Source organism: Halobacillus ihumii (genome assembly GCF_902726645.1).
Classification (GTDB): Bacteria; Bacillota; Bacilli; order Bacillales; family Halobacillaceae; genus Halobacillus_A; species Halobacillus_A ihumii.
On record NZ_CACVAO010000001.1, the window covers coordinates 345,265 to 460,607 of the forward strand.

Sequence of the window (115,343 nt, forward strand, 5' to 3'; positions counted from 1 at the left end):
TAAGATGACCTGGCCAATTGGATTGTTGTTATCCATTTCTGTACTGCTCGGTGTAGGGGCCGAGTGGTTTTACCCTTCTGTTGAATGGATAGGCGAATATTTAATGAACCCGCAAATTTATATCGATTCTGTCCTAAAGGAGTAGAAAGCTTATGCCATTTCAAATCGTCATCAATTTGATCTTAGCTGTCATGTGGATGTTTTTAAGTGAAACTTACAATTTCAAAACATTCCTTGTCGGCTATCTATTAGGAATTGCCTTGCTCTTTCTATTACAACGATTTATTCCTGATGCTTTTTATTTGAGGAAAGTTGGAAAAGTATTTAATTTAATTTTATTATTTATTCGTGAGCTTGTACTCTCAAACATTGATATTGTCAAACATGTTTACCGACCTAAGCTTGATATTCAGCCTGGAATTTTCGCACTTCCCACCGAGTTAAAAAGCAATTGGGAGATTACCCTGCTTGCTAATTTGATCACTTTGACTCCCGGTACCTTATCCTTGGTCATTAGTGATGATTATTCTGTTATTTATGTCCATGCTATGGATATTGCTGATGTAGAAGAATCGATTACCGAAATTAAGGAAACTTTTGAGAAAGCCATCATGGAGGTGACCCGCTAATGGAGGATATCTTAACTTTTACCCAATCTTTAATTGATATCTCAGTCGTTATCTCAGTGGTTGGCGTGTCCATTTCCTTGCTTTTACTGTTGTACAGAACGGTGAAGGGCCCAACCAACCCGGACCGCGCTGTGGCTCTTGACACCATAGGAGTTAACATTATGGCACTGGCAGGGCTCATCGCCATCCACCTTGTAACAACAAAAGTGAATGATGTCATTTTGCTTATCGGAATCCTGCTGTTCATTGGAAATGTAGGATTGGCGAAATTTCTAGAAAAGGGTGTTATCATTGAGCGGGATATGGATTAATGCTGTACTTGACATTCTGATTTCTCTTTCATTGCTCCTGGGGACATTTTTTATAGTGTCCACGGCTTTAGGCGTATTAAGATTTCCTGATGTCTATACACGACTTCACGCAGCGACAAAGAGCTCCACTCTAGGAATCACAGGTATTCTTACCGGTGCTTTCCTGTTTATGTATGTTGAGCATGGCATTGTGAGTGGAAAACTTCTGTTAGGCATACTATTCATCCTGTTATCGGCCCCTGTAACAGGACACGTTCTTGGGAGGTCGGCCTACTATAGCCGAGTTCCTTTAAGCGATAAAAGTGTTGAAGATGAGTATAAGGCACATGCAGAAAAAGTTAAGGAGCATTAAATCACACGTTTTTCTAAGAAGCCGGAAATCCCGGCTTCTTTTTTTATCTTACTTTTTCATGCTGTACAAGCACAGGGACACGCTTCCACACATACACTTGTGATAGGCACATACTTACGGAGGTGTTGTGCATTGTGAGCAGTCTAATCGCTTCTATTCTTTATTTTTTCAAAGAATCGCTTCTATTTATGTCTTACGTCAAGAATCAGGCATTCCCCAATCCATTGTCAAAAGAGGAAGAAGCAAGGCAGCTAAAACTCATGGAGGAAGGCAGCCGCGAAGCAAGAGACACTCTAATCGAGCATAATTTAAGACTCGTGGCTCATATTGTCAAAAAGTTCGAAAATACAAAGGAGGATTTCGAGGATTTAATATCAATTGGAACAATAGGTTTGATTAAAGGCATAGAAAGCTACTCTACAGGGAAGGGAACCAAGTTGGCTACTTATGCTGCAAGATGTATTGAAAATGAAATATTGATGCATTTACGCTCCACTAAGAAGATGAATAAAGACATCTCTTTGCAAGATCCAATCGGCCATGACAAAGAAGGAAATGAGTTAAATTTGCTCGATATTTTGCAAGCAGATGTCGAGGATATTGTAGAAGAAATCCAGCTTCATATGGAACTGGAACAAATCAAGCAATTTATTACTGTATTAGATGAGCGGGAAAAAGAAGTAATTGTTTTCCGTTACGGTCTTGGGGACACTGATGAGCGAACCCAGAGGGAAATTGCGAAAGAGCTCGGCATCTCTAGAAGCTATGTTTCACGGATCGAGAAGAGAGCTTTAATGAAAATCTTCCATGAGTTTTATAAACAAAGCAAACAAGGCAAATCTTCTTAAATGCGGTATCGAGTAGGAAACATAAATAAAGCCACTGCACTTAGCAGTGGCTTCTATTCTTCAAGTAAACGTTGGCGCAGTTTCTTTAACTTTAGAACTAGCATAAATGCGGTTCCTAATAACCCTGCAATCATGACTAGCAAATAAAGATAGGCTGAAGAGTGATATTCATAGATACTGATCAGTACGCCAATATATAAATAGCTGCTTAATATGAGTAACGTTAACGTAAAACGTTTATAATCTGTAATTTTATTTTCTATCCATTCGGATGACTTCATGATGCCACCTCCTGCACGTACACTATAGTAACATATCTATAGCTAAACAAGGGTGGTAATTTCTTCTAGTCTATTGATGAGAGCATTGTCATGATCATCGTTGCTGCATTCGTTGCTGCTTTTGGAAGGAATTGGTCAAATGAAATGGAAGATTCTTTCCCGGCGATATCTGAAAGAGCCCGAATCACAACGAAGGGCGTAGTATATTTATAGCATACCTGGGCAATCGCTGCGGCTTCCATTTCTGCAGCAATCATCTCAGGGAATTTACCGCGTACAAAGTTGACACGAGCTTCTTCTTGCATAAAGGAATCACCTGTGGCAATAATCCCTTTTTTTGCCTTCGCATTCGTTGACTCCACAGCCTCCATAGCTTTTTCCATCAAAACAGAATCTGCCGGATACAAGGCAGGGAGTCCCGGTACTTGACCGTATTCATATTGAAAAGCTGTCACATCCACATCGTGGTGAGTAACAAGCGTGGAGATCACTACGTCTCCAACCTCCAGTTCCTTGGCAAATCCTCCGGCTGAACCTGTGTTAATGACGCGATCAATAGTAAAACGCTCATGCAAAATCGTCGTTGCAATCGCAGCATTTACTTTTCCGATTCCCGATTTTAGTAAGACAACTGTCTGGTTACATAGAACGCCTTTAATAAACACACTGCCTGCGGCCTCGATCGTTTTATCGATAGTCATTTCGCTTTTTAGTAATTCTATTTCTTCGTCCATTGCTCCAATTATTCCGATGGCCATACTATTGCTCTCCTTTGTTTATTTCCATAGTCTTATTGATAAGGGTTACTTGCTAATTCTTCTACTTTAATCGGTTTATATCCTTCACCTTCTACCCAATGAATATAAACACGATACGTCTGCTGCTGCGCTTTATCTGAGACTGTGGCCTCTACTTTCTGAGGTCCGCCCCCATTTTCTACTCGCCAGGCAATCATATTGCTCGTATTAATTGAAGTAGCCTTACTTGCAGCTTGTAAGATTTCCTGCCAATCTTGGGTGGATTTCTCGTAGGTTACGGTATGATTGCCATTGGTTTGCTGCTCTGTCGCAACCGGTTCCCAATCTTTAGTAATCACACGTTCTACATTTTCCTTATCACTTTCTTTAACGACTGCATCCTTTTCTTCTTTTTTATCTTCCTCTTTATTTTTTTGTTTGGAAGACTCACTATCCTGTTCTTCTTGTTCATCCGTTATCACGTTTAATTCTTGCTCATTAGAAGAATTGCCATTCCCTGATTGCTGATTACTTGCTGTCTGATCACTTTCTCCTCCAAAAATAAAGGAAGCTATAAATACAACGATCAGCAAAGCTCCTGCACCTGCGAGCCATGTGAGTAGTTTAGTACCTCTTCTTTTTTTCTCAAATCTATTTGCTCTAGAAAAAGAAGATTCTTTTTTACTCATAATTTCTCCTCCTTTACCCCACCTAGTATACATAAAAAACTCAAATCATTAACATGCACTGTAGTCACATACCTGTTTTAAAATTAGAGAAAAAGACAGGGATGCCCCTGCCTTTCTGAGTTACTTAGTTGTCACTGAAACAATCTTAACATCAAGTTCCCCGCCTGGAGTCACTACGGTTACTTTATCTCCAACTTCATGGCCGATTAAACTCTGAGCCATTGGTGAATCGTTACTTATCTTCCCTTCAAAAGGATCAGCTTCTGCGCTTCCTACGATCGTATAAGTCTCTTCATCGCCATCTGGAAGCTCTTGAAAGGTAACTGATTTACCCATGGATACCATGTCAGGATTATCATTGTCATTTTCAATGATAACCGCATGGCGGATCATATTTTCGACTGTCTGGATTCTCGCTTCTACAAAAGCTTGTTCATCCTTCGCAGCATCATACTCGGAGTTCTCTGATAAATCTCCGAATCCTCGTGCTTCTTTAATTCGTTCAACTACTTCTTTTCGGCGTTCATTTTTTAAGTGCTCAAGTTCTTCTTGAAGCTTTACTTTACCTTCTGCAGTCATATAAAAGCTTTTCTCTTGTGCCATTTCCACTACACTCCTCTTTCCGACAAAAATGACCGTTATCCCGGCATATAGCGAAATGAGCAGTACAACATGTACGCCCATTTGATAACTAATATAGTGTATCTGGGACATAGGTTTTCTAGAACTTCTATCATGAACTATGCCAGATATCTTATCTTTTTTCAACTATTTTCTTTACTAAGCTTTTGTCCTTTTTCATAAAGAACTGTCTGGATCTTCGTAGCCATTAAGTCAATGGCCACATGATTCTGACCGCCCTCTGGAATGATCAAGTCGGCATATCTCTTAGTAGGCTCCACAAACTGCAGATGCATAGGACGCACTACATTGATGTATTGGTCAATGACCGAGTCTAAAGTCCTTCCTCGTTCATTAATATCACGCATCATTCTTCGTATAATTCGAACGTCAGCATCTGTATCCACAAACACCTTAATATCCATTAAATCACGCAGCCGAGCGTCCTCTAATACTAATATGCCCTCAACTATAATGACTTCCTTAGGTTCAATCTGTATCGTTTCATCAGACCTTGTGTGCATCTTATAATCGTAAACGGGTTTTGAAACCGGCTTCTCCTGAATCAGATCTTTTAGATGATCAATGAGTAAATCATTATCAAAAGCTAAAGGGTGGTCATAGTTTGTTTTCAATCTTTCTTCAAGAGGAAGATGACCCTGATCCTTATAATAATAATCTTGTTCAACCATAAGTATTGTCTTATCAGCAAAACGCTGAATAATAGAACGGGTTACACTTGTCTTGCCAGAGCCTGTCCCTCCAGCTACACCAATCACAACAGGTTTATCACTCATGCTTATGGGTTCTCCTTTCATCCCAAAAAAGTCGGTTTAGTTTGTTTAATTATGGTTCTTAACTGTAATGGCTACCCCATCGCCAATAGGGACAATTGACGTATGGTAATGTTCTTGAGTTGTTAACCACTGGTTGAAGTTCCGAATCTTCTTAGCCAGCTTCTTCATTCGTTTAGTGGCCTCGCGGTCATCTGCGACATATCCTTTAAACAGGACGTTATCGGTAACAATCATCCCATTATCCGCTAATAGCGGGGCATATAAGTGGAAAAACTCCTCATATTTACCTTTGGCAGCATCTATAAAAATAAAATCAAAGGGAGCGGATTGACTCACTTTATCTTTTAAGTCGAGAGCATCGCCGTAAAGAATCTCAATCCGATCTTCCGCCTGAAATTTGTGAACATTATCAACAGCTTGTTGAAAACGTTCTTCGTCTCTTTCTATCGTCGTAATCGAGCTGGTTGGAGAAGCCTCGAGCATTCGAAGTGCAGAATAACCGATCGCTGTTCCAATCTCAAGCAGTTTATTAGGTTTATGCAAACGGATCAGCTGCATCAAGAATTGAATGCCGTGAGGTTCCATAATCGGTACCCCTTGCTTACGTGCCTCATGTTCTAATTGTCTTACTTCCTCAGATGATGCCGGCAGTAAAGATTGCAAGTACGCATGTTGTTCCATTACTATGCTGTCCCCTTTCATCTTGGACAAATCCATTTACAACCCTGTTATTCTAACATAAACAAAGAGAGAAATGCGAGTAATTCTCTGCATTCCTCTCTTTTACGCTTATGAAATATGTTCTTCTTTTAATTTGTTGTGTTCTTCAAGTGTCTTAGAGTAATAAATATTGCCTTCATCGTCTGCAAGGAAGTACAGATAATCTGACTCAATCGGGTTAGCTGCTGCTTCAATGGCATTTTTATGGAAGCTTGAAATGGGTCCTACTGGCAGCTTTTTCACATGATAAGTGTTGTAGGGTGATTCTACTTCGAGATCTTCATAAAGCACACGATCCTTATGTTCACCAAGTGCATAAAGAACCGTTGGATCTGTCTGCAGTTTCATGCCTTCTTCGATTCGATTATAGAAGACCCCTGCAATTTTCTTCCTATTTTCTGCTGTTCGAGCTTCATTTTCAAGTAACGAAGCCATCGTAATTCCTTCATGGAGTGTCATTTCTCGCTTAGCAAATGCATCGCGATAAGGCAGGACAACTTTCTCCGTCCGTTTGATCATTTTTTCAACAATTTGTTCGATACTTGGATCTTCCACATAAAAGGCATAGGTTGAAGCAAACAAATAACCTTCTAGCGGGTATCGGATTTCCGGTTTTAAAATGACTTCATCCAGCAGAGCCGGATGTTGCTCAATAAGTTGGTTCACATACCCTCGGTCATTCACTTTTGCCATAAACTCTTCTTTTGTGAATCCCAGCTCTTTAGCATAAGATTCAGCAATTTGCTCCAATGTATAACCTTCTGGAATGGTCACACTAAATACCGGGTCTTTCCTGACTTTCCCTGTTTTTAATGATTCAATAATTTGATCAATCGTCATCGCAGAGGTAAATTGATACGTTCCTGCTTGAAAGCCTGTCTCATTTTTAAACTTGGTGTAAAATCTGAAAATGAGAGCATTATTAATCACATTATTTTCTTCCAATATTTGAGCAATTTGTGAAGTTGAAGACCCCAATGGTATTTTAATATTCTTCTGGGTTTCATCATCTGGATCTACAGGCTGGAGTGCATTGTTGATATAAAAATATCCTGACACGCCACCAACTAGAAGGACGATAATTATAGTTGTTAATACAATCGCAACAATTTTACGAACTGTGCTTGCCTCTTCACTTCTTTTTTTTATGCGGTCTTTATATTTCTTTTTAAAATTTGAATCAGACAACAACGTTCCTCCTTCCGTCCGCTACATTATACTACAAATAACGCGCTATTTTCCATATCTTCACACAATATACATGATAACCTGAGAATTGTGCAAGTCATCAGAACGTATGCATTAAAAACAGCCTATAGCTCTATGGCTATAGGCTGTTCTATAGAATGAAAAATAACTTACGTTAAATCCTCATCTGTGAGTGTGTTAAGCATTTCCTCTACCATTTCCCACTCTTCGTCCGATTCGATTTGGTAAAGAGCTAAATCGTCCTCTTCATTTCCTTTCTCTTCATATCGGAAAGCAAAAACTTCGACTTCGTCTCCTTCTTTCTGCTCTGCCGGTACGACGGCTATATAAGATTGTTCTGTTTGTTCTACGTCAAACGTAAACAATACTTCAAATAAATGTTCTTCTCCATTTTCATCCGGGATGATAATTCGCTCTTCTTTTTCTAGTGCCATTAGTATGAGCCTCCTTTATTGTGGTGAATCTAAATAACTTTGCAGTATGATCACTGCAGCCATTTTATCAATGACTTTTTTCCTTTTTGCTCGGCTGACATCTGCTTCGAGTAAAACACGCTCTGCAGCCATGGTAGTCAACCGTTCATCCCATAGATGAACGGTTAGTTTATAATGTTTCTCCAGCCACTTCGCAAATTGCTGGCTGGCTTCGCCTCGGGGGCCGATCGTGCCATCCATATTTTTAGGAAGTCCTACAACAGCTTCTGTAATAGTATTCTCATCTATCAGCTTTTTCAGAGGCTCCTTAGCTGTCGTATAATCTCGTTCATCCCATTTTAATGTGGTAAGGCCTTGAGCTGTCCATCCAAGTGCATCTGAGATAGCAACCCCGATCGTTTTCTCCCCTACATCTAATCCAATCTTTTTCATTAAGCATCTCCATTATTCTTTTCCAGATAAAATTTGACCAATTCTTCAATTAGCTCGTCCCGCTCCATTTTGCGTATTAAATTCCTTGCATCCTGATGGCGTGGAATGTAAGCCGGATCGCCCGAAAGCAGATAGCCTACAATCTGATTGATGGGGTTATAGCCTTTCTCTTGCAAGGAATTGTGTACAGATAATAGTACGGACCGGACATCCTCTTCAAATGGCTCCTCTGAGAAATTAAAACGCATTGTCTTGTCCATTGAACTCATTTACAGTCACCTCGCACTTCATAGTATTTAACTCCATTATATACCTATTTATAGGAATGTAAAAACTAGTTGTTATGGCTTGCGTATTCTTTGGCATATTGCAATGCTTCAGGGATCTTAGCAGCATTCTTTCCTCCGGCCTGTGCCATGTCAGGGCGGCCGCCTCCCCCGCCGCCGCAAATGGTGGCAGCTTGTTTAATTAGATGACCTGCATGATATCCTTTTTCGACTAAATCCTTTGAAACTCCTGCAATTAGCTGAACTTTTTCTCCATTAGGTGTTGCCAGCAGAATTATTCCAGAACCAATGTTTTGTTTTAAATCATCGACCATTGCCCGGAGAGCATTCATATCCTTAACGTCTACTTGTTTGGCTAAAACATTCACCCCTTGCACTTCTTCGACTTCATCAAGAATAGAAGTAGCTTCGATATTAGAAATCTTAGTAGATAGTGATTCATTTTCTCGTTGAAGCTGCTTTATTTCCTGTTGTAAATTCTGAATGCGATCAGGAACCGTCTCTACCTTCGTTTTCAGTAGAGAACCTGCCTCTTTGAGAAGGGATTCTTTGCTATTCATATATTGATAGGCCCCTTTAGCTGTTACGGCCTCCATTCTTCTCGTTCCTGCACCAATACCTGATTCACTAACAATTTTAAATAATCCGATCTCAGCTGTGTTATTAACATGACAGCCGCCGCAAAGTTCAAGGCTGTATTCGCCGATCTCAACCACCCGAACTTCTGAGCCGTATTTTTCCCCAAATAAAGCCATTGCTCCTTTTTCCTTCGCTTCTTGTAAAGAAGTATAAGCAACAGAGACAGGAATTGATTGCCATATTCTTTCGTTAACAATGGCTTCAATTTGCTCTATCTCTTCATTCGTTACAGACCCAAAATGGGAGAAATCAAAACGAAGGCGATCTGTTGCAACAAGGGACCCTGCCTGGTTGACATGCTCACCTAATACATCTTTAAGTGCCTGATGAAGAAGGTGTGTAGCCGTATGATTCTTCACGATAAAGGTTCTTTGTTCTTGATCCACCTCTGCTGCAACGAGCTCCCCCTTGGTGAGCATTCCTTGTTTAACAATAGCCTCATGCATATTTTGTCCGTTTGGAGCTTTTTGAACAGACGTTACTTCGAGCACGGCTTCGTCTGTTTTTATCGTGCCTGCATCCGCAATTTGACCGCCGCTCTCAGCGTAAAAAGGTGTCTTCTCAAGGAAGAAATAGACTCTGTCACCCTCAGTTGCTTCTGAAGCAAAGTCTTCTTCTTTAATTAGCTCAACCACCTTTGTTTCAGCCGAAAGCCGGTCGTAGCCTATAAATTCACTCGCCACATGAACATCTCCAAGTACACCTGCCTGAACTTGCATACTATCAGACTTCTGACGTGCATTACGAGCCCGTTCTCTCTGCTTTGCCATTTCAGTTTGGTACCCTTCTTCGTCTATCGTGAAACCAGCTTCGGCAATGTATTCCTCGGTAAGCTCCTTCGGAAATCCATATGTGTCATAAAGACGAAAAACTTCTGAACCAGGGAAAATGTTACTTCCTTTCTCTGTTTCCTGTTTCATAATTGTAGAAAGAATGGCCAGGCCGTCATTCAATGTTTCATGGAAGCGCTCCTCTTCCGTACGAATGACATTCTGGATAAACTCTTGTTTTTGTTGCACCTCTGGATAAAAGTCATGCATGATGTTTGCTACTTCAGGAACAAGTCTGTACATGAATGGGTGATCAATTCCAATCTGCTTTGCAAATCGTACAGCTCTCCGTAATAGCCGGCGGAGCACATATCCTCGTCCTTCGTTAGAAGGCAAAGCTCCATCGCTAACAGCAAATGTAACCGTACGCATATGATCCGCAATTACTTTAAAAGCCGAATCATGGGCTACATCTTTTCCATATTTATATCCTGATATCTCTTCAGTCGCTTCTATGATTGGCATAAACAAATCGGTTTCAAAGTTGGTTGGCGTGTCCTGAATAACACTAACCATCCGCTCAAGACCCATTCCTGTATCAATATTCTTTTTCGGAAGCGGTGTGTACGTATCATCAGGATTGTGATTGAATTGAGAAAATACAAGGTTCCATATTTCCAAATAACGTTCGTTCTCTCCGCCTGGATACAATTCAGGGTCTTCTGGGTCATGACCGTATGCTTCACCACGGTCATAAAAGACTTCTGTGTTAGGACCGCTTGGACCTTCGCCGATATCCCAGAAGTTCTCTTCTAACCGGATAATCCTTTCCTCATCTACCCCAATCTTATCTTTCCATAATGAGTAGGCTTCATCATCTTCCGGGTGAACCGTGACCGATAGTTTTTCAGCATCAAATCCAATCCAGTCCGGGCTCGTAAGGAATTCCCATCCCCAGGCCATAGCTTCTTCTTTAAAATAATCTCCAATTGAGAAGTTACCGAGCATTTCAAAAAATGTATGGTGGCGGGCTGTGAAACCTACATTTTCAATGTCGTTTGTGCGGATCGATTTCTGCGCATTTACAATTCGCGGGTTCTCCGGAATCACACGGCCATCAAAATATTTCTTCAAGGTAGCTACACCACTGTTAATCCATAATAGAGATGGATCTTCATGTGGAACAAGTGATGCACTCGGTTCGACACTGTGGCCTTTTTCTTTAAAAAAGTCTAAAAACATCTGTCGTACTTCAGCCGAAGTCAATGATTTCATTTTTCAACCTCCAATATTAATATCTCCATACAAACGAAAAACTCCCGTTCCTGCACTATGGCAGGGACGGGAGTTTATTCCGCGGTACCACCCTGATTATAGACACTTCTATTCTGTCTATCACCTCAACACGCACATAACGGGGCGCTTGCCGGCGGGTATTAGCCGCACTCGGGAATAGCGTTCAACAGAGCTTCTTTTATACTTCTTTCAGCCTATGGAAGTATCTCTCTTCTAAAGGGGCTGCTGCCTACTGATTTCCTTCAATGTGTTCATCGTTCGTATAGTATTGATATGCGCTATTATAGATAACATCTGACTATCTGTCAACGCGCAGACGCGAATGGCCAATTTCCTCCACCACCACTTTTAAACAAGTAAGAACCGGGACTGCTGCGATCATGCCTGCCACACCAGCAAGCTCACCACCAGCCAGTAATGCTAATATAATTAATAGTGGGTGAATGTGAATACTTCTCCCCATAATGTATGGTGATAACAAGTTCCCTTCCATAATCTGAATCACAAAAATAGCAATAAGAGCTATAATAAGTGTTTTTACTGAAATCGTTACCGCAACGATTAAAGCTGGAACTGCCCCGAGCAGTGGCCCAAAATAAGGGATAATATTAGTAATCCCGGCCACCACTCCCAACAAGAGCGGATAAGGCAGTCCGGCCAGCCAAAAACCTACCGTCGCAAAAAAGCCGACAAATAAACTGATCAGTAATTGCCCTCTAATATAGCCTCCAAGTGAATGACTAAGTCTACCACTGACATGTTGGGCTTCCCCATGCCATTTTTCCGGAAGAAGACGTAACAAAGAATGAAAAATTAGCGAATGGTCTTTTAAGAAGTAAAACGTCATGACCGGAATTACAGCCAGCAATACAATCAAGTTAAATACCCCGCTTAATGCAGCAGCTGCTGACATCAGCCATTCACTCAGCCATGCCTCAAAGTCAGAAAAACGCTCATCAAGATGCTCATGAATGCCATCTGGAAAACGTTCTGTTTGGGCATAAAATTCGCTTGTCCAGTTTTGATAGGATTCCATTAGATGCGGAAGCTGCACACTCAATGTTTTCAACTGTTCCAATAGGTGCGGATAACCACGATAAATGGAAAATCCGGTGACCGAAAAAAAGGCAGCAAAGATAAGCAGGATCGATAAACTTCGTGATAAGCCAAGCTCCTCCAAAAAATGTACAACAGGATGAAGTAATAGAGATAACACGATCGCGAGTATAAAGGGTAAAAGAATTCGCAGGATCATAAGCACTACATGGTCATAATAAGGATACAGCCAAGCTAAAATAAGCATGAAGAGTAACACTACAAAGCATATTACACTGCGGAGTATCCATTTATTGGCTTTCTCGCTCATTTATGATCCCGACTGATAGAAAATATCATTTAAGGAACTTAAACTTCCATCCTCTTCTATTTGGTTAATATTCACCTTTCCATCCTCAATAGACAATTCGATAAAACATGTCCAGCAATAATATTGGTCATTGCCTATGCGTCCAAGGTTTCGCCCCTGGCAATTTGGACATTTCATAGAACATACTCCTTTTTTTACCAAATAGTATGTCCCTAGTTATCTCCCTTCATACATGTTGAAGAACGCTGTCTATCCAGCTAATCGATTCAGTTACAAACTGATCGGAAGGCCTGGAATGGGGGGTATGTTCGAATATGAAATATTTAGCCTGCCCCCGGGCCAGATAATTAATGATCGGCTTAATCCTGAAATACCCTTGAGATTCCTCATAATTAGGATGCGGCGGCACCCAAATATACTTTGTTCCTTCTATTAAAATATTATGTAAGTGGACTACTTTAATAAACGGCTCCAACTTCTTGAGATAAATGGGCCATTCTTCCCCAACCGCCAGCAAATAGTCGCCAATATCAATACAAAGAGACAAGCTGTAAGTTTCCCAAAGATACTGAGGGAAATCATGAACAACTTTAATATTATGAGGAGACATAGCAGGGCCAAGTTTAGGCTCACAAACAATGGAGATTTTGTAGTCTTCCTGTAATCTGTTAAGAAAACTCAATCCCTCCTCCACTTTCGCATTTATACCCTGAATGCTGCTTTCTTTTATGAATGGAAAATGAACGAGTACATAAGCAGCGCCTAACATCGATAATGTCCGTACTTCTTTTTCAAACTGCTGCCTTGCCTGTTCAGGTTCAAAAGAAATAAAGTCGAGGAGATCATATTTACTCTCTCCGCGTATAAGCGGAGAATGAACCCCATAACGATATCCATTCTTGTTGGCCAGGCGAAGAAAGTATTCAAAATCTGTATAGCTCGGAAACTCCCCTATTTCTACATGCTTAAACCTTGCATTAAATAGTTGCTGAAATTGATTTGGATCAGACATAATGGTACTGCCTGAGAAACCTAATTCATGGACCATACGGCCACCCGCCTTTACATAAAGTCATATGGAGAAAGCTCTTCTTCGTCCATCACTTCTTCATTCATCTCCTCGGTCGATTCCTGCTGCAGTTTATCCACTAAATGAGTATATCTTAAGTTCGTATCAGTCGTCTGCACACCTTCTAGAAAGGCATTCGTGTCCCCGCATATAATCAGTGAATGCTTCGATCTCGTTATGGCTGTGTACAGCAGGTTTTTTCTTAGCATCCTGCGATAGCTGCGGACAACAGGCAGGATCACAATGGAAAATTCGCTTCCCTGCGATTTATGAATGGATATGCAATAGGCATGCATAATGTTATTAAGGTTTTTTTTAGGATAGACAACTTCTTTACCATCATAATCGACGACAACCTGTTCCACTTGATCCACATTTTCTTCTGCACGGAAAATAGCCACTATCTCTCCTATATCACCATTATAAACACCATCTTCCGGCTGGTTGACAAGCTGAATCACCTTGTCGCCTTTACGGTAAATCATATCTTTAAACGTCAGATCTCGCTTTTGGTTGCTTTTTGGATTCACGACTCGCTGGATCTCTTCATTTAGTTTATGAATACCCACATCCGTTCGATACATCGGAGCGAGAACTTGCACTTCACGTGACTCTATTCCTTTATCTAACGCCTTTTTAACAATGTTCGTTACTAAATCTTTCAGCTGATGCTCCCGGGCATTGATAAAATTAAAATCATGCTCCTTTGTCAGCGACTGCCTGTTACATTGATCATTTTTAATCTCGTGGGCCAGCTGAATAATTTTTGACCCTTCTTTTTGCCTGTACACCTCTGATAATTGTACAGAAGGCAGCTGATTCGACGCTAATAAATCAGCTAACACCTGTCCAGGACCGACAGATGGCAGCTGGTCCTCATCTCCAACTATCAAGACTTGCATATCTGAGGGAATAGCACGGAACAATTGGTTAGCCAGCCACATATCAACCATTGAGAATTCATCAATAATTAATAGTTTCCCTTCAAGCTGGTTGTTTTGATTTTTGTCAAAACTGTCATGACCATCCCAAACGAGCAAACGATGAATCGTACTGGCCGGTAAACCGGTCGACTCGGTCATACGCTTAGCGGCACGGCCAGTCGGAGCGGCGAGTATAAAAGGGAAAGGCTCACCTTGATCGTAATCTATTTTATCAGTAGATAGGTCATAAAGCGTTGAATACGCTTTAATAATGCCTTTAATCACAGTAGTCTTACCTGTCCCCGGGCCTCCTGTCAGAATCATAACTTTTGACTGCAATGCTTTCTCGATCGCAGAAAACTGGTCTTCGCCATAACTAATTGACTCTTCTTCTTCCATATCTCCGACGATCTTCAACAGCTCTGCCTGTGTATGTTCTGTTTCGAGTTCTTGCTCCATGATCCTTTCAAGCTGGTGGCAGAATCCATTCTCTGCATGAAAGAGGGAAGGCAAGTAAACACGGTCCTCTTCGATAAAAACATAGCGGTCTTCAGCGAGGCGCATAACTTGTTCTGATAATTGGTCAAAGGTGATTGATTTTTCACCACTGCTGTTATTAAGGAGAGTTTCCACTTGCGATAAACAGGCTGCTGTCGGAAGATAAACATGTCCAGCCGACAGGCTCTGCTGTAAGATATATAAACAGGCTGCCCGCAGCCTTGTAGGATGATCAAACGGCAGTTTCTGTACTTTTGCCATTTCATCTGCACGGTGGAAGCCAAAACCTTCTACTTTGAACACCAGTTGATAAGGATCCTCTTCAATAATGGCAAGAGTTTGATCTTTAAACGCTTCATAAATCTTCTGTGAAAGCTTAAGACCGAAACCGTATTGATTCAGATGGATCATTACATGTTCAAATCCCTGATGTTCTTTTAGCGTATTATATAGGGTTTCACGTTTTTCTTTCGGAAGTTTCGGAACTTTTTTCAAAACGTCTGGATTTTCTAAAATAGTTGAAAGAGCCTGTTCACCTAGCTTATCTACCACTCGTTCGGCGGTTTTCTTGCCAATACCGTGAAATAGATCACTCGACAAATAGACAACCAACCCATCCTTAGTCTCAGGAAGTACCCGTTTATAAAATTCGACTTGGTATTGGCGTCCGAACTTTTTATGCTCCTGAAAAACACCATGAAAAACATACGTCTCTCCAATTTCGAGTGGAGGAAAATGGCCTTTAATCACTACGCTTTTTTCATCGAAGTCTTCGTTCGTTTCCTTTACGATTATAGAGGCTATCGAAAAATGCTCCGACTCCTTATGAAAAATCATCCGACCCAATTCCCCTTTTATATAAGGGCGTTCTTCACTTGTCTCAGAAAATAGCGTTTGTTCAGCCATGTTGGTTCTCCTTTTACGTAATCTTCACTTAAGAGCTTGCTCAACTTGTGCCTTAGCATGAGACGCCAGCGCATGCTCCTTATTAATGTCGAGTGCTTTATTGAAGTAGTTAAGAGCTGTTTCAGCATCCTCCTTATATAAGGCAACGACTCCTAAATTATAGTAAGCATCACTATGTTGATCTTCTAATTGTAGCACACGATTCATCGTCTGTTCAGCGTCCTCAATTTGTCCATTTTGAGCTAAACAGAGTCCATATTGAAACTGTATATCTACATCATCAGGATTCAACTCTGCCGCCCGCAATAAGTAGGGCAGTGCCAGTTTGACATACTCCTGATGAATGAACGTCATTCCCATCATGAAATGAACATCAGCTTCGTCTAATCCTTTTTCTATCGCTACTAAATATTGCTTCTGAGCTTTCGTATAGGATTTTTGTTCATAAAACACATTCCCTAAACCATAATAGGCTGTGCCTGCCTCACTATCAAGCTCAATGGCACGATTAAAAAAGCGTTCCGCCCGCTCAAATTCATTCAAATGAACAAGCAAGTTACCAAAATTAATATACCCGAGCGGATCTTTCGGGTTTTCATCAATGGCTTCTGTAAATAATTTAGCTGCTTCTTCTAACTTATGGTTCTGCATGAGTTCAATCGCCCTCGTCATTTTATCCATCTGTGATTCCCCTTTTTATAAAAAATAGCCATGTCCGTTTAACATTCGGACATGGCCGTATCATTAACCGACATAAGACAGTGTTTTGTTCTCTTTCATAATTTCATCAATCGTCGCACCACCGAGGCATACTTCACCATCGTATAAAACAACGGCCTGCCCCGGTGTGACTGCCCGTTCAGGGTCATGGAAATCAACTTTCCATTTTCCTTCCGCAAGCGGAGTAACCGTTACCTTACTGTCGCCCTGTCTATAACGGAATTTAGCAGTACATTCAAAGCTTTCTTCTGGTGCTTCACCACTTGTCCAATTGGCGTCTGCTGCAACCAAACCATCGGAATATAATGCTTCATGGTGATATCCTTGCCCGACATATAAAACGTTATCTTTCACGTTTTTACCGACTACAAACCAGGGCTCTCCCGGTCCGCCGATTCCGAGTCCTTGCCTTTGACCTAATGTGTAATACATGAGGCCATCATGTTGACCTTTCACTTCACCTTCAAGTGTTTGCATAGGCCCTGGCTGAGCAGGTAAATATTCGCTTAAAAAGTCTTTAAAATTACGCTCCCCGATAAAGCATATCCCTGTAGAGTCTTTTTTCTTGGCTGTCGCCAGATCATTTTCTTCAGCAATTTGCCGCACTTGTTTTTTCTCCATATGACCGAGCGGGAACATAACTTTGGCGAGCACGTCCTGAGAGAGCTGGTTCAAGAAATACGTTTGATCTTTATTGTTGTCTATACCCCTCAGCATTTCGTAAGATCCATTAACTTCTCGTACTTGGGCATAATGCCCTGTCGCTAAATAATCGGCCCCGAGAGCTAGGGCATGATCAAGAAATGCCTTGAATTTAATTTCTTTATTACACATCACATCAGGATTAGGAGTTCGTCCTGCTTTATATTCATCGAGAAAGTATGTGAACACTTTATCCCAATATTGTTTCTCAAAATTCACTGCATAGTATGGGATATCCAATTGGTTACAAACTCGAATCACATCGTCATAGTCCTCTGTTGCTGTGCATACTCCGTTCTCATCAGTGTCATCCCAATTTTTCATAAATATACCAACAACATCGTAACCCTGCTGCTTAAGCAGCAGGGCCGCTACAGAAGAATCGACTCCCCCGCTCATCCCAACGACTACGCGTGTATCTTTTGCTTCTTTCATCTTCATTCACCTTCCTATTTCAGCCTGTTAATGATTTGGCTGATCCGCTTCGCTGCTTCTTTAACATTTTCTCCATTATTAGCAATCCCAAAGCTAAACCGAACAGAGTTCACCGTTCTTGCATCACCTTTGCCGTACATCGCTGTTAATACATGAGAAGGCTCAACTGATCCCGCTGTACAAGCACTACCGCTCGAAGCTGCTATGCCTGACAAATCAAAATTGGTCAGCAATGCTTCAACATTCATGTTTGGAAAACTAATGTTAACGATCGTTTCAATGGTTTGATTTTCTATTCCATTTATCTGAAAGTCAACAGATTCCTTCGATAATTCCGCTAAAAATAGCTCCTTATAATGACTGTACCGCTCTTTTCTATCGAGACGTTCTGTTTCTGTCAGTTCCATTGCTTTTTGAAAGCCGACGATTCCCGGTACATTTTCTGTTCCTGCCCGCCGTTTTCGTTCCTGTTCTCCGCCATGAGCAAGTGACTGCACAGGTGTTCCTTCACGTATATAAAGAAAACCTACCCCTTTTGGACCGTTAATTTTATGACTTGAGACAGCTAATAAATCAATAGGCAGCTCAGTTACATTGATGTCCATTAACCCGTAGGCTTGGACGAAATCAGAATGGTAATAAGCCTGGTGCGAAGTGAGCAATTCCGCAATTGCCTTCATGGGCTGAATCGCTCCAGTCTCATTGTTTACCGTCATAATCGAGACTAGGACCGTGTCTTCTCTTAATGAAGATTCGAGATCTTCTATACGAATACGTCCATCTTCATATACAGGTAAATAAGTGATTTCAAAACCATTTTGTTCCAGGTATTGTACTGCATGGAGTGCAGCATGGTGCTCTACCTGTGTGGTTATCACATGTTTCCCTTTTCCTTGATTAGCCAGGGCCGTTCCGATAATAGCTAAATTATCAGCCTCCGTTCCACCACTCGTAAACACAATCTCCTTTTCTTTAGCACCAATGCTGCGAGCAGCCGTCCTTCGCGCCTGGTCCAGAACATTTCTCGCTTTACGTCCAAATTGATGCACACTTGAAGGATTGCCATAAATCTCTTGGTATACCGGGACCATTGCCTCGATGACCTCGTCATGAACAGGAGTTGTGGCAGCATGATCTAAATAAATAGACTTCAAAACCGAGCACCTCCCTATCTAAATGTAAAACATATAGGCATCTTGTGTCTGATCATCTACATGATCTTTAAGATCCTCTAATGTTGTTGTATCTAAAACGTCCTTCACCGCATCACGAACCCTTTTCCATAGGGCCTGTTTTGCTGGCTCTTCGTCCTCAATTCCTTCAACGGGCGTGATTGGTCCTTCCAATATCCTGATGACGTCCCCTGCTGTAATTTCATGAGGGGACTTTGTTAACATATAACCGCCGTATGCGCCTCTGACACTCTTTACAAGACCAGCGTTCCGAAGCGGTGCGATTAATTGTTCTAAATAATGTTCGGACAAATTATTATCCCTCGCTATTTGCTTTAAGGAGATTGGACCTTCACCAAACTTTCTGGCCAACTCGATCATAATCGTCAGTCCGTAACGTCCCTTCGTAGAGATCTTCATATTATTCACCCTTCTTCCTTCAATAAGCAAACCTCATCGCTTATTGCTCGACAAACTTTATTATATAAACACATTTAGGTTATAACAATTTAGTATATTTTCTTGCTCTTTAACCCTGGAAGTTGATAATCTTTCGTCCCTAACAGCGAGATTGATTCCCACTTCGGGCAGTCGCTTTCCGCGGCAAGCGTAGTTTATTTCTGAAGTCGTATGTTAAGCCTAACCTTACCTCAAAAACAAAAAATCTTTAGATATGATGAAACAATTTCAGTAACACGATTGATACCAAACGCTATTATAGCATGAATAGCAAGTTTCTTGCATTTTGTTAAGATTAGTCCTACGCTAAAAATTATCAATATAACAGGAAAATCCAAGCCGTTGCAGCCACTCGTGACCGAATGTCTGCTCCACCCTCCTTTTATCCCACTGCAATCGTAGATACGCGGAGAAATATAAAGAACGTTCATTAAATAGCTGCTTGGACTATTCCTTTAAAGGAGCATAAACTTATGAGCACGAAACCATTAGCTTTTCGCATGCGCCCTTCTGACATTAACCAGATTATCGGCCAGAAACACTTAGTCGAAAAAGGTAAAACCATTCATCGCATGATTACAGCAAACCGCCTGGCGTCTATGATTCTTTTTGGTCCTCCTGGGACAGGAAAAACGTCCATGGCACAAGCACTGGCAAAAAGTTTACATCTACCATATAAAACTCTTAATGCAGTCACAGATAAGAAAAAGGATATGGAAATTGCCGTTGAAGAGGGAAAAATGCATGGACAAATGGTATTAATTCTTGATGAGGTCCATCGTTTAGACAAAGCTAAACAAGATTTCCTTCTCCCTCACCTTGAAAGTAATATCCTGACAATGATCGGCTGCACAACGAGCAACCCTTATCATTCTATCAACCCCGCAATTCGAAGCCGATGTCATTTATTTGAATTATACCGGTTAGAACAAGAAGATATTGTAGAGGCGATCCATCGGGCCCTTGAAGATGATGAAAACGGTCTTGGCGATATGCATATTGAACTGACAGACGAAGCTCTTACCCATTTCGCCTCTGCCGCCAACGGTGATTTACGAGCGGCTCTAAATGGATTAGAACTTGCTGCCTTCTCCACTCCCGAAGATAAAACCGGGGTAGTTTACATTGATTTATCAACAGCCGAAGAGTGTATGCAAAAGAAAAGTTTTTCGCACGATAAAGACGGAGATGCCCATTATGACGTTCTTTCAGCATTTCAAAAGTCTATTCGCGGAAGCGATGTCAATGCCTCTCTCCATTATTTAGCCCGCTTGATTGAAGCGGGTGACTTAGACAGTATTGGCAGAAGGTTAGTGGTTATAGCTTATGAAGACATAGGCCTTGCCAGCCCTCAGGCTGGACCACGCACCTTAGCTGCCGTAGAAGCCGCTGAGCGGATAGGCTTCCCAGAAGCCCGCATACCACTTGCAGCCGTGGTGACCGAACTCGCCCTTTCGCCTAAGTCGAATAGTTCTTACCTGGCATTGGATGCTGCCCTGGCAGATATCCGTAAAGGAAAAAGCGGGGATGTTCCTATTCACCTGAAAGATTCTCATTATAAAGGAGCTGCTAATTTAGGACGAGGAGTGGAGTATCAATATCCGCACAGCTTTGACCACGCCTGGGTTGACCAGCAGTATCTCCCGGACGCCATTAAAGAACGAACATATTATAAACCGAAGACTACCGGAAAGTTCGAACAGGCACTAAAACAAGTGTACGATAAAATAAATAAACAAAAATCATAGAGAAGTATAATTCTTCCTCCTGTTGGAAACACTACAAATAAATCTGAGAAACTACTTTTCTAATAGAAAAACAGGAGTGATGAATATGCCTAAGGTTAGACAAGATGCCTGGTCTCATGAAGATGATCTATTATTAGCTGAAACCGTACTAAGACACATACGAGAAGGCAGCACCCAATTAAGAGCTTTCGATGAAGTTGGAGATTTGCTTAATCGTACATCAGCCGCTTGTGGCTTTCGCTGGAATGCAGAAGTAAGGCAAAAATATGAACAAGCAGTAGAACTAGCGAAGAAACAACGTAAGGAGAAGAAACGCAGTGAAGCGAGCATGCCAAACCCGATTGTGGTTAACACGATAGAAGAAGACGATCATGAAGAGGATGAAGTAAGGCAGGAGGTTCCTGTGTTGACAGATAAAGAAATATCTCCTCAACCTGAAAAGACTTTATCATTATCTCAAATTATTAAGCAGTTAAAGGCCTATCAAAAAGAGTCTTCCAACCAACAACATTTAAGTCAGAAATATCAGACGCTTGAAAGTGAGAATAAGAAACTTGCATCTATGAATCAACAATTAACCAATCAATTGAACTCCATGACGGAGGATTATCAAGCCTTGATTCAAATCATGGATCGTGCTAGAAAAATGGTCATGTTCGATGACCAGGATTATTCTCAAAAACCTCAATTTCGAATGGAGAAAAACGGAAATCTCGAACACGTTGTACGATGATCTAAACTTAAAGAGACTGGGACAAAAGTATTCCGAACTAGTAGAAACTATGATCTGTGCATATAACCGCTCCGAAAATATACTTCGGTAGAACTGCATATCATTTTTCGTATTTTTACTTAGAAGGTTTAATTATGTCCCCGCCTCTTGTAATAAAAAAGCATAAAAAAAGACCAATCCCAATTGTGCCGTTGTATCATGAGTTTTGAACCCGCTCCAGGCAGGTGGGTGCCCTGCTCCGCACTTCTTGCGTCCTCTCATTATGGTAATGAGGCTTGCATTCCATGCGGAAACTCCAGGCTCCCGTCTCAAAAATGTTCGGTCAAAACGTACATTCGAACAACGTACACATCAGGATTGGTTTCTTTAATTGTATTCAAATCATAGCACAAATATTTCTGCTAATCAAGGTGATATGCTTGAAGTTTTCACCTGCTTTAGTCCTGTTTTTTCTGTTTAAGCTGCAAGTTCAACTCGTCTAATTGAGCCTCACTTACGCTCCCGGGCGCTTCTGTAAGGGGATCCTGTGCTGAAGCTGTTTTAGGGAATAAAATCGTGTCTCGCAAGTTAGTACGGCCAGCAAGCAGCATAATAAATCGGTCGAAACCGAGCGCAATCCCGCCATGTGGCGGCGTCCCATAATCCAAAGCTTCTAGTAAGAACCCAAATTGTTCCGAAGCTTCTTCCTTAGAGAAGCCAAGCACTTCAAACATACGCTCCTGCATCTCTTTTTGATAAATACGTAAAGAACCGCCGCCTAACTCATATCCGTTCAATACAATATCATATGCTTCAGCCATAGCTTTTTCTGGATTATTATTTAATTCTTCTATATTGCCAGCAGCAGGCATTGTGAACGGATGGTGGGCCGCAAAGTATCTTCCTTCCTCATCGTCATATTCAAATAACGGCCAATCTGTCACCCAGAGGAAATTAAACTTCGAGTGGTCAATTAAATTAAGCTGTTTTCCAAGCTTCAACCGAAGTGCACCTAAGCTGTCTAATACTACAGATGTTTTGTCGGCTACAAATAGCAGCAAGTCTCCATCCTCTGCAATTAACTCTTCCTTCAGTTGAGAAGTATCTTGTTCAGAAAAGAATTTGGAAATCGGTCCATTGAATTCCCCGGCTTTCACTTTCAGCCAAGCAAGGCCCTTAGCACCATATACCTTTACATCCTCTGTCAATTTATCAATATCCTTTCTTGAGAACGTGTCGGCATGGCCTTTTACATTAATAGCGCTGACACGGCCACCTGAAGCAACAGCTCCGCTGAATACTTTAAAGTCAGAGTCTTTTACTACTTCAGACACGTTAACAAGTTCCATCCCAAAACGTGTATCCGGTTTATCAGAACCGAAACGATCCATCGCTTCATGATATGGCATTTTCTCGAAAGGTGTTGGAATATCAATCCCCTTGGCATCTTTTAAAACTTTGACCATCATTCTCTCCGTCATATTCATGATCTCTTCTTTGTTCATAAAAGAGGTTTCGATATCGACTTGAGTGAATTCAGGCTGCCGATCTGCACGTAAATCTTCATCACGGAAACAACGGGCAATTTGATAATATTTTTCAAACCCTGACATCATCAGCATCTGCTTAAATAATTGCGGTGATTGCGGAAGCGCATAAAATTCTCCCTCATGTACCCGGCTTGGCACTAAATAATCACGCGCTCCTTCAGGTGTACTTTTTGTCAAAAGCGGTGTTTCCATTTCAAGATAACCTTCATCATTTAAAAACCTACGAATAGATTGAGTGGCCTGATGCCTCAGCTTAAATGTTTCCTGCATTTCTTTTCTGCGCAGATCCAAATAACGATACTTTAAACGAAGATCCTCAGAAACTTCTGAATGATCTTCAAGCATGAATGGGGGTGTCTTCGCTTTGTTAAGCACGCTAACTCGCAAAGCCAGTACTTCGATGTCACCCGTTGCCATATTTTTATTAACTGTTGCTGCGTCACGCTTAACGACATGCCCAGTGACTTCTAGTACATATTCTGTGCGAACTTGTTCAGCTAGCTGCAGAGCTTCTTTTGATACCTCTGGGTTGAAGACAACTTGAACAATACCTGATCGATCCCGTAAATCAATGAAAATCAGCCCTCCGAGATCACGGCGCTTTTGCACCCAGCCTTTTAAGGTCACTTGTTCTTCTATATTTGAGGTTCGTATCATTCCACATTCTGTACGATGCATATTACTCTCTCCCGCCTAGTTCTTGTTTTACATACTTTGTGATTTCTTCTAATGGAAGTTCAATCTGATCACCGCTTGCCATGTTTTTAACAGTAGCTGCGTTCTGTTCGAGCTCCCGCTCACCAAGTACAATGACATATTCAGCATTTAATCTATCGGCAGCCTTGAATTGGCCTTTCATTTTTTTACCTGTGTAATCTTTATCCGTCTGTATCCCCGCATTACGCAGCTTATACGTTAAGCGAACAGCCTCTTGTTCAGCTTTTTCACCTAATGCTACAACATAACAATCAAGTGAGTCTTCAATCGGCAGTTCGATACCTTCCGCCTCAAGCGCCATCAGCAAACGTTCAAGACTCATCGCAAAGCCGATTCCTGACGTTTCCGGACCCCCCACTTCTTCGACAAGTCCATTGTAGCGTCCACCGCCGCTTAACGTAGTAATCGCTCCAAAACCATCAGCATCACTCATAATTTCAAATGCTGTATGGTTATAATAATCCAGTCCCCGTACTAAATTAGCATCAATAACGTAGTCGATACCCATCGCGTGCAAGTGTTTTTGTACAGCTTCAAAGTATTTGCTGGACTCATCATTTAAATAGTCCAGTATTGATGGGGCCGATTCCATGGCAGGGTGATCTTTATCCTTTTTACAGTCAAGCACACGCAAAGGATTTTGTTCCAGTCGCAGTTGACAATCTGAGCAAAGTTCATCTTTGTGTGGGGTAAAGTGTTCGACAAGTGCATTTTTGTGCGCTTCTCTGCTCTCCTTGTCCCCCAAACTATTCAGAACTAGTTTTAAGGAAGTCAAACCAAGTCCCTGATAAGCATTCATAGCCAATGCCATCACCTCAGCGTCCACTGCAGGATCATCACTCCCCAGCGCTTCTACCCCGAATTGGACAAATTGCCTCATTCTTCCCTGCTGAGGTCTTTCATAGCGAAACATTGGACCAATGTAGAATAATTTTGTCGGCTGATTGGGCTGCCCAAATAGTTTATTCTGAACAAATGAACGAACAACGGAAGCTGTTCCCTCCGGACGAAGCGTTATACTCCGATCGCCGCGGTCAGTAAATGTGTACATTTCTTTTTGGACAATATCTGTGCTGTCCCCCACACTCCGTTGAAATAATTCTGTATGCTCGAAAATAGGTGTTCTAATTTCTTTATAATTGTAGCGGCGGCTCAATTCAATAAGCTGCTGTTCAACATATTGCCATTTTTCTGAAGTACCAGGTAAAATATCCTGGGTCCCACGAGGCGCTCTCATATTCATTATTTTTTCCTCCCAGATTGTTATTTCATAACCAATTTTTTTAATCCATACAAAAAACTCCCGTCCCTTTCTATACATATAGAAAAGGGACGGGAGTTAAATGCCCGCGTTGCCACCCTGGTTGAGGTGAAATACACCCCCACTCGATAAACAGTTAACGCCTGTATATACGTCCACACCTACTATTGTTCGATGTGAAACCTAAGAAATGTCTTTCATCTAACCATAATAGAGAAATGTTTTCAGCCGGATGACATTTCTTCTCTGTCTACATAGAATTAGATTACTCTTTTCCTCAATGGTTGTATTCGATTCATTTAGAATTGATTACTATCATATAGTTTTATGTATTCCTCTGTCAAGTTAATTAGTCTAGAAAAATTAGACAGCCATTTCAACCAGCTATACACTTTTCCATAGCTCGAAATTTTTATGAAAATCATGCAGGTTATGGTAAACTTTTCTTGAATACGTGTAAAATCAGCAAAGTATGGAGGTGGATACAAAAATATGAAGCAATGGCTATCATTTATATTTATTATGATCAGTTTGATCTGGTTAACCCCAAATTTAGTTCACGCTAACAAAGCCGTAATACAGGTAGACCATCTGAATATTAGATCTGGCCCAAGTCTGTCACATTCCATTATTGGGAAAGCACACAATCAAGAAACTTATCATGTTGTTGATCAAAAAAGTGATTGGGTTCAAATCCAGGGAAATGATAAAAAAGGCTGGGTCGCTGGGTATTTAGTTAAAATGAAGCAGGATCAATCCGTAACTTCAAAAGTAGACCATTTACGCGTCCGATCTGAACCTGGAGTAAACAGTAAAGTACGTGGATACCTGATGAAAAATGAACAGGCAACAAAGCAGGACCAACAAGGTGAATGGGTGTTAATTAAGAGTGATAACGCTTCCGGATGGGTTCATAGTGACTATTTAAGTACATATACTCAGAAAAGCCCAACTGAGAACCAGACCAAAACTACATCATCCCTCGGTGAAATAACCGTTACAGCAGCAATTTTAAACGTAAGAAGCCAAAGGTCTACAAACAGCTCTATCGTCGCTCAAGTGAGCAAAGGGAAAACATTCCCCTATATTGCAGAAAGTAATGGCTGGTATCAAATTAAACTGGACGATAGTAAAACTGGCTGGGTTGCAGGGTGGCTCGTAACAAATGATGATGCTGGAGACAGCACCGCATCTAGCTCAGATGTTACAAAGATAACCCTTCAATTTAATGGAACCAATATTAGAACAGGTCCATCTTCGAACACAACAGTACTAGCAAGCGGCCATAAAGGAGAGCAATTCAACGTATTGGGTAAGGAAAACCAGTGGTATAAAATCCAATACCAAGGGAAAGAAGCCTATGTAGCTGGATGGATTGTAAAAGAAGAAACCTCTTCTTCTGATGCTGATGCTCCTGCTCCTTCCCAACCAACCAAACATGGCTCCGGAGGGTTGGACGGTAAAACAATTGTGATCGATGCGGGCCATGGTGGATTTGATCCTGGAGCCATTGGCATAAGTGGAAGCTATGAAAAAACACTGACCTTACAAACAGCTCAACAACTGAAACGTACACTAGAACAAAATGGAGCTCAAGTCATCATGACTCGCTCCAATGATTCCTATGTATCGCTATCAGCGAGAACCATTATTTCAAATGCTTCGCAAGCGGATCTTTTCATAAGTGTTCACTATAATAGTTATCCCCAATCAGCCAGCGCCACCGGAATTAGCACGTACTATTATCATAGCAACGCAAAATCACTTGCGAGCAACATTCAATCTGGCATGAGACGTACAACTGAATTAAGGGATCGCGGCATCAGGCATGGGGACTTTCATGTCCTAAGGAATAATAATAAACCAGCGGTTCTGCTTGAACTAGGCTTCCTATCTAACTCCAAAGAAGAACAAACTGTCAGCAGCGCAAATTATCAGAAAAAAGTAAGTCAAGGAATTAAAAGTGGTCTCGAAAACTACTTTAACAAGTCATCCTAGAGTCTTTTCTCATATACGGCAAACAAGACGGCTGGGACAAAACCTGAATGAAGCATAAAGTAATCCGAACTGAATTCAGTTCGGATTACTTGCGTCCTAGCCTCTATTTATTCTTACTATCTAGTATAAGGGTTACCGGTCCTGTATTCGTTAACTGCACATTCATCATAGCCCCAAATGCACCAGTTTCAACCTTTATCCCTTCATCTTTCACCATTTCGTTGAAGCGTTCGTATAATTGATTGGCTATATCAGGTTTCGCTGCTTCCATAAAATTAGGACGTCTCCCTTTACGAGTATCCCCATATAGAGTGAACTGAGAAATGGAAAGCAACCCACCTTTAACATCATGTAAAGAGTGATTCATTTTTCCATCCTCATCTTCAAAAATTCTCAAGTGGGGAATTTTATTCGCCAAATAGCGAGCATCCTCTTCCGTATCTTCATGTGTAACCCCCAATAAGACAACAAGGCCTTCATGGATCGCTCCCGTTTGCTGTTGTTCAACTTCAACGGAGGCATTTACTGCTCTTTGTATCACAGCTCTCATGCTACATCTTCTCCCTTTACACTTATTGCATGACACGACGAACTGTATACACGTCGTGAATTTGTTTGATCCGCTCTACAATTTTACGTAAGTGCTCTGTATTTTGGATTAGAATGGTAATATGGATCGTTGCCATTTTATTACGATCCGACTTTCCAGATACAGCCGTAATGTTCGTCTTCGTTTCATTGACTGCCTGCAGTACCTCATTTAACAACCCGCGGCGGTCGTAGCCCCATATTTCCAAATCAACATGATATTGTTTCGTATCCTGTGGCCCTTTTTCCCAGTGAACAGGAAGTAATCTTGCTCTAGCTTCCTCTGTATGGACATTTGGACAATCCGCCCGGTGAACGGATACCCCTCTGCCCTTCGTTATATAACCCACGATTTCGTCGCCAGGTACAGGGTTGCAGCATTTGGACAAACGAACAAGAAGGTTATCCACTCCCTCTACTCGAACGCCTGAGTCTCTTTTGCCCTTTTTTGAGGAACTCTTAATTTCGGTGGTAGTGACATCAGCCAAGGTCTCCTCCAAATTCTGCTCTTTTTGCTTTTGTTTCCTGATTTTCTCAGTTAACCGTGTTGCAATTTGGGCAGCTGTAATCCCCTGATAGCCGACAGCCGCAAACATATCTTCTTCATTAGTAAAATTAAACTTTTCAGCCACACGATTAAGGTTATCCACCGTGAAAACTTCTTTCGGCTGAATATCAAAATTCCGAATTTCCCGTTCCACCATTTCGCGGCCTTTTGTGACGTTTTCCTCTTTTCGCTGCCGTTTGAAAAACTGTTTAATTTTATTTTTAGCTTGAGATGTTTGGGTAAGCTTAATCCAGTCCTTGGAAGGTCCGTATGAGTGCTTGGATGTCATCATTTCAACGATGTCGCCCGTCTTCAATTGATAATCAAGCGGCTCCATTTTCCCATTCACCTTTGCCCCAATGGTCTGGTTTCCTACTTCTGTATGAATTCGATAGGCGAAATCAATCGGTACAGACCCTGACGGCAGTTCAATTACATCCCCTTTTGGTGTGAAAACATAGACCATATCAGAAAATAGATCAACTTTTAAGGATTCCATAAATTCTTCTGCATCGTGGGTTTCATTTTGCCAATCTAAAATTTCTCGGAACCAGGTAAGTTTTTCTTCGAAAGATTGAACCGCTGGCGTCTGTTTACCTTCTTTGTATGCCCAATGAGCAGCGATTCCGTATTCGGCAATCTCATGCATATCGTGAGTTCGAATCTGGACTTCCAGAGGGTCACCTTTTGGACCGATAACGGTAGTATGCAACGATTGATATAAGTTGGGCTTAGGCATGGCAATATAGTCTTTAAATCGTCCAGGCATTGGTTTCCAGCATGTATGGATAATACCTAACACGGCATAACAGTCTTTTATACTGTCAACTTGTATTCTGACAGCCAGTAAATCATAAATTTCATTAAACTGTTTGTTTTGCAAGACCATCTTACGATAAATACTATATAAATGTTTGGGACGACCATTCAAATCTGCTTCAATATTTACATCTTTCAACTGCTCACGAATTTCATCAATAACTTCATCTATATAGGACTCTCTTTCGTTACGCTTCTGCTTCATTAAATGAACAATTCTATAATACTGTTGTGGATTTAAATAGCGTAACGCGGTATCTTCCAGTTCCCACTTAATAGTGGAAATCCCAAGCCGGTGAGCCAACGGTGCGAAAATTTCTAAAGTTTCATTTGAAATTCTCCGCTGTTTCTCAGGAGGAAGATGCTTTAATGTTCGCATGTTATGCAAGCGATCAGCCAGTTTTATTAAAATCACCCGCATATCTTTAGCCATTGCCACAAACATTTTACGATGGTTCTCAGCTTGCTGTGCTTCTTTTGATTTATATTTAATTTTTCCTAATTTTGTTACACCATCAACTAGCATGGAAACTTCAGTATTAAATGTTTCCTCAATTTCTTCTAATTTAATCTCCGTATCTTCTACCACATCGTGAAGAAAACCGCCTGCAATCGTTTCAGGATCCATCTCAAGGTTAACCAGAATACCAGCAACTTGAATCGGGTGGATAATGTACGGCTCTCCAGACTTTCGGAATTGCTCACTGTGAGCCTCATTAGCAAACTCAAAAGCCTTGCGAATAAATGCAAGGTCATCTTTATTCATATAGCGTCCTGCCTGCTCTATTACTTCTTCAGCTGTAAGTATGTTGTCTTTAGCCATATCATCACCCTGATTTCTGTATGCTTCTTCACAAAATTTGTGGTTTGCTTACCATTATCAAAAAAAGCTTGTCAATTGTAAAGGAAAAACGTCTAATAAACGTGATTTACTTGATCATCACACGTCCAGAGATTAAGAAGCTCGGTTAGGGGCAGCAACTCAGCACAACCATTAACCGAACTCCCTCAGTGATGCATACTGAGGTCAAATCCTTCACGTGTAAAACAAAGAGCGCCCTGAAAAAGGACACTCTCGTTCATTTAATATTGCATTAATGTAAGTACATCATACCCGTCAAGCTTTTCGCGTCCGTCTAAGTAAGTCAGTTCAACGAGAAAGGCACAGCCTGCTACTACTCCTCCGAGTTGTTCTACTAATGCAATTGTCGCTTCAATCGTTCCTCCTGTTGCTAATAAATCGTCAACAATCAGAACTCTTTGACCCGGTTTAATCGCATCTTTATGAATGGTAAGTACATCCTTACCGTATTCAAGACCATAGTCCACTTTAATGGTTTCCCTCGGAAGCTTCCCTTCTTTTCTAACTGGAGCAAAACCGACCTCCAGAGCATAGGACACTGGGCAACCTACGATAAAACCGCGAGCTTCCGGCCCGACTACTAAATCAATTTCTTTATCTTTTGAGTAATCTACAATTTCGTCAACTGCAGATTTAAAAACTTTCCCATTATCCATAAGTGGCGTTATATCTTTAAATGTAATTCCTTCTTTTGGCCAGTCTTGTACAATTGCAATGTGTTCTTTATAATCCATTTACTACTTCCTCCCTGAGGCTGTTTCTCTGCTCATCAAACCAACTCTTCAACTCTTTATAATTCGAATAATATAAGGATTGTTCTACATATAATTGATTTTTTCTTTCCTGATAAAGAATAGACTCCGTTAACTCTCTATGTGAAGGGGATGAATTAATCGTTAAAAATTCATCTTCCATTTTAACAAAACCCAGCTCAGAAAACACCTGAGAAATAAAATCAATCATGGAACGGTCCCAACCTTTTCGGGCAGCTAATTTGTCGCGATCTTGTTTCAAATGGAACGATTCACGCTTTACTAGCATACCATAAAACCATTTAAAATGGTTGCGGCTAGGCCATGTTTTTAAAAAAGCACTGTCTTCAACTTGATAACAAGCGTACACTTTACCCGGCTTAACTTCCCGTATCAAATCAGATAGATCGGTGAGCTTTTCAGGTAAATCAATAAGCAATAGACTATCAACCTCCGAAAGGTCAGACAGATCTGACGGGGTATAGACGGGAAGTTGAAATGGAATAGAGGTGGTCGAAGATCGCCGAAAACTTACAGCGGCATACGTATCCTGCTCAGAAAAAGTGATCTGTTTGTCAAGATGCTTTGAACCTCTCAAGTCAAACAGCTGCCACGCCTGGACCTGTAAATCTTTCACCATAATTTGAGGATTCTTCTTTCCATTCCATTCATTTATTCCTAATTCGCCGACTACTTCTAGCTCGGCGTGGGGAGAGATGTGCGGATACATATCCCCCATACCAAATGCAATCCCGTCTAACTTCGCAGCTTCCTCTTGGAAGAGCACTTTAAGGTGGTTTTTACGACTTCCGATTAGTCTAAGTTCTTTCGGGGAGTGCTTTAAGTGAAATAAGGGCTTCGGATTCCCCATGCCAAATGGCCGGAGTTTATTGACTTCCTCAATCTGCTGCAAGGAAACGTCCCCTATTTCAATAGACATTTCGATATCAAGAACCTGCTGGTAATCATCTGCCGCAAGTTTCTGTTGTGCTAAGTGACTTAACTGTTGCCTTAGCTCATCAATTTTCTCCACATTAAGCGTCATCCCGGCAGCCTGAGCGTGGCCGCCAAAATGAAGAAACGTCTCCCTTACTTCCATACAATTCGCAAAAAGGTCAAAGGCTTCAATGCTGCGCGCTGAACCTTTTGCTTGTTGTGTTTCTGGGTCAATCGCCAATACAATGGCCGGTCGTTCAAATGTCCGAACAAGCTTTGAAGCGACAATCCCTAGAACTCCCGGATTCCAGCCTTCCTTAGCAACAACGATCACTTCACTAAGCTCCTGCTCCCCGCTCGCGAGCATTCGTTCTGCTTCCTTTGCTGTATCAGCGACAATTTTTTGACGTTCCTGATTAAGTTGATTAATAAATACAGCTAAACGGTCTGCTTCCTCTGGATCCTCTGTTAAAAACAATTCCACAGCGGGATTTGCATCCTGCAAGCGTCCAACAGCGTTTACGCGTGGACCAATGGTAAATCCAATCGTTTCTTCATCCACTTCACCCTCTATACCTGCTACCTTTATTAATGCTCTAATCCCCAACCTGTTCGATCGGGCAATTGCTTTTAAACCGTATGTAACAAGCACACGATTTTCATCTTGCAAGGGAACGAGATCAGCTACCGTTCCGATTGCCACCATATCTAACAAATGATCTGGTAACCTGCCTAACAATGCGGTAGCAAACTTGAAAGCTACTCCAACACCAGCAAGTTCATTAAATGGATAGCTTTCAGAAGTTTTAGGATGAATGATCGCAAAAGCTTCTGGCAGCACCTCTTGTACTTCATGGTGATCCGTAATAATCAAGTCTATGCCAAGCTCTTTGGCTATATCGGCTTCTGGGATAGCTGCGATCCCTGTATCCACCGTTATGATTAGTGAAAAGCCATTTTCCGCAGCTTGTCTAAAAGCCGCTTCGTTCGGACCATATCCTTCTGTAAAACGGTTCGGGATGTAGAAATCGCAATCCGCTCCAGCCTCAGTCAATGCTTCCATCATAACAGTTGTCGAGCTTACTCCATCAGCATCGTAATCCCCAAACACGAGAATTGGCTCACCATTTCTAATCGCTGTCTGGACTCTTTCGATGGCTCGTTCCATATCCTCCATCAAAAAAGGATCATGAAGATCATCCAAAGACGGATGAAGAAAACGGTCGATAGCTTCTGGTTCAGTCAAGTTTCTTTTTTCAAGGAGACGTCTCGTCATTTCTGACATGCCCTTGATAGAAGCTGTATCGGAAGAGTGTTGTTCGTCATTATATGTAAACTTCCATTTCATTTTACTTTGTAACATGAATTCACCCCTGACCCATCTATTATACAAGAGGGAATCAGGGGGAGCAAACTACACTTATTTTTCGTTCGAATTTGAATCCTCAGACTGAACTTCCTTATCAAGACTTGCATCTGTGTGTGATTGATCAGATTCTTCGGTCTGCATCTCAACATTTGTAGAATTCTTAAGCTGATGCTTGAGTGAACGGTTTTCACGCTGTAGCTTAAACAATCGGACCGCCCCTGCTAATGCTGTGACAAGCACCCCCATTAGAACAGAGATGATAATGACTAAAATCAATGGTGCTTCTCCTGTCCCAAACAAGTAATTAACTTGGACAGGGTCTACATTAATAACAGCGAACACAGCAATTACTAAAGCAAATATAAGCGCAAGAATGATATAAGTCTGACCTTTCATTTTTCCCCCTCCTTCACCCTATCTATCCATCATTTCATATTCCTTTATACCCTGATCAGCTAAGAAATAATCCAATCAATACTCATCATAAGGGAAGAAAAAACGACTGCCTTATGAAAGGACAATCGCTTTTTTGGTTCGAATTATACTTGGGGACCACCCGTATTTTTCTTCTTACTAAATTCAATTGGTTTTTCTTTGATATTCTTACCGCGCCATACTAGCCATAGCTGGGCTGCGATGAAAAGAGATGAATACGTACCGGCAATTAATCCGACTACAAGAGCAAATGCAAAGTTCGTAATCGAAGAAGCACCGAACACAAACAACATAACCGCTGCAAAGACTACAGTAAGAACCGTATTAAGACTTCGAGCCATCGTCTGAAGTAAACTATCGTTTACGATTTTAGCCAGTTCTTTAAATGATTTGACTTTCTTTTTCAATCTGACATTTTCCCGGATCCGGTCAAATGTCACAATCGTATCATTTATCGAATACCCCACAATCGTCAAAATGGCTGCGATAATGGTCACATCAAATTCTAATTGAGTGACACTAAATAACACAATCATGAAAAAGGCATCGTGCAGCAGGGCTAAAATAGCCGTCACAGCAAAGAATAACTCAAACCTTATCGCCACATAGATAATGATTCCTATTGCGGCATACAAGATGGATAGAGCTGCATTTTGAGCCAATTGCTCACCGACAATAGATGAAACAGTACTAATATTAGGCGTGCTTCCATACTCTTCTTTAAAATAATCTTGTACTTCAGCTACCTTTGTCTTACTTAATTCTGTTTCGAAACGTGCTACAGCGATTCGGCTTTGGTCACCAGAAATGACAACTTGTTTCGGATCTAATCCAAATTCGCTTTTAAAGGTTTCTTCGACCTGTTCCGCTTCAATCTTTTCGTTGGCTAGAATTGAAACGCGTGAACCACTTGTAAAGTCAATACCCAGATTCAGCCCGAATACACCTAACACGATTCCCCCTACTACGATTAATAAGATAGATAAGGAAAAGAAACGTTTACGTGCCCCAACTAAATTAAATTTACGGTTAAGGAACGTTGGTTCAGGCTCTTCGCCATCCTTGAGAGAATGAATTTCATCCGGCTTAACTCCGAACCACCGTGGACGTTTGTTTAGGAACCGGCTATTTACCCATAGACCCAAGAACAGGCGACTGGCATAAACGGATGTAATGAAACTGACCAAAATGCTGATAATCAGCATGGTGGCGAACCCTTTGACAGAACTTGTACCAAAAGTAAAAAGAACAGCTGCTGCGATTAAGGTTGTAATGTTCGCATCTAAGATGGTCGTCAGTGATCGTTTATTACCGGCTTTAAATGCAGACTTCACAGACTTGCCGGCCTTCAGTTCTTCCTTAATCCGCTCGTAGGTAATAATATTGGCATCAACCGCCATACCTACACCTAAAATAATCGCGGCAATTCCTGGCAATGTAAGAATCCCTTGCAACAGTTCAAATACGAGAAGTACTAAATAAATATAGGCAGAAAGCGTAACAACAGAAATGACACCAGGGAATCGATAGTAAACGATCATATAAATGAAAATTAACGCGATTCCAATCAAACCGGCTATGACTGTTTTGTTCATCGCCTGTTCACCAAATTGTGCTCCTACAGATGTAGAGTATGTTTCCTCCAGTTCGACAGGAAGGGAACCTGCATTAATCAGATCCGCCAGCTGCTTGGCCGACTCTACTGTAAAGTCACCGGTTATTTGAACCGTATCACTTCTTACCGGCCCATCTGAGAAAGCTGGTGCAGATAAATATGCTGGATTCTCAGTTCCATATTCTTCTGCAAAAGAAGTATCTTCATCATAATCCAGCCATATAACCAATAAATCATCACGATAAGGCGTGCTTGGATCTTGATCCTTATTAACAATCTCTTTGGATACTTCATAGAATTGAGATGCACTCTTCACTTCTAAGGAGACAGCTGGATTATTCATCTGGTCATATGTCTGCTGAGCACTTCCTTCTACTATGTCCGAGCCATCCATATACTCTTTTCCTTCTACACCTCTGAACGATAATTCAGCCGTAGTGGATAAAAGCTTCCTTGCTTCTTCTTGATTCTCAACTCCAGCTAATTGAACACGGATTTTTGATTCATCTTCGATAGAAATGTTCGCTTCACTAATTCCTAATGTGTTCACACGTCGAGTTAATGACTCAACGGTTGCTTCCAGGGCTGTTCGATTAATTTCCTGACCTTCATTCAATGGCTCAACATCGTAAAGAATTTCAAAGCCGCCTTGCAGATCCAACCCTAAATTAATATCTTTTGTCACACCAGTTATGGTTGTGCCAATTGTAGCAGCTACTAAGATCACTACTAGAAAAAAGGCAACAATTCGACCCCGTTTGACCATAACGCTTTTGCCCCCTTCATTTCACGCTTCTAGCTTATGTAATAGAAAAGGCATCAAGATGCCATTTTTATCCTTCTATAAGCCTCTCACACTCCGTTATTACCATCATTCAACAGCATACAACAATAGACCCATTATAATACTTAGCCAAAAGATGTCAATCTGAGTTACTGTCATTAGACAGTGCTTGGATAGACGCCGCCAAGTCATCTTCCTGATAAGCTTCTACTGTAAGATAGCTGACATATTTGTTGGTACTTAAATGAAAGATGTCCTGTACCACTTCATATAACCTTTTCTCGACATTCTTCTTCCATATTTTTTTCTCTAAGCATTTCCATATATCTTCTGTACTTGCTTCAGCGTAACCCATACTTATAAATTCTTCCTTTTTACTAATTAAAACTGGCTTTACTTCATCCTTCCATTCACTAACATGTTTTGTCTCTTCCATTTTTAGATACCACCACCTATAAGTTATCTAGACAAAATCTATTGTCATGCCTTGTCCATCTTATCGCATATACTTTATTGTAGCTGAATTTCAATTCTTTGAGAAGGCGGATCTATTATGTCTAAACAAACCTTTCTACACGGAGCACTGATTCTAGTTGTTGCAGGACTTGTCACTCGTTTGCTCGGCTTTATCAATCGTATCGTTCTCGCCCGTGTAATGGGAGAAGAAGGCGTTGGGCTTTACATGATGGCTCTTCCTACATTATTTTTAGCCTATACGATCACACAATTTGGTCTCCCAGTGGCCATAGCTAAAAGGGTTTCTGAAGCGGAAGCTGTTGGAAACGAACGTCAGATTAAACGTATTTTAGCGGTGTCTCTTACAATAACTGGAACATTGAGCGTGGTATTCACAGTCGGTCTATTCATGCTCTCACCGCTTGTAGCTAACTACTTTTTAACCGATGAAAGAGCATTAGCTCCATTGCTCGCTATTACTCCAATTCTTCCGATTGTTGCGATTTCATCTGTATTAAGAGGCTACTTTCAGGGACGACAAAACATGAAACCACAAGCTATTTCACAAGTCATTGAACAAGTCGTCCGAATTTCAGCTGTTTTTATTTTAACAAAACTTTTCTACCCATATGGAATTGAGTTTGCGGCAGCCGGAGCAATGATTGCCGTCATATTAGGTGAATTTGTTTCATTGATTTATATGACGAGACAATTTAATATCCATAAAAGATTTAAATTAAGAAAAACGTGGAAAAAGCATGTCCAAGAAGGGAAAAACACACTAAATCAGCTCATGACGATTGCTTTACCTACTACAGGAAGCCGCTTCATCGGTTCCATCACACACTTCTTCGAACCTATCCTAGTCGCTCAAAGTCTTGCTTTTGCAGGGTTAACAGCCATTGAATCAACCAAACAATACGGAGAGCTTACGGGATATATTTTGCCATTACTCTTCCTGCCGACATTTTTAACTCATGCCCTTTCTGCTGCATTAGTTCCTTCCATTAGTGAAGCATCTGCTATGAGTAAAGGGAATACTATACAATATCGGATTTTACAATCGATTCGTCTCTCTCTTGCTTCCGGTGGGCTCGTCACTATTATTTTCATGATATTCCCATCGATTATTTTAATGACGATCTATGGTACAAGCAATGCAGCATTCCTGCTTCAGTTTATGGCACCGTTCTTTTTACTTCATTACATTCAAACACCATTGCAAGCAAGCTTGCAAGCTCTGGATCTGGCAAAGTCCGCCATGTGGAACACCCTGATTGGTGCATTGATAAAATTCGTAGTACTCGTGGGCTTAGCATCAAAACCTGAATTTGGTATTCACGGTGTAGCCATTGCCATGGTGGTGGGTGTAGTAGTTGTTACAATACTGCATTTATCAGTCTTAATTCGACATGCTGGCTTTAAACTCCCGCCTTTGTTGGTGCTTCGGTTCTCTACTGTGATCGTTGCGACAGGCTGGATTGGTTACCAGCTCAAGGCACAGTGGCTGGCCGCAAGTCAGCCTTTAACGCAGCTCGTGGCGATGGGAATCGTTTTAACCATTGTTTATATCATTCTTTTATTTGTCTGCAGAATGCTTTATGTAAGTGAATGGAAACTTATCCCCTGGGGGAAAATATTTAAACAAAAGTAACCCGCATAAGCGATTTGCGGGTTACTTTTTAAGTATATTCGTCTTTCTCATCAATCCATATCACACCTTCTTCATTAATCGAACATAACGAAATGTCTTCAAACGATGTGTATCCTCGTTTCTTCACTTCATTCATTAACCATGCTTTATTTTTTCTAGTTTGTTTTAAGCCACTATACTGGACTTTACCATCTGCAATCAGGATGACGGCATACCCCGAACTTCCATCTTTTTCTCTCTCAAAAACTGATAACTTACCAGAAGGTTCAAGAATGGCATACGCCACCCTGTCAATTTGTTGTATTCCTTGTTCACGGAGCTGCAGGAGTAAATCCGAGAAATTGTACCGCTGCTTCCTCATTTCCCTCTCATCAATTCTTCCATGCTTTATTAGCATAGATGGCTTACCATCAAACCACATTCTAAAACGCTGGCTTTTCAAGGAGAAAAAGGCGCTTCCCCACTGAATTAGTAAAAGAATCAGCATGGGAACTAATGCTTGCATTACAGAGGCTTCTGGCTTTTCAATTAGAGAGACTGCAATTTCTGCAAGCATGATAAAGACAACTAGATCCATAACACTTAATTCGCCAATTTCGCGCTTCCCCATCAAACGAAAGACAACCAGAATGATAACGTACGTAAATATGGTCCGAATAATCATCGCGCTCAGAAACATACCACCATCAACCCTTCAATATCACCTGCTCCTTATAACATGACCTAAAATAAGCATATTTATGATAAAAAAGGAACCAAATATCGTAACACCACATAAATCGTACAAATCACGAGCGAGAGCAGCATCACAGGAATGCCATAAAGCGCAAATTTCACGAAAGAAATTGGATGTTTATGACTCGCTGCGATCCCAGCCACTACCACATTCGCTGAAGCTCCTATGAGGGTAGCGTTACCTCCTAAGCAGGCCCCTAAAGCAAGAGACCACCACACTGGATCAACATTCATCATTCCGTACCCTTGAAGTTCTTGAACAACAGGGATCATGGCTGCCACAAAAGGGATATTATCGACGAGACCCGACAACAAGCCAGAAGCCCAAAGCATCATAAGAGACGTTATGGGCATATCACCACCGGAAACGACCATCATACCCCGGGCAATTTCATCTATGATTCCCACTTTTTCTAGCCCACCCACTAATACAAATAAGCCGATAAAGAAAAACAGGGTAACCCATTCAACTTCTTGGAAAACGCGTTCCGCTGCAAGCTGCTTGTCTGATAAAAATAATAAAAGAAGTGCACCACTTACAGCAATGGTCGTAATGTCCATATGAATAAAAGGATGAAGCATAAATCCTGTGATTGTCAGGATCATCACAAGGATTGAATGAAACAGCAATTTATCCACGACTACATGCTCTCGAGCATCCATATCAAGTAATTGATTAGCAAGGCGCTGGTTATAAGCAAGTTGTTTTTTAAAAAGAAACAGAACTAGTCCTAACACCACTACAAAAATAATAATGACGACAGGGCCAAGATGATAAAGGAAAGAGAGGAAACTAAAATGCTCCACCGCCTGTCCGATCATAATATTGGGCGGGTCGCCAATCAGCGTGGCCGTTCCTCCTATATTGGCAGAAAGAATCGTTGTCAACAGATAAGGAAATGCAGGCAGGTGTAAACGTTCGATTAAGGTTAACAGCACCGGCACAAACAACATTACTGTCGTCACATTATCTAAAAAGGCCGAACCAATGGCTGTAAACATTGCCGTAACAACAAGTAGTGGAACGGGCTTACCTTGAACTGCCTGGGCCAGTTTTATAGCGGCAAATGTGAAAATTCCGGTCTTTTTTGTAATCGATACAAGTACCATCATGGAGAACAGGAGAGCGACGGTTTCCCAGTCAATAAAGCCTAGCGCCTCTTCCCAATCCAATACTTGAGTAATAAGAAGCAGCACTCCTCCAGCTAAAGCTATAAGTGCCCTATTCCATTTCTCCGTCATAATTAAGCAATAACTAATCACAAAGATCAATAAAGCAAGTATTGTTGTCATACACATACTCCTTTTAAACGGTACTTTTCTTATACCTATTCAAAAGGTCGGTAAAATATCTACTTCTATCTATAGGGGATTTATGCATATAGTTTAGAAGACAAGCTAAAAAAAGGGGATGATGTTCTTGAAGAAACTCCTGCAAGGTGTTCTCGGCTACGGCATAGGTTCAATCCTGTTATTGATGGTAGTGGTTGCTGCTGTTCTCGCTATTCTCCTGCGTTTTACAACTATTGATATCGATACCCTCAATCAAATTTCGTTAGTAGCCGGCTTAACCATCCTGGCTTTTGGCGGGCTTATTGCCGCCTATAAAGCAGAACAAAAAGGATGGTTGTCTGGTATTTTAACAGGGCTGATTTTCGCATTAGCTATGATTGGATTTCAATTAATATTTGAGAATTCGTGGGTTTCTCTCACCCAGTTGAGCTATTTTGGAGGCCTTGTTATTGCTGCATTATTAGGAGGAATGATCGGGGTCAATATGCCAAGAAGAACTACCGAAAAAAAATAGCTGAACATCATCCAGCTAAAGTCAGTTTAGTAAAATGAGTACTAATTTATTTGAACGATTATAAAAAAATCCCGCTGATTGCGGGATTTTTCCATTAATCTTGATTAAGCTTTTCACGTACAGAGGAACGGTCAAACTTCATTTGTGTACCATCCTGGGAGCTAATAATTAATGTAGCTTCGTCCAATGCATGGATTGTCCCATGTAGACCTCCAATGGTAATGATTCTATCTCCTTTTTGAAGTTCCGTCTGCATTTGCTGCACTTTCTTTTGTTTCTTCTGTTGTGGACGGATTAACAGGAAATAAAATATAACAAACATCAAAATAATCGGCAATAACCCAACTAATGTATCCATTCATATTCCCCCTTTCTAAAAGTTCTTTGCATTTGGTTTGTTGAAACCATACTGTTCAAAGAATTCTTCTCTAAAGTCACCGAGTCGATCTTCTCTAATGGCCTCACGAACTTGCCTCATTAATTTTAACAAAAAATACAGGTTATGATAAGTAGTAAGCCTAAAGCCAAACGTTTCATTTGCTTTCACGAGATGACGGATATAGGCACGGCTATAATTCCTGCATGTATGGCAATCACATTGTTCATCAATTGGACGAAAATCGCGGGCAAATTTCGCGTTTCTTACAACAAGTCGTCCCTGGGAAGTCATACAGGTGCCATTCCTTGCAATTCTTGTAGGAAGTACACAGTCAAACATATCAATACCCCTGATAGAGCCATCAATAAGAGAATCTGGAGAGCCCACCCCCATAAGGTAACGCGGTTTATGATCAGGTAGGAGCGGTGTGGTGAAATCGAGCACCTGGTTCATAACATCCTTTGGTTCACCAACAGATAAACCACCTATAGCATAACCGGGAAAATCAAGGGAGGTAAGATCTTTTGCACTTTGTTGACGCAAGTCTTCATATTCCCCTCCTTGTACAATACCAAACAAGCCCTGGGTGTCAGGTTTTTGATGACCTTCTAAACAACGTTCTGCCCATCGGCTTGTACGCTCTACTGACTTTTTCATATAATCGTGCTCAGCAGGATAGGGCGGACATTCGTCAAAAGCCATCATAATATCGGCCCCAAGAGAGTTTTGAATGTGCATCGCTTTTTCAGGAGATAAGAATAATTTCTCACCGTTAATATGATTTCGGAAATGAACCCCTTCTTCTTCTATTTGGCGCAAGTCACTTAAACTAAAGACTTGAAAGCCGCCAGAATCTGTAAGGATGGAACCATTCCAATTCATAAAATGATGCAGCCCGCCTGCTTCCTCAACGATATCTTCTCCAGGTCGAAGCCATAGATGATACGTATTAGAGAGAATGATCGATGCCCCCATTCTCTCCAGTTCCTCAGGACTCATCGTTTTCACCGTAGCAAGTGTTCCTACTGGCATAAACATAGGCGTTTCAAACGAACCATGCGGTGTGTGGACACGACCGAGTCTTGCCCCTGTTTGTTTACATGTTTTAAGTAATTCATATCTGATTGCCATGATTTCGTTCCTTTCTTTCCTCGACTTATAAAATGAGCATGGCATCGCCAAAGCTAAAGAACCGATATTTTTCTTCCACCGCTTTATGATAGGCTTCTAAAATAAAGTCTCTTCCTGCTAAGGCACTGACGAGCATAATAAGTGTAGATTGCGGTAAGTGAAAGTTTGTGATCAGACCATCGACGGCTTTTAACTGATAAGGTGGATAAATAAAAATATTCGTCCAGCCGCTTGCCTCTTTAAAACTTTCATGGTCACGCATAATGGTTTCCAACGTGCGGGTTGAAGTCGTCCCCACCGAGATTATCCTTCCGCCTTTCTGCTTTACACGTTGAAGCTGTTCGGCGGTTTCATGACTGAGTTGATAAAATTCGGCGTGCATTTCATGTTCTTCAACATTTTCAACGCTGACAGGACGAAACGTCCCTAACCCTACGTGCAGCGTTAAGTAGGCAATCTCAACACCGCTCTGTTCAATTTCTTCAAGCAGCTCTTTTGTAAAATGCAACCCCGCTGTCGGGGCAGCTGCTGATCCTTCTTCCCTCGCGTACACGGTTTGATAACGCTCTTGGTCTGGAAGCTGTTCCTTGATATATGGAGGAAGGGGCATCTCCCCTAACGATTCAAGTACTTCCAGGAATATCCCTTCATAACTGAATCGTACTTTTCTCCCTCCATGTTCTTGCAGGCCAATACACTCTGCTACAAGTTTCCCTTCGCCAAAAACTATCTTCGTTCCCAGTTTAACCTTTTTGGCAGGCTTAACTAGAACCTCCCATTCATCTTCATGATCCTGGTGTAAGAGTAAAACCTCAACTTTACCGCCCGTATCCTCTTTCGAGCCATAAAGACGAGCCGGCAGCACCCGGGTATCATTCAACACAAGACAATCTCCAGGCTGCAAAAACTGTTTAATATCTGAAAAATGATGATGGCCAATTTCATGTTTGTCCCGGTTCAGAACCATTAACCTAGAAGCTGATCGATCTAATAGTGGTACTTGCGCTATGAGTTCTTCCGGTAAATCAAAATCATATTGCTTAACGTCCATGTCAATCCCCTATTCTAAACTTAACGAATTTTGCCGATAATATAAAAAATGAGTGATAACACTATACTGACTATAATTGAAGTCATAATTGGAAAATAGAAAGTAACATTGCCTTTTTTAAAACTAATATCACCTGGCAGTTTACCAATCAGACTCCAAATAATTCCGATAACTATAAATACAATCCCTATTACAATAAAGATTTTTCCAAACCCAGTCAAGCTTCTGGCACCTCTCTATTAAAATGGATGTATGCTTTCGGCGTCACCATTCTGCCTCTTGGTGTCCGCTGAATAAAGCCCATCTGTAATAAAAATGGTTCGTAGACATCTTCAATCGTTTGAGATTCTTCCCCAATCGTAGCCGCGATCGTATCTAATCCTACAGGTCCCCCTTTGAAGCTGTCCATAATAGCCGTTAATAATTTATGGTCAATATGGTCAAGTCCCTCTCCGTCGACTTGCAGCATTTTCAACGCAGTCTTAGTCGTTTCCTCATTGATCATATCTTCCCCTTTTACTTGAGCAATATCACGTACCCGCTTCAATAAGCGGTTTGCAATTCGCGGCGTCCCCCGGGATCTGCGCGCAACTTCGACAGCAGCATCTCTTGCGATCTCTACGTAAAAGATATCTGCTGTCCGTTCCACGATGTCACATAACGCACCTGGGTCATAAAAATCAAGGCGGCTATGCACGCCAAACCGGTCACGCAACGGAGCAGACAATAATCCTGCTCGCGTCGTAGCACCAACAAGGGTAAATGGCGGAAGGTCCAGCCGAACGGACCTGGCGCTAGGACCACTCCCGACAACGATATCTAGACAGAAGTCCTCCATAGCGGGATAAAGAATTTCTTCTACAGAACGGGGCAGCCGATGAATTTCATCAATAAATAAAATATCCCCTGCTTCTAATGAGGATAAAATGGCTGCTAAATCACCAGCACGTTCAATAGCTGGACCAGATGTGGAGCGAAATTGACCTTCCATTTCATTTGCAATAATTGAAGCAAGTGTTGTTTTACCAAGACCAGGAGGACCATACAGTAGAACGTGATCAAGCGGTTCATGACGCATTTTTGCAGCTTCGATAAAAATACGCAGGTTCTCCTTTGTTTTCTCTTGGCCAATATATTGATTGAGGCTTTCTGGACGGAGGCTTAGCTCAATTTGCCGTTCTTCTCCTTGTAATTCTCCTGATATCATGCGTTCTTCCATAGATTTACCTCCTTCCCTCTATGATTTCATGAGCATCTGAAGTCCTTTTCTAACCAGATCATCAACCTGTCCCTGTTTTGACTTGAGCAGTTCACTGTGAACCGTTTTAAGCTCGCGATCAGAATAACCCAGTGCCTTCAAAGCTTCAAGCGCTTCTTCTATATGTACTCGTTTATCCTTCACAGTAGGATCTTCCTGATAGAAAAGCGAGTCTTCATTTTCTTCTTCTGGAAGCCAGACAATCAGTTTACCTTTCAAATCTAAAATCATCTGTCGGGCTGTCTTCTTGCCTACCCCAGGAAAACGGGTTAAGTATTTCTCATCTTCTTGTTCGATAGCCGAGACAAATTCTGGTACACTTACGGATCCCAATATGGCGAGTGCACCCTTTGGACCGATTCCAGAAACATTCAGAAGCTTAGCAAATAAAAGCTTGTCTTCTTTCTTCTTAAAGCCAAACAGTAATTGCTGATCTTCTCTTATATAATGAAAAGTATGGATTTTAACTTCCCTGTGCTTTTCGCTTTGAAAATGAAGGGGATTAGCGCAAAGAATTTCATACCCAATCCCTTGAGTTTCAACCGTAATTGAATCGTCCTCTACTGTTGTCAGGAGGCCTTTTACATAAGCAATCATTCATCTATTTCCCTTCTGAACCTAAATTATTGTCACTCTGTTCATTGTAACACACAAGCACACGTTCGTATAAAAGAAAAACCGGAAAGCAAAGTGGGAAATGACAATAATTTTTAACGAAAAAAGGATGTTCAGAAAACCTCTTCTGAACATCCTTTCGTCTATAGCATGGCCATGAATAGTTCTATTCGGCAACACTGCCGGAAATTTAGTAGATCTATCAATTGCGTTACATATCCTCGGCCTCAGTATATTGACTGATGACTTGCTGAAAATGCTCAGAACTGGTTATTTTGATTCCATCCGTCAATATTAGTTTACTTTTTGCCTCAAGGGGCTTAAGTGGAATAGGATTAAATGACTCCATTACATTTCCTTCATTAGGTGTTCCTTGAAAGACTGCCAATTCTCCATCCTCTGTCACGCCAAAGTAGCCCTGTTGTTCTGTAATCGGAGAAATTTCATTAACCTGTTTAGAAAAAACCATATTCTCCAGTTCATGTTCTTCAATCGTCCAGTCGCTGTACTTGGCCCAGAAGTCTTCCATTGACCAAATGACCTCTTGTTCCTCAGTAATCTCTGTAACCCCGTCTATATAGTGCTTTTTAGTAATAACATGAAAGGTGACCGGCTCTTTGTGACTAGGTGTAGAAGATACCATTTCTGCTTTTCTCTCTACCGATCTTTGTTTAGGCACGTCCTCCCCTGATAACGTCTCATCGGTCCCAGAAAGCTGCCATATAGTAAACGAAAGAATAAGCATAACTCCATAAATCCATCGGAACATTTTGATCCTCCTCACAAATAAAATAGCTTCTGTTTCTAGTATGTACAGAAACAAAAGCTATTATTAGGAGGATTTCATTTTACGAGAGCTGTTCGAGTATTTCATCATCCGCATCTAAATTGTGATAGATGTCCTGCACGTCATCATGATCTTCAAGCATATCAATCAGCTTCAACATTTTTTCAACGCCTTCTTTATCCAGGGGCGTATAAGTGCTCGGGAACATCGTCACTTCTGAAGTTTGAAAGGTATATCCATCTTTTTCAAGGGATGCCTTAACTTCTGTAAAATCTTCAGGTGCTGTGAAAATTTCAAACTGGTCTTCACCAGTTTCCATTTCCTCTGCACCTGCTTCGATTACTTCCAGCATCAAGTCATCTTCATCTGCTTCTGTTGATTGTCTATCGATGACTAGATAACCTTTTCGGTCAAACATGAAGCTGACACAGCCATTTTCACCAAGATTTCCATCATTTTTGTTAAAGGCATGACGAACATCGGCAGCAGTTCTGTTTTTATTATCGGTGAGTACTTTAACCATTACGGCTACGCCGCCTGGTCCATAGCCTTCGTATGTGAACTCTTCATAATTTACGCCATCGAGATCGCCTGTAGCTTTTTTAATAGCCCGGTCTATATTATCGTTTGGCATATTGTTGGATTTCGCTTTTTCTACCGCTAAACGAAGGTTTGAATTCATTTCCTGATCTCCGCCGCCTTCTTTAGCAGCCATGAAGATTTCACGAGCGAGCTTCATAAACAGCTTACCACGCTTGGCATCCTGCGCCCCTTTACGACGTTTAATATTGTTCCATTTTGAATGTCCAGCCATAGGTATTTCTCCTCTCTTGGAGCAAGTTTTCCCTATAACAATATATCACATTTGAAAATAGATATTAAACAATCAGGATTAATCGTTCTGCTGAAAAAATTGTTTGATTTTTTCTCTTAGGTTTTCTGGCAGTTGTTGAGCCTTTGACCTTGCATTCAAATCTTTTACATCTTCCCACTGACTATTGTTTGAGTAAATCGTAACGGGAAGATCAGTCATGGGTTCTACCTTTTGACGTATCTTCTTAATCACCTTGCCATTCCTTCGATCATGTGGGTTAATCATAACAGCTACATACACTCGTTCACCGTTTGTAAAAGTTTGGGTTTGAGTAACTTCTTTAAATTCATTAACGGCCTGGGTAATTTCCATGGAATCTTCATTATTGAAATCGTTATCGTGGGACCTGTTTGTTTCGCTATATTTTGTATCCCGCATTTCCTCATCTGCCCGTCGCTTAAAGTAGTTTTCCTCACCTGTTGGAATTTTCCCTTCTTGCTTCGGGGCATCTTCTTTTCCATATTCAACCGGTTCGTAAAAGTAACTTTCCTTGCCTGTCTCAGCAGGTTCATCAGCTTGACAAGCAACGAGAAACATACCACTCAATAGAGAAACAGCAATTATTTTCCACATAAAAAACATTCTCCTTTTTCCATTACTATGGACTAAGAAGAATGTTTTACTCAGTTAATATTAGGTAATTGTTGGAGACGGTGCAGCCGGAAGCTGCCGTTTATGCTCCGAACGTTTATGCAGGCGGTCAATAATGTCCTGATCTTTCTTAGGGATTTGTTCGCCTTTTAAGTATTTATCAATCATTTCATAACTTGTTCCCATCTCATTCTCATCCGTTTGCCCTTCCCACAGTCCGGCACTTGGCTGTTTATGAATTACTTCATCAGGGACTCCTAGGTGTTTAGCCATTTCTTTTACTTCGCCTTTAGTGAAATGAACAAGCGGAACAAGATCCACACCGCCATCACCAAATTTGGTGAAGTAGCCTGTATGCCATTCGGCAGCATTATCCGTTCCCACAACAAGGTAACGGTAATTTGTTGCTATTGTGTAAAGGGTGCTCATTCTGAGACGCGCACGTAAATTTGCATCAGCCAGCTGTTGCTGGACTTCATGTAATGTACCCGAGTTCCTTATCTGCTGCTGGATAGAGGGAAACAGCACACCGTGTGTTTCTGTTAGATCAATGGTGAGCGAAGATATACCGCACGACTCAATAACTTTATGAGCATGCTCTTGATCACTGGACTGGCTATTACAAGGCATGATGACTCCTAGAGACTGCTCGGGACAAGCTTGTTTAATTAAGTGAGCAACAACTGCCGAATCAATTCCCCCGCTAATCCCTACAAGTAAGCCATCGACATTTGCTTCTTTTACCTTTTTGCGTAACCAGCTAACCAGCTGTTCTATATTTTCCTGCACGAGTTTGTTCATCCTTTCACACTAATAATGTTCAATAAGTTGACAAATGAGAACGTCGACAAAAAGCGTCACATCCTGTGACAAAGTCGACACTAGCACGTCCTGTGCGTCGCAAGAAGTTCGAGGCGTGAAAGTTTTGAGGACCACAGCGTATGCCATTAATACGTGAGGACCGGAAAAACCGAGCAACGAAGAAATTCGCCTTTTATCATTTGGTGACTTATTGAATATCCTCTAATAATGATTTATTTTAGCATATATTCAGTGTAGCGAACAAACTTCTTACGTCTCTGCCAAGCATGATCCAACTTGTTTAAGTGGGCAGATACAGAAGTCCCTTCTTCCAGACACTTCCGATATCCATAAAGCCATTCTCTCAATAAATCGGCAGGAACTAATACGCCTTGTAACCATAAACGAGGGTGTTCCACTTTCTTGAAAAGTTTAAAGAAGTCGGATTTACACGCTTCCATATGGGGAAGAAACCTCTGAGCTAATTGGATATCATCATAGATCTTTGGGCCATTGTATAAGAGGTCAAAATCAATAATCTTAACATTATAATGAGCATCTATTATAAAATTATGATGAGCGACATCACCATGGAGCCATAGATGTTTCCTCCATGACCTTTCCTCCAGTTCCCCCCAGGGATGATCGGTAAAACGAGCAAGTTGTTTTGTCATTGTAATCTGAATTTCATCATACAATGTTTTTTTGCGATGGGTCATAAACACGTCTTTCGTATCTTCAAATTGTTTTAAGCGATGGCCCCACTTGATATATAAAGGGTCTCTAGGAATAGACACCATGGAAATTCCTTGTGTGCTTCTATGAAATTGTCTCATTATAGAGTAGGTTTTAAGCCGATCTTCCTCCAATTTAAAATCTGCATGTCTTCCTTCAATCCATTTAAATATGCCCCACTCCCAGCCGAAGTTGTTTTTCGTATAGCTTCCATCTGGAAAAGGAACAGGTATAGCAGCCATCTCTTCAGCATCATACCAGCTGTTGAAAAACCGGATTTGTTGAGTTAGTACTCTCGATCGTCGATAGCCCTTAATAAGGACTGGTTTCCCATTATAATAAGCTTTATATATTTTAGGTTTAATCGTTGAATGATAGGAAATATTCATCGCAGCGACCGTATAAAGCCAATTAAAAAGGCGATCCGTAAAAGAATCGCCCTTTCTATCTCTACTCGTCATCTTCATCATCATCTCGCCATGACTGGTTTTCATTCCAATTTTCCATAGGACCACCAGAAAATGGAGCTCCCCCCATGTTATTCGCATTCATCGGCGGCTGATGCCATCCCCCTACTTGCTGATTTTCATGACAAGGTTGATGTGGCCATCCTCCCATTTGCGGATCAGCAAACATCGGCTGGTGTGACCAACCACCCACTTGCGGATTCATAAATGGATCCGAGTAACCACCATTCATGTGTGGCTGAGGATATCCATACATCATCGGATCGTGGTGTTCACCACAACCACACCCCGGATCCGGCATATGTTGTGCAGGCATGTTCATATGATGCTGCGGAGGGAATCCCATTTCATTTCCCTGCCAGGGCATCATTTGCTGTGGATGGTAAGGCTGCTGCATCATTGGATGGGGTGGACAGCAATAACAATCACTGTAAACCAACTGACCTTGAGGCATCATTTGACCCTCAGGCATCATAGGGTATGTCGGCATTTGCTGCATCGGCATATAATATTCTTCTTGGTTCGGTGAATTCATCCCATTTTCTTGTTCATTAGCCTTTGCTGCTGGTTTTTGCTGGGGTGCATTCGGCATAGGTGCTTTTGATTCAGGCTTCTTCTGAAAATCTTTTGATGCCGGTTTTTGATCAGGTGCGTTAGGTGCAGGCATCTGTGGTAAGTGGAATGTTGTATAGTAATTATGCATTGGCTTCTCCTGGATAGGCATATTCATCGGCATCATGGGCTTTTCCTTAATTGGCTGAGATTTAGGCTTAGACTTAGGCATTTTTTCATCTTCTTTTATAACAGGAATTGGTTTAGGAGATTGATCCTTATAAGGGTGTTTGGCAGCGTTTTCTTTCTTCGCTGGAGCTTCTTTTTTCTTCTGGGCCTCTTTTTTTGGTGCTTCTTTCTTTTGAGCTTCCTTTTTTGGAGCTTCTTTCTTCGGCGCTTCCTTCTTCACCGACTTTGTCCCTTGGGGAACCTTGATCTTCATTCCTGGCATAATCATATCAGGATTAGAAAGTTGAGAATTTAAAGCTTTAAGCTGTTCAAAATTAACTCCATACTTTTTTGATATGTTCCAAAGTGTATCACCTTTTTGTACAATGTGAATTCTCACAGTTGCAACTCCTTTCCTGTGATCTATAATCGAAAAGACAATAATAGCTTCATAACACTCTATGCAACTAAACAGGAAAGGTTGATGAAATTGCCTATATTTATTTTTGGAGATTCAAAACAAAAGCGCAGGCGTCCCCTTTTTCCTATACAAAAAAACCCACATTCCTCTTTAAAGAGAAAAATGCGGGTTATCTGTTATTGATTCGCCACTGAATCCATTTCTAATAAATAGCTCGGATAGGTTCCAAGCAGTTTAAACGTACATCCTAGCATCTCAAGTTCAGCTTTTACTCCAGGAAACAATACTTCATCATAGGGTTGGTCGACGTCTATTAAGAAGAAATAGTTGCCAAGCCCTGTTTTCATTGGTCTGGATTCAATTTTAGACAGGTTCATCTTTCTCCAGGAAAATGCTGAAAGCACTTGATGAAGGGCCCCTACATAATCCTTAGGCAACGTAATCATAACAGTAGTTTTCTGTTTTGTCGGTTGATGGGCTCTCGTCTCAAGCGGCAGGGGTGTATTCTGAACTACAGCAAATCGTGTATGATTATTATCGTAATCATGGATATTATGGGTTAAAATGTTCAAACCGTTTTGCTCTGCAGCTAAATGATTTCCAATAGCAGCCGAATGAACTCCCTGTTCTACTACCACTTCGGCGGCTTTAGCTGTGGAGGCCGTATAGGCTATTTCAGCTTCTGGATAATTTCTATAAAGAAATTGTTGACATTGAGCAATCGCCTGGTTATGTGAATAAATATGTGTCAGTTCTTCGCCATTATAATCCGGATGAACGAGGAAATGCTGGCGGATTGGTACAGTTAACTCCGTAACTACAGCTTGGTTCACTTCATGAATCAAATAATCAATCGTTAAATGCACCGAACCTTCGATAGAGTTCTCAATTGGTACAACCCCTAAGTCCACATCCCCGCGCTCAACCGCTTCCAGGCATGCTGGAATGCTTTCATAGCCAATAAATGGTCCTTCTTCAAAGAAGGCGTCAACAGCCATTTTAGTGAATGTCCCTTTTGGTCCAAGGTATCCTACTCGTTGCATAAAGCCTTCACTTCTCCTAACCTTAAGCTCCTGAACTCAAAATCTCCACTCGATCTACGAAGTCCAATTTATGAAGCTTTTGTAATAATTTCTCGATAGTATAAGTCATACCTGTAGTGTTTAAAGACAACGTTACATTCGCTTTCCCTTGCAATGGAATTGTTTGATGAATGGTCAAGATATTACATCCTGAGTCTGCCACCGTTAATAATAGGTTTGAAAGTGTCCCGGTACGATCTTCTAAATGAAAGAATAATGTAATCATCTGTTCCTTTACCATCGCTTGGAACGGGAAAACAGCATCCCTATATTTATAAAAAGCACTGCGGGAAAGACCGACATGTTGAACAGCTTCAAAAATGGATTCTGCTTTGCTGCGTTCCAGTAATTCTTTTGCTTCGATCGTTTTCCTCATAGCATCAGGGAGAATATCACTACGGACTAAATAAAATTGTTCATTGTAATCCGCCATTACACTACCCCCTTAATCAACAAATTCGAATTCATAATCAAGAAGTCTAACCGTATCTCCATCTTTAGCTCCTCGTTTTCTAAGTTCTTCATCCACACCCATGCCGCGCATCTGTCTGGCAAATCGATTGATTGACTGATCTCGAGAAAAATCAGTACGCCTGAACACAGACTCAATTTTCTCACCATAAAGCACGTAGGCTCCATCATCGGCACGTGTAACTTTAAAGGGCGCTTCCTCTTTTTCAAATTTATAAACAACTCGTTCGTCTACTTCTTCAATGGGCTGTTCTTCATACTTTGGAATCTCCTCAAGACGATCAGCTACCGCATACAAGAGCTCATCCAATCCATCTCTTGTCACTGTCGAAATCGGGAAAATAGATACATCGCCGACTTTTTCCTTGAAGGATGCTAAATTTTCTTTCGCTTCAGGAATATCCATTTTATTAGCAATAATAATTTGAGGACGCTTGTCTAACCGTTGATCATAGGAGGACAATTCATGATTAATCGTCACGTAATCCTCATAGGGATCGCGTCCTTCAAGTGATGCCATATCGATAACGTGTAAGATTAAACGTGTCCTCTCAATATGTCTTAAAAACTGATGTCCCAATCCAATCCCTTCATGTGCACCTTCGATCAACCCTGGTAAATCCGCTAACACGAAACTACGGTGATCTTGACTTTCAACTACCCCTAAGTTTGGAGCAAGAGTAGTGAAATGGTAATCAGCAATCTTTGGCTTGGCTGCTGTGACGACCGAAAGAAACGTTGACTTACCAACGCTCGGAAAACCTACAAGCCCAACATCAGCAAGCAGCTTCAGTTCAACTTGTACGTCCAACGCCTCTCCAGGTTCCCCGTTTTCTGCTATTTCAGGCGCAGGGTTCCGCGGTGTTGCAAATCGGGCATTTCCACGCCCTCCTCGCCCGCCTTTAGCTATAACAGCTGTCTGTTTATGCTCCGTTAAATCTGCGATGACTCTTTCAGTCTCAACATCCTTTACTGTAGTGCCAGGTGGAACACTGACCACCAGAGGTTGAGCATTTTTTCCATGCTGCTTCTGGTTCATTCCATTTTCGCCGCGTTTGGCTTTAAAATGATGTTGATAACGAAAGTCCATGAGCGTGTTTAAACCTTCATCCACTTCAAAAACGACGTCGCCTCCGTTCCCCCCATCACCGCCGGCAGGACCGCCCATCGGAACATATTTTTCACGACGATAGGCAACTAATCCATTTCCGCCATCGCCGCCTTTAACAAATACCTTGACCTGATCTACAAACATCGTGATCACCTCTTATTCTATCGTCATTTCAATGGAAAGTTCATCCTCTTCGCAATAAGCGATAAAGCCTTCCTCTTCCAGTACTCTATTTAATCGTCCGGGATCTGAAAAGGTTCCCTTCCATTCCCAGCTTATACCTAATTGGCCACTGTTTATCCCCTGATAAATTTGTACACTACCTTCATAAAGTTCATCTTTTATACTAAATTCATCCAACAAAGTAAGTAAACGTTTCGCATAAGCTGTCACTTTTTGGTCATGACGGGGTAAATCAACATTCTCATGGATCGAATACACCAAACGGTATTGCTCTTGATTCCAATTAAATGTAAGCAGCCAAACAGAGAATTCATAAGCCCCACTATTTAACAGTCTGCGTTCTTGTTCCGACTCCTGGGATATCCTATTGAGCTGCAACTGGAGCTTATCAATCTTTCCCATAGAAGCATATCCTTGAATTAATTGGATTTGATTCATCCAGTCATGACGCTTATGCCTTAGTATGGCAATTATCTCTTCCTTACTCAAATAAAACAGCCCCTCTACCCTGCATATTATTAAAAAGTATAGCAAAGTTCGAAGAGAAACTGAATGATTTTTAACAATGAAAAACCACTCTTTATGGCGGAACTGCCATATTTTTCACAAATTACAAGAAAAAACCGCGCTTATGCAATAGGCATAGGCGCGGCTTACATGACGTATGAAACCATACTATATCGAATTAAGCTTCCTGTGCTACAGGATAAACGCTGACTTTCTTGCGGTTACGTCCGTAACGTTCGAACTTAACAACACCGTCCACTTTTGCGAAAAGTGTGTCATCTCCTCCGCGTCCAACGTTTTCACCAGGATATACCTTTGTTCCACGTTGACGGTAAAGAATGGATCCACCCGTTACAGATTGTCCGTCCGCACGTTTCGCTCCAAGACGTTTAGACTCAGAGTCACGGCCGTTTTTTGTACTACTTACACCTTTTTTAGAGGCAAAAAACTGCAAATCTAGACGTAGCATGGCTTTGCACCTCCTTACATTTGTGTGATTTTTATATATTGGCTGTATTCATATTCTATCGTTTCAAGTGAAACCTGCATGCCTTCCAGTAAGGTCTGGGCCTTGGAATGAACAACTCCATCCAAATTTCCCGGCAAAGTTATTTTTAAATAACCGCCTTCCCCGCCCTGTGTAACATCAGGTTCAATTTCACAAAGACTTTCAATGGCATTCACTGCACCAAAAGATACAGCGGAAACTGCAGCACACACTAAGTCATGACCATAAGGTCCGCTCTCCGCATGTCCGGTAATTTCAAAACCTGTGATGTCTCCATGAGTGCGAAACATAGATACATTAATCATCGTCAGTGTCCCTTACGCCTTGATGCTCTCAACAACAAGTTTCGTGTACGGTTGACGGTGACCTTGTTTGCGCTTGTAGTTCTTTTTCGGCTTGTATTTAAAGACAGTCAATTTCTTCTGACGACCTTGTTTTTCAACTTTAGCCGTTACAGAAGCACCATCTACGAAAGGAGCTCCGACTTTTGTGTCGTCACCGCCTACGAAAAGAACTTTATCAAAAGTAACAGTTTCACCAGCTTCTCCGTTTACTTTCTCAACGTAGATTTCCTGGCCTTCCTGAACTTTGATTTGCTTACCACCAGTTTCAATAATTGCGTACATACTTGCACCTCCTTAATTTCACTCAGACTCGCCATTCAGGTACCGTTATACGGTTTCAAAACCTATTCTGTGCGGTTGTAGCATGAAGTGCTACTTAAATAACATATTGATGTTACCACAGATCAAAACAAGTTGTCAACATGATACCCGCGCCGTTTGATGGCTTCACGTATCATAGTTAATGACCCTTCAAGCTCTATTTGCCATCCCGGTACCTCAGAGGCCGTTCTAACAAATAGCTCCTGTGGAATTTTACTAGAAATATCGTTAGAAAGCAATTGTTTTTTCCGTTCGTAAAGACTAGGGGAAATGGCTATAAGCACAGCTTCGCTCTGTATATTCTCGAATAGCTCACGTTCTAAACGAAAAAGGAGTGTATCCTCTGAAAAAGCAGGGCTCTGCGAAACCCTTAATTCACCAATTATGTTCGTCCACGTGCGTTTTCTGGTCATTTCCATTAACCCAAGTTTTGTCATCGCTAAAACCGTCACAACTACAGGGTCTTTTTTGACAACCGTTTTCATGTAACGAAGCAGTTCTTTCTCATGCTTTTTTTCCTGCATAGAGATAAAGTCAATTAAAATCATTCCTGAAATATTCCGTAGTTGAATTTGCTTAGCCACTTCTTTCGCTGCTTCCTTATTCATTTCCAGCTTTTGAAAAGAAGAAAGTGATTTCTGTTTATATTTGTAGCTGTTTACATCTATAACGGTCATGGCTTCTGTATGTTCAATAATCAATTCCATGCCTTGTTCAGTCCGAACAACAGGCTGAATAAGTTGAGACTGTACTTCATTAATTGATTTTCCAGTATAACTAGAAACGGTTTTAACCCACTTCACTTTTTCTGCAAGCAATGGATAACGATTTTTAATGGACTGACTTAATTGACTATTATCCACAACAATTTCTTTCACCTTGGATAGCGGGTGCTTGCGAATCAGTTGATCAGGTAATATTGGATCGTCAACCATTTTTCTTATTTTAGCAGTAGACTCCCGAAGCATAAGTGACTCCCACTGACTTCTCAACTGATTGATTTCATTCAAAATGATCGTGGCTGATACATTCGCAGCGGCCGTACGTACGATCACTCCTTCTTCTGATCGAAGCTGTTCATTGACCAGTGACTTTAACTTTCCTGCCTGAACTGAATCCATTTTCTTTGAAACTGATACCCTTTTTCCAAAAGGCTGATAAATGACTAACAGTCCGGGTACAGTGATATCGGCACTAAGCTGAGCCCCCTTCACTCCAAGGGGCTCTTTAATCACTTGTACGATTAGTGATTGTCCCTCAGTTAATGTACTTTCGATCGGGGCATGTGCCCATGGAATAGACTCCCTTCTTAAGAACCCCTTCCGTTCTTCCCCGATATCAATAAATGCTGCTTGCAGGTCTTTGTTGACTTGACCGACTTTTCCTAAATAAATCGAACCCGAAAGCGTCTTAACCTTCGGGCGAGTTGATATATATTCAATGATCTCGTCATTTTCGATCACAATACCTACTTGCTCGCTTGTCTGTGTTTGTAAGGCAATAGTCCTCATTTGACCCCTCTTTTAGTGTAGAATTTTCGGCAGATCTCCCATCCGGAGGCTTGTCTTCTTCTGATCCATAAACATTCGAAGACATTCTTGTTCATCTACTATATATAAACCTGGTTTTCGTTTCAATATATAAAGATGCCTGCGATTCGCATGCACATTCTTTAAAACCCTGCGGATAGGAGTATTTGGGTCAATGGACAAATACTTAATCTTTAATTTCTCTGGGTCTCTTTGAACACCGTACATTAGAAATCTCATGAATGTAAATGTTCGCCTCTTCCATTCCAAGCTGTTTTCTACGAGTAAAAAACCAGCTAATAGCATTCCGGCAAGAGTCATCCTTTCTTCTATCAGCAGGATGCCAATGGCGGATAAGATACAGGAAAAAGAGATCCATAAGGTTACCTTTATGCTTCTCTGGAAGGAGATCAATTGTGTTAGTACATAAAACAATAACTTGCCCCCATCAAGGGGCCAAATAGGTAATAAATTTAATAATAAGATGATCTGATTATAATGGACAGCGGTTTCTAGAAGTGGGTGAGGGCCTATTAAAAATTGGAGTAAAAAAAGCAGAACGGCTATCCATACGTGTTGAAATGGACCTGCCAAAATAACATGAACCTGCTCCTTAAATGGTTTGGCTGAATGTTCTTCGCTTACCACGGCACCGCCAAACAGCCAGAACTCAATATGGGAAACGCGCCAGCCATAGTAACGCGCTGCGGTAAAATGCCCCCATTCATGAAGGGCAACGATCGAAAATAAGACGATGAACTCATAAAACGCACCAGTAAGAAAGGCAGAAAAGGCCAGAAGGAAGAATAAAGGATGAATGCGCACTCTATTTATGATTAGTCAGACCCTTCATCCACTTTCATGGCTTGAATCGGATCTAGATATTGCTCGTCCTTTTTAACCGCAAAGAAAAACTCTTTGGTTTCCCCTTCTGCCGGGTTTAACTGCGCAATTGCCTCTTGTGCTTCTATATGCTCGTATAAGTGAACATTGATGGAAGATAAAAACCCATAAATCGTGTTTGTTCCATCTTTATGCTGGACAATAATGGTTTTATTTGTTTGGTCATCATTCCCAGCAAATATGACAGTTCCTGACTTAACTGCCTTTACAGCTGACCCGCCATCTGTTGTCATGACAATTCCTCGACCATGATTTTGAAAGGGTTTTGTAACTGTTCCATTCACTGGTAAAGCTAACTCCTTGCTCTGGTTTCCATCTTTAGACTGAACAAGTTGCAATGGGTCGCCGAACCGTTCGTTATACCAAGCAGTTACACTCGCAAATGGGAACTCCTCTTCAAGCTGGTTTACCACCCATGTTTCAGGTGCTGCAGTAATGGCCAAATTCGTTTTTTGACTAACGAACAACCCTGTAAATAACAAAACTGAACACATAACTTGTACACCTAAATAAGAAGAGCGTTTTTTACTAGGAGTCTTTCCTCTAAACCCTCCCGTTACGATGGGAGGGAATCCATGCATCTCTTCATCTTGTGGAGGTGCAATTCTTCTGCTGGTTGGGTCATGCCCCGCTGACTTCACTTTATGTTTTTTGCGTTGAGCTATACTTTTACGTACATAGTCAATGTTTCGATTCACTCTAACCCCTTCTCTCTTCCATCTTTTCTATCATTCTATGGGGAGGAAATCGTGAATATGAGTCGTTTGATTTCAACAAACGTATAATTTCTTTCAGGAAGGTCATGGGGTACTATAAATTCTCTTAAAAAAACGGCTTTCCAACACAATTGCTGGAAAGCCGTTAATGTAACTGATGCTATACCCGTAAACCGAAGAAGCGTTTGACTTTGGCCATAAGAGTTAAATCTTCCTCTAGGCTTAGCAGCGGGACAGATTCCCCTAAGATTCGTCTCGCAATATTTCGATAAGCAAGCGACGATTTTGTATTAGGCTGGAGCGCGACAGGTTCCCCTTTATTGGACCCTGTTATGACCGCATCATCATCGATCACAATGCCTAATAAGTCAATAGAAAGAATGTTGACAATTTCATCTACATCCAGCATATCGCCATTCTTCATTAAATGATTCCGAATTCGATTAATTACGAGCTTTGGAGGTTCAATATCCTCCTGCTCCAATAACCCAATGATACGATCGGCATCGCGCACACTAGACTTCTCAGGCGTTGAAATGACGATGGCACGATCTGCACCAGATACCGCGTTTTTGTACCCCTGTTCGATTCCAGCAGGACAATCGATAATCACATAGTCATAATCTTGTTTTAATTCATCAACAATGGCTTTGATACCTTCTGGCGTAACTGCAGATTTGTCAGATGTCTGAGCGGCCGGCAATAGATGAAGACAGTCAAAACGTTTATCGGTAATTAGGGCTTGTTTCGTTTTACAGCGTTCCTCCACTACATCTACAATATCGTAAATGATGCGATTCTCAAGCCCCATCACTACATCTAAGTTTCTAAGCCCAATGTCGGTGTCCACAAGGCATACTTTCTTATTCTGAAGAGCCAGAGCGGTTCCCAAATTAGCCGTAGTTGTTGTTTTACCAACTCCACCCTTTCCAGAAGTAATTACAATAGCCTCACCCATTAAGCATTCTCCTTTCAAAACTAGCCAAGTCCGGTCTTCTTCTCGTAACTTCCTGGAGGGAGTCGATTCGAATGCAGTCTTTCACTTCATCAATAAAGCCGCACTCCATGTAAACTCCCTCTGACTCATAATCAGGGGCGCGAGATAATTGATCCGCGATCCGAAGCTGATTAGGCTTCATGTAGGACGCTGCAATAATCGCCTCTTCATCACCTTCAGTCCCAGCATGAGCCACCCCTCTTAAACGCCCCATAATAAAGATATTACCTGTAGCCATCACTTGTCCTCCAGGATTTACATCCCCGATTAATAACATGTCGCCACGGACTTCAACGACTTGACCTGAGCGAATCGTTTTCAAAATAGGAGTGACTTCGGTATTTTCTTTCCATGCCAGCGCTTCTTTTTTTGTCATAACTTCCGATTCGATAGCTTCTACAACCAGCCTCTGTTTCTCACGAACAATTTCTTTTAAAGTTTCCTGTTGCTGCGTACTTAAATACCGTTTACCCAGCCGGATCGTAACACGGATCATGGGTTCATCATGATCCACTCCGTTAACGGAAAGCTTCTGTTCTAGTTCATGTATAATTGACTCAAATGAACATTGATCATTTAAGTTAAGAATTAATCCATCTCTTGTCCCTTTTATCGTTACTATTTGACCGTTCACTGCCACAAGCCCTCACCTCAAAGTCTTAAACAATTCTCCTTCTCTCTTCTACGCACTGGTTAACTCTTCTGACCATTGCTCTAAACGATTTTTCACACATGGATATAAAATGATGAAAAATATCATATTACCCGCCACTGTCGGAAGCAGACGCAATGTCGCGTAATTCCCCCATGAAATCGTCGTGACTTGTACGAAAGAATAGATCATGTACAACATTGTGTCAGCTAGAGCCACGCTAAGTATCGCTAACAATGAAGCCACGATAAAGTTCGCATGAACTAATTCCTTTAACCCATGCAAAACATAGGCTGTCATCGCATATGTCGCCATATAAACTCCAAGCACTCCTGTATATACAACGTCAATTAACAGGCCAAAGATCATTCCATACCAAATGGCATGATATGTATGATCTTTATCGTAGAAAATAGCAATGATGACAATGAAGCACAGTACCCAGTGAGGAGTAACAAGTAAATCTGAATATACAATATTGGCTGGTAATAAACTCATGGCCATCCCCTGTATAGCGAGGAGGATGAACAGTACTGCAGGGATTATATAACGCCTCATTGTTGTTCTCCCCCACCTTGTTCTTCCTCCATAATAGTTTGCATGTCCCGATCAACGACCATGACGTGATTGATATCAAACAAGTCTGCAAAAGGTTCAACATATGCAGTTTTAGTTAAACCAAATTGATCGTTGACTACTTCATCGATCTTACCGATTCTAAGATTTTTAGGAAAAACACCGCCAAGGCCAGAGGATATCACTACATCACCTTTTTTAAGCTCAACATCCTGTTTAATCCCCTCTAAGAGAAGACGCCCGCTTTCCCTGTCATATCCTTCAATTAAACCAAACACATTATCTTCACCTTCTCGAACAACCCATGAAGAAATTTTGTTCGAACGGTCAAAACCACTTAACAGCTGGACAGTGGAGTGGAAAGCACCTACAGACTTGATTTTACCTACCATGCCCTCACTCGTAATGACCGCCATATCTTTAGCCACTCCGTGTTCTTCTCCTCTATTGATAGTCATTTGTTCAAACCATCGCTCAGAACTGCGGGCGATGACAGTAGCTTGAATAGGGGTGTAACCACTTAATGATTCTGTTTTATCAATTGTTGCTCTTAATTCTTCATTTTCTTTTTTCAACTGCTGATTTTTTTGAATAAGTCCCTTATATTCAGCAAGACGCGATTTCAGAACTTCATTTTGTTCATAAACATGGAACATATCTTGAATATTGTTTGTGGTATTCGTTACTAATTGGATCGGCGAGTGAAAAATAGATTGAGCCCAGCCCACCGTATCCTGGATAAACTTTTCCGGAACAGTTAATTCAGTACGATCTCTCATTGAAAAACCTATAAGTACTACTAAGATGACGAAACCGATTAATACGGTCATTAGTCTCTTTTTGCGAATAAAAGAAGGCATAAAAGCGTCTCCTTATTCCGGTTTCGGGCGAGACGCTACATTAGGTTGAGATCTAAAATGCTGAATGTATTCCAGAGATTTTCCTGTACCTATTGCTACACAGTCTAGGGGCTCATCCGCTATGAAGACAGGCATGTTCGTTTCCTCGCTAATAATAGAGTCCATGTTATTTAGCAGAGCCCCGCCGCCCGTCAGGACGATTCCACGCTCCATAATATCTGAAGCCAGCTCTGGTGGTGTTTTCTCCAGGGTATTCTTCACAGTTTCCACAATGGATTCTACTGTATCCTGAAGAGCGACAACGATTTCTTCGGATTTAACGGTAATCGTTTTCGGCAGTCCACTCAACAGATCACGCCCGCGAATATCCATTTCTTCATAACTCTTAAAATTACCTGCACCGCCAATTTCCATTTTTACTTCTTCCGCCGTTCTTTCTCCAATCATAAGGTTATACGTTTTACGGACATACTGAATAATCGCATCATCCATTTCATCACCAGCCACTCGGATGGATTGGCTCGTTACAATCCCACCTAAAGAAATGATGGCTACTTCAGTCGTACCTCCCCCGATATCGACGACCATACTACCCGTCGGCTCCCATACAGGCATGCCTGCTCCAATTGCTGCAGCAAATGGCTCCGCAATGGGAAAAGCATCTTTTGCCCCTGCTTGCTTTGTTGCATCAATAACAGCTCGTTCTTCTACCATAGTAATGCCAGAGGGTACACAGACCATTACATTTGGCTTACTGGCAAACGTAGAACGTGTTTTTAAAGCCTGCTTAATATAATGCTTCATCATTTGAGCTGTTGTTTCATAGTCGGCAATAACCCCGTCTTTCATTGGTCGAACGACAGATATGTATCCGGGAGTACGCCCAATCATATTTCTTGCATCATTTCCTACCGCTTCAATATCTCCTGTATGAGCATTCTTCGCCACTACAGAAGGTTCTCGTAAAATAATTCCTTTATTTTTTAAAAAAACTAATGTATTTGCAGTTCCCAGGTCAATTCCTAAATCTTGAGAAAACCCAAATAAACCCAATCTTATCTCCCTTTCTAAAACCCGTTTTACCAAACAGGAAGAACATCTATTTTTTATGAGAAGAAGCGCCAATTATAAGATTATCCTTATAAATGGCGCTCATATAGTTCATCAATTTAATTATACGAAAAATCATAGAAAATAGATAGTGTTTACAAGTATCCTTTTTCTTTTAATGAAATGAACTTTCTGTCACCAATGACAAGATGATCTAATAATTCTATCCCAATCATCTTACCACATTCTTGCAATCTCCTGGTAACTTGAATGTCTTCCTGGGACGGGGTAGGGTCTCCAGAAGGATGGTTATGGGCACAAATAATTGAAGCAGCCGAACGTTTGACTGCTTCCTTAAAGACTTCACGCGGGTGTACGATCGAGGCGTTTAAACTTCCGATGAAAATCGTCTGGCGGTGGAGAACCTGGTTTTTCGTGTTCAAAAATAGAACGATAAAATGTTCCTGCTTTAATTCACGCATTTCTTCCATTACAAAATCGGCTCCATCTTCTGGACTACGAATTATATACCTTTCCACAGGTTTCATCTGCTGAATCCTTCGGCCAAGCTCAATTGCCGAAAGAATAAGAACTGCCTTAGCGGCCCCAATCCCTCGAATAGCCGTTAATTCTTCAATGGTCGCATCCTTTAACAGTATAACTCCTTCGAAATGAATCAACAGCCTCTGAGCAAGTGAGGTGACGGATTCTTGTTTCGTACCACTTCCGAGTAAAATAGCCAGCAGTTCTTGGTTCGATAACTGACCTGCTCCAAGTTCTATTAATCTTTCTCTCGGCCGATCCTCTCTGGGTATATCCTTAATCATGATACTTGTTTCAGCCATTGACACTTCACATCCCTTCTTATCCATTCCTCAAAAGAAAGGTGCTCAGCCAGGCGTGATCTTAAAGGCGGCCAGCTCCCTCGTTAATCTGGAAATTGGTAACCCGACAATATTAAAATAGTCTCCTTCAATTTTTTCTACTAGAAGTGCTCCTGAACCTTGAATACCATATCCTCCGGCTTTGTCCAACGATTCCTGCTTGCTTAAATACCATTCAATCTGATCATGCGACAATGTCCAAAAATTTACGTTTGTACTCGCTGCGAAGGAAACCCAGAGACGACTGTCCCTAATCGAGACACCTGTATAGACTTTATGACAATTCCCACTCAATTGCTTCAACATAGAATAGGCCTCATCTTCGTTCTTAGGTTTGCCTATCAATTGACCACCCATATAAACAATTGTGTCGGCCGTCACCACCACTTCGTTTGGCGAACGTGAAATGGCTTCATTCTTCTGTTCTGCAAGGTTCTGTACAACATCTTCTGGCTTCAAATCTTCTGAAATCACTTCATTTACTGAACTTGAGCGAACTTCAAAAGAAAAACCAGCTTGTAACAGAAGGTCTTTCCTTCGAGGTGAAGCCGAGCCTAATATAAGGTCAGGCAAAGAGGCACTTCCTTTCTTTTGAGGTACTCATAGTTTACACAAAAACAAGTCTGCATAAGATAGTCTGCTTTCAATTTATGACAGCTCATATCTAAGGAGAAATAGTCAATTTCATAGGTGAAGGTTGATTTTTTAAACAGCTAAAGGAATTACTGTTCTGATTATTACTATTTTTTCATTTGCTCAAGAGCCTGTGCAAACCTAAGCCAGACAACCCCATTTTCTCCCTCATTTGCCCACACTTTTAAAGCATTAGTGAAATCTCCATCTGCATGTTCTGTTTCTTGCCAAGCCGTCAGGAGCTGCTCCCTTTCCTCCACAGGCACATCAGCAAAAGACTTTCCTTCCAGATGTTGTACGATCGTATTCACCACAGAAGACTGCGCCTCAGAAACTTCCACACTTCCCGCTGAAACGGACCATGTTTTCGTGTATGTTGGGATGTCATCAGCTGAAAGTTCGGCTGCAATCAGTTCAACTTCTGCTTGATTCGCTCCACTCCCTGCAAGTAAATAAAATTGAGAATCGCGTTTCCATATAACAGACGGCAAAGATTGTTCCGTTAAATTTGCTTGCCACTCATTGGCTTTACCTTCAGTTGAAAAAACACCAGCTTGGACGATTAGTTTATCTAATTCAGGAAAATCAACAGGGACAGTGTCTGCAGGTGCGGGTTGCACAGCGTTAGTGTCTGCATTGGCTGCTCCGCTAGTTGGACTTGTTTCATCTGTAACAGATACAAACATCCGCAATAATAAAAAACCAAGCGCTAAACTAATCACCAATGCTGTAACGATAGATAGTCCTATATTTTTCATAAACGGCGGGCCGCTGGATTTCTTTCCTTTATGCGGCATTTCATGTACATGCATTTGCGTCGGTTCTCCCCAATAATCATAGGAGTCTTTAGCATTGGTGGAAGCTGCCTGTTCTTTTTTAGCTTGAACGATTTCCTGTTTAATCGGATCTTCTTTTTTTCGTAACGAAATAGAGATTTTATTATTTCGGCTCATTCTATATCACTCCTGCTAGGGTTTCTACCAACCCTATCACAGGGATTATAAAAAACTAGCTGAATTTTGTCATGTGTCTTTCGACAAGTTTCCCTGTTAGAGAAAGAACCTATTTATATACCATTCCATCATTTTTGCACCGGAAAAAAATGAAATAAGAGTGCCGGCAGCGATAAAAGGGCCGAAAGGAAAAGGTTGATGTCTGGATATCAAACCAGAACGAAGAAGAACGGAGCAAACTATTGCGCCCATTACAATAGCTGAGAAGAAAGCGACGAGTAACAGCTTTGTGCCTAAAGCGAATCCAACTAAGCCAAGCAATTTCATGTCTCCGCCTCCCATCCCTCCGCGACTTAACATAATAATCATAGCAGTCCCAATCAGACCAACTGAAGCACCCAATAGAGAACCCCACCAAGATCCTGATGGTACGGATATTCGATAGACCATGATCAAAACAAAAAAGAAACCAAGGACGTTATCTGGGATAATCATATAATTCAAGTCACTCACAATAATGATATGAAGCAATGAGAGCAGTAATAGAGCTAAAACTAACCTGGGTTGAAAACCTAACAGAATATAACTAAACATAAATGAGATGCCACTGGTACATTCCATTAGCGGATAAAGAAGAGGGATTCTCTGTTTACAGTAACGGCAGCGGGCGCCGAGGAAGAGGTAAGAAATGAGGGGGATAAGATCAAACCAGGATAATGAGTGAAGACACTTTGGACAATATGAGCGCTTTCGTTTAAGAAATTCTCTTTTTGGAACACGCAAACCGACAACATTGAAAAAAGAACCAAACAATAGGCCAAGTACTAAAAAGTAAAAGCTAAAAACAATGGTCATTATGCTTACACCTTTTTCTATTTAATTTTTATAAGGAAACTTTTTTTATGACGATGTTTTCCGAAAAACGATGATTCTCATGAAGTACAAACGGTTGAATAACGTTATTCAACCGTTTGTCTCATATTTTCATAGCCAGTCACACGATTACGGCCGCTCTGTTTTGCTCCAACATACATTGCCCTGTCTGCCAACCTCGTTATTTCAATAAGTTCCTCACAGTGATCCGGATATGTCGCTACTCCTATACTCGCGGTAATATGTAATTTCTTTGGAGTTGGTTCGCTTAACATATGAGCGTGGGAAAGAAAAGATTCTCCCCTGATAGCCTCACGAATCTTCTCGCCAAGACGAAGCACCCTCTCTGTGGAGCATTGAGGCAGCAATATAACAAACTCTTCTCCACCATAATGGGCTACAATACCTTGAGAACTAACTGCATTTATTAACCGCTCTCCAAGCTGACAAAGAATCTCATTGCCGCTTTCATGCCCATATGTATCATTGATGGATTTAAAATGATCAATATCAAGTAAGATCAATGAAGCCGGTTCTTTGATCTGAACCTCTGCAAATTTAGTGGACATTTCTGCAATATATTTTTCAAAAAAACGATAGTTATCCTACATTGGGCGTTTCAGATTAATATAGTACCATACAAGGAGTTATCATTCAAAATTTTTCCTTATTTCGGAAATAAAGTACAAAGACCCTGTAATAAGCAGGACGTCTGATTCATTCATTGTTTGCTTAATTTCCTCAAGGGCTTGCTTATAATTCATACGAACGTACAGGCGATTATGTGTGATAAGTTGAGAGATTTCTTCCGCTTTCATTGCTTTAGGGAAATCAAATTGTGTCAGCCATAACTCATCAGCTATTCCCTTTAGCTGTGTTAACATTTCCTCAACTGGCTTATCATTTAAAGCAGCATACATGATGATAATCCTCTTATCATTATAGTGTTTAATCATGGTCTTTATTAATGCTCTTGTCCCTTCCTGATTGTGAGCTCCATCTAGAATAATTTGAGGCTGCTCAGAAACTTTCTCAAAACGTGCTGGCCAAAAGGTCGATTCAATGCCCGTTCCATAATGGCGGCGATCTATTGTATAACCTGCAGCCTTAAGCAATTCCATAGCATAAAGAGCTAAGGATGCATTTTTAACTTGATGTTCCCCTTTTAAGGGAGAACAGAGAACAGGTGCTTCGTAATCAGTTGTAGAAAATGAAAAACACTCCCCATTTTGCACACTTTCTAAGTGAATGCTCGTAAAGCCCTCACCAATCGTAAATATAGGAGCGTGCTGTTCGGCTGCCTTATGATTGATAACATGCAGCACATCGTCTCTTTCTGCTCCTGTAATAACAGGAGTTTTTTCTTTTATAATCCCGGCTTTTTCATAAGCTATCCGTTCATAGCTGTCGCCCAGGATCCCCATATGATCTAACCCTATGTTCGTAATAATGGATAAAACAGGCTGAATGATATTCGTTGAATCTAACCTTCCTCCAAGGCCTGCTTCAAACAGGACAAAATCCAAAGGCTTACGTGAGAAGTATAGGATAGCCATCGCTGTGATCACTTCAAACTCTGTGGGCTCTCCCCAAACTGTATCCGCTAATTGTTCTGCAAGTGGTTGAATATCGAGTACAAGTTTAGCAAGTTCCTCATCCTCAATCGGCACTCCATTGATGCTAATCCTTTCACTAAAACGCGTGATATAAGGGGACGTAAAACTCCCGACAGCATACCCTTGGTTTTGTAACAGGTTCCGTAAAAATGTTAATGTAGAGCCTTTACCATTCGTTCCGGCAATATGAATAGTAGTTATCTTTTTTTCTGGATGGTCCAACTTCTCCATCATCCATTTCATTCGGTTTAAACCTGGCTTGACTTTAAATTTTTCACGTGAGTGAATCCATTGTATGGCTTCATAGTAATTCATCAAAACGACCTTCTTTCAAAAAAGAGGAGAGCATTCGCTTGAACACCCTCCCCTAGCTTTATGCTTTAAGTTCATTAATTCGAGCTTCTACTTTACCGCGTTTATCCAAATAATCCTGTTCTTTCTTACGTTCTTCTTCGACAACATGCTCAGGAGCTTTATTAACAAACCCAGCATTCGATAATTTCTTCTGAACGCGATCTACTTCTTTATCCCACTTCTGCCATTCTTTTTCTAGACGTTTAATTTCGTCATCGATATTAATCAGACCAGCAAGGGGGAGATAAAGCTCTGCGCCTGTTATCACAGCAGACATTGCTTTTTCAGGTACCTTGAGAGCAGTACCAATATCGAGTTCACTTGGATTACAGAATCGCTCTAAATAATTGCGATTTTTCTCAAGTTCAGCCGCTACTGCTTCATCCTTGGCTTGAATCAACAATTGGATTTCTTTAGACATTGGCGTATCAACTTCTGCTCGTATATTACGGACAGAACGGATAATCGCTACTAAACGTTCCATTTCCGCAACGGCTATTTCGTTGTGATGTTCCTTTTTCACCTGTGGCCAAGCAGCCTGCGTGATCGATTCTCCTTTGTGAGGTAAGTGCTGCCAGATTTCTTCCGTAATAAACGGCATAAACGGATGGAGCATACGCATAATTTGATCTAAGGTGTATGCTAAGATCGAACGTGTTGTAAGAATGCGAGCCTCATCTTCTCCGTAAAGTGGAAGTTTGGCCATTTCGATATACCAGTCACAAAACTCATCCCATATGAAGTTGTATAAGTGACGGCCTGCTTCTCCAAATTCATATTTGTCGATATTGCGTGTAACCTGATCAATCGTTTCATTTAAACGGGTGAGAATCCAATCATCAGCCACCGATTTTTCACCAGATAAATCAATGTCCTCGTAGGTTAAATCACCCATATTCATTAAAGCAAACCGAGAAGCATTCCAAATTTTATTAGCAAAATTCCACGTGGACTCAACTTTCTCCCACTGGAAGCGCAGGTCCTGACCTGGAGCTGAGCCGGTAGAAAGGAAGTAACGCAATGAATCAGCACCGTATTTCTCAATGACATCCATCGGGTCCACTCCGTTACCGAGCGACTTACTCATCTTGCGGCCTTCTGCATCACGAACGAGTCCATGAATGAGCACATCTTCAAATGGACGACGATCTGTAAATTCAATCGACTGAAAAATCATCCGGCTTACCCAGAAGAAAATAATATCGTATCCCGTGACTAGCGCATTGGTCGGGAAGAATCGCTGAAAATCTTCACTATCCTTCTCAGGCCATCCCATCGTGGAAAACGGCCATAAAGCGGATGAAAACCAAGTATCAAGTACATCTTCATCCTGTTCCCAGTTCTCATCGTCTGCGGGAGCTTGCTTTCCTACATAAATTTCGCCGGTTTCTTTATGGTACCAGGCAGGAATTCTATGTCCCCACCACAGTTGACGGGATATACACCAATCACGGATGTTCTCCATCCAGCGCAGGTATGTTTTCTCAAAACGGTCCGGTACGAAATGAACCTTATCGTTACTGCTTTGTAAGTTTATGGCTTCTTTTGCAAGCGGCTCCATATTAACAAACCATTGTGTAGATAAATACGGTTCCACTACCGCTCCGCTACGCTCAGAGTGACCAACAGAGTGCAGATGATCTTCTATTTCAAAAAGAACACCTTCCACTTGTAAGTCCTTAACAATTTGTTTACGACATTCAAATCGATCCATACCCTGATATTGCGCAGCCTGATCATTCATCGTCCCATCTTCATTCATAACGAGGATACGTTTCAAGTTATGACGGTTACCAATTTCAAAATCATTAGGATCATGTGCTGGTGTGATTTTAACAGCTCCCGATCCAAATTCCATTTCCACATAGTCATCCGCCACGATTTCCAATTCGCGCCCGATGATTGGCAAAATTGCTTTCTTACCGATGAGGTGTTTGTATCGATCATCCTCAGGGTGAACAGCAATTGCGGTATCTCCAAGCATTGTTTCCGGACGAGTTGTAGCAATCTCTATCGAACCTTCTTCGTCTTTTAGAGGATAGCGCATGTGATAAAAAGCACCCTGGACATCCTTGTATTCTACCTCAATATCTGAGAGAGCTGTTTTTGTCGCTGGGTCCCAATTGATTATATATTCTCCACGGTAAATCAAATCTTTTTCATAAAGTTTTACAAACACTTCCTTAACAGCTTCTGATAAGCCATCATCAAGCGTAAAGCGCTCACGTGAGTAATCGAGCCCAAGCCCTAATTTTTCCCATTGGGTTCGAATAAACTGGGCGTACTCTTTCTTCCATTCCCATGACTTCTCTAGAAAGTTTTCACGGCCAAGATCATATCGGGTAGTACCCTGTTCTTTAAGTTTCGCTTCCACCTTTGCCTGAGTGGCAATTCCGGCATGATCCATCCCAGGAAGCCAAAGTACGTCATATCCTTGCATGCGTTTAACACGTGTCAAAATATCTTGTAATGTCGTATCCCAGGCATGACCTAAGTGCAGTTTACCGGTGACATTCGGCGGCGGAATAACAATGGTATAAGGTTCTTTATTTTTATCACCTGTCGCTTCAAAAAATTTGCCGTCTACCCAATATTGGTAACGATCCTTTTCGACTGCAGCCGGATCATACTTTGTTGGCATGGTTACATCATTATGCTCCATGAATCTGTTCCTCCTTTAATCTTTTCGTAAAATAAAAAAATCCCCTTCATCCTCAAAAAGGACGAAAGAGATTACTATCCGTGGTACCACCTTTATTCACAGGGAATTCCCTGCACACTTCATAAGTTGTTAACGGCTTCGAACCGGCTTCTTCTACTTAACATTCAAAGAAACTGCATCCAGGGCGACCTTCCATCAATAAACGGACTAGGAAACTTCCAGCAAATATTTCCCTCTCTGTAGCGCTTATTCATGTACTCTTCCCTATCACGGCATTTCACATATAGGTATTCTTTTTCATATTGTATATAGAATTCACTGATAAAGTCAACTTTTTTTATTATTTTAGGCTTTATTCTTTGTTTGATCTCAGCAAAATTTTGATGTAATTAACGCTTGCGAACGTATAATTTTGACTAAGGAGGAACTCTCATGAGTCGATTTTATCGCTACCGACTCCCACCATGGTGCAGACATTGGCTGTTTATTATCGAGAGAGCCATTCTGCCGATTATGATTTATCAGCTGTTTCGAACGATATTTTGGCCAACTACACTTGATGTTTTCTTGACCGGTATTTTCATCGGTTTATATATAGCATTTCATTTAAAATGGATTTAATGCGGAATATAAACGATTTGTCCTGGGCTTACATCTTCCTCGAGGTTATTAATTTTCTCGATTTGTTTAACAGGAACTTCATATCTTTCCGCAATCATTTCAACAGTTTCGTTATCTTGCGCGATATACATTTTCATTTTCGTGTAGGAATCTTCTCGGTTAGGAAAGAGATGCTTGAAAATTTGTTTAATCCCGTTTACACCAGCTGAGGGGGAAGCTTCTTCTCCGTTTTCATTTTCTTCCCCTTCTTGATATGAAGCGAGAGTGGAATGGGGAGGGGTTTCACTTGCATTTACATGATTTGTGGTCCCTTCCCATTCACTAGTGCTTTCAGAGGAAATCTCCTGAATATGCTCGATTTTACTTTCTTTAAAATAATCTGATAAACTTTGTGACTTTTTATAAGACCATCTTCCCTCTTCTTCCTCCTGCTCGTTAATATCCTCCGGTTGCTCAAGCTCCTGTAATTTTCGATGTTCCTGAAGATCAAAAATCGGGGTGTCAGGCCTCTCAGGTTCCTCATGGTTAAAATCCACAGGCCCAACCGTTAATGATTCATCAAATACTTCTTGCTCAGGAGCTGGCGAGTCTTGCTCTTGTCTCAACCCATTTATGTTAAGCTGTGCTTCTAGTCTAAGATGGTGTTCAGCAGGAATCTCATAGTCAAAACTTTCAATGTTAATATGAACATGGTCAGCATCGTCTACCCTATCTGCCGGAATGGTCACTTCAACCGGAAAGGAATGGGAAAATTCGTAAACCCCTTCCTCCCCTCTTTCTACTAAATCTACTATCCTGCCTGATTGAATTGGTGCCGTGTCTGCATACTTATCTTCTTCTTGCCCTGGCATGTATTCACCTGCCAAAATGACGGTCCCTTTTAACCGAACTTCTTCCCCTAAATCCTCGAGTGTGATTTCCGGTTCTAAAGATATGCCGAGCAGTTCACGAACGCCCTGTCCTCCCTTAAACTGTAAGGATTCATTTAAATAAAATGAAAAAACCTGTTCTTCTTGATTACCCACTCTATCGTCCCCTCCCTATTTAAAATCAACATAGTTGTTTAATACACCTTATGCAAAACTCTGTCTTATATACATCATTTAGCGAGATGACAGCCCATTCCGCGCACAAAAAAAGAACACCATCTTTTACGATGATGTCCCTTCTGAGCACCTCTATAATGAAGCGAAAACTTTCTCAGCCGCTTTAATTGTATATTCAATATCTTCCTCTGTATGAGCAGCCGATAAGAAAATCCCTTCGAACTGAGATGGTGGCAGAAAGATTCCTTCTTCGATCATGCCACGATAGTAGGTAGAGAACATTTCTAAATCTGATGCATTAGCACTTTCAAAATTCGTGACTGGTTGATTCGTAAAAAAGAATCCAACCATAGAGCCCGCGCGATTCACAGTTAAAGGAACCTGATGTTCTGTTGCTGCGGCAGTGAACCCTTCAATTAGACGATCCACTTTTTTACTGATTTGCTCGTATGCATTCTCGTCCATTGCCTTCAAGGTCTCGTAACCAGCCGTCATGGCTAATGGATTTCCCGATAGAGTCCCAGCCTGATAAATCTCTCCGACAGGTGCTACACTTTCCATGATTTCACGCTTCCCGCCATATGCACCTACAGGAAGTCCCCCGCCGATCACCTTGCCTAGACAAGTCATATCAGGAGTTACACCAAAATGTCCCTGGGCACTACTGTAACCTACACGAAAGCCTGTCATGACTTCGTCAAAAATGAGTACGGTTCCATGCTCTTGTGTAACTGATCGCAATCCTGCAAGAAACTCTTCAGTAGGGGGAACAACGCCCATATTCCCTGAGACGGGCTCAACAATGACAGCTGCCAAGTCATCACCGTACTGTTCAAATACATAACGCACACTTTCCAGATCGTTATAAGGGACAGTAATCGTATTTTTAGCAATCGATTCCGGTACACCAGGTGAATCCGGCAGCCCTAGTGTAGCCACACCTGAACCCGCCTTGATCAATAAGGAATCACCATGGCCATGGTAATTTCCTTCAAACTTAAGTATTTTGTTACGACCGGTATAGCCTCTTGCCACTCTCAGTGCACTCATCGTAGCCTCTGTACCTGAGTTCACCATGCGGAGCATTTCGATCGAAGGTACACGATCGATCACAAGCTGTGCTAGCTTATTTTCTATTAAAGTTGGTGTACCAAAACTTGTCCCAAGCTCTGTCATTTTCTTAAGCGACTCTACAACCCGGTCATCCGCATGACCAAGTATCAATGGACCCCAGCTTAATACATAGTCAATATACTCATGCCCGTCGATGGCATAGATTTTTGACCCTTTACCTTGCTCCATAAAAATTGGATTCATATTTACTGATTTAAAGGCACGGACGGGAGAGTTTACTCCTCCCGGCATTAAATCAACTGCCTCTTTATACGCATCTGCAGATCGATCAAAGTTCATCCTCAACACCCTTTCCTTTCAACAAAATTACTGGTCTAAATAGCGAGCGACATCCTTTGCAAAATAAGTCACAATTAGATCGGCTCCTGCTCTCTTCATGGAAGTCAGTTTCTCAAGTACGATTTCTTGTTCGTTAACCCAGCCATTTTGAGCTGCAGCTTTTATCATAGAATACTCCCCGCTCACGTTGTAAGCCACCAATGGTAAATGGTATCGGTCCTTCAATTCTCTCATAATATCCAGGTAAGACAAAGCTGGCTTCACAATTAAAAAGTCAGCACCTTCCCCAATATCAGATTCGGCTTCACGCAAGGCTTCTAAGCGATTCGCCGGATCCATCTGATAGGAGCGGCGGTCGCCAAATTGCGGAGAGCTATGAGCTGCATCACGGAATGGTCCGTAGAACGCTGACGCATATTTAACAGCATAAGACATGACAGGAATCTGGCTGTATCCGGCTTCATCTAACCCCTTGCGAATAGCAGCAACAAAGCCATCCATCATATTTGATGGTGCAATCACATCTGCACCCGCCTCCGCCTGGCTTACAGCGGTCCTCGTAATCAATTCGAGTGATTCATCATTGGCGATGTCACCATTTCTTATAACACCACAGTGACCATGGTCCGTATACTGACACAAACAAGTGTCCGCAATTACAGTTAGCGAAGTATGTTCTTTTTTAATATAACGAATCGCTTGTTGCACAATCCCATCATTGTGATAAGCCTGGGTGCCAACCGCATCCTTCTCATTCGGCACTCCAAAGACGATTACGGATCGCACACCGAGTTGCTCCAGTTCCGTCATTTCTTCTCCCAAATAATCAAGCGAGACTTGATGTACTCCGGGCATAGAAGCAACAGCATTCTTAATACCAGCCCCTTCTACCACAAAGATTGGATAAATTAAATCTTCTTTATGAAGATATGTTTCTCTAACGAGGGAGCGCATTGATTCTGTCCTTCTTAGCCTGCGATGACGCTTAAACTGTAATTGATTCATTAGGAACTATCCTTTCTTGTCAAAATGGTCTGTCATATTATCGACCATAGATTTAATTGTATATGCTTCTGGAACATACACCGTCTTAAAGCCAGAAGATTTTGCAGCATTCCCGGTGGTCGGACCAATGCAAAAGCTGGGAATTTTCAAAGCAAGTTCCTTCTGATCCTTTGTCAGCCGCATAAATGCTTCTACAGTAGACGGACTTGTGAAAGTCACCGCATCCAGCTTCTCAAGCTGAGCAGCAAGTAAATCATTTTCCTTTACTAATAGGGTATCATATACGGTAACTGTTTTGAAAAACACCCCTAGTTCTCTGAAGGCACGAGGCAAGATTTCCCGAGACCTATTCCCCCGTACAAATAGAATTTTTCCAGGTTTCTCTACCTGCTCAAAGAATTGCTCAATCATGGATGACGCTTGATAATCCGACGGAATAAAATCCGGTCCTATCCCATACGTTTCAAGCATGTGAGCTGTTTTATCACCAACAACGGCCCACTTACAATGTTCAGGTATCTTAATCTTATATCGGTTAATCAACTCGAAAAAAAACTTCACGCCATTAGAGCTTGTCAGAAAAACCCAGCTAAAATCGTGAAGTTTGGTCAGAATGTGTTGATTTTCTAAAGAATCATTCAACTTAAACTGGAGGAGAGGAGCATGAAGCACCTTTCCTCCTAATTGTTCAACTTCCTTTGTTATAGATGATGATTGAGAAGACGCCCTTGTTACCAGGATGTTCTTCCCCGCTAGTGGTAACATTACTTGTCATACTCCTCGATAGCATCATCCACAATTTCCTGAGCTCCTTGGCTCTTCAAACGTTGAGCCGCTTCTGTTCCTACAGCAATAGGGTCTGTGCCCGATACTGTTTCGTGAAGAATTGTTGTACCGTCGGGTTTACCTACCAGCGCTGTCAGTGTTATCGTTTCTCCATTAAGATTGGCGTACCCCCCGATAGGCACCTGACAACCGCCATTTAAGTCGTGAAGAAATTTCCGCTCTGCAGTAACGGTGCTTTCAGTAGTTTGATGATTAATTTTCTGCAAGAATTCCAATAATTCCTTGTCATCTTCGCGACATTGGATAGCGAGTGCACCTTGTCCTACCGCTGGCACGCAAACATCAGGCTCTAAAAACTCGGTAACAAGATCTTCACTCCAGCCCATTCGCTTCAGCCCCGCTGCTGCAAGTACGATGGCATCATACTCTCCATCATTAAGCTTTTGAAGACGTGTATCGATATTTCCACGAATCCATTTAATCTCCAGGTCTGGCCGAACCGCTTTAATCTGTGAGCCGCGTCGTAAACTGCTTGTTCCTACAATAGCACCTTCTTGCAAATCCTTTAAAGCTACGTGTCCATTCGACACAAATGCATCACGGTGATCTTCACGTACCGGAACCGAAGCAACCGTTAGTCCTTCAGCTACAACCGCAGGCATATCTTTCATACTGTGAACAGCCATATCAATTTCCTTATCATACATGGCTTGTTCAATTTCTTTAATAAACAAGCCTTTCCCGCCTACTTTATTTAGAGTAACGTCTAAAACCCGATCACCCTTTGTAGAAATCCTTTTAATTTCAAATTCATAAGAAGGATCTATTTTTTTTAACTGATCAATGACCCACTCTGTTTGCGTTATTGCTAAATTACTCTTTCGCGACCCTATTACTATTTTTCTCACAGTCACCCTCCTAGAAGAATTTTAGAAATGGAAATTCGACAACGAGCCGAATAAAAAGAAATTTATTAAAAGAATCAAAAATGCCGCTGTATTAAACAATGAAATTGCCCGACCTTGATACCCTTTCACCACCCGTAAAAATAAATAAATGATATAGACAAGGAGAACAATGAATGATCCGAGGGTTTTTGAATCGTACCAGTAAAACACATCTTCTGAAACATACCCCCATGTTACCCCAAGAATCACCGCAATTAGAAGTAATGGAACCCCAAGAATCACCGAAATATATGAAAAATGATCCAGCTTCGTTAAATCACCGAGCCGAAGCAGCTTAGTATTCCATTTCTTCTGTTTAAGTAATCGGTATTGAAAAAGGTACATGAGAGAAAAAATAAACGAAAATGTGAAAAATCCGTACGAAATAATGGCCAGCGTTATATGAGCTACAAGCATTTCATGAACTAATTCAATTCCCTGATCATCAAGCACACTTTGAGCTCTCGTCGAGATATGGAGCAACATCACGAGAAATCCTACAACATTTGTAAAAAACACAAGGAAATCCACACGAAATAGCCGGTTAATAATTAATGAAAAGGTTACTAAGATCCAGGCATAAAAGTAAAGACCATCATAAACAGTCATAACTGGAAAGTTTTCTTCTACAAAAATCTGCCTTAACAAAAAAAGGGTTTGAAGCCCCCAAACCATACTAAGTAACCAGAAGGCTGCTCTATTAGCCTTCCGGTTATTTTGAATGAAATCAATAAAATATCCAATTAAGCTGCAGCCATACAGGAAGAGGATTAACTCATAGACCCACTTAAACTCGAACATAGTAAGCCTCCACCATTAAGAATTTACAGACTGAGTAAGTGTGGGGAAGGAAATAGGATCATCAGAACCCTTTACTGACTTTTTACTTTTCTTCTCCTGTTCCTTCACTTCCTCCTCAACCTCTTCTTGAATCCCAAAGATTTGAGTAAAGAGATGCAGAGATGCTTCAGCATCTGGCTGTGCAGCAAGTTCTTTTGCTTGCAGTATGGGATCTTTAAGCATCTGGTTGATAATACTCTTCGTATGCTTTCGCAATACTTTCTTTTCCCGTTCTGTTAACTCAGGCATTTTTCTTTCAATACTGCTCATAGTCTCTGATTGGATCCCCAATGCTTTAGTACGAAGGGCAGAAATCACAGGGATAACTCCAATTGTTTGAAGCCATTCTTTAAACTCTACAATTTCAGCTTCAATCATCAGTTCAATTTTTTCCGCAGCTTGCTTACGTACAGCTAAGTTCGCATCAACGATTCCTTGTAAATCGTCAATATCATAAAGAAAGACGCTCTCAAGTTCTTCTAAACGCGGATCAAGATCCCGGGGAACAGCTATATCCACAAAGAAAAGCGGTTTCCCTTTTCTAGATCGAAGGATAGGTTCCACCTGTTCATGTGTAAGTACATATTCAGACGAGCCGGTAGAACTGATCACGATATCAGCATCCATTAATACTGATTCCAAATGATCCATAGTAGAAGCTTGTCCATTAAACTGATCAGCCACTACTTTAGCCTTCGACAACGTCCGGTTAAGCACCGTGACCTTTCTGACACCGAAACCGTGGAGGTTCTTGGCAGTTAATTCTCCCATTTTCCCTGCCCCGATAATCACGATGTGTTTATGAACTAAATCACCGAATATTTTACGTGCCAACTCTACGGCTGCATAACTAACAGACACAGCATTATCCCCAATACTTGTGTCTTTGTGAGCTTTCTTCGCCATAGTCACGGCTTGCTTAAATAGTTGATTGAAAATAGTCCCTGTGGTATTTGCCTCTTGAGCTTTCAAGAAGACTTGCTTGACTTGACCTAGGATTTGCGTCTCACCCAGCACCATTGAATCAAGACCAGAAGTCACACGCATTAAATGCTCCATAGCTCCATCCGCTTCATAAATAGAGAGAAATGAAGAAAATTCTTCTTTGTCAATATTAAACCAGTCAGCCAAAAACTGTTTAACATAATAGCGGCCAGTATGGAGTTGATCAACAACAGCAAAAATCTCTGTTCGATTGCATGTAGAAATGATTACATTTTCAAGTACGCTTTTTTGTGAATTAAGCTTTTGCATCGCTTCCGTTAAACGCTCATCTGAAAATGTAAGTTTTTCTCGTATTTCCACAGGGGCTGTTTTATAGTTAAGACCTACTGCTAAAATGTGCATTTCATCTACCCCCATTTAACGTTCAAAACTATCTCATATAACTTGATTATAACATGAAACCTCGTATTTTTTTTGTGAAATTATGAACAGATTTTGAATCCCTTGTGATAGGATACATTTAGGTCCATTTATTACGTCAGGCTCTTAGATTAGAAACACTCTAAATTAATAACTCGTCTGTAATATACCAGAACGAACAGGTAATCGCAAGAAATCAATTTTATAAAAGCTCACTGGACTTGAAATATTATGTTTTTTAACCTAATTGCTATAGTTAAATTCTAGAACTATGTATCTCTGGAGGTGTAATCATTTGAAAAATACTGACTCCTTTGCCGGTTTTTTGCTAATCGGACTCGGACTGTACTTTCTTCTTCGACAGTTTAATATACCCTTTTTAAACCCTTTTTACTCATGGCCGACTATACTTATTATCATTGGGGCTGCCTTTCTTTTACATAGTTACTTGTCGCGTGATTTTGCGAATATTTTCACAGGGGTTCTGCTTCTCGGTTTAGGCGTGCATTTCCATGGCCAAGCCCACTACTCATTTTGGATTGACCATTGGGGCGTTTATCCATTTATTATAGGACTTGCTTTTCTGTTTAGATCTTTTAAAACTAAATCAGGTCTATTGCCAGGTCTCATATTAATAGCGATAGCGATTTTCGCGCTAGTCACCACCTCGAACCCCATTTGGTTTCGTTTCATTAACTTGTTGTTTGATTGGATAGAAAGTTTCTGGCCTGTAGTATTAATCGGATTTGGTGCTTATTTAATTTATAAAAAGAGGTAGCTATTAACATACTTACCGACTGGAAGCTACTTAAAAATCCCCGCTTCTGCAAGCGGGGATTTGACATTATAAAATAGAACTTAAAAAAGCTTGAGTCCGTTTTTCCTTAGGATTATCGAAAATTTCATTTGGCTGGCCTGCTTCAACAATTCTTCCATCGTGCATGTAGACGACGCGATCTGCTACTTCACGGGCAAATCCCATTTCATGTGTTACCACAACCATCGTCATCCCTTCTCGAGCTAAATCCTTCATCGTTTGTAACACTTCACCAACAAGCTCAGGGTCCAAAGCGGAGGTGGGTTCATCAAACAACATAATTTCTGGTTTCATAGCAAGAGCGCGCGCGATTGCTACTCGTTGCTTTTGGCCCCCGGACAAGCGGGATGGGTAGTCATTTGCTTTATCTTCAAGACCTACCTTGAGAAGCAATTCTTTACCTTCTTCGATTGCCTTAGCTTTCATAATTCTCTTAACTTGGATCGGTGCTTCAATAACATTTTCCAACACTGTTTTATGAGGGAACAAATTAAAGTGCTGAAACACCATGCCTACTTTTTGCCTGACTTCATTTAAATTATCTTTCTTTGGATCTACGTCTTCTCCCCTTATAATAACCTCTCCGCTATTCTTCATTTCAAGGAAGTTCAAGCAACGAAGCATGGTACTCTTGCCAGAGCCACTAGCTCCGATTAATACAACCACTTCACTTTCATTTACATTAAAGTCAATATCCTTAAGAACATGCAAATTACCAAAATATTTATTTAATTGTTCTACACGAATCATTTCTTTAGTTTTAAGCAAATTACTTCACCCTCCTCATTAATCACTTACTGCTAACTTCTTCTCGATTAAGCTTACTAAAATCGTAAGCAAGAATACAAGAATTAAATAGTACACAGCACTAACAAGCAACCATGTCATATAATCAAACGTATTAGCTCCCTGAGTTGTCGCGACAGCGAAAATTTCCGCAACACCCACAAACGCAGCTAAGGAAGAGTCCTTTAAACCAATGATAAACTGGTTTCCAAGGGGAGGCAGCGCTCGTCTAAATGCTTGTGGCAATATAATTCGGCGCATCGTTAATGAACGGCTCATCCCAAGTGAGCGACCAGCCTCAGTTTGTCCCTTGCCAATCGACTGAATAGAACCTCGAAATATTTCCGCAATATAGGCCCCATTGTGAAACGCAAGTCCTAGAGATACAGCCCAGAAACCACTCATCATCCAAATTTCAGTAAGTCCGTAGTAGAATACAAAAATTTGCACAATAAGCGGAGTACCGCGAACAATGTAAATATATATATTGGCTGCCCACATTAAAGGTTTAATAGCTGAAATCTTTAATAGAGCAAAAAGTAATCCAATAAAGACGGCTAAAAAAATAGAAACTGCTGTCAGCTTTAACGTCATAAACGCAGCTTCGATAAAAATCCCACGACTTTCTACCAAAGCTCCAAAGAATCCACTATATTCCATAAATCCACTCCCTTTCAAGTGAAAAAGAGTACGCAATGCGCACTCTTTATTCAGGTCTTACCCATAATTAAATAGTTCACTCAGGCACAGTTGTAATATCGTCATTAAAGTATTTTTCGCTAATTTCAGTTAACGTACCATTTTCGCGTAGAGTTTCTAAGGCAGCATTGATGTCCTCAAGCAGTTTATCCTTACCTTTGGCGACAGCAATTGCCTGGTCACTGCGTTCAATCATCTTTTTACCTTCAATTTCGAGCCCCTGACCTATGGCTTCTTTCCCTGTTAAGAAGTCAGTGATCACAGCATCATGTCTGCCTTTAGCTAATGCTTGTAAGGCTACAACATCACTATCATAAACTTTCACATTTTCCGTTACGTCTTCAGCAAATTTAACGTAAGTAGAACCTTTTGATACGGCTATTTCAAGACCTTCCAAATCTTCAAGTGTTTTATAATCACTACCTGGCCTCGTAAAGATTTGAGCCCCTGAATAATAGTATGGCGTCGAAAAATTCACTTCTTTGGCGCGCTCTTCTGTGATCGTATGACTGGCTACCGCGATGTCATATCGGCCCGTTTTAACCCCTTCAACAATCGCAGCAAATTTAGACTTCTCTTGGGCAGGTTCTAACCCCAGTTCTTTTGCGACTGCATTTCCGACATCAATGTCAAAACCTGTCATCTCTCCCCCTGTGGTCATGCTAAATGGACGAAATTCTCCAGAGGCAGCAAACGTTAATTTCCCTTCTTCCACAAGATCATAACCAGAAGAAGATTCCCCTGAACCATCTGAACTAGAAGTTGCTTCTTCTTCACCATTACTACCGCAAGCTGCAAGTGTGAAGATCATTAGACTTCCAAGTAAAATAGTAAATAATAATTTTTTCATAAGTTCTAAAATCTCCCCCCATTTTTATTGCGACACCTTTATAGTATATACTAAATTCTGATTTTTCCCAAAATTTGAATTATACTAAAATCCTTTATATTATGAGAAAATGCATAGGTTATTTTCCAATACCTGGACAATCCTCCTGAATCCCGCTGTATCCTCTAAATAACAAGTTTGAATCAATCTCATAATTATTCCTTTTAAAAATACGAAGGTTTGCAATAAAAAAGGAACCACCTACAAGGTGGTCCCAGTTATCGATTAATCATTTCCATTTAAATATTCAAGCATTGTTGTCCAGGCCAATTCCTTCCCTTCTCCTGTTTCAGAAGAAAAGGGAATAAGCACATCGTCTGCTTCCATCTCAAGCGTTTCATTAATTATTTTCAATTGCTTTTTACGCTGTCCTTTTTTTATCTTATCCAGTTTAGTGGCAATGACCATAACCGGAAGCTCAAAATGTTTCAAATAATCATACATTAGGCAATCGTCTTCAGTAGGCTTGTGACGGCTATCAATCACTAGAGCAGCAGCTCGAAGCTGCTCTCTTTCGGAAAAGTACTCCTCCATCATTTTGCCCCATTTGGCACGCTCCTTTTTTGATACCTTAGCATAGCCATAGCCCGGGACATCTACAAAATGAAATCTTTCATTAATTTTATAGAAATTTAATGTTTGCGTTTTTCCTGGCTTGGAAGAGGTTCTTGCCAGGTTCTTTCTCTGTATCATTTTATTAATAAAAGAGGATTTCCCCACGTTAGAGCGGCCTGCCAAAGCAATCTCTGGTATAGGTTCTTTTGGATATTGCTTCTTGCTCGCCGCACTTATTATTATTTCAGCCTGATTAACTTTCATGATTTTCAGCCGCCAATGCCTCATCAAGGACTTCATCTAAATGTTTCACAGGGATGAAGGTCAACCCTTCTCTTACACTCTCAGGGATATCCTCCAAGTCTTTTTCATTTTCAGCAGGGATAATAATAGTTGAAAGTCCTGCACGATGGGCACTTAAGGATTTTTGTTTTAGTCCACCTATAGGTAGAACTCGACCTCTTAGTGTTATTTCCCCAGTCATTCCTACTTCTTTACGAACAGGACGACCTGTAAGAGCCGAAACGAGGGCAGTGGCCATTGTTATCCCTGCAGAAGGGCCATCTTTTGGAGTTGCTCCTTCAGGGACATGAATATGAATATCATTCTTCTCTACAAACTCCGGATCAATATGAAGGTCATCTGCCCTGGAGCGAATATAGCTGAAGGCAGCTTGTGCTGACTCCTTCATAACATCTCCAAGTTTACCGGTCAGCGTCAAGTTTCCTTTACCAGGATAAATGGATACTTCAATGGATAATGTATCCCCACCCGCAGCAGTGTACGCTAAACCTGTTGCTGCGCCAACTTGGTCTTCCAATTCAGCTTGTCCATAACGAAATGGAGGGCGGCCAAGAAGTTCTTCAAGTTGGTTCTCCGTAACAATTACGCGTTTCTTCTCTTTGGCTACAATAATCTTTGCAGCCTTTCGGCAGACACTGGCCAATTGTCTTTCAAGATTACGGACACCTGCCTCACGAGTATATCTTCGAATCAGCTTTAATAGAGCTTGTTCTTTAAATTGAATCTGACTTTTAGTCAGTCCATTTTCTTTAATTTGTTTAGGAAGCAAATGTTCTTTAGCTATGTGAAGTTTTTCTACTTCAGTATATCCAGCAATCGAAATAACTTCCATACGGTCAAGCAATGGCCCTGGAATAGAGGTCATCGTATTTGCAGTTGCTACAAACATTACTTTTGATAAATCATAATGCTCCTCGATAAAGTGATCACTAAAGGTGCTGTTTTGTTCTGGATCGAGTACTTCGAGCATAGCTGAGGAAGGATCTCCTCGAAAGTCACTGGCCATTTTATCAATTTCATCTAAGAGGAAGACGGGATTAACCGTTTCAGCACGCTTCATCCCCTGGATAATTCGTCCTGGCATTGCTCCAATATAGGTTCTTCTATGGCCGCGGATTTCAGCTTCATCACGGATACCACCTAAAGATATCCTGACAAAATGGCGGTTAATTGCACGACTAATTGATTTGGCCAGAGACGTTTTGCCAACTCCCGGCGGCCCTACTAAACAAAGGATCGGGCCCTTAATGGACTGTGTAAGCTGTTGAACAGCCAAGTACTCCAAAACACGTTCTTTAACTTTCTCCAATCCATAATGGTCTTCATCGAGGATTTTCTCAGCATGAGTCACATCGAGGTTATCCTCCGTCTCCTCGGTCCAAGGCAGGGCTACCAGCCATTCGATATAATTTCGAATGACTGAACTTTCCGCAGAACTTTGCGGAACTTTTTCATACCTTCCTAATTCCTTTTCTGCTATAGCTTCTACTCTTTCCGGCATTTGTGCTTCTTCTATCTTTTCACGAAGCTGGGCTACTTCCCCGGTTTTACCGTCCTTGTCGCCCAGCTCACTCTGAATGGCTTTCATTTGTTCCCGTAAGTAATATTCTTTTTGTGTTTTCTCCATTGATTTCTTAACATGCTGGCCAATTTTTTGTTCAATCTGAAGGACATCACGTTCATTTCCGATGATCTCGATTAAATGTTTTAAACGTGCTTTCACATTTTCGATTTCTAAAACACTTTGCTTGTCTTTAATCTTAATAGGCAAGTGTGAGGAGATTAGATCTGCTAAATGACTTGAGTCATCGATATCAGAAACTGTGTTATATGTTTCTTGGCTTACTTTTTTAGAAACTTTTACATATTGTTCAAACTGACTAAGTAATGTTCTCATTAATGCTTCTTCTTCATTAGCATCTTCATGAACGTCGTTCAGTTTTATAATATCTGCCTTATATAGTTCTTCCCCTTCGGTAATATGTTCTATGGAAGCCCGATACAATCCTTCCACCAATACACGATTGGTACCGTTAGGAAGCTTCACCATTTGTTTCACAGTGGCTACCGTACCTACGTCATATAGGTCTTCAGCAGTTGGTTCATCAATATTCATTTCCTTTTGTGAAACAAGAAACACTTCATTGTCCTCCATCATTGCCTGTTCTAAAGCTTGAACAGATTTATCTCTGCCTACATCAAGGTGCAATACCATCGATGGGTACACCAGTAATCCTCTTAAAGGTAGGAGGGGAATTTGAGTTCTCATTTGTTCTGTCAAAGCTTGCACCTCCGATTAATGCGAATTCGTATATTTATCATATAGAAATCTAATTAGAATGTAAAACGTTAGCCTTAGGGAAAAAGCCCTTAGACAAACGTGTTTTTAACAGCTTATTCTATGCCTATTATGAGCCAACAACTTGCAAATCATGCTTATATGTACGAATACCTCTTCTGTAATATAGAAGCCGCGCTACATTCAATACGTAGCGCGGCTTCTAGCTAAGAAGAGATGATGTTTAAAGATTAGGCACTTTCTCTCGGTGTTTCCTTATTCTCATCCTCAACTGAACCATCTGTCAAAATCAATTTAGGATGACTTTTTTCAGCTGTTACCGTATCTTTTGTAATAATACATTTTTCAATATCATCTCGAGAAGGCAGGTCATACATGACATCCAGCATGATCCCTTCAATAATTGAACGAAGTCCACGGGCTCCAGTTTTCCGCTCGATTGCCAACTTGGCAATTTCACGAAGAGCTTCTTCTTCAAACTCAAGCTCAACATGATCAATTTGCAGAAGCTTCTGATACTGTTTGACGAGAGCATTTTTTGGTTTTGTTAAAATTTCTACTAACGCTTCCTCATCGAGTTGTTCAAGACTTCCAATTACCGGCAAACGGCCAATGAACTCAGGGATAAGACCATAACTTAACAGGTCTTCTGGAAGCACTTTAGTCAATAATTCACTCTTCTCATCATCAACTTCCACCTGACCTGAACCAAAACCGATAACTTTCTTTCCTAAGCGGCGTTTAATGATTTGTTCAATTCCGTCAAATGCGCCACCCACAACAAACAATACGTTTGTCGTATCAATTTGAATAAATTCTTGATGAGGATGCTTTCTTCCGCCTTGAGGAGGGACGCTTGCCTGTGTACCTTCTAGAATTTTAAGTAAGGCTTGCTGTACACCTTCCCCTGAAACATCCCTTGTGATAGATGGATTTTCAGATTTACGGGCCACTTTATCTATTTCATCGATATATATAATTCCCTTTTCGGCTTTCTCAACATCATAGTCAGCTGCCTGGATTAGTTTGAGTAAAATGTTCTCAACATCCTCCCCAACATATCCAGCTTCTGTTAATGATGTGGCGTCAGCAATTGCAAATGGTACATTCAAGATCCTTGCAAGTGTCTGAGCAAGTAAAGTCTTACCGCTCCCCGTCGGGCCAAGCATAAGAATGTTACTTTTTGCCAGCTCAACTTCATCGTTCTTAACTCCGGCGTTAATTCTCTTATAATGATTATAGACAGCTACAGATAAATTCTTTTTAGCCTGGTCCTGCCCGATCACATAATCATTAAGAATGCCGCGAATTTCTTGAGGTTTAGGAACTTCTTTAAACTCCACTTCCTCTTCATTACCCAGTTCTTCTTCAACGATTTCTGTACAAAGTTCAATACATTCGTCACATATATAAACTCCAGGCCCGGCTACAAGCTTACGGACTTGTTCCTGACTCTTACCGCAGAAAGAGCATTTAAGCTGACCTTTTTCTTCATTAAATTTAAACATATCATTCACCCCTTAATAAAATAACGCAATATGCGCCTGGTAATTATCCTAGGCATTCGAGCATCAGTTTCTTTTGCTCATCATACCAGATTCATGTAAAACAAAAAAGCAATACCTTTTCAGAGGTGTGCGAATCCCGATGCATCATCCTCATTATGTAGATTTATAATCAATAAGTCAAACATTAGCCGCTCTACTATTATATGTAAAAAAACAGGTAGTTCATTCATGTTTTAACTAATTTTTATTACTTTATGTACAAGAATATATGAGAAGACAAGGAACAATCTGCCCCTTGTCTTCCTAGCTTACTATTCTGTTTTGCTGTTATCAACTAAAACCTCAATTGCTTTACGTACCTTAAGATCTTCTTTAATCATGTCAGTGTTTCCACCAAGCATTTGAGTGAGTTGTTCCACATCAGTCTGATACATAGAAGCCATGTTTTCAAGCTCTGACTTCACGTCTTCTTCAGAAGCTTCCACATCCTCTTCAATAGCAATAGCTTCTAAAGTAAGGTTTGTTTTCACACGTTTGCCGGCATCTTCTGCCATTTGCTCACGCAGTGCATCTTCATCCTGACCTGTGAACTGGAAGTACATGTCTTTAGTCATGCCCTGCATTTGCAGACGCTGTTCGAATTCGCTAACCATGCGATCGAGTTCAGTATCAACCATAGCTTGAGGAATTTCAACTTCTGCATTTTCACTGGCTTTTTGAACAAGTGTATCACGCTTGTGATTGTCAGCTTCTGTTTTCTTTTGCTCCTCAAGGCGCTCACGTGTTTTCTTCTTAAGTTCTTCTAAGGATTCTACTTCTTCATCGACATCTTTCGCTAATTCATCATCAAGTTCAGGAAGTTCTTTTCCTTTTACTTCATGAATTTTCACTTTGAAAGTAGCTTCTTTCCCGGCTAGCTCTTCTGCATGATATTCCTCTGGGAACGTGACTTCAACTTCTGTCTCTTCTCCAGATTTCTTACCTGAAAGCTGTTCTTCGAAGCCTGGAATAAAGGAACCGGAGCCGATTTCTAGTGAATAGTTGTCAGCTTGTCCTCCTTCAAAAGCTTCTCCATCAACAAAGCCTTCAAAGTCCATCACGACAGTATCTCCGTCTTCTACTTCGCCGTCCTCTTTTACAACTAGTTCAGCTTGCTTTTCCTGAAGTTGTTTCAGTTCATTCTCAACGTCTTCATCTGTTACCTCTGTGCTAAGCTCTTCAACTTCAAGACCTTTATAGTCACCTAGTTTAACTTCAGGCTTAACTATAACTTCTGCAGAGAAAACTAATGGTTCATTCTTCTCGATTTGTTTCACGTCAACTTCTGGACGATCAACTGGCTCAATTCCTGTTTCTTCCACAGCATCTGAATATGCCTTCGGAAGAACAATGTCGAGAGCATCTTGATAAAGTGATTCTACTCCGAAGCGTTGTTCAAACAGTTTACGTGGTACTTTCCCTTTACGGAATCCAGGAACCTGTACCTGTTTTACTACTTTTTTAAAAGCTTCATCAAGAGCCTTGTTGAAATCCTCTACAGGTACTTCAACTGTAAGTGTCCCCTGATTCCCTTCTTGCTTTTCCCATTTTGCTGACATAAAATTCCCTCCAACATCTATAAATTCCTTTTTTCGTCCAAAGACGACCATTAGGCGATTCTATGATTCTATATACACACGAATCTCATTTGCAACCCCTACATTATAACACAAACATATACGCTTTCAACATTTGAAATTGTTCATGTCTAAAATAGGATGAACATCAATTACTCCCCCACCAGTAATACATAATGCTGTTCACTTAATTCAATTTCCTCTTTATATTTCTGTACTTTCTCATCATTACCGGATTGTGACTGATAAGGGATTTGCAAATAATCGTGGCCAAGCTGCTTTAAGGCTTCAACGATATGACCGACTTCCTCCTCACCAGGATAAAAGGGATAGCGTACATAACAATAATGTTTCAATAGAAGGTTGATCATCTCATACATCGTTGGATTGCTTTGCTCAACTGCCCCAAGCCTTAGCTGAATTTGCTGAATAATGTACTCAGATTCAAATGTATTTAACTCTGAAGGAATGATGAACATATCATTCGAAAATTTACGGATGTGAACCTTGTGGTCAACTTTGTTATCTCTGAACCACTGGATTATTGCTGTTTTAATGATTGGGTGAGTTGAGGTATCGGTTAACAGGTTTTCAAACGGTTCTGTATCTGCTGAAACGGGTTGCTTATTTAACTGTTGGATAGATTTCCATTGATTATGTAAATCATCATTATCGATAGCGGCGAAAAAGGATTGAAAATATTTCTCTTCGTCTTTCTTATGCGTGTCCTGAAGCAGTTTGTTACTAACTTCGTATATTTGCCATAATTGCGTACGACTTTGATGAGGAATAGATTCAGTCTCAAAAACTTCGTCTAATAAATCAATAAGTTCCTGGTAGCGATTATCTTGAAAAAGAATGGTTATGTAGATATGTAAGTAATGATAATAATGATCTTCATCAGCCTTCATCTGCTCCTGGCATAAATCTTCCGCTTGGCTGAAGTTTCCGAGTTCAATCCAGCTCATGAGCAGTCCCGTAGTGACTTCATGAGAGGCGACCTCATAATTCACGAGAGGAAGAAGGAATTCTACAGCCTCTTGATAACTTTTCTCTTCGACCGCTTTGAGACCTTTACTTTCTAACATTGTTTTCCATTTTGGGAACATCACGATATCCCCTGTTCGTTTTTCCATAGGACACCCTTCCTCTTATTATTTTTATTACCCGTCTATTTTTACCTTTTTCAGTCGAAAATAAACCTAAACATTCAAATGGATTATTTGCTACCTTCTTAAAAAATTTTTCAGGAACACCCTAAAGCTTTAAAGGACAAACGAAACTTATGAATGTACCTCCCCTTAATAAAATATAGAAGAGAGACGTCCAAGGGACGTCTCTTTTCATGTCACATCCAACGCAGTATAGCGAAACTATATGTATATATATGAAACAATAATAAAATTATATCACAATGAAACGCTTATTTACTCCATCTCGATTCCTACTCATCCACTTTCACCTAGTTCCTTCATTAATATTACAACCTCATGATTGGTAATAACGTTTTTCTCCGATTACTCTTTAACTAGTATTATCAGTTAGATTAAACTACAATATATGGTGGAGATTCTTCTCCACTATTTGAATTATGAGGAGATTTGATATGGAAGAGACGATCAAGCTTGCAGCGGTGGCTCTGTTGATTTTAGCGACAGCCTTTTTCGTTGCAAGCGAATTCGCAATTGTTAAAGTAAGACGAACCAAACTAGAAGCGCGGGCGGCTGAGGGTAATAAAAAAGCTTTAAATGCCTTAAAAGTAACCGGCAATTTAGATTATTATTTATCAGCGAATCAGCTTGGTATTACGATAACTGCCCTTGGTCTTGGTTGGTTAGGAGAACCAACCTTGGAGATTCTGCTTCATCCACTGCTGGAAGGATTTAACCTGCCGGCAACGGTTAGTCACACAATAACTTTTGTGATTGCCTTTTTTGTTATCACTTTTTTACACGTTGTACTCGGGGAACTTGCTCCGAAGACAATCGCTATTCAAAGAGCGGAAAATATTACTCTTATGCTATCCGGGCCTTTAATCCTATACAGCAAGATTATGTACCCTTTAATTTGGTTGTTAAATGGGTCTGCAAATTTATTAGTACGTTTATTAGGATACCATTCAGCTAAAGAAACCGATGAAGTTCATTCCGAGGAAGAACTTCGTCATATATTAAGTGAAAGTTATCAACAAGGTGAAATTAATCAATCTGAGTTTGAATATGTCGATCGGATTTTTGAATTCGACAACCGCACGGCAAAAGAAATTATGATTCCCCGAACAGACATGGCGGTTGTAGATATTGAAGATCCTATAAAAGAATCCTTACAATTCATGAATGAGGAACGCTTTACCAGGTACCCTGTATTCCAGGAGGACAAAGATCATATCATCGGGGTGCTTCATTTAAAAGAATTATTTTACAACGACTGGAGCAAGGTTGAAACTCTTGAGCCGTTTGTTCGGCCAGTATTAAAGGTTTTTGAAAATATCCCAATTCACGATCTGTTAGTCAGAATGCAGCTACAACGAACACACTTGGTAGTCTTAACTGATGAATATGGCGGTACTTCAGGTATGATCACGGCCGAGGATATTATTGAGGAAATTGTCGGAGATATTAGAGACGAATTCGATCATGAAGAAGAACAAACAATCGTTCCACAAGAAGACGGTTCCTTCTTTATTGATGGAAAAACATCCATTCAAGATGTTAATGAATTTTTTGAGATTGAACTTGAAAGTGAAGATGTGGATACAATCTCCGGTTGGGTGTACAACGAATTAATTGATGTCAAGAAAGGGTCTCAACTATCTCATGACTCTTATCATTTTAAAGTGGTGGAAATGGAAGATCAGCAGATTATAGCTATTACTGTCTGGGAAGAGTAAGATACAGAGGATATATCAAAGATAAAGAAACAGGATTAAACAAAACCCCCTTTTACAAGTAAAAGAGGGTTTCCCTAAATTGTTCGTTCTGCTCCATTTGTAGCATCCAATAATATAAGCAAGGAAGGAGAAACTGTACTAACATCTATCAGGCCATCATCCTCTTCCTTTACCTTATCAAGCTGCTGAATAATATAATCATCTCTACATTTAAACTTTAACTGACCCGAACAGATTTTTCCTTTCAAGGAGAGTACTTCTTCATGCAATGTAACTCTATCCAAATCATCCACTCCTTTGCATTTTAGTGCCTAACCATTACTACTTCTTCTTGCACAATATGACTGGCTGTTATTTACTTAGTATAGTCAGACCTAAAACCATACATACATGTAATGAATCGTATGGACCTATTAATAAAAGCAAACTCTTTTAAAATTGTTTAAATTCGTTGGCTAAGTGAGGTGTGAAATAAGCTGGATTCAGTTATCTGACTAGCTCGTTATTATGAAATTAAGAAAAGTTACGTTCTTACTCATCATGTTCACAGGTTTTTCTATTGGTATCTATCAATCATTTCCCAGTACAATCACCCTGATTACACTCATTTTGTTTACCACTTCTACAGTTGGATTGATTATACGTGACCTGCTGAAGAATAACAGAAACTAGAACTAAGGAGTCGTTACCTATGTCGCTCATCCCGATCATGTTAAGTTTAGAAGGAAAAAAAGTAGTCGTCGTAGGCGGAGGGAAAGTGGCGAAAAGAAAAATTGATAGTCTTCTCATGAGTAAAGCACAGCTTACAGTCATCAGTCCAAATCTGACCGATGAGCTACACTCCTACTATGAAACTGGGAGTATAGAATGGAAGCAAAAGAATTTCACGCCCGCTGATATAGAAGAGGCATTCCTAATTGTCGCAGCTACCAATAGTGAATCCGTCAATAATGACGTCATCAGGGCTGTCCCTGACGATCGTTTACTCAATGCAGCTTCCAATTTCCAGAACGGAAACGTCAGTTTTCCTGCCCATTTTACACGCGGGAAGTTGACCATTGCCATTTCAACAGCGGGCGCAAGTCCTTTGTTTGCAAAAAAAGTAAAAAAAGAATTATCTAATCAATATGATGAAAAGTATGAACAATACCTGGATTTTTTATTTGATGTTAGACACTTGCTTAAGAAAATTAATCTCTCTTCAGAAGAAAAAAACACCTTTTTACGTGAAGTTCTTTCAAATACTTACTTAGATACACAAAAACAAAAAGATATGCTCTATTGCATGGAGCACCATAGAACTTCGAAATGATTGATACAGTAATCTCTTATGCTTTAAACACCTAACCTTGAAGCAATCATCTTTATGACTTCATACGAAAATGCGCATTTAACTGACCACGAATCATCTTCCTGCGCATTTGGGACTCTCCTTCTCTCTTAGCTCTTTCTTTTTTCATATCTTGGCTTATTTCATATGACTGAACCCCTTCTTCTCGTTTTTCAGCTATCTTTACCAATGTTTCCACATCAGAAAATGAATATTTACGAGTCCCATTTTCGGTTCGCTCTGGGAAAATAAGCTTTCGCTCTTCATTGTATCTTATTTGCCGTTCAGAGAGACCAGTTAATTCCTTAACCACCCCTATAGAAATAACCTTTTTACTCTTATAGTCATCGGTCAAAGCGCTCCCCACCTCACCCTTATGCTCGCTCAGCTATAACAAAAATTTGCTAATTCAATTTGACTGATTTTTAATAAAACTTTATATCTAGCATATTCATTTCTTTACTTAGAATCGAGCGATGGTCTATGCCCCTGTCTTCGTATTTGGAGTTGGTAAATATTCTGGATATCCGTAACCACCATGTTCACTCAAGTCAAGCCCCATGATTTCCTCTTCCTCAGTGACACGTATCCCCCCCATAACTTTTTCCATTACCTTCAAAATAATAAAAGCTACAACAAATGCATAAAGACCACAAGTAACAACACCTAACAGTTGAACACCAAGCTGTTCAAAACCACCACCATAAAATAAACCTGCCTGCCCCACAGTCGCTAATTCAGGCGTTGCAAATAATCCATTAGAAAGAGTCCCCCAAACGCCAACTGTACCATGAACTGATAATGCGAAAATCGGGTCGTCTATTTTCTTTTTATCAAAGAACCTCATACTGAAGAAAACAACAATTCCTCCAATCAGACCTATAAAGACCGCTGCCCATGGTTCAACAAATGCGCAAGAAGCTGTAATGGCAACAAGTCCCGCTAAAGCTCCGTTCAAGGTTGTCGGAACATCCGCTTTACCTGTAGTTGCCCAGACGACAAGCATGGCTCCTACTGCTCCTGCACCTGCAGCTAATTGTGTGTTTAGTGCTACATAACCAAAGAAGGCATCAGCTACTCCAAATGTACTTCCCGCGTTAAATCCAAACCAGCCTATCCAGAGGATGAGTACACCTAATGCAGTAAATACCTGATTATGTCCAGCTATATCATTGGAGGTTCCATCCTTATTATATTTACCGATACGCGGCTTTAAAATAATTGTGGCAGCTAAAGCAGCCATCGCTCCTGTTAAATGAACCACAGTAGAACCGGCAAAGTCTTGCTTTCCATGCTCTGCTAACCAGCCTCCACCCCAAATCCAGTGAGCAATAACAGGATACACGAGAACTGAAAATAATACCGCAAAAATTACATAGGCTGATAATTTTGCCCGCTCAGCAAACCCGCCGAATGCAATCGTCATAGCAATCGCAGCAAATGCCAGTTGAAAAAAGAAATCTACAGACCCTGCCAAATCTACCCCCATAGTCGTTGCATCACCATAAAAGAATTTTGAAAAACCGATAAAAGCGTTCCCTTTCCCATAAATTAACCCATACCCCACAGCCCAAAAAACCAATGATACAATACCGACTGTAAAAACTGTCTTACCAGCAATATGTCCAGCATTCTTCATTCTAGTTGAACCAGCTTCAAGTAAGATAAAACCACCTTGCATGAATAAAACGAGTACGGTACAGACAACAATCCAGACGTTATTCATTAGAAAAATAGCATCCATTTAATACTTAACCCCTTTGTGTAAAGTTTATTAACATAACCTGTTAAGTATTAATGTATCAGTATCAAAATATTCAAACAATAAATCTGTAAGATAATCTGACAATGTATTTTATAAATCAAAGACCTCCTGTCATCATGCTTTATAGATGATGATCGGAGGTCTTCAATTTAATGAGAAAGGATTTCTTCTGCTATCAGCTTATAGGATTGCAAACGTTCCTTATAATGATGTGTAATCGTAATGATCATTATTTCATCAGCGAGATATAATCTTTTTAAGTCAATTAGTTTTTGTTTTACTATTTTCGGATTACCAATTATCATTTTCTTTTTCATCTTTTCAAGTTTTTGTTGCTCCTCAGCACTAAACGAATATCGTTTGGCTTCCTCTACAGTAGGAACCCCTTTTTCTCCTTCTCCTGCTTTGACTTGAATGCTCCATAACATACTACTCAAGGCTATTTCCTCTGCTTGTTCAGTTGTTTCCGCGCACACAACGGTTACAGCAAGGATTAACTGAGGCTTTGACACCACACTACTTCGACTGAAGTTACGTTTATAAGTCTCCGCAATTTCAGGTCCATCATTATTACTCATGAAGTGTCCAAATGCATAGGCTGTTCCTTTTTCTGCTGCGAGTAAGGCACTCTTTTCACTCGTACCCAACACCCAAACCTCTGGTAAGACTTCAGGTTGGGGAGATGCAGATACTTTAGAAAACAAATGATCTGAGGGGAAATCACTTTGCAGGAAATGAAGAAGATCATCAAAGGATTCGGGCATTTTTCGGACTTGTTCCAAATAGTTATCTGAGAGAGCCATTGTCGCTTCTGCAGAACCACCAGGCGCTCTACCAATTCCAATATCAATACGCTTCGGGAATAAGGAAGCAAGCAAATTATAAGTTTCAGCGATTCTATATGGTTTGTAATGAGGGAGCAAGACTGCTCCGGCTCCAATTCGAATGGATTCTGTATGAGCTCCAATGTAACCTAACATGACTTCAGGAGCAGGACAAGATAATCCCGCAATATCATGGTGCTCCGCAACCCAATAGCGACTATACCCTAACTCCTCACCTGTTTTTGCAAGTTTCATGGATTCTTTTAGCGCCTGCTGAGCTGTTGTTCCCGATGATACAGGTGATTGATCCAGTATACTCAGTTTCACATTCATCTTCCTCCTTTCTCTGATCAGGGCTGCCGGGTCATCACTTCTTATTTAACAGTTAAATTCGATTAAATTACCATCTGGGTCGCTCACGAATACTTGATGCCAATCCGTTTGATTATTTGGTTTATCCAATATCTCAACCTGGTGACTACGCATTCTTTTAATAAAACTCTCCATATCCTGCACACGGATGGCAAAGTGGCCATCTCTTGAGTCAATGGAGGTCACGCCTCTTAAAGTTTTCCCCTCTTTATGTACAATAAGATGAATTTGTGTTTCCCCGACTTGATACCATGCCCCGGGAAAACCAAAATCAGGACGTTCATTACTTTCCTGGAATCCAAGCACCTCTCCGTAAAACCTCTTTGCCCTCTCTATGTCTGTTACCAGCAACGATACGTGATGTATTCCTTCGTACATAATATCAATTCCTTTCCTTTAGCTAACACTCCCATTCTATCATCTTTCTTATTCATTCAATGGTTCTAGCTGTCTTTTAATTAATTAAAGGAAACCAATCAAGAAAAACGCTGCCCTCTTTTTGATACTAAAGGTGTTTCAGCGTTTTTCTTGTAGCTTTTTAAACTTATTCAATGGCCTTTATGAAAGATATCCTCCTTGTTTCAAATAGTTAACGATAACCTGAACAGATTCTTCTAGTGTTTGATGATCTGTTTCTATAGTAAGCTCGGGGCTAAGAGGTGCTTCATACGGTGCATCAATTCCGGTAAAACCTTTAATTTCACCAGCGCGCGCTTTCTTATATAAACCTTTAGGATCGCGTTCTTCGCATTCTTCTACACGACATTTCACATAAACTTCGATAAACTCTTTTTCACCCAGCAATTCCCTGGCACTATCCCGATCTTCGCGGTATGGAGAAATAAACGCTGTCAGGGTTACCAGTCCTGCATCAACCATCAGATGAGCCACTTCTCCAATGCGGCGAATATTTTCTTTGCGATCTTCGGGGCTAAAACCTAAATTTTTATTTAAACCATGGCGAACGTTATCTCCATCCAAACGATAGGTGTGGATCCCTAATTCATGCAGTTTCTTTTCTAAAGCTGCCGATACTGTAGATTTTCCTGAGCCAGATAACCCTGTGAACCATAAGGCAGCACTCTTATGATTATTCAACTTTCGGCGGTCCAGCTTGGTCACTTCTGAATCATGCCATACAATGTTTATTGATTCAGTCATCTTCACCCTCCTAAGTTAACATTATTTTTTTCTCATCCCTTTAATAAGCACTTCTGCTACTTCGGGGCGCGAGAATTCTTTCGGTGGTTTTTCCCCATTACGAAGCTTTTCACGTACCTTCGTACCACTAAGGTGCACATGATCTTCTTTTTCGTGCGGACACGTTTTGGCTGTCCCCATGTTTTCACATTTCGTACAATAAAACGCATGCTCAAACTTAAATACTTGAATGCCCAATTCTCTTTCAAATTTAGCAATGAATTCTTGAGCTTCGTATGTTCCATAATAGTCCCCTACACCTGCGTGATCACGACCTACAATAAAGTGCGTACAACCATAATTTTTGCGGACAATTGCATGTAAAATAGCTTCTTTAGGTCCCGCATACCGCATTGCTGCAGGATAGATTACAAGACGTGTACGATCTTCTGGGTAGTAATGGTTTAAGATTACTTGATAACTTTCCATACGGATGTCTGCTGGTATATCATCTGATTTGGTTTCACCAACCAGTGGATTTAATAACAATCCATCTACAGCTTCGAGGGCACATTTTTGAATATATTCATGGGCACGGTGAACTGGATTACGCGTCTGAAACCCGACAACTGTATTCCAGCCTAGATCGGAAAACATCTTCCGTGTTTGCGACGGATCAAGATAAAAACCCTCAAATTCACCATGGCTGGGACGATTTAATAAGTAAATCGGACCTGCAAGATGAACTTCGCCTTTTTTAAATACATTTTTCACACCCTGATGAGCTTCATCCGTCGTCCCATAAACATGATGTGCCTCTTTTTCTTTATCATAGGTGTATTTTTCTTCCAATTTCAGTACACCATAAACAACATCACCGTCCCCCACTAGGGCAATTTCAGACCCAATTTCATATTCATCCGCCTGCTCCTGAGTGACGTGTAAGGTAATCGGAATACTCCAGACTGTTCCATCCTCAAGTCGCATCTCCTCAACAACTCGATTGTAGTCCGCTTCACCCATAAAACCGCATAACGGACTGAATCCTCCGATAGCAATAAGTTCTAAATCTGAAAGGCTCCAAGCATTTAAGGTTAAAGATTTCAATGAATCTGCTTTGTTTAAGTAATCTTCACGTCGTGAACCAGTCAATTCCCGGATTACTAGTTCACCTCCGTGGGGCGAAATGGTGGTGTGTTCTGTTTGAGTTGCTGTCATAAATCGAACCTCCCTGTAATTAATTGAAATGCTTAAATTTGCAGCTTAATACAAAGTTATGAATGAAAGTTAAGGCCAGAGGTGACTTCTTCCACATAACCAGCTCGAACAACATAGTCTCCGAAGTGTTCATTTTCTTGGCGTCTTTTTCCGTATTGCAAAAGAATAGACTTTAATGTCTCTAAAATCTCCTCTTCTCCAATATTTTCTCGATATAGCTTGTTTAGTCGATCTCCGGTGAATCCAGCACCCAAGTACATATTATATTTTCCAGGAGCTTTCCCAATAAAAGCAATTTCGCCTAGACCTGGGCGTGAACAACCATTAGGACACCCTGACATCCTAATGATAATATCCTCTTCTCTGATTCCTGCCTCATCAAGGATGTTTTCAATCTTGTCAATAAGTTCAGGAAGATAACGCTCTGATTCAGCCATTGCCAGCCCACAAGTCGGAAAGGCGACACAAGCCATAGAGTTTCTTCGCAAAGCTGAATTCTGTTTACCGTCCGTTAAGCTATATTTGTTGACTAGTTCCACGATCGCAGGCTTCATTTCTTCCGTGACATTGGCAATGATGAGATTCTGATTCGGTGTTAGCCTGAAATCTCCAGTATGGATTTTCGCAATCTCCCTTATTCCAGTCATTAACGGATAATCTTCAGAATCTGTAATGCGTCCATTTTGGATAAATAGATTCAAATGCCATTTTCCACTACCTTTGATCCAGCCATAACGGTCGCCATTATTCTCAAAATGATATGGTTTCGCTGCTCCAAGGTCCCAGCCTAATCTAGCTTGCAATTCATCCACAAACCAATCGATCCCATACCTGTCAATTGTATACTTGAAACGTGCGTTCTTTCGATCTGAACGGTTGCCGTAATCACGTTGAACCGTAATGACCTTCTGCGCTACCTCAACAATTTGATCAACTGAACAGAAGCCAATTACTCGGGACAATTGAGGATAGGTATTGGTATCCCCGTGGGTCATCCCCATGCCCCCTCCTACAGCAACATTGAAACCAATTAACTTTCCTTCATCCATGATGGCAATGAAACCGAGATCATGAGAAAAAATATCCACATCATTGGAAGGAGGAACAGCAATACCGATTTTGAACTTTCTCGGCAAATATAAAGGTCCATACATAGGCTCTCTATCACCTTCTGAGTCACGGCTATCCAGCACCTTCTCCTCGTCAAGCCAAATTTCATGGTAGGCTTTAGTTTTTGGTAAAAGCTCTTCACTCAATTTCTGGGCCCACCCATAGACTTCAGCGTGTATGTCTGATTGATCGGGGTTAACATTGCACATTACATTTCTGTTCACATCCCCACAGGCAGCAATAGTATCTAAAAGAGCTGCATTGATTTCCTGCATACTTTTTTTCATATTCCACTTTAATACCCCGTGCAGTTGGAACGTCTGGCGGGTAGTCAGTTTTAATGTACCGTTCCCGTAATTATTAGCGAGATTATCCATTGTAAGCCACTGCTCAGGTGTCGCTACCCCTCCTGGTAAACGAACACGAACCATATACTGATACGCTGGCTCGAGCTTTTGCTGCTTCCGTTCATTTCGCAGGTCTCTGTCATCCTGCTGATAGCTTCCGTGGAACTTTAATAACTTAGTATCCTCATCTGGAATTCCTGCCGTAATACGATCTGCAAAGTTTTCTGCAATGGAACCACGCAGATAATTACTCTCATCTTTGATCTTCTCCATGTCACTAGGCGGTCCGTCCAGATGGGTATGTGCTTTGTTTGTCATAATTAAACTCCTTCCCTATGAAACTGCAATTCTACTGGTTCACGGCTGAACAAAGCCGCTGAATGATATTCGATATCTATGAGCTGGTTAGTATACGTCACGCTGGTAACGTTTCTGCTTACGCAGGTCAGCGAGATATGTTTCAGCTTCCTCTTTATTCATGTTCCCTTCTTGCTGCAAAATGGTTAACAAAACAGCTTCTACGTCCTTAGCCATATACTTTTCGTCACCACATACATAAAGTACGGCCCCGGCTTGCAGCCATTGATACAAGTCGCGACTCTTCTCCCGCATACGATGCTGTACGTACACCTTCTCTGAGGTATCACGTGAAAAGGCAACATCCATCCTGGTTAGAACTCCTTCCCTGAGCCACTTTTGCCATTCAACTTGATAAAGGAAATCGGTGACAAAGTGCTGATCCCCAAAGAATAACCATGCGTCCCCTTCAGCACCCGTCTCCTCTCGTTCTTCCAGAAAAGCCCGATAAGGCGCAACTCCCGTGCCGGCCCCGATCATAATGACAGGAGTATCTGGGCTTTCAGGAAGCTTAAAGTTTGAATTGTGCTGAATAAAAACCGGCAGTGCGTCTCCAGGCTGGGATCGTTCCGCACACTGCCCAGAACAGACCCCCGTTCGTTTACGTCCATGTGCATCATATCTTAACGTACCGATCGTAAGGTGAACTTCATCGGGATTCGCCTTTAAGCTGCTGGCAATCGAATAGAGACGAGGTGGAATTTTGCGTAAGATCCCCGTAAATTCTTCTGCTGTAACATTCCATGGACCAAAATCCTGAACTAAGTCAATTAAATCCCGCCCATATAAGTAGGCTTTCAGTTCTTCGTGGTGATCTGAGGTGATCAGTTTATTCAATTCTTTATTAGCAGTGAGCTGTGCTGCTTTTTCCAACAACGGTTTCGTTAATCCGGTAATTTCGAAAGTTGAAGTTAAGGCATCCCGCAATGGCCGCAATTCCCTTTGCTTGTTTACAGGAACATGCTCTTCAGGGTTCCATTCCATTTTTTCGATTAGTTTTGCTACAAGGGCAGGGTCATTTTCCGGAAAAACCCCCAGGCTGTCACCCGGTTCAAATTCTAGACTCGCCCCTTCTAAATCTAATTCAAGGTGGCGATTCTCTTTGTTTGAGCCCCGCCCATTTAAATTCAAATTCTCCAATATTTCCGCTTTAAATGGATTTGTTCTGGAATAAATCGGTTTATTCATGACTTTATCTGTTTGGGCTAGCTGAACGTCATTTTTCCCCTCATTGTTCACCTGTTTTGCATTATTTAATGTAGCAAGGACTCCGTCAAACCATTCTTCCGCTGGCTCCTCAAAGTCCAGGTCGCAGTCTATACGAGGGTAGATCCTTTTTCCGCCTAATTCCTCTAATCTTTCATCAAATTCTTTGCCCGTTTGACAAAAGAATTCATAAGAGCTGTCTCCCAAAGAAAGGACGGAGTATCTGAGGTCATCTAAAACTGGTGCCCTTTTGCTATGTATAAAGTCATAAAAGCTCATTGCATTGTCTGGTGGGTCTCCATCACCGTGAGTGCTCGTCAGGATAAGTAAATCCTGTACTTTTTTTATGTTCTTTGGTTTAAAGTCGTCCATAACCGATAGTGTGACTTTGTAATCTTGCTGCTTCAGCTTTTCAGAGATTTCCCCAGCCAGCGCTTCACAATTTCCCGTGTGCGAGCCAAAAAGAATTGTCACCTCTCGTGTTGCAGACTGGACGCTTGCCTGGGAGGATACCTCGGTCTCCAAAGCATTTTCTAAAACTGGATCGGCTGTTGCCGTAAACGATGCTGCTTGAGAATTAGCCAAATACCCGCTTAGCCAAATTTTCTGATTCTCTGTCATTGACGGTAAGACCTGATTTAATAAGTCTGCCTGTTCTTGTTTAAAAGGACTATTCATTACCTGGAACTGCAAAATTACCCACCTCACTAAATATCTGTTTAATTTTTATCCTTTAATCTAGCGCTCATGCTCTAACATGAACATCCATTCCCAAAGCCAATCAATTGTTGTACGAGTTCGCTTTTTGGTAGTAACGTTCAAGGGCAGCCACCATCGGCCCCATTTTAGGCCGATCGGGCTGAAGAACGTATAATATTCCGCTCTCCTTTAATTCATTGGCCGTAACTTTTCCAACAGCCACTGCCAACACATGATTATTGAAAGACTGAATGGTTTCACGGTTGTCATGGTGATTCGTAACTAAATTTTTAACCTGTGTTTTACTTGTAAAAACAACAGCATCCAGTGATTTAGTCTTAATAGCTTCTTTCAGATTTTCCAGCACCTGAAGGTTTGGTTCCTCATAAAAATAGGGCTGAGATAGATAAACATGACAGCCAGCCTTCTCTAATTTCTCTTTGAGCTTTGCATCATTTTGACTATAAGCTTGTAGAAAAACACGTTGATAGTTTAGATCTATTTGTTCTTCTGAAAAAGTCTTTACTAGATGTTCCATTGTTCCATCATCGGATAACATGCTGGCTTTAACGCCGTTTTTCTGACACCAATTCAATGTCTTTTTCCCACGGATTGCCACTTGCGTATTGTTTAATTTTTCAATAAAATCTCTGTAGATTTCTGATTTTACGGAAGTGTCCTCCAACGTTTGAGCGCCTATTCCCGTTGTAAAAATTGCCCAATCAAAAGATTTGGAAATAAAATCTCTAATATTATCTTGACTGATTTGTTCATTTAAAATTTGCTTTCCTTGAATCGAAAAGACTGCTGGTGTACCACCTTTTTTCTGGATCAAGCTGCTGAGTGCATTTGCACTTCGATCAGCCGCTACTCCGATGACCTTTCCTGTTAACCCATTCATAAAAATCCTTCCCTTTCGCGAGAGCTTCGTTTGGCAGTGATGATTGATACATTCAGTTCTTTGTATCCTACTTTATTTGCTCAAGCTGCTTTGATGAAAGGCTTCATAAACGCGATCAGTCAAAGCGTCCACCATTGCCCTATGGCTGCCAAGGTATTGACACAGCAATACCTGTTGTCGATCTGTCTGCTCCATCTCATTAATTTTTTCTTGCATGGAATGCATAAGCACTCCCGTAAACCAAAGATAAGGAACAACGAAAGTTTGGGACCATCCTATTCTTAACGATGTTTGCAGTCCTTCTTCAAATGATGGTGAACAGGCAGCTAAATAACTGACTGAAACATGAGCTACATTCATTTTCCTCTTTAATTTCCAAGCGATTTCTTCGATCGAATCTTTCGTCTCCTGATGAGGACTTCCTCTTCCAACCAACAGGATATTAGCATCAACATGAGGAACCACCTGTGTTTCGCGTATTCGCTGAACCAGTACATCTATCACTCGATCCTGAACTCCTATCGTTTTACCGTACACAAACTCAACGTGGGGATAACGAAGTTTCGCTTGATCAATCTTTTTCGGTATATCCTTGTAGTAATGGCCAGCACTCAACAATAAGACAGGGATAACAACAATCTTCGTGGCACCAAGTTTGATGAGGTTCTTAATTCCTTGAACCATATCGGGTTCTGCAAGTTCTAAGAAGCATGTTTCCTGAAGAGGTACATCATCTATCATCCTGTTTTGAACGGCTTCGATAAAGGAAACAGCTTCTTTACGTGCCTTCTCGACTCGGCTCCCATGACTTACATATAAAACAGCTTCCATGCAAATGGCTCCTTCCTTTTATCCCACAATTGAGGGAATAGGTAGTTCCGCCTCATCATTTAGCTGTTCAAACCATTGCAGCTGATCTCGAAGCTTCACGACCTCTCCCACAATAATCATCGAAGGATTCATGAGTTCACTAGCTCTTCCCACAATATTCTTAAGGCTGCCTGTAACAGTGCGCTGATGTTCCGTAGTACCCCACTCCACCAAAGCTATCGGTGTTTCAGGAGCACGACCATGACGAATTAGCCTTTCACAAATTTCGGGCAGCTTTTTGACACCCATAAAAATACACAAAGTGTCCATACTTTTCACAACGTGCTCCCAATATTCTTCCTGATCACAGCCTAGTTTGCTCACCCCTGACAGAAAGGCTACGGACGAGCTATAATTACGATGGGTAACTGGAATACCTGCATAAGCCGGTGCCGCTACCCCGGAGGAAATTCCAGGAACGATTTCATAAGGAATCCTATTTTTTGCTAGCACTTCCGCTTCCTCTCCACCTCTTCCAAAAACAAATGGATCTCCGCCCTTTAAACGCGTCACTGATTTACCCTGTTGAGCATAGCTACAAAGAAGTTCGTTAATGGCAGCTTGGTCTAACGAATGATGATCAGGACGTTTACCGCAGTAAATCAGTTGGGCTTCATCCCTCGCTTCATCCAGTAAGTCCGGGTTACTCAACCGGTCATATAAAATGACATCTGCTTGTTGAATGCTCTTCAAGCCTTTCACTGTAATTAATTCAGGATCACCCGGCCCAGCACCAACGATATAAACTTTATTCATGAGTCCCACCTCTTTCCTTGTTCGAGTTTCAGCCACATTCTAACTGACTGACGGTCATATCTCTTAAAATGTAACTCGATATTCCTGTAACGAACAGCCGTCAGGTTTGGCTTTATAACAATAGAATTCATATTCAGTCAAACTGGGTATCTTGAGCATTTAATTCATGGTAATCCCAGGTAATTAGTTGGATATGATCCCGCACCTCTTCTCATAGCCTTGGATTCGCTCCCCTGGATTTCAACTCTTTCCTTTTACACCCCACCTAACTTTTAGCTTTTTCACACTAAAAAACCTCTCTTCTTTATCAACAATAAGAAGAGAGGCTTTAACACATACATTTAACTACCCATCTTCTTATCTTTCAAATGCATAAAAAGCACCTGCTGGAATTGGCACAGTTTTCTGATGATAAATCACCAGATCCGTTGCCGAGGCTTCAAAGGGCCAGTCCCTCCACCTCTCACGATAAGAATGTGAAAATTTGTTATTGAATTATTGGTATATATACTATCCACGTTTTGAAAAAATGTCAATAGACTATGGGAAAATTAATAACATTTATTATTTTCTGTTCTAAAGAACTGGATCTTCCAATATGCCACTTCCACCCTAATATCAACTGTTGAGTTAACGTCATCCTAAACGTTAGTGAAAGAATCAGCGATAGATAAACTAACTGGATAATCGAGACTAAAGATAAAATAAAAAGCTTAACCTCCCTCTATAATTTAAAGTTTTTTTAGAATTACTCTGTTTTCCTTCCATTTTCTTAATACTCTATTGAATCCATAGCTAAGTTTTGTGTCAGGTTTACCCAATGTTTATTAAATTTGGTAGTGAGGATTGCGTTTGAATAGACTGGGGCGATTACTTTCCAGTAATTAGGTTATTACTTATAATCGCACTTTAGATCTCCACGTTAGACATGGTGGTGGACCCTCCGATTTCTCTCGGCGTCATCGCGCGCAAATTCCTTCGTTTGACCTGACCATGTGTGGATGCCGGAAATGCTCCTTAAGTGGGTCTAAGCCCTTATGGTTAAAATAACGACCGGCTTCTCCGTGCTTCAATTGTGAAATCATTAAGAAAAAGACAAAAACTAAAGTTCTTCCGACTTAAGCGACTTCCTGTACACTTGGTAACTGAGGAATATCTCGAATCATGCGTTCTTCACTAAAAGAACACTTTCGTGTTCCAATCACAAAGAATATCTTGATGAGCTTACGACTTAGGGCAATAAACGACTGTTTTCCTGTCAGTGGGTTCTTGGAACGATTCTTATAATATGTATGTAAGGTTTTGAATCCTTCGTTATGAAAAGACAACGGTCGAGCGACTTGATACAAAATGGACCGTAACCTTCTACGTCCCCGTTTCGTAATGGTCGTCTTCCCTTTAAACAGACCGGATTGATTCATTTTTAAATTGAGTCCCGCTAATTTGATAATTTGGCGTGGATCTCTGTAGTTAGAAAGATCACCAACTTCAGCGAAAAAACCGGCTACTGTCATGGCACTAATGCCTTTCATCGCGATCATACGATCAGATCCAGGCACGTGAAGAACCAGGTTTTCAAGTTGAGTTTCAATAGCTTCGAGGCGTTCTTTTAACGCTTGATATTGATCGACGAGATAACGAAATTCTTGACGGGCCATGCGTAGCCCCACGGTCAAGCCTACACTGGATGAAGCACTTGCTTCAGCTGACGCATGCGCTTTAATCCAATCGCTCGTTTAGCTGACTTTTTGACTTTCCTAAGAAGTTATTCTTCCGTTTTTTGATCAATATCCTCAGGAAGATAGCCATGTTCCAAGAGGTGTAACGCAGCCTTCCCAGTCCAGTCCTTAAATACCGTTATGAATTCCGGAAAATATCGATCCAGCGTATTATGCATCTGAGCTTTGATCGAAGAAAGATCCTCTTGGATCATGTCATAAAGTTTGATTCCTTCCCGTAACTCGGCGTACACATCCTCCGGTAAAATCGGTGCGTGATACCGACCATTACGCACGACCTGAGCGATGACTTTCGCATCCTTTGTATCATTCTTGGTGGGGGAATCATCATCGAGTTCTTTGGAGCGTTTTACCTTCATCGGATTGACGACAACGGGTTTCTCACCCTGAGCTTTTAAGTAGTAGGCTAAGTTAAGCCAATAATGACCTGTAGGTTCCATCCCGATCAGAAGTTTAGGGCGTCCGGTTTCTTCAGCTAAACCTGCCGTCCACTTCAGTAAATCATTGAATCCTTGCATCGTATTGGAGAAGATGAGTCGTTTGGATAAGTCTCTTCCTCGATCATCAATTGCGCGAGCGACGTGTTTGTGCTTCGCCACATCGACATCGATAATTAACGTCTGTTCATTGATTTGCGCAAGGCGCTCATTTTGTGTAAAATCCATAGTAGAAGTCTCCTTTTGGTACTTAATTCGAGGTCATGCATGACACTCTCTATCGTACCAAGGGGACTTTTTTTATGCATCTGGATCCTACCTCGATTTTCCCTCAAATTTCTTCCTTACAGGAATGCTCCTTATTCAAAAGTGATTAAGCTTTTTTGATTAGCGTCCCAGGCAGGATTCGAACCTGCGACCCACAGCTTAGAAGGCTGTTGTAGGCACCCTAATTAGGTAGCATCTAAACGCTTAAATCCCTGTTAAATCAAGGGTTCCCGGGATTGATTCCAATAGAAATTAACGTAATTGGGGCAGAAACAATTAAATTCTGCCCCAATTCTGCCCCAAACTCAGTATTTATATAATCATGTTTTTGATTTCTCAGCATTCATCATGGGTAATATCTAATTCCACAACAAACATTACTGCTCTGCCTACACAAAAGAATGTTAGATAAATATAAAAATTACAATTTCATAGATTTTCGAAAAGGGTTCATTGGAACGTATGGAGGGTATTACCGTAATGGGAGTAGTAGTTGCGGAAGAAGTAGGACTGAAACTAAATTGAGATATCTTCTTGTTATTAAGTTCCCTTTTTAATAGCTATTCGGCATTTAACCTTATTAGGTCTAGTACAATATCTGTGGAATAATTACAGGTGGACTGAGGTTATTACTGAATATGAAGCATCAAGGGAAGGAAACTAATTTACTATCTTGAGGATAATTATGTTTTGCCTGCAGTTGTTTTGATCAGTGAACTTCTCCACTTATATCTTACAGATGCATCTAAAGTGGAGAGGGAGTCTAGAATCGAAGATTTAAAAGAAAGAATAGAAGTCCTGAGAGTGAAAATGTATAAAACGTATGAAAATAACCCGAATGACCCGCAATTAATTACTATTTCCCAATCGCTGGATAAACTTTTAAATGAGTTGGAACGTACGACGCAAAATGAGGAAAAGTAAAATAATAATCATTTAAGGTGATTATTCCTTAACTTGTAATTCTCATAATGACAGAGGATGTAGAAGTTTCCATGTACCTACTTTAGTCTTTCGTGATAGGTTATTTCTCGTATGTTAGTCCAGTATTCTTATCAAGAATACTGGACTTTTACTTTTGCGGTATTGTTTAAATTTTTTTAAAGGTGTTACAATCTTATATTACTTTAATCGAGTTTCTTCATATATATAATCTCTATAAAAAAGTAACACTAATAATATCCTCAAACTTAATGATGATATCTTCTTTATTTAATTTAGTGCATCTAATCTTCTTTGTGTATAATATTTTAAAATTAAATTATAGCATAAATAAATTATTTTGTCAAGTCATAATCAATTAAGAAGGAAATAACATAAAGGAATAAATATAAGATGAACTTATCGTTATCGTTATTCAAGAAAGGGGCGAAATTCTGAAGCAAAGGATCACACTCCTTCTTTATAGAAAGGGTGCCTTTTTGAATAGCCATCTCCAATGAAACAATAATGTACATATATAGCTTTTCCTTGGGTATACTAAATACACATTTACTCATAACTAGATTAAGGAGGTAATCCTTATTCATATACTTATAATAATTTGGGCCGTTTTAGCTGCATGGCGCTGGGCAGATTGGAATCTCTTCCGTAATTTCCATGCAACGATCCTCTATATGTCATCAATGAATTTACTATATTTATTATTAACTTCTGACTACCGTTTATGGATTGAACAATCAAATTTAGGTCTCCCCCATACCTTAATAGCTTTGTTATACACTTTTATTGTTTTCCCTTGTACGGTAATGCTGTTCCTTTCAAATTATCCAGACAAGCTTGGATCTCAAATTTTGCACATTGGAAAATGGATCATTATCTACATAGGGACTGAATGGGTCGGCCACCTATATGGCTTTGTGTATTATACACATGGTTGGTCTTTGGTCTGGTCACTCCTATTTTTGATCGTCATGTTTCCCATGTTAAGACTTCATCACAAAAGACCTATTTTGGCTTATCTCATTTCATTAATTATTATTGCCTTTTTACTTGACTGGTTCGATGTTCCTTGGAAGAGTCTTTAGTTTTGTTGGGATAAGGAGGTTTATGGTGGAAATCATCTTGCTAATTATTTTCTATATACTTGGAACCATACTATTCTTGGTTTCCTTAAAAAAAGCACCACGGAAAGATTGGCTGTTAATATATTTTATTACTGCTTACTTTGCTGTATTCTTGGGAAATTTACTAGTTGATTATCATCTCTTAAAATACCCAGTAACAATATTTAAACATCTCAAAGGCAGTGTGCTTTTTGAGTTTCTATTATTCCCCGTTATTTGCGTTTATTATTACCAAACAACCTATCACTCCCATATTTCTGGGGTCATTTTGCAGGCAGTAGTATATAGTGGAGGTCTGACCCTTGTGGAATTCTTTTTAGAAAAATACACTAATTTAATTAAATACCTCCAATGGGAGTGGTACTTTACTTGGATAAGCGTGTTCATTTTTATGATTGTTGTTCGTTCCATCATGGGACTGCTCAATAATAAAACCTAATGTTCTGTCAAGACTTTTGGAACCAAATAAAACGAACTAGAAGTAATTTGTAATCCCAAACCTTCCGTACTTTGTTGCAATAGCTATTTACTAGTGATATCGTTGTGAACGGTTTATACAGACTCAGGCGGATAGCCTAACTTATATTCGGAGATGAGAATTATAAGCTATTTAAAAGAACTGAATGGTGAAATAGAAAGATTGCGGAGTAAAATGTATGAAGAGTATCAGAGAGACCCTAAAAGCAAAGTAGCTTTAGATGTATCACAAACACTTAGATGAACTCCTAAACTACCTTCAAAAATTGACAAAAGAATTTGAAAAACCCCAACGTTAAAGTGAGGTTTAGTTTATGTTACCATGTCAAATTCTCGATCATAAGAACCCAACTCTACCCGGAGTTTTTCCCTTTCGAGGAATTCGCGTAAGTGAGATTCTAACAATGGAATATCCGATTGAAGGACTTTTCGATAGCAGAATGGCGTAGCTAGATATCGAACAATGATATGTCTCTCTCTGTTCTCTACATAAGTATAATGTATTTTAGGAGACCATATGAGGGGTATTCACGAGTACATCCAAACCCGTCATTTCTAATAATGTAATCCATTACTATTGCTACTTCCCTTTAAGCATTATTTTCTATGACTATTTTACCGCAAGAAATGTTTATGTGCATAAATAAAACACAATAAATTGAAACACTTCGAATTCAATGTATTTATGATACAATAGGTCCGGTTTTAAGATAATAGGGAGGGAATATAAATGACTGACAGTACGTCATTGATGGAGAGAATAGAAATGTTACGTCTTAGTATTTATTCAGAATATGAAAGAAATCCAAATAGTGCTAGGCTTATCGATATCTCCCAACAACTTGATCAACTACTTAACCAACACCAAAGAATAAAGAATACATCGATTAAGAGGTAGTATCTCAAATAGAAATTAATACATAGAAATGCCCCTGTCTTCTTTATGACAAGGGCAGCCATCATTATGTTATGTCGGAAGTACTGATGGATAATTATATTGTACAATGTTTCCAATAAAAGTAAACATGATGATTATTTTACAAATCACAATTCAGATAAGTAAAACAAAAACCATACAGCATGGTTTTGTTCGTCTTTCGAGGCTCTTTTGAATTGTTCTCTCACATAAGGATTTGTTGATCTGTCTGCAATGTCTAGATAAAAATCCACCGTTTCCTGTTCATCTTTAAATGAAGCTAGCAGAGCATCTCTATAGCGAGGTGCGCATTCCTCCACTAGTTGTGGGGAAGGCGCCCTACCAGTCATGGTAGAATAAATTTGAGAAAATATTTCATAGTGTTTAATCTCATCTTGTCTAATTTCTTCAATTCTATCTCTAATTTCTTCGGTAGGTGCCATATTCGCTAACTGTCCGTAACATGTAATCGCTGTGTACTCCCCGTTAACTGCTTTCGCAATATCATCAATAAGTCCATTATCCACACTATAATAATAATTTTGCATCCTTTCACCTCTTGCATCGTTTTTACCACAATATGCAAGACGGAAAAAAACTAGAAGTTCGATTTATTACAGCTTGTTTTTTAGTTCATTTCTTTTTACTAAAATCTTCTCCACACACCCTTTACTATAACAGAGCAAGTGTGGTCTCACTTCAAGTGGAAAATATCGAATTAAAACTGGGTTGATATTTAGCGTGCGCAACAGCTCTTGGTCACTTTTTAGTTTTTCTAGCTGTACTGCAACTAAATGGCCATCTTTAAACTCGAATAGACTGTGTTGGAATGCATACATTTTCAAAATGCTCAATACTCTCAATAGCTAACTCCTAATATAAGACCTACTGCTACTCTATCATAATAAGAATGTTAATATGAGAAAATATAAAAAGCCCTTGTGTAACCGTCAAGTAGTTTTGAACACTTTTTGCTCATTAATTTTGAACACTTTTCGATTGGAATACAGACTTTCTGTACTTGATTCGATGACTAGACCCATTTAAATGAATGACTTCAGCCCGGTGAAGGAGCCTATCTAGGATCGCTGTGGTAATTCCCTGATCGCCCATTAATTCTCCCCACTCCTCTGGGCCTTTGTTGGACGTCAGTATTATAGAACTTCGTTCATACAAATGATTCACTAACTGGAAAAACAGGTTGGCCTCTTGTTGGTCCATTGCCATATACATGAGGTCATCGATGATGACCAGATCGGCGTCCCTAATACGTTTAAGGCGCAACTGTGCTTTTCGGATGTACTCCTCAGTCTTTAAAAGAGGCACCAGCTCTCCCATGGAGATGAAGACCACACGTTGGCCTTGTTGGATGGCCTCCAATCCAAGGCCTATCGCCAGATGCGTTTTCCCTACCCCTGGCGGACCAAGGAATATTAAATTAAATGCCTGATCTAGCCAAGAGAGTTCCCGCAGCTGTTTGAGCTGCCGTGTACTTAGAGATGGTTGCTCTCCCAAATCAAACTCATCAAGGTGCTTCTCATATGGGAACTTGGCCCATTTCAGGTGCTTTTCTATCATCTTCTCCTCGCGGCGCTTCTCTTCGTACGTGAGGAGTTCATGCAGAAATTCCTGGTATGTCCAAGAGCTAACCTCTGCCTTCCTTAAAAAAGAGGGCAGCTCCTTAGACGTCTCTGACATTCTAAACTGATGGAATTGAGCCTGTAAATTTTCTACTGTTCCAACCAACTTACACACCTCCCAAGATTTTGATATAGCCATCTATATCGCGTAATGCGGCCTTTTGTTTCAATAGTTCCGTAGGAACATCGACTCCTGAAAATTCATCTTCAGGAACTTGCTCCTGAAGCCCCTGAATCTTGGAGAAGTGCTTTACCACATCGTAAAAGTCATTCGCACTCCACAATCCCTTCTGAAGACAAGTACCTAGGGCCTCCTGAATGAATGGCTTATAATGTTTAACGGCTTTCTGAAGAATCTGCAGCTGATCCCGTATGTACCGGGGATAACGCTGATGCAGCTCGTCGAGGAAGACCTGAATCTTTTCTTCTTCATGGAATGATGTTCTGATGGTATCCATGTAAGCAGCTATTCCTTTTGACCTGTCTCTGGAATGGTGGGTATTTTTAATAAGTTTCCCTTTGTTAGTAGAGAGTCTATGGGTAGCTAGAAGGATGCCGTCGGGCGAAGCCTTAATGAAAAGCTTTTCTCCCTCCACCTGTATGTAGACCGTGTTCTCGCCGTTTGGCTGATATGTACCCAACGGGACGGAATAACGATTCGATTTGTATTTGATGACATTGTCCTTATGAACCATCCTTGTTATACTGTAACTAAGATTGCTCTCGAAAGAGAGTGGTAAGGAGACTTTTCGTAAGTGTGGCTTTTCCAGGGCGAACACTTCGACAGGTCTCTTTTTTATGGTGTTGTGGACTTGATAATTTCCCTTCCTTTCCAGCCAGGCCAGACATTGTTCATTCCATGTTTCAATTTGATGGAACACACGATTCTTTCCAAAGTTGTATTTTACAAACTTTACAACGTTCTCTATCTTTCCTTTAGATTCAGGGTCTGCTTTCCTGCATAGGAATACACGAAAATTCCTATTTTGTTTATAGGCCTGAAATTCCTCTGTAAATATGAGATCCCCTCCATTCTCACTGACCGTCATCAATTTATCCTGGTCATAGACAATTTCTTCTGTGATCCCTCCGTAAAATTCAAAGGCATTTTCATGACACCGTAACACGTCCCTTGTCGTGAAAGGCTTCTCCTGCCACTCCACATACTTATATCGGGAGTGTGAAAGGACAAAGGCTATCACATAAATTTTAATGGTTTTCCCATCAGTGGTCTTTACTTTTAACTCTCCAAAATCCACCTGCATCTGTTTACCTCTCGGTAACTCCTGTAATGCCTCAAAGTGACGTTTATTCAAGACTTTGGGGATATGATATTTCTCCCGAAGTTCCTTTACGTAAGTTCTCACGGTACTCTCCCCAATCTCTCGGAAATTACATCGTTCTTCCAGCCAGTCTGATATCTGGGAGGCCGAAAGGTCTGGGTGTTCCCGAAGCCAATCTAATATGACCTCCTGATAAATATCCAGCTTTCTTTTTCTGGCTCTTAGCGTTTCCACCCATTCCACTGCAGCTTCGAAGTCTCTTCCCAGATAAGTATATACAGTGTTTCGGGACACCCCGCATTTTCGTGCTATTGCTGATACATTAAAACCATCCCTCTTCAATTGATGTGCTAAAACGATTTTCTCCAACTTCTTCATCTACTCCTTACTCCCTCCAAACCAGGTCGTTAACATACTTGTTAAGTTTACATGGTTGGAGGGGATTAGTGGTGAAAAAGTGTTCAATTCTATCAAGCAAAAACTGTTAAGTCTAATCTAGCAGTTACACCTTGCGAGGAGGGCTTTAAATTTACACTAACCTTACATACGTTTCATTAGTTGTAACGTAATATGGATTGTCAACACAAAGCTAGACAATCTTGTTAAGGTGTTTCTTCTTGAATTCGATTGGGCTGAGATATCCTAGGGTGCCGTGAATTCGGATATGATTATACCAGTGGACATAATCAAATAAGGCCAGGTCCAATTGTTTCTGGCTTACGAATGTTTCTCCAAAGACAAACTCTGTCTTAATCACTTTATATGTAGCTTCAGCGACCGCATAATCATAAGGGCAGCCCTTCATGCTCAAAGAACGATCAATCCCAAAGGTTTCAAGTAACCCTTCAATGGCTCGATTTTTAAACTCGTTACCGCGATCTGTATGAAAAAGTTCTAATTCATTAAGATTACCACCAATCGAAGCGAAGGCCTTCTGAACCAAGGCGGCATCTTTTTGAGGACCTGAACTGTAGTCTATAATTTCGCGGTTATATAGGTCCAAAATTGTACAAATATAATGCCATTTGGAATGCACCCGAACATAGGTCAGATCACTCACCACAACTTTGCGAGCCTGGTCTTGGGAGAGTTGACGATTCAACGTATTTCCCTGTTCCGACTCGTTGCACGAGGTTTTCATCGGCTTAAATTGAGCTACAGTTTATTTGGAGACAAGCCCTTGTTCCTCCATGATTCGGCCAATTCTTCGACGAGATACCTGATGGCTCTTCTTATGAAGTTCGTGTTTGATTTTTCGTGTACCATAATTCTGCCGGCTTTCATGAAAGGTCTCGACAATTAAGTGTGTCAACTTTTCTTCTTCAGACGTATCTTTTTCTTTTGCTTCATAGTAAAACGTACTTTTAGGAAGTTGTAGGACAGCACACATTGCTGATACCGAGTATTTCTGACGATTATTCCGTATCACATCTACTTTCGTCCCATGATCAGCGCCGCTTGCTTTATAATGTCGTTTTCCATGTTGAGTCGTTGGTTCTCCTTACGTAACTTGATCAACTCTTTTTGTTCTGGTGTGCGGTTATCCTCTTCTTTGAATGAACCTGATTGCTTGTATTGACTAATCCACCGATCAAATGAGGAAGATGTCAGCTCGTACTCCTGGATAATATCTTTTCTGGGTTTCCCATTCTCATAAAGCTGAACAATCTGTTTCTTAAATTCATCGGTAAATGTCCGACGGGTTCGTTTGGTCATAATACGCTCTCCTCGACTGTTATATTTAGTAAAGTGTATCGGACCTTAACGAAACTGTCCAACTAAGTGTAGACGATCCAATAAACGTCACCATTAGAGTTTTCAACCTTATACTGTGGTGATCCATCTACATCAAACATTGCTAGTACATTCGAGAATCCATACCCAAATTGGATATATCCAGCAACGTCAGAATCATCCCATGACGGAGAATTATAAAAACGTAACCCCCCTTGATAAATGGACTGACTCTACACGCTTCCCTACAAAATATTTGTTCGGATCTCCATCAACAAATAACACACTGCCAATCTGTGTCCTCCAGTGTGCTGGTAGAACTCACTTTACTTTAGAATACCAATATATTTTATGGTGGAGTCTCGAAAAATTCTTTAAGAAATTCCATAATAAAGACATAACCAATAAAACTTATTGGCAACAAATTTGCAATTAAGGCAAAAATACTTATGGCTAAATTTTCTTTCTGAACATTGAAACAATGCTAAGAGGAATACCAAACAAGAAGCCAAGAAACGTAAGTAATAAAATGAATCTTAGATAGGGTTGATAGCATCCACACTCTCCCCCAATGTTATTCCTATGAAGAAAGTGGGTATAAAAATTGTAGCCAATGCTGTAAAAAAAGAGAGCTTTGTAAATATACTCAGGTCTTCCCTATTCAAAACTATCACCTCCCTAGATAATTAAATTACGTTGTAATTTTATGTTAAATATATCATAGTTGGCTTTTCAAAAAAATTCTGCCCCAATTCTGCCCCAAAAGCCACTTCTGGACAGGGACAGCTTCAAACCATTCTTAACAAGAAAAACGCTGAATCCCTTGATATACAAGAGATCCAGCGTTTTGTTAGTTAGCGTCCCAGGCAGGATTCGAACCTGCGACCCACAGCTTAGAAGGCTGTTGCTCTATCCAGCTGAGCTACTGGGACAAGTATTATATTTTAATATTATGTAAGCTTAGATTGGAGCGGGTGAAGGGAATCGAACCCTCATCATCAGCTTGGAAGGCTGAGGTTTTACCACTAAACTACACCCGCGTTTAAACAGTTTCATTAGCAACATTTTTACATGCCCTTACCTCTTTTAGCTAAATCGAAGAAGCTATTCGGGCGGGCAACTCGAAGCATACTCGACGAAGTTTCGCTCGTGGCTGAAGTTTTACTACTAAACTACAACCGCTAAAGGTGTATGTCTTAAATGAGCAATTTGTTTTTCCGACAAGGATAATTATAGTAAATC

The 115,343-nt window shown here is 40.8% G+C and carries 112 protein-coding genes, 3 tRNA genes, 1 other RNA gene, 3 pseudogenes, 1 riboswitch and 4 other annotated features (1 of these 124 running past the window's edge); of the genes and pseudogenes, 18 read left to right on the forward strand and 101 right to left on the reverse strand.

Annotated elements, in window-relative coordinates:
- From G6R08_RS01870 to sigK, 5 genes are all read left to right on the forward strand, one after another.
- A protein-coding gene (locus G6R08_RS01870; RefSeq protein WP_163526426.1) for a Na+/H+ antiporter subunit D crosses the window boundary here: on the forward strand, nucleotides 1–145 show its 3' end. The gene continues 1,340 nt to the left of window position 1, outside the view; the window shows 145 of its 1,485 coding nt (coding positions 1,341–1,485); the start codon falls outside the window, past its left edge; its stop codon occupies nucleotides 143–145.
- Between the two features lie 7 nt (nucleotides 146–152).
- On the forward strand, nucleotides 153–629 hold the full coding sequence (locus G6R08_RS01875) for a Na+/H+ antiporter subunit E (RefSeq protein ID WP_163526427.1): 477 nt from the start codon (nucleotides 153–155) through the stop codon (nucleotides 627–629).
- Entirely contained in the window at nucleotides 629–940 is a 312-nt protein-coding gene (locus G6R08_RS01880; protein WP_163526428.1) for a monovalent cation/H+ antiporter complex subunit F, read from the forward strand. Before G6R08_RS01875 ends, G6R08_RS01880 begins: the two co-directional genes overlap by 1 nt.
- Entirely contained in the window at nucleotides 912–1,292 is a 381-nt protein-coding gene (gene mnhG / locus G6R08_RS01885) for a monovalent cation/H(+) antiporter subunit G (RefSeq protein ID WP_338035420.1), read from the forward strand. The genes G6R08_RS01880 and mnhG overlap by 29 nt, the downstream gene beginning before the upstream one ends.
- Nucleotides 1,293–1,426: 134 nt before the next feature.
- Entirely contained in the window at nucleotides 1,427–2,140 is a 714-nt protein-coding gene (gene sigK / locus G6R08_RS01890; protein ID WP_079530353.1) for an RNA polymerase sporulation sigma factor SigK, read from the forward strand.
- Nucleotides 2,141–2,193: 53 nt separating this feature from the next.
- Here sigK and G6R08_RS01895 read toward each other — a convergent pair whose 3' ends face one another.
- The 19 genes from G6R08_RS01895 to cymR form a co-directional block, all read right to left on the reverse strand.
- Nucleotides 2,194–2,421 carry a YrhC family protein gene (locus G6R08_RS01895; RefSeq protein ID WP_079530354.1) on the reverse strand — a complete coding sequence of 76 codons (228 nt, stop codon included), beginning with the start codon at nucleotides 2,419–2,421 and terminating at the stop codon, nucleotides 2,194–2,196.
- 65 nt (nucleotides 2,422–2,486) lie between these two features.
- Nucleotides 2,487–3,179 (reverse strand): 5'-methylthioadenosine/S-adenosylhomocysteine nucleosidase, encoded by a 693-nt coding sequence (gene mtnN / locus G6R08_RS01900; RefSeq protein WP_163526430.1) that lies wholly within the window; start codon nucleotides 3,177–3,179, stop codon nucleotides 2,487–2,489.
- Between the two features lie 32 nt (nucleotides 3,180–3,211).
- Nucleotides 3,212–3,847, reverse strand: a complete 636-nt coding sequence (locus G6R08_RS01905; protein WP_163526431.1) for a YrrS family protein — start codon at nucleotides 3,845–3,847, stop codon at nucleotides 3,212–3,214.
- A 120-nt stretch (nucleotides 3,848–3,967) separates the two neighbouring features.
- Nucleotides 3,968–4,450 (reverse strand): transcription elongation factor GreA, encoded by a 483-nt coding sequence (gene greA / locus G6R08_RS01910; protein ID WP_163526432.1) that lies wholly within the window; start codon nucleotides 4,448–4,450, stop codon nucleotides 3,968–3,970.
- 161 nt (nucleotides 4,451–4,611) lie between these two features.
- The gene (gene udk, locus G6R08_RS01915) at nucleotides 4,612–5,265 is read right to left on the reverse strand and encodes a uridine kinase (protein ID WP_163526433.1); all 654 of its coding nucleotides are present in this window, start codon (nucleotides 5,263–5,265) and stop codon (nucleotides 4,612–4,614) included.
- Nucleotides 5,266–5,310: 45 nt separating this feature from the next.
- Complete coding sequence (locus tag G6R08_RS01920; RefSeq protein WP_163526434.1) at nucleotides 5,311–5,946, reverse strand: O-methyltransferase; 636 nt, start codon at nucleotides 5,944–5,946, stop codon at nucleotides 5,311–5,313.
- 108 nt (nucleotides 5,947–6,054) lie between these two features.
- The gene (mltG, locus tag G6R08_RS01925; protein WP_163526435.1) at nucleotides 6,055–7,173 is read right to left on the reverse strand and encodes an endolytic transglycosylase MltG; all 1,119 of its coding nucleotides are present in this window, start codon (nucleotides 7,171–7,173) and stop codon (nucleotides 6,055–6,057) included.
- Nucleotides 7,174–7,343: 170 nt separating this feature from the next.
- Nucleotides 7,344–7,628, reverse strand: a complete 285-nt coding sequence (locus G6R08_RS01930; protein ID WP_079530361.1) for a DUF1292 domain-containing protein — start codon at nucleotides 7,626–7,628, stop codon at nucleotides 7,344–7,346.
- Between the two features lie 15 nt (nucleotides 7,629–7,643).
- Nucleotides 7,644–8,060, reverse strand: coding sequence for a Holliday junction resolvase RuvX (ruvX, locus tag G6R08_RS01935; protein WP_163526436.1), 417 nt, complete (start codon nucleotides 8,058–8,060; stop codon nucleotides 7,644–7,646).
- Entirely contained in the window at nucleotides 8,060–8,329 is a 270-nt protein-coding gene (locus G6R08_RS01940) for an IreB family regulatory phosphoprotein (protein ID WP_079530363.1), read from the reverse strand. Before G6R08_RS01940 ends, ruvX begins: the two co-directional genes overlap by 1 nt.
- 65 nt (nucleotides 8,330–8,394) lie before the next feature.
- Nucleotides 8,395–11,031 (reverse strand): alanine--tRNA ligase, encoded by a 2,637-nt coding sequence (gene alaS, locus G6R08_RS01945; RefSeq protein ID WP_163526437.1) that lies wholly within the window; start codon nucleotides 11,029–11,031, stop codon nucleotides 8,395–8,397.
- A 59-nt stretch (nucleotides 11,032–11,090) separates the two neighbouring features.
- Nucleotides 11,091–11,307: a binding site (T-box leader), on the reverse strand.
- 43 nt (nucleotides 11,308–11,350) lie between these two features.
- Nucleotides 11,351–12,418, reverse strand: a complete 1,068-nt coding sequence (locus tag G6R08_RS01950; RefSeq protein ID WP_275897916.1) for an AI-2E family transporter — start codon at nucleotides 12,416–12,418, stop codon at nucleotides 11,351–11,353.
- Nucleotides 12,419–12,595: a hypothetical protein gene (locus G6R08_RS21930; RefSeq protein WP_176142538.1), complete on the reverse strand. Its 177-nt coding sequence runs from the start codon at nucleotides 12,593–12,595 to the stop codon at nucleotides 12,419–12,421.
- A 49-nt stretch (nucleotides 12,596–12,644) separates the two neighbouring features.
- The gene (locus G6R08_RS01955) at nucleotides 12,645–13,466 is read right to left on the reverse strand and encodes a TIM barrel protein (RefSeq protein WP_163526439.1); all 822 of its coding nucleotides are present in this window, start codon (nucleotides 13,464–13,466) and stop codon (nucleotides 12,645–12,647) included.
- Nucleotides 13,467–13,480: 14 nt separating this feature from the next.
- Nucleotides 13,481–15,814 carry an SF1B family DNA helicase RecD2 gene (recD2, locus tag G6R08_RS01960; RefSeq protein WP_163526440.1) on the reverse strand — a complete coding sequence of 778 codons (2,334 nt, stop codon included), beginning with the start codon at nucleotides 15,812–15,814 and terminating at the stop codon, nucleotides 13,481–13,483.
- A gap of 24 nt (nucleotides 15,815–15,838) precedes the next feature.
- Nucleotides 15,839–16,495, reverse strand: coding sequence for a tetratricopeptide repeat protein (locus tag G6R08_RS01965; protein ID WP_163526441.1), 657 nt, complete (start codon nucleotides 16,493–16,495; stop codon nucleotides 15,839–15,841).
- A 63-nt stretch (nucleotides 16,496–16,558) separates the two neighbouring features.
- Entirely contained in the window at nucleotides 16,559–17,671 is a 1,113-nt protein-coding gene (mnmA, locus tag G6R08_RS01970; RefSeq protein WP_163526442.1) for a tRNA 2-thiouridine(34) synthase MnmA, read from the reverse strand.
- 14 nt (nucleotides 17,672–17,685) lie between these two features.
- Nucleotides 17,686–18,825, reverse strand: coding sequence for a cysteine desulfurase family protein (locus G6R08_RS01975; RefSeq protein ID WP_163526443.1), 1,140 nt, complete (start codon nucleotides 18,823–18,825; stop codon nucleotides 17,686–17,688).
- A gap of 18 nt (nucleotides 18,826–18,843) precedes the next feature.
- Nucleotides 18,844–19,263, reverse strand: a complete 420-nt coding sequence (gene cymR / locus G6R08_RS01980) for a cysteine metabolism transcriptional regulator CymR (RefSeq protein WP_079530371.1) — start codon at nucleotides 19,261–19,263, stop codon at nucleotides 18,844–18,846.
- Nucleotides 19,264–19,775: 512 nt separating this feature from the next.
- Here cymR and G6R08_RS01985 point away from each other — a divergent pair.
- Entirely contained in the window at nucleotides 19,776–21,050 is a 1,275-nt protein-coding gene (locus G6R08_RS01985; RefSeq protein ID WP_163526444.1) for a replication-associated recombination protein A, read from the forward strand.
- 85 nt (nucleotides 21,051–21,135) lie between these two features.
- Entirely contained in the window at nucleotides 21,136–21,783 is a 648-nt protein-coding gene (locus G6R08_RS01990) for an RsfA family transcriptional regulator (protein WP_163526445.1), read from the forward strand.
- Nucleotides 21,784–21,955: 172 nt separating this feature from the next.
- On the opposite strand, the gene ssrS is transcribed toward G6R08_RS01990, so the two are convergent.
- From ssrS to hisS, 3 genes are all read right to left on the reverse strand, one after another.
- A non-coding RNA gene (gene ssrS / locus G6R08_RS01995) (6S RNA) lies at nucleotides 21,956–22,144 on the reverse strand.
- A gap of 76 nt (nucleotides 22,145–22,220) precedes the next feature.
- Nucleotides 22,221–23,990 carry an aspartate--tRNA ligase gene (gene aspS / locus G6R08_RS02000; RefSeq protein ID WP_163526446.1) on the reverse strand — a complete coding sequence of 590 codons (1,770 nt, stop codon included), beginning with the start codon at nucleotides 23,988–23,990 and terminating at the stop codon, nucleotides 22,221–22,223.
- 1 nt (nucleotide 23,991) lies between these two features.
- A complete protein-coding gene (gene hisS, locus G6R08_RS02005; protein WP_163526447.1) occupies nucleotides 23,992–25,272 on the reverse strand; it encodes a histidine--tRNA ligase in 1,281 nt (426 codons plus the stop codon).
- Between the two features lie 82 nt (nucleotides 25,273–25,354).
- Nucleotides 25,355–25,580, reverse strand: a binding site (T-box leader).
- Between the two features lie 202 nt (nucleotides 25,581–25,782).
- Here hisS and G6R08_RS02010 point away from each other — a divergent pair.
- Nucleotides 25,783–27,288: an N-acetylmuramoyl-L-alanine amidase family protein gene (locus G6R08_RS02010; protein WP_163526448.1), complete on the forward strand. Its 1,506-nt coding sequence runs from the start codon at nucleotides 25,783–25,785 to the stop codon at nucleotides 27,286–27,288.
- A 103-nt stretch (nucleotides 27,289–27,391) separates the two neighbouring features.
- Here the strand turns inward: G6R08_RS02010 and dtd are convergent, their stop codons facing one another.
- The 7 genes from dtd to G6R08_RS02045 all read right to left on the reverse strand — a co-directional run bounded on the left by dtd (nucleotide 27,392) and on the right by G6R08_RS02045 (nucleotide 36,431).
- Nucleotides 27,392–27,838: a D-aminoacyl-tRNA deacylase gene (gene dtd / locus G6R08_RS02015; protein ID WP_163526449.1), complete on the reverse strand. Its 447-nt coding sequence runs from the start codon at nucleotides 27,836–27,838 to the stop codon at nucleotides 27,392–27,394.
- Nucleotides 27,839–27,860: 22 nt separating this feature from the next.
- Nucleotides 27,861–30,065, reverse strand: a complete 2,205-nt coding sequence (locus G6R08_RS02020; protein WP_163526450.1) for a RelA/SpoT family protein — start codon at nucleotides 30,063–30,065, stop codon at nucleotides 27,861–27,863.
- A gap of 260 nt (nucleotides 30,066–30,325) precedes the next feature.
- The gene (locus G6R08_RS02025; RefSeq protein ID WP_163526451.1) at nucleotides 30,326–30,838 is read right to left on the reverse strand and encodes an adenine phosphoribosyltransferase; all 513 of its coding nucleotides are present in this window, start codon (nucleotides 30,836–30,838) and stop codon (nucleotides 30,326–30,328) included.
- Entirely contained in the window at nucleotides 30,828–33,155 is a 2,328-nt protein-coding gene (gene recJ / locus G6R08_RS02030) for a single-stranded-DNA-specific exonuclease RecJ (RefSeq protein WP_163526452.1), read from the reverse strand. The genes G6R08_RS02025 and recJ overlap by 11 nt, the downstream gene beginning before the upstream one ends.
- 57 nt (nucleotides 33,156–33,212) lie before the next feature.
- A complete protein-coding gene (locus G6R08_RS02035) occupies nucleotides 33,213–33,557 on the reverse strand; it encodes a LapA family protein (RefSeq protein ID WP_163526453.1) in 345 nt (114 codons plus the stop codon).
- A 143-nt stretch (nucleotides 33,558–33,700) separates the two neighbouring features.
- Nucleotides 33,701–35,977, reverse strand: a complete 2,277-nt coding sequence (gene secDF, locus G6R08_RS02040) for a protein translocase subunit SecDF (RefSeq protein WP_163526454.1) — start codon at nucleotides 35,975–35,977, stop codon at nucleotides 33,701–33,703.
- A gap of 157 nt (nucleotides 35,978–36,134) precedes the next feature.
- Complete coding sequence (locus tag G6R08_RS02045) at nucleotides 36,135–36,431, reverse strand: post-transcriptional regulator (protein WP_163526455.1); 297 nt, start codon at nucleotides 36,429–36,431, stop codon at nucleotides 36,135–36,137.
- Between the two features lie 117 nt (nucleotides 36,432–36,548).
- Between G6R08_RS02045 and spoVB the strand changes: the two genes are divergently transcribed.
- Nucleotides 36,549–38,105, forward strand: coding sequence for a stage V sporulation protein B (spoVB, locus tag G6R08_RS02050; RefSeq protein ID WP_163526456.1), 1,557 nt, complete (start codon nucleotides 36,549–36,551; stop codon nucleotides 38,103–38,105).
- A gap of 28 nt (nucleotides 38,106–38,133) precedes the next feature.
- Here the strand turns inward: spoVB and G6R08_RS02055 are convergent, their stop codons facing one another.
- Nucleotides 38,134–38,784 carry a DUF421 domain-containing protein gene (locus G6R08_RS02055; protein ID WP_163526457.1) on the reverse strand — a complete coding sequence of 217 codons (651 nt, stop codon included), beginning with the start codon at nucleotides 38,782–38,784 and terminating at the stop codon, nucleotides 38,134–38,136.
- Nucleotides 38,785–38,843: 59 nt separating this feature from the next.
- The gene (locus tag G6R08_RS02060) at nucleotides 38,844–40,133 is read right to left on the reverse strand and encodes an ArsB/NhaD family transporter (protein WP_163526458.1); all 1,290 of its coding nucleotides are present in this window, start codon (nucleotides 40,131–40,133) and stop codon (nucleotides 38,844–38,846) included.
- Between the two features lie 127 nt (nucleotides 40,134–40,260).
- Between G6R08_RS02060 and G6R08_RS02065 the strand changes: the two genes are divergently transcribed.
- Nucleotides 40,261–40,647, forward strand: a complete 387-nt coding sequence (locus tag G6R08_RS02065) for a TIGR04086 family membrane protein (protein WP_079530387.1) — start codon at nucleotides 40,261–40,263, stop codon at nucleotides 40,645–40,647.
- A 94-nt stretch (nucleotides 40,648–40,741) separates the two neighbouring features.
- Here the strand turns inward: G6R08_RS02065 and yajC are convergent, their stop codons facing one another.
- The 34 genes and pseudogenes from yajC to G6R08_RS02235 form a co-directional block, all read right to left on the reverse strand.
- The gene (gene yajC, locus G6R08_RS02070; protein ID WP_079530388.1) at nucleotides 40,742–41,005 is read right to left on the reverse strand and encodes a preprotein translocase subunit YajC; all 264 of its coding nucleotides are present in this window, start codon (nucleotides 41,003–41,005) and stop codon (nucleotides 40,742–40,744) included.
- A 15-nt stretch (nucleotides 41,006–41,020) separates the two neighbouring features.
- Nucleotides 41,021–42,157: a tRNA guanosine(34) transglycosylase Tgt gene (tgt, locus tag G6R08_RS02075; RefSeq protein WP_163526459.1), complete on the reverse strand. Its 1,137-nt coding sequence runs from the start codon at nucleotides 42,155–42,157 to the stop codon at nucleotides 41,021–41,023.
- Nucleotides 42,158–42,182: 25 nt separating this feature from the next.
- Nucleotides 42,183–43,208, reverse strand: a complete 1,026-nt coding sequence (queA, locus tag G6R08_RS02080; RefSeq protein ID WP_163526460.1) for a tRNA preQ1(34) S-adenosylmethionine ribosyltransferase-isomerase QueA — start codon at nucleotides 43,206–43,208, stop codon at nucleotides 42,183–42,185.
- A 20-nt stretch (nucleotides 43,209–43,228) separates the two neighbouring features.
- Nucleotides 43,229–43,429, reverse strand: coding sequence for a DUF2905 domain-containing protein (locus tag G6R08_RS02085; protein ID WP_163526461.1), 201 nt, complete (start codon nucleotides 43,427–43,429; stop codon nucleotides 43,229–43,231).
- On the reverse strand, nucleotides 43,426–44,427 hold the full coding sequence (gene ruvB / locus G6R08_RS02090) for a Holliday junction branch migration DNA helicase RuvB (RefSeq protein WP_163526462.1): 1,002 nt from the start codon (nucleotides 44,425–44,427) through the stop codon (nucleotides 43,426–43,428). Before ruvB ends, G6R08_RS02085 begins: the two co-directional genes overlap by 4 nt.
- Before the next feature lie 18 nt (nucleotides 44,428–44,445).
- Nucleotides 44,446–45,063: a Holliday junction branch migration protein RuvA gene (ruvA, locus tag G6R08_RS02095; protein WP_163526463.1), complete on the reverse strand. Its 618-nt coding sequence runs from the start codon at nucleotides 45,061–45,063 to the stop codon at nucleotides 44,446–44,448.
- A 229-nt stretch (nucleotides 45,064–45,292) separates the two neighbouring features.
- Entirely contained in the window at nucleotides 45,293–45,850 is a 558-nt protein-coding gene (locus G6R08_RS02100) for a BofC C-terminal domain-containing protein (protein ID WP_163526464.1), read from the reverse strand.
- 79 nt (nucleotides 45,851–45,929) lie between these two features.
- A complete protein-coding gene (locus G6R08_RS02105) occupies nucleotides 45,930–46,682 on the reverse strand; it encodes a YebC/PmpR family DNA-binding transcriptional regulator (RefSeq protein WP_163526465.1) in 753 nt (250 codons plus the stop codon).
- Nucleotides 46,683–46,760: 78 nt separating this feature from the next.
- A complete protein-coding gene (locus G6R08_RS02110; protein WP_163526466.1) occupies nucleotides 46,761–47,315 on the reverse strand; it encodes a YhcN/YlaJ family sporulation lipoprotein in 555 nt (184 codons plus the stop codon).
- A 60-nt stretch (nucleotides 47,316–47,375) separates the two neighbouring features.
- Nucleotides 47,376–48,122, reverse strand: coding sequence for an NAD(+) synthase (gene nadE / locus G6R08_RS02115; protein WP_163526467.1), 747 nt, complete (start codon nucleotides 48,120–48,122; stop codon nucleotides 47,376–47,378).
- 245 nt (nucleotides 48,123–48,367) lie between these two features.
- Complete coding sequence (locus G6R08_RS02120) at nucleotides 48,368–49,363, reverse strand: phosphotransferase (RefSeq protein ID WP_240339631.1); 996 nt, start codon at nucleotides 49,361–49,363, stop codon at nucleotides 48,368–48,370.
- Entirely contained in the window at nucleotides 49,320–50,456 is a 1,137-nt protein-coding gene (safA, locus tag G6R08_RS02125; protein ID WP_163526468.1) for a SafA/ExsA family spore coat assembly protein, read from the reverse strand. Before safA ends, G6R08_RS02120 begins: the two co-directional genes overlap by 44 nt.
- Before the next feature lie 197 nt (nucleotides 50,457–50,653).
- Nucleotides 50,654–51,520: a prephenate dehydratase gene (gene pheA, locus G6R08_RS02130; protein ID WP_163526469.1), complete on the reverse strand. Its 867-nt coding sequence runs from the start codon at nucleotides 51,518–51,520 to the stop codon at nucleotides 50,654–50,656.
- 22 nt (nucleotides 51,521–51,542) lie between these two features.
- Nucleotides 51,543–51,992, reverse strand: coding sequence for an ACT domain-containing protein (locus tag G6R08_RS02135; protein ID WP_079530399.1), 450 nt, complete (start codon nucleotides 51,990–51,992; stop codon nucleotides 51,543–51,545).
- Between the two features lie 12 nt (nucleotides 51,993–52,004).
- Entirely contained in the window at nucleotides 52,005–53,285 is a 1,281-nt protein-coding gene (gene obgE / locus G6R08_RS02140) for a GTPase ObgE (RefSeq protein ID WP_163526470.1), read from the reverse strand.
- A gap of 12 nt (nucleotides 53,286–53,297) precedes the next feature.
- Nucleotides 53,298–53,813, reverse strand: coding sequence for a Spo0B domain-containing protein (locus tag G6R08_RS02145; protein WP_163526471.1), 516 nt, complete (start codon nucleotides 53,811–53,813; stop codon nucleotides 53,298–53,300).
- Between the two features lie 196 nt (nucleotides 53,814–54,009).
- Entirely contained in the window at nucleotides 54,010–54,300 is a 291-nt protein-coding gene (rpmA, locus tag G6R08_RS02150; RefSeq protein ID WP_079530402.1) for a 50S ribosomal protein L27, read from the reverse strand.
- A gap of 14 nt (nucleotides 54,301–54,314) precedes the next feature.
- Nucleotides 54,315–54,644 carry a ribosomal-processing cysteine protease Prp gene (locus tag G6R08_RS02155; protein WP_163526472.1) on the reverse strand — a complete coding sequence of 110 codons (330 nt, stop codon included), beginning with the start codon at nucleotides 54,642–54,644 and terminating at the stop codon, nucleotides 54,315–54,317.
- A 12-nt stretch (nucleotides 54,645–54,656) separates the two neighbouring features.
- Entirely contained in the window at nucleotides 54,657–54,965 is a 309-nt protein-coding gene (gene rplU / locus G6R08_RS02160) for a 50S ribosomal protein L21 (RefSeq protein ID WP_079530404.1), read from the reverse strand.
- 14 nt (nucleotides 54,966–54,979) lie between these two features.
- Nucleotides 54,980–55,052, reverse strand: a sequence feature (ribosomal protein L21 leader region).
- Between the two features lie 35 nt (nucleotides 55,053–55,087).
- The gene (locus tag G6R08_RS02165) at nucleotides 55,088–56,515 is read right to left on the reverse strand and encodes a ribonuclease E/G (protein ID WP_163526473.1); all 1,428 of its coding nucleotides are present in this window, start codon (nucleotides 56,513–56,515) and stop codon (nucleotides 55,088–55,090) included.
- A gap of 12 nt (nucleotides 56,516–56,527) precedes the next feature.
- Nucleotides 56,528–57,358, reverse strand: coding sequence for a site-2 protease family protein (locus G6R08_RS02170; RefSeq protein ID WP_163526474.1), 831 nt, complete (start codon nucleotides 57,356–57,358; stop codon nucleotides 56,528–56,530).
- An 11-nt stretch (nucleotides 57,359–57,369) separates the two neighbouring features.
- Nucleotides 57,370–58,134, reverse strand: a complete 765-nt coding sequence (locus G6R08_RS02175) for a M23 family metallopeptidase (protein ID WP_163526475.1) — start codon at nucleotides 58,132–58,134, stop codon at nucleotides 57,370–57,372.
- 178 nt (nucleotides 58,135–58,312) lie between these two features.
- Nucleotides 58,313–59,110, reverse strand: coding sequence for a septum site-determining protein MinD (minD, locus tag G6R08_RS02180; protein ID WP_163526476.1), 798 nt, complete (start codon nucleotides 59,108–59,110; stop codon nucleotides 58,313–58,315).
- Nucleotides 59,103–59,789, reverse strand: a complete 687-nt coding sequence (gene minC / locus G6R08_RS02185; protein ID WP_163526477.1) for a septum site-determining protein MinC — start codon at nucleotides 59,787–59,789, stop codon at nucleotides 59,103–59,105. The genes minD and minC overlap by 8 nt, the downstream gene beginning before the upstream one ends.
- Nucleotides 59,790–59,831: 42 nt before the next feature.
- On the reverse strand, nucleotides 59,832–60,359 hold the full coding sequence (gene mreD / locus G6R08_RS02190; RefSeq protein WP_163526478.1) for a rod shape-determining protein MreD: 528 nt from the start codon (nucleotides 60,357–60,359) through the stop codon (nucleotides 59,832–59,834).
- Nucleotides 60,356–61,237 carry a rod shape-determining protein MreC gene (mreC, locus tag G6R08_RS02195; RefSeq protein ID WP_163526479.1) on the reverse strand — a complete coding sequence of 294 codons (882 nt, stop codon included), beginning with the start codon at nucleotides 61,235–61,237 and terminating at the stop codon, nucleotides 60,356–60,358. The genes mreD and mreC overlap by 4 nt, the downstream gene beginning before the upstream one ends.
- A 12-nt stretch (nucleotides 61,238–61,249) precedes the next feature.
- Nucleotides 61,250–62,290 carry a rod shape-determining protein gene (locus G6R08_RS02200; protein WP_079530412.1) on the reverse strand — a complete coding sequence of 347 codons (1,041 nt, stop codon included), beginning with the start codon at nucleotides 62,288–62,290 and terminating at the stop codon, nucleotides 61,250–61,252.
- Between the two features lie 152 nt (nucleotides 62,291–62,442).
- Nucleotides 62,443–63,132, reverse strand: coding sequence for a RadC family protein (gene radC, locus G6R08_RS02205; RefSeq protein WP_163526480.1), 690 nt, complete (start codon nucleotides 63,130–63,132; stop codon nucleotides 62,443–62,445).
- A gap of 45 nt (nucleotides 63,133–63,177) precedes the next feature.
- Nucleotides 63,178–63,744, reverse strand: a complete 567-nt coding sequence (locus tag G6R08_RS02210; RefSeq protein ID WP_163526481.1) for a Maf family protein — start codon at nucleotides 63,742–63,744, stop codon at nucleotides 63,178–63,180.
- A gap of 167 nt (nucleotides 63,745–63,911) precedes the next feature.
- Nucleotides 63,912–64,757, reverse strand: coding sequence for a hypothetical protein (locus G6R08_RS02215; protein WP_163526482.1), 846 nt, complete (start codon nucleotides 64,755–64,757; stop codon nucleotides 63,912–63,914).
- Between the two features lie 96 nt (nucleotides 64,758–64,853).
- Nucleotides 64,854–65,612, reverse strand: coding sequence for a prepilin peptidase (locus G6R08_RS02220; RefSeq protein ID WP_163526483.1), 759 nt, complete (start codon nucleotides 65,610–65,612; stop codon nucleotides 64,854–64,856).
- A gap of 104 nt (nucleotides 65,613–65,716) precedes the next feature.
- Nucleotides 65,717–66,220, reverse strand: a pseudogene (locus G6R08_RS02225) (GGDEF domain-containing protein); the annotation flags it as partial.
- A gap of 60 nt (nucleotides 66,221–66,280) precedes the next feature.
- Nucleotides 66,281–67,561 (reverse strand): bifunctional folylpolyglutamate synthase/dihydrofolate synthase, encoded by a 1,281-nt coding sequence (locus G6R08_RS02230; protein ID WP_163526485.1) that lies wholly within the window; start codon nucleotides 67,559–67,561, stop codon nucleotides 66,281–66,283.
- 58 nt (nucleotides 67,562–67,619) lie between these two features.
- Nucleotides 67,620–70,262, reverse strand: coding sequence for a valine--tRNA ligase (locus tag G6R08_RS02235; protein WP_163526486.1), 2,643 nt, complete (start codon nucleotides 70,260–70,262; stop codon nucleotides 67,620–67,622).
- 54 nt (nucleotides 70,263–70,316) lie between these two features.
- Nucleotides 70,317–70,542, reverse strand: a binding site (T-box leader).
- 152 nt (nucleotides 70,543–70,694) lie between these two features.
- On the opposite strand from G6R08_RS02235, the gene G6R08_RS02240 reads away from it, so the two are divergent.
- Nucleotides 70,695–70,883, forward strand: a complete 189-nt coding sequence (locus G6R08_RS02240) for a hypothetical protein (RefSeq protein ID WP_079530420.1) — start codon at nucleotides 70,695–70,697, stop codon at nucleotides 70,881–70,883.
- Here G6R08_RS02240 and spoVID read toward each other — a convergent pair.
- The 7 genes from spoVID to hemA all read right to left on the reverse strand — a co-directional run bounded on the left by spoVID (nucleotide 70,880) and on the right by hemA (nucleotide 78,267).
- A complete protein-coding gene (gene spoVID, locus G6R08_RS02245) occupies nucleotides 70,880–71,908 on the reverse strand; it encodes a stage VI sporulation protein D (RefSeq protein ID WP_163526487.1) in 1,029 nt (342 codons plus the stop codon). The genes G6R08_RS02240 and spoVID overlap by 4 nt on opposite strands.
- Before the next feature lie 153 nt (nucleotides 71,909–72,061).
- Entirely contained in the window at nucleotides 72,062–73,342 is a 1,281-nt protein-coding gene (hemL, locus tag G6R08_RS02250; RefSeq protein ID WP_163526488.1) for a glutamate-1-semialdehyde 2,1-aminomutase, read from the reverse strand.
- Between the two features lie 27 nt (nucleotides 73,343–73,369).
- Nucleotides 73,370–74,347, reverse strand: coding sequence for a porphobilinogen synthase (gene hemB / locus G6R08_RS02255; protein WP_163526489.1), 978 nt, complete (start codon nucleotides 74,345–74,347; stop codon nucleotides 73,370–73,372).
- Between the two features lie 6 nt (nucleotides 74,348–74,353).
- On the reverse strand, nucleotides 74,354–75,112 hold the full coding sequence (locus tag G6R08_RS02260; RefSeq protein ID WP_163526490.1) for a uroporphyrinogen-III synthase: 759 nt from the start codon (nucleotides 75,110–75,112) through the stop codon (nucleotides 74,354–74,356).
- A complete protein-coding gene (gene hemC, locus G6R08_RS02265) occupies nucleotides 75,112–76,041 on the reverse strand; it encodes a hydroxymethylbilane synthase (RefSeq protein ID WP_163526491.1) in 930 nt (309 codons plus the stop codon). Before hemC ends, G6R08_RS02260 begins: the two co-directional genes overlap by 1 nt.
- Before the next feature lie 21 nt (nucleotides 76,042–76,062).
- On the reverse strand, nucleotides 76,063–76,881 hold the full coding sequence (locus tag G6R08_RS02270) for a cytochrome c biogenesis protein (RefSeq protein ID WP_163526492.1): 819 nt from the start codon (nucleotides 76,879–76,881) through the stop codon (nucleotides 76,063–76,065).
- Nucleotides 76,882–76,896: 15 nt separating this feature from the next.
- Entirely contained in the window at nucleotides 76,897–78,267 is a 1,371-nt protein-coding gene (gene hemA / locus G6R08_RS02275; protein ID WP_163526493.1) for a glutamyl-tRNA reductase, read from the reverse strand.
- 313 nt (nucleotides 78,268–78,580) lie between these two features.
- Between hemA and G6R08_RS02280 the strand changes: the two genes are divergently transcribed.
- On the forward strand, nucleotides 78,581–79,063 hold the full coding sequence (locus G6R08_RS02280; RefSeq protein WP_240339634.1) for a LiaI-LiaF-like domain-containing protein: 483 nt from the start codon (nucleotides 78,581–78,583) through the stop codon (nucleotides 79,061–79,063).
- Between the two features lie 66 nt (nucleotides 79,064–79,129).
- Here G6R08_RS02280 and G6R08_RS02285 read toward each other — a convergent pair whose 3' ends face one another.
- The 8 genes from G6R08_RS02285 to G6R08_RS02320 form a co-directional block, all read right to left on the reverse strand.
- Nucleotides 79,130–79,852, reverse strand: a complete 723-nt coding sequence (locus G6R08_RS02285) for an amino acid ABC transporter ATP-binding protein (protein ID WP_163531065.1) — start codon at nucleotides 79,850–79,852, stop codon at nucleotides 79,130–79,132.
- A 36-nt stretch (nucleotides 79,853–79,888) separates the two neighbouring features.
- A complete protein-coding gene (locus G6R08_RS02290) occupies nucleotides 79,889–80,548 on the reverse strand; it encodes an amino acid ABC transporter permease (protein ID WP_163526495.1) in 660 nt (219 codons plus the stop codon).
- Between the two features lie 76 nt (nucleotides 80,549–80,624).
- Nucleotides 80,625–81,437, reverse strand: coding sequence for a transporter substrate-binding domain-containing protein (locus tag G6R08_RS02295; protein ID WP_163526496.1), 813 nt, complete (start codon nucleotides 81,435–81,437; stop codon nucleotides 80,625–80,627).
- Nucleotides 81,438–81,701: 264 nt separating this feature from the next.
- Nucleotides 81,702–82,295 (reverse strand): ribosome biogenesis GTP-binding protein YihA/YsxC, encoded by a 594-nt coding sequence (yihA, locus tag G6R08_RS02300; RefSeq protein ID WP_163526497.1) that lies wholly within the window; start codon nucleotides 82,293–82,295, stop codon nucleotides 81,702–81,704.
- On the reverse strand, nucleotides 82,285–84,603 hold the full coding sequence (lon, locus tag G6R08_RS02305; protein WP_163531067.1) for an endopeptidase La: 2,319 nt from the start codon (nucleotides 84,601–84,603) through the stop codon (nucleotides 82,285–82,287). The genes yihA and lon overlap by 11 nt, the downstream gene beginning before the upstream one ends.
- A gap of 260 nt (nucleotides 84,604–84,863) precedes the next feature.
- Nucleotides 84,864–86,141 (reverse strand): ATP-dependent protease ATP-binding subunit ClpX, encoded by a 1,278-nt coding sequence (clpX, locus tag G6R08_RS02310; protein ID WP_163526498.1) that lies wholly within the window; start codon nucleotides 86,139–86,141, stop codon nucleotides 84,864–84,866.
- Between the two features lie 311 nt (nucleotides 86,142–86,452).
- Nucleotides 86,453–87,739, reverse strand: coding sequence for a trigger factor (gene tig, locus G6R08_RS02315; protein ID WP_163526499.1), 1,287 nt, complete (start codon nucleotides 87,737–87,739; stop codon nucleotides 86,453–86,455).
- A 170-nt stretch (nucleotides 87,740–87,909) separates the two neighbouring features.
- Nucleotides 87,910–88,893: a hypothetical protein gene (locus G6R08_RS02320; RefSeq protein ID WP_163526500.1), complete on the reverse strand. Its 984-nt coding sequence runs from the start codon at nucleotides 88,891–88,893 to the stop codon at nucleotides 87,910–87,912.
- A 470-nt stretch (nucleotides 88,894–89,363) separates the two neighbouring features.
- Between G6R08_RS02320 and G6R08_RS02325 the strand changes: the two genes are divergently transcribed.
- A complete protein-coding gene (locus tag G6R08_RS02325; protein WP_163526501.1) occupies nucleotides 89,364–90,647 on the forward strand; it encodes a hemolysin family protein in 1,284 nt (427 codons plus the stop codon).
- 74 nt (nucleotides 90,648–90,721) lie between these two features.
- Here the strand turns inward: G6R08_RS02325 and G6R08_RS02330 are convergent, their stop codons facing one another.
- The gene (locus G6R08_RS02330; RefSeq protein ID WP_163526502.1) at nucleotides 90,722–90,931 is read right to left on the reverse strand and encodes a hypothetical protein; all 210 of its coding nucleotides are present in this window, start codon (nucleotides 90,929–90,931) and stop codon (nucleotides 90,722–90,724) included.
- 407 nt (nucleotides 90,932–91,338) lie between these two features.
- Between G6R08_RS02330 and G6R08_RS02335 the strand changes: the two genes are divergently transcribed.
- Nucleotides 91,339–91,959: an NAD(P)-binding protein gene (locus tag G6R08_RS02335; protein WP_163526503.1), complete on the forward strand. Its 621-nt coding sequence runs from the start codon at nucleotides 91,339–91,341 to the stop codon at nucleotides 91,957–91,959.
- Between the two features lie 52 nt (nucleotides 91,960–92,011).
- Here G6R08_RS02335 and G6R08_RS02340 read toward each other — a convergent pair whose 3' ends face one another.
- The 13 genes and pseudogenes from G6R08_RS02340 to G6R08_RS02400 all read right to left on the reverse strand — a co-directional run bounded on the left by G6R08_RS02340 (nucleotide 92,012) and on the right by G6R08_RS02400 (nucleotide 106,189).
- The gene (locus G6R08_RS02340) at nucleotides 92,012–92,332 is read right to left on the reverse strand and encodes a MerR family transcriptional regulator (RefSeq protein ID WP_163526504.1); all 321 of its coding nucleotides are present in this window, start codon (nucleotides 92,330–92,332) and stop codon (nucleotides 92,012–92,014) included.
- Between the two features lie 126 nt (nucleotides 92,333–92,458).
- Nucleotides 92,459–93,721, reverse strand: a complete 1,263-nt coding sequence (locus G6R08_RS02345; RefSeq protein WP_163526505.1) for an ammonium transporter — start codon at nucleotides 93,719–93,721, stop codon at nucleotides 92,459–92,461.
- A 170-nt stretch (nucleotides 93,722–93,891) separates the two neighbouring features.
- Nucleotides 93,892–94,893, reverse strand: a complete 1,002-nt coding sequence (locus G6R08_RS02350) for an LLM class flavin-dependent oxidoreductase (RefSeq protein ID WP_163526506.1) — start codon at nucleotides 94,891–94,893, stop codon at nucleotides 93,892–93,894.
- 51 nt (nucleotides 94,894–94,944) lie between these two features.
- Nucleotides 94,945–95,316 carry a VOC family protein gene (locus G6R08_RS02355; RefSeq protein ID WP_163526507.1) on the reverse strand — a complete coding sequence of 124 codons (372 nt, stop codon included), beginning with the start codon at nucleotides 95,314–95,316 and terminating at the stop codon, nucleotides 94,945–94,947.
- A gap of 180 nt (nucleotides 95,317–95,496) precedes the next feature.
- Nucleotides 95,497–96,099 carry an adenylyl-sulfate kinase gene (gene cysC, locus G6R08_RS02360; RefSeq protein WP_163526508.1) on the reverse strand — a complete coding sequence of 201 codons (603 nt, stop codon included), beginning with the start codon at nucleotides 96,097–96,099 and terminating at the stop codon, nucleotides 95,497–95,499.
- A 21-nt stretch (nucleotides 96,100–96,120) separates the two neighbouring features.
- Nucleotides 96,121–97,296, reverse strand: coding sequence for a sulfate adenylyltransferase (gene sat, locus G6R08_RS02365; protein WP_163526509.1), 1,176 nt, complete (start codon nucleotides 97,294–97,296; stop codon nucleotides 96,121–96,123).
- A 56-nt stretch (nucleotides 97,297–97,352) separates the two neighbouring features.
- On the reverse strand, nucleotides 97,353–99,071 hold the full coding sequence (cysI, locus tag G6R08_RS02370; protein WP_163526510.1) for an assimilatory sulfite reductase (NADPH) hemoprotein subunit: 1,719 nt from the start codon (nucleotides 99,069–99,071) through the stop codon (nucleotides 97,353–97,355).
- Between the two features lie 87 nt (nucleotides 99,072–99,158).
- Nucleotides 99,159–101,009: an assimilatory sulfite reductase (NADPH) flavoprotein subunit gene (locus G6R08_RS02375; protein ID WP_163526511.1), complete on the reverse strand. Its 1,851-nt coding sequence runs from the start codon at nucleotides 101,007–101,009 to the stop codon at nucleotides 99,159–99,161.
- A gap of 88 nt (nucleotides 101,010–101,097) precedes the next feature.
- Entirely contained in the window at nucleotides 101,098–101,916 is an 819-nt protein-coding gene (locus G6R08_RS02380) for a uroporphyrinogen-III synthase (protein WP_163526512.1), read from the reverse strand.
- Nucleotides 101,917–101,988: 72 nt separating this feature from the next.
- Nucleotides 101,989–102,747 carry a sirohydrochlorin chelatase gene (locus tag G6R08_RS02385; protein ID WP_163526513.1) on the reverse strand — a complete coding sequence of 253 codons (759 nt, stop codon included), beginning with the start codon at nucleotides 102,745–102,747 and terminating at the stop codon, nucleotides 101,989–101,991.
- 18 nt (nucleotides 102,748–102,765) lie between these two features.
- On the reverse strand, nucleotides 102,766–103,542 hold the full coding sequence (cobA, locus tag G6R08_RS02390) for a uroporphyrinogen-III C-methyltransferase (RefSeq protein ID WP_163526514.1): 777 nt from the start codon (nucleotides 103,540–103,542) through the stop codon (nucleotides 102,766–102,768).
- A gap of 354 nt (nucleotides 103,543–103,896) precedes the next feature.
- Nucleotides 103,897–104,017: riboswitch (SAM riboswitch) on the reverse strand.
- Nucleotides 104,018–104,660: 643 nt separating this feature from the next.
- Nucleotides 104,661–105,946, reverse strand: a pseudogene (locus tag G6R08_RS02395) (IS110 family RNA-guided transposase).
- A 161-nt stretch (nucleotides 105,947–106,107) separates the two neighbouring features.
- Nucleotides 106,108–106,189, reverse strand: a tRNA-Arg gene (locus G6R08_RS02400).
- A 486-nt stretch (nucleotides 106,190–106,675) separates the two neighbouring features.
- Here G6R08_RS02400 and G6R08_RS02405 point away from each other — a divergent pair.
- The 4 genes from G6R08_RS02405 to G6R08_RS02420 all read left to right on the forward strand — a co-directional run bounded on the left by G6R08_RS02405 (nucleotide 106,676) and on the right by G6R08_RS02420 (nucleotide 109,426).
- A complete protein-coding gene (locus G6R08_RS02405; RefSeq protein ID WP_240339635.1) occupies nucleotides 106,676–106,909 on the forward strand; it encodes an aspartyl-phosphate phosphatase Spo0E family protein in 234 nt (77 codons plus the stop codon).
- A gap of 617 nt (nucleotides 106,910–107,526) precedes the next feature.
- Entirely contained in the window at nucleotides 107,527–108,012 is a 486-nt protein-coding gene (locus tag G6R08_RS22410; RefSeq protein WP_420810413.1) for a CBO0543 family protein, read from the forward strand.
- 22 nt (nucleotides 108,013–108,034) lie between these two features.
- The gene (locus tag G6R08_RS02410; RefSeq protein ID WP_163526515.1) at nucleotides 108,035–108,490 is read left to right on the forward strand and encodes a CBO0543 family protein; all 456 of its coding nucleotides are present in this window, start codon (nucleotides 108,035–108,037) and stop codon (nucleotides 108,488–108,490) included.
- Between the two features lie 789 nt (nucleotides 108,491–109,279).
- Nucleotides 109,280–109,426, forward strand: a complete 147-nt coding sequence (locus tag G6R08_RS02420) for a Spo0E family sporulation regulatory protein-aspartic acid phosphatase (RefSeq protein ID WP_275897945.1) — start codon at nucleotides 109,280–109,282, stop codon at nucleotides 109,424–109,426.
- Nucleotides 109,427–109,572: 146 nt separating this feature from the next.
- Here G6R08_RS02420 and G6R08_RS02425 read toward each other — a convergent pair whose 3' ends face one another.
- The 7 genes and pseudogenes from G6R08_RS02425 to G6R08_RS02455 all read right to left on the reverse strand — a co-directional run bounded on the left by G6R08_RS02425 (nucleotide 109,573) and on the right by G6R08_RS02455 (nucleotide 115,141).
- Nucleotides 109,573–109,992 carry a ferritin-like domain-containing protein gene (locus tag G6R08_RS02425; protein WP_163526518.1) on the reverse strand — a complete coding sequence of 140 codons (420 nt, stop codon included), beginning with the start codon at nucleotides 109,990–109,992 and terminating at the stop codon, nucleotides 109,573–109,575.
- Nucleotides 109,993–110,058: 66 nt separating this feature from the next.
- Nucleotides 110,059–110,307, reverse strand: a complete 249-nt coding sequence (locus G6R08_RS02430) for a hypothetical protein (protein WP_163526519.1) — start codon at nucleotides 110,305–110,307, stop codon at nucleotides 110,059–110,061.
- Nucleotides 110,308–110,422: 115 nt separating this feature from the next.
- Nucleotides 110,423–111,190 (reverse strand): IS21-like element helper ATPase IstB, encoded by a 768-nt coding sequence (gene istB, locus G6R08_RS02435; RefSeq protein WP_163526520.1) that lies wholly within the window; start codon nucleotides 111,188–111,190, stop codon nucleotides 110,423–110,425.
- A 1-nt stretch (nucleotide 111,191) separates the two neighbouring features.
- Nucleotides 111,192–112,745, reverse strand: coding sequence for an IS21 family transposase (gene istA, locus G6R08_RS02440; RefSeq protein WP_163526521.1), 1,554 nt, complete (start codon nucleotides 112,743–112,745; stop codon nucleotides 111,192–111,194).
- A 211-nt stretch (nucleotides 112,746–112,956) separates the two neighbouring features.
- Nucleotides 112,957–114,083: pseudogene (locus G6R08_RS02445) on the reverse strand (IS3 family transposase).
- A gap of 876 nt (nucleotides 114,084–114,959) precedes the next feature.
- Nucleotides 114,960–115,033: transfer RNA gene (locus G6R08_RS02450), tRNA-Arg, on the reverse strand.
- Between the two features lie 34 nt (nucleotides 115,034–115,067).
- Nucleotides 115,068–115,141 (reverse strand) — tRNA-Gly (locus G6R08_RS02455).
- Nucleotides 115,142–115,343 lie beyond the last annotated feature (202 nt).

What these genes read in the sequence shown, in the direction of transcription:
- G6R08_RS01875 (WP_163526427.1), top strand. Translation starts at nt 153, where the DNA reads ATGCCATTTCAAATCGTCATCAATTTGATCTTAGCTGTCATGTGGATG.
- G6R08_RS01880 (WP_163526428.1), top strand. Translation starts at nt 629, where the DNA reads ATGGAGGATATCTTAACTTTTACCCAATCTTTAATTGATATCTCAGTC.
- G6R08_RS01895 (WP_079530354.1), bottom strand. Translation starts at nt 2,421, where the DNA reads ATGAAGTCATCCGAATGGATAGAAAATAAAATTACAGATTATAAACGT.
- mtnN (WP_163526430.1), bottom strand. Translation starts at nt 3,179, where the DNA reads ATGGCCATCGGAATAATTGGAGCAATGGACGAAGAAATAGAATTACTA.
- G6R08_RS01905 (WP_163526431.1), bottom strand. Translation starts at nt 3,847, where the DNA reads ATGAGTAAAAAAGAATCTTCTTTTTCTAGAGCAAATAGATTTGAGAAA.
- greA (WP_163526432.1), bottom strand. Translation starts at nt 4,450, where the DNA reads ATGGCACAAGAGAAAAGCTTTTATATGACTGCAGAAGGTAAAGTAAAG.
- udk (WP_163526433.1), bottom strand. Translation starts at nt 5,265, where the DNA reads ATGAGTGATAAACCTGTTGTGATTGGTGTAGCTGGAGGGACAGGCTCT.
- G6R08_RS01920 (WP_163526434.1), bottom strand. Translation starts at nt 5,946, where the DNA reads ATGGAACAACATGCGTACTTGCAATCTTTACTGCCGGCATCATCTGAG.
- G6R08_RS01930 (WP_079530361.1), bottom strand. Translation starts at nt 7,628, where the DNA reads ATGGCACTAGAAAAAGAAGAGCGAATTATCATCCCGGATGAAAATGGA.
- ruvX (WP_163526436.1), bottom strand. Translation starts at nt 8,060, where the DNA reads ATGAAAAAGATTGGATTAGATGTAGGGGAGAAAACGATCGGGGTTGCT.
- G6R08_RS01940 (WP_079530363.1), bottom strand. Translation starts at nt 8,329, where the DNA reads ATGAGTTCAATGGACAAGACAATGCGTTTTAATTTCTCAGAGGAGCCA.
- alaS (WP_163526437.1), bottom strand. Translation starts at nt 11,031, where the DNA reads ATGAAATCATTGACTTCGGCTGAAGTACGACAGATGTTTTTAGACTTT.
- G6R08_RS01950 (WP_275897916.1), bottom strand. Translation starts at nt 12,418, where the DNA reads ATGAGCGAGAAAGCCAATAAATGGATACTCCGCAGTGTAATATGCTTT.
- G6R08_RS21930 (WP_176142538.1), bottom strand. Translation starts at nt 12,595, where the DNA reads ATGAAATGTCCAAATTGCCAGGGGCGAAACCTTGGACGCATAGGCAAT.
- G6R08_RS01955 (WP_163526439.1), bottom strand. Translation starts at nt 13,466, where the DNA reads ATGGTCCATGAATTAGGTTTCTCAGGCAGTACCATTATGTCTGATCCA.
- recD2 (WP_163526440.1), bottom strand. Translation starts at nt 15,814, where the DNA reads ATGGCTGAACAAACGCTATTTTCTGAGACAAGTGAAGAACGCCCTTAT.
- G6R08_RS01965 (WP_163526441.1), bottom strand. Translation starts at nt 16,495, where the DNA reads ATGGATAAAATGACGAGGGCGATTGAACTCATGCAGAACCATAAGTTA.
- mnmA (WP_163526442.1), bottom strand. Translation starts at nt 17,671, where the DNA reads ATGAAAGAAGCAAAAGATACACGCGTAGTCGTTGGGATGAGCGGGGGA.
- cymR (WP_079530371.1), bottom strand. Translation starts at nt 19,263, where the DNA reads ATGAAGATCTCTACGAAGGGACGTTACGGACTGACGATTATGATCGAG.
- G6R08_RS01985 (WP_163526444.1), top strand. Translation starts at nt 19,776, where the DNA reads ATGAGCACGAAACCATTAGCTTTTCGCATGCGCCCTTCTGACATTAAC.
- G6R08_RS01990 (WP_163526445.1), top strand. Translation starts at nt 21,136, where the DNA reads ATGCCTAAGGTTAGACAAGATGCCTGGTCTCATGAAGATGATCTATTA.
- aspS (WP_163526446.1), bottom strand. Translation starts at nt 23,990, where the DNA reads ATGCATCGTACAGAATGTGGAATGATACGAACCTCAAATATAGAAGAA.
- hisS (WP_163526447.1), bottom strand. Translation starts at nt 25,272, where the DNA reads ATGAATATGAGAGCGCCTCGTGGGACCCAGGATATTTTACCTGGTACT.
- G6R08_RS02010 (WP_163526448.1), top strand. Translation starts at nt 25,783, where the DNA reads ATGAAGCAATGGCTATCATTTATATTTATTATGATCAGTTTGATCTGG.
- dtd (WP_163526449.1), bottom strand. Translation starts at nt 27,838, where the DNA reads ATGAGAGCTGTGATACAAAGAGCAGTAAATGCCTCCGTTGAAGTTGAA.
- G6R08_RS02020 (WP_163526450.1), bottom strand. Translation starts at nt 30,065, where the DNA reads ATGGCTAAAGACAACATACTTACAGCTGAAGAAGTAATAGAGCAGGCA.
- G6R08_RS02025 (WP_163526451.1), bottom strand. Translation starts at nt 30,838, where the DNA reads ATGGATTATAAAGAACACATTGCAATTGTACAAGACTGGCCAAAAGAA.
- recJ (WP_163526452.1), bottom strand. Translation starts at nt 33,155, where the DNA reads ATGTTACAAAGTAAAATGAAATGGAAGTTTACATATAATGACGAACAA.
- G6R08_RS02035 (WP_163526453.1), bottom strand. Translation starts at nt 33,557, where the DNA reads ATGAAAGGTCAGACTTATATCATTCTTGCGCTTATATTTGCTTTAGTA.
- secDF (WP_163526454.1), bottom strand. Translation starts at nt 35,977, where the DNA reads ATGGTCAAACGGGGTCGAATTGTTGCCTTTTTTCTAGTAGTGATCTTA.
- G6R08_RS02045 (WP_163526455.1), bottom strand. Translation starts at nt 36,431, where the DNA reads ATGGAAGAGACAAAACATGTTAGTGAATGGAAGGATGAAGTAAAGCCA.
- spoVB (WP_163526456.1), top strand. Translation starts at nt 36,549, where the DNA reads ATGTCTAAACAAACCTTTCTACACGGAGCACTGATTCTAGTTGTTGCA.
- G6R08_RS02055 (WP_163526457.1), bottom strand. Translation starts at nt 38,784, where the DNA reads ATGTTTCTGAGCGCGATGATTATTCGGACCATATTTACGTACGTTATC.
- G6R08_RS02060 (WP_163526458.1), bottom strand. Translation starts at nt 40,133, where the DNA reads ATGACAACAATACTTGCTTTATTGATCTTTGTGATTAGTTATTGCTTA.
- yajC (WP_079530388.1), bottom strand. Translation starts at nt 41,005, where the DNA reads ATGGATACATTAGTTGGGTTATTGCCGATTATTTTGATGTTTGTTATA.
- tgt (WP_163526459.1), bottom strand. Translation starts at nt 42,157, where the DNA reads ATGGCAATCAGATATGAATTACTTAAAACATGTAAACAAACAGGGGCA.
- queA (WP_163526460.1), bottom strand. Translation starts at nt 43,208, where the DNA reads ATGGACGTTAAGCAATATGATTTTGATTTACCGGAAGAACTCATAGCG.
- ruvB (WP_163526462.1), bottom strand. Translation starts at nt 44,427, where the DNA reads ATGGAAGAACGCATGATATCAGGAGAATTACAAGGAGAAGAACGGCAA.
- ruvA (WP_163526463.1), bottom strand. Translation starts at nt 45,063, where the DNA reads ATGATTGCTTATGTAAAAGGCCTCCTGACAACAGTAGAGGACGATTCA.
- G6R08_RS02100 (WP_163526464.1), bottom strand. Translation starts at nt 45,850, where the DNA reads ATGTTCCGATGGATTTATGGAGTTATGCTTATTCTTTCGTTTACTATA.
- G6R08_RS02105 (WP_163526465.1), bottom strand. Translation starts at nt 46,682, where the DNA reads ATGGCTGGACATTCAAAATGGAACAATATTAAACGTCGTAAAGGGGCG.
- G6R08_RS02110 (WP_163526466.1), bottom strand. Translation starts at nt 47,315, where the DNA reads ATGTGGAAAATAATTGCTGTTTCTCTATTGAGTGGTATGTTTCTCGTT.
- G6R08_RS02120 (WP_240339631.1), bottom strand. Translation starts at nt 49,363, where the DNA reads ATGAAAACCAGTCATGGCGAGATGATGATGAAGATGACGAGTAGAGAT.
- pheA (WP_163526469.1), bottom strand. Translation starts at nt 51,520, where the DNA reads ATGCAACGAGTAGGATACCTTGGACCAAAAGGGACATTCACTAAAATG.
- G6R08_RS02135 (WP_079530399.1), bottom strand. Translation starts at nt 51,992, where the DNA reads ATGGCGGATTACAATGAACAATTTTATTTAGTCCGTAGTGATATTCTC.
- obgE (WP_163526470.1), bottom strand. Translation starts at nt 53,285, where the DNA reads ATGTTTGTAGATCAGGTCAAGGTATTTGTTAAAGGCGGCGATGGCGGA.
- rpmA (WP_079530402.1), bottom strand. Translation starts at nt 54,300, where the DNA reads ATGCTACGTCTAGATTTGCAGTTTTTTGCCTCTAAAAAAGGTGTAAGT.
- G6R08_RS02155 (WP_163526472.1), bottom strand. Translation starts at nt 54,644, where the DNA reads ATGATTAATGTATCTATGTTTCGCACTCATGGAGACATCACAGGTTTT.
- rplU (WP_079530404.1), bottom strand. Translation starts at nt 54,965, where the DNA reads ATGTACGCAATTATTGAAACTGGTGGTAAGCAAATCAAAGTTCAGGAA.
- G6R08_RS02165 (WP_163526473.1), bottom strand. Translation starts at nt 56,515, where the DNA reads ATGAGGACTATTGCCTTACAAACACAGACAAGCGAGCAAGTAGGTATT.
- minD (WP_163526476.1), bottom strand. Translation starts at nt 59,110, where the DNA reads ATGGGTGAGGCTATTGTAATTACTTCTGGAAAGGGTGGAGTTGGTAAA.
- mreD (WP_163526478.1), bottom strand. Translation starts at nt 60,359, where the DNA reads ATGAGGCGTTATATAATCCCTGCAGTACTGTTCATCCTCCTCGCTATA.
- mreC (WP_163526479.1), bottom strand. Translation starts at nt 61,237, where the DNA reads ATGCCTTCTTTTATTCGCAAAAAGAGACTAATGACCGTATTAATCGGT.
- radC (WP_163526480.1), bottom strand. Translation starts at nt 63,132, where the DNA reads ATGGCTGAAACAAGTATCATGATTAAGGATATACCCAGAGAGGATCGG.
- G6R08_RS02215 (WP_163526482.1), bottom strand. Translation starts at nt 64,757, where the DNA reads ATGAGCCGAAATAATAAAATCTCTATTTCGTTACGAAAAAAAGAAGAT.
- G6R08_RS02220 (WP_163526483.1), bottom strand. Translation starts at nt 65,612, where the DNA reads ATGACCATTGTTTTTAGCTTTTACTTTTTAGTACTTGGCCTATTGTTT.
- G6R08_RS02230 (WP_163526485.1), bottom strand. Translation starts at nt 67,561, where the DNA reads ATGAATTACTATGAAGCCATACAATGGATTCACTCACGTGAAAAATTT.
- G6R08_RS02235 (WP_163526486.1), bottom strand. Translation starts at nt 70,262, where the DNA reads ATGGAGCATAATGATGTAACCATGCCAACAAAGTATGATCCGGCTGCA.
- G6R08_RS02240 (WP_079530420.1), top strand. Translation starts at nt 70,695, where the DNA reads ATGAGTCGATTTTATCGCTACCGACTCCCACCATGGTGCAGACATTGG.
- hemL (WP_163526488.1), bottom strand. Translation starts at nt 73,342, where the DNA reads ATGAACTTTGATCGATCTGCAGATGCGTATAAAGAGGCAGTTGATTTA.
- hemB (WP_163526489.1), bottom strand. Translation starts at nt 74,347, where the DNA reads ATGAATCAATTACAGTTTAAGCGTCATCGCAGGCTAAGAAGGACAGAA.
- G6R08_RS02260 (WP_163526490.1), bottom strand. Translation starts at nt 75,112, where the DNA reads ATGTTACCACTAGCGGGGAAGAACATCCTGGTAACAAGGGCGTCTTCT.
- G6R08_RS02270 (WP_163526492.1), bottom strand. Translation starts at nt 76,881, where the DNA reads ATGTTCGAGTTTAAGTGGGTCTATGAGTTAATCCTCTTCCTGTATGGC.
- hemA (WP_163526493.1), bottom strand. Translation starts at nt 78,267, where the DNA reads ATGCACATTTTAGCAGTAGGTCTTAACTATAAAACAGCCCCTGTGGAA.
- G6R08_RS02285 (WP_163531065.1), bottom strand. Translation starts at nt 79,852, where the DNA reads ATGATTCGTGTAGAACAATTAAATAAATATTTTGGTAATTTGCATGTT.
- G6R08_RS02290 (WP_163526495.1), bottom strand. Translation starts at nt 80,548, where the DNA reads ATGGAATATAGTGGATTCTTTGGAGCTTTGGTAGAAAGTCGTGGGATT.
- G6R08_RS02295 (WP_163526496.1), bottom strand. Translation starts at nt 81,437, where the DNA reads ATGAAAAAATTATTATTTACTATTTTACTTGGAAGTCTAATGATCTTC.
- yihA (WP_163526497.1), bottom strand. Translation starts at nt 82,295, where the DNA reads ATGAAAGTTAATCAGGCTGAAATAATAATAAGTGCGGCGAGCAAGAAG.
- lon (WP_163531067.1), bottom strand. Translation starts at nt 84,603, where the DNA reads ATGAGAACTCAAATTCCCCTCCTACCTTTAAGAGGATTACTGGTGTAC.
- clpX (WP_163526498.1), bottom strand. Translation starts at nt 86,141, where the DNA reads ATGTTTAAATTTAATGAAGAAAAAGGTCAGCTTAAATGCTCTTTCTGC.
- tig (WP_163526499.1), bottom strand. Translation starts at nt 87,739, where the DNA reads ATGTCAGCAAAATGGGAAAAGCAAGAAGGGAATCAGGGGACACTTACA.
- G6R08_RS02320 (WP_163526500.1), bottom strand. Translation starts at nt 88,893, where the DNA reads ATGGAAAAACGAACAGGGGATATCGTGATGTTCCCAAAATGGAAAACA.
- G6R08_RS02325 (WP_163526501.1), top strand. Translation starts at nt 89,364, where the DNA reads ATGGAAGAGACGATCAAGCTTGCAGCGGTGGCTCTGTTGATTTTAGCG.
- G6R08_RS02335 (WP_163526503.1), top strand. Translation starts at nt 91,339, where the DNA reads ATGTCGCTCATCCCGATCATGTTAAGTTTAGAAGGAAAAAAAGTAGTC.
- G6R08_RS02345 (WP_163526505.1), bottom strand. Translation starts at nt 93,721, where the DNA reads ATGGATGCTATTTTTCTAATGAATAACGTCTGGATTGTTGTCTGTACC.
- G6R08_RS02355 (WP_163526507.1), bottom strand. Translation starts at nt 95,316, where the DNA reads ATGTACGAAGGAATACATCACGTATCGTTGCTGGTAACAGACATAGAG.
- cysC (WP_163526508.1), bottom strand. Translation starts at nt 96,099, where the DNA reads ATGACTGAATCAATAAACATTGTATGGCATGATTCAGAAGTGACCAAG.
- sat (WP_163526509.1), bottom strand. Translation starts at nt 97,296, where the DNA reads ATGACAGCAACTCAAACAGAACACACCACCATTTCGCCCCACGGAGGT.
- cysI (WP_163526510.1), bottom strand. Translation starts at nt 99,071, where the DNA reads ATGACAAACAAAGCACATACCCATCTGGACGGACCGCCTAGTGACATG.
- G6R08_RS02380 (WP_163526512.1), bottom strand. Translation starts at nt 101,916, where the DNA reads ATGAATGGGTTAACAGGAAAGGTCATCGGAGTAGCGGCTGATCGAAGT.
- G6R08_RS02385 (WP_163526513.1), bottom strand. Translation starts at nt 102,747, where the DNA reads ATGGAAGCTGTTTTATATGTAAGTCATGGGAGCCGAGTCGAGAAGGCA.
- cobA (WP_163526514.1), bottom strand. Translation starts at nt 103,542, where the DNA reads ATGAATAAAGTTTATATCGTTGGTGCTGGGCCGGGTGATCCTGAATTA.
- G6R08_RS02410 (WP_163526515.1), top strand. Translation starts at nt 108,035, where the DNA reads ATGGTGGAAATCATCTTGCTAATTATTTTCTATATACTTGGAACCATA.
- G6R08_RS02420 (WP_275897945.1), top strand. Translation starts at nt 109,280, where the DNA reads ATGGAGAGAATAGAAATGTTACGTCTTAGTATTTATTCAGAATATGAA.
- G6R08_RS02425 (WP_163526518.1), bottom strand. Translation starts at nt 109,992, where the DNA reads ATGCAAAATTATTATTATAGTGTGGATAATGGACTTATTGATGATATT.
- istA (WP_163526521.1), bottom strand. Translation starts at nt 112,745, where the DNA reads ATGAAGAAGTTGGAGAAAATCGTTTTAGCACATCAATTGAAGAGGGAT.